The organism is Paenibacillus terricola (assembly GCF_014779765.1).
Lineage (GTDB): Bacteria > Bacillota > Bacilli > Paenibacillales > Paenibacillaceae > Paenibacillus_T > Paenibacillus_T terricola.
The window spans coordinates 1-115,343 of record NZ_JACXZA010000006.1 but is presented as its reverse complement, the minus strand read 5'-3'; the positions used below and the strand labels follow the sequence as shown (position 1 = coordinate 115,343).

At 50.5% G+C, this 115,343-nt stretch carries 106 protein-coding genes, 1 pseudogene and 1 other annotated feature; of the genes and pseudogenes, 86 read left to right on the top strand and 21 right to left on the bottom strand.

What is annotated here, in order from left to right; genetic code table 11:
• Nucleotides 1-26 precede the first annotated feature (26 nt).
• The 6 genes from H8B09_RS22280 to H8B09_RS22255 form a co-directional block, all read right to left on the bottom strand.
• Nucleotides 27-518 (bottom strand): bactofilin family protein, encoded by a 492-nt coding sequence (locus H8B09_RS22280; protein WP_191205795.1) that lies wholly within the window; start codon nt 516-518, stop codon nt 27-29.
• 85 nt (nt 519-603) lie between these two features.
• The gene (locus H8B09_RS31070) at nt 604-1,599 is read right to left on the bottom strand and encodes a M23 family metallopeptidase (RefSeq protein WP_191205794.1); all 996 of its coding nucleotides are present in this window, start codon (nt 1,597-1,599) and stop codon (nt 604-606) included.
• A gap of 124 nt (nt 1,600-1,723) precedes the next feature.
• Nucleotides 1,724-2,629 carry a non-homologous end-joining DNA ligase gene (gene ligD / locus H8B09_RS22270; protein WP_191205793.1) on the bottom strand — a complete coding sequence of 302 codons (906 nt, stop codon included), beginning with the start codon at nt 2,627-2,629 and terminating at the stop codon, nt 1,724-1,726.
• Between the two features lie 286 nt (nt 2,630-2,915).
• The gene (locus H8B09_RS22265) at nt 2,916-3,890 is read right to left on the bottom strand and encodes an ATP-dependent DNA ligase (RefSeq protein ID WP_191205792.1); all 975 of its coding nucleotides are present in this window, start codon (nt 3,888-3,890) and stop codon (nt 2,916-2,918) included.
• 243 nt (nt 3,891-4,133) lie between these two features.
• Nucleotides 4,134-5,150, bottom strand: a complete 1,017-nt coding sequence (ku, locus tag H8B09_RS22260) for a non-homologous end joining protein Ku (RefSeq protein ID WP_191205791.1) — start codon at nt 5,148-5,150, stop codon at nt 4,134-4,136.
• Between the two features lie 124 nt (nt 5,151-5,274).
• Complete coding sequence (locus H8B09_RS22255) at nt 5,275-6,066, bottom strand: helix-turn-helix domain-containing protein (protein ID WP_191205790.1); 792 nt, start codon at nt 6,064-6,066, stop codon at nt 5,275-5,277.
• Nucleotides 6,067-6,397: 331 nt separating this feature from the next.
• Between H8B09_RS22255 and H8B09_RS22250 the strand changes: the two genes are divergently transcribed.
• The 3 genes from H8B09_RS22250 (at nt 6,398) to H8B09_RS22240 (ending at nt 8,395) form a co-directional block, all read left to right on the top strand.
• Nucleotides 6,398-7,798 carry an ABC transporter substrate-binding protein gene (locus H8B09_RS22250; protein WP_191205789.1) on the top strand — a complete coding sequence of 467 codons (1,401 nt, stop codon included), beginning with the start codon at nt 6,398-6,400 and terminating at the stop codon, nt 7,796-7,798.
• A 195-nt stretch (nt 7,799-7,993) separates the two neighbouring features.
• Nucleotides 7,994-8,209, top strand: coding sequence for a hypothetical protein (locus tag H8B09_RS22245; protein ID WP_191206079.1), 216 nt, complete (start codon nt 7,994-7,996; stop codon nt 8,207-8,209).
• Nucleotides 8,210-8,395 carry an H-type small acid-soluble spore protein gene (locus tag H8B09_RS22240; protein WP_191205788.1) on the top strand — a complete coding sequence of 62 codons (186 nt, stop codon included), beginning with the start codon at nt 8,210-8,212 and terminating at the stop codon, nt 8,393-8,395.
• On the opposite strand, the gene H8B09_RS22235 is transcribed toward H8B09_RS22240, so the two are convergent.
• Complete coding sequence (locus H8B09_RS22235; RefSeq protein WP_191205787.1) at nt 8,392-8,595, bottom strand: hypothetical protein; 204 nt, start codon at nt 8,593-8,595, stop codon at nt 8,392-8,394. The genes H8B09_RS22240 and H8B09_RS22235 overlap by 4 nt on opposite strands.
• Before the next feature lie 224 nt (nt 8,596-8,819).
• Between H8B09_RS22235 and H8B09_RS22230 the strand changes: the two genes are divergently transcribed.
• From H8B09_RS22230 to tsaD, 7 genes are all read left to right on the top strand, one after another.
• Nucleotides 8,820-9,392, top strand: a complete 573-nt coding sequence (locus H8B09_RS22230) for an FAD-dependent oxidoreductase (RefSeq protein ID WP_191205786.1) — start codon at nt 8,820-8,822, stop codon at nt 9,390-9,392.
• A 292-nt stretch (nt 9,393-9,684) separates the two neighbouring features.
• Nucleotides 9,685-10,554: a YitT family protein gene (locus H8B09_RS22225; RefSeq protein WP_191205785.1), complete on the top strand. Its 870-nt coding sequence runs from the start codon at nt 9,685-9,687 to the stop codon at nt 10,552-10,554.
• Nucleotides 10,555-10,768: 214 nt separating this feature from the next.
• Nucleotides 10,769-11,797, top strand: coding sequence for a thiamine-phosphate kinase (gene thiL / locus H8B09_RS22220; protein ID WP_191205784.1), 1,029 nt, complete (start codon nt 10,769-10,771; stop codon nt 11,795-11,797).
• A gap of 34 nt (nt 11,798-11,831) precedes the next feature.
• The gene (tsaE, locus tag H8B09_RS22215) at nt 11,832-12,341 is read left to right on the top strand and encodes a tRNA (adenosine(37)-N6)-threonylcarbamoyltransferase complex ATPase subunit type 1 TsaE (RefSeq protein WP_191205783.1); all 510 of its coding nucleotides are present in this window, start codon (nt 11,832-11,834) and stop codon (nt 12,339-12,341) included.
• The gene (tsaB, locus tag H8B09_RS22210; protein ID WP_224753888.1) at nt 12,338-13,159 is read left to right on the top strand and encodes a tRNA (adenosine(37)-N6)-threonylcarbamoyltransferase complex dimerization subunit type 1 TsaB; all 822 of its coding nucleotides are present in this window, start codon (nt 12,338-12,340) and stop codon (nt 13,157-13,159) included. Before tsaE ends, tsaB begins: the two co-directional genes overlap by 4 nt.
• Nucleotides 13,156-13,650, top strand: a complete 495-nt coding sequence (gene rimI / locus H8B09_RS22205) for a ribosomal protein S18-alanine N-acetyltransferase (protein ID WP_191205782.1) — start codon at nt 13,156-13,158, stop codon at nt 13,648-13,650. The genes tsaB and rimI overlap by 4 nt, the downstream gene beginning before the upstream one ends.
• Nucleotides 13,647-14,705, top strand: coding sequence for a tRNA (adenosine(37)-N6)-threonylcarbamoyltransferase complex transferase subunit TsaD (gene tsaD, locus H8B09_RS22200; protein WP_191205781.1), 1,059 nt, complete (start codon nt 13,647-13,649; stop codon nt 14,703-14,705). Before rimI ends, tsaD begins: the two co-directional genes overlap by 4 nt.
• Nucleotides 14,706-15,082: 377 nt before the next feature.
• Here the strand turns inward: tsaD and rfbB are convergent, their stop codons facing one another.
• Entirely contained in the window at nt 15,083-16,069 is a 987-nt protein-coding gene (gene rfbB / locus H8B09_RS22195) for a dTDP-glucose 4,6-dehydratase (RefSeq protein ID WP_191205780.1), read from the bottom strand.
• 434 nt (nt 16,070-16,503) lie between these two features.
• On the opposite strand from rfbB, the gene H8B09_RS22190 reads away from it, so the two are divergent.
• The 10 genes from H8B09_RS22190 (at nt 16,504) to H8B09_RS22145 (ending at nt 32,389) form a co-directional block, all read left to right on the top strand.
• Nucleotides 16,504-16,680, top strand: coding sequence for a hypothetical protein (locus H8B09_RS22190; RefSeq protein WP_191205779.1), 177 nt, complete (start codon nt 16,504-16,506; stop codon nt 16,678-16,680).
• Between the two features lie 163 nt (nt 16,681-16,843).
• Nucleotides 16,844-17,149 (top strand) — a binding site (T-box leader).
• Between the two features lie 121 nt (nt 17,150-17,270).
• Nucleotides 17,271-18,824 (top strand): 2-isopropylmalate synthase, encoded by a 1,554-nt coding sequence (locus tag H8B09_RS22185; RefSeq protein ID WP_191206077.1) that lies wholly within the window; start codon nt 17,271-17,273, stop codon nt 18,822-18,824.
• Between the two features lie 214 nt (nt 18,825-19,038).
• Nucleotides 19,039-19,854, top strand: a complete 816-nt coding sequence (locus H8B09_RS22180; protein WP_191205778.1) for a class I SAM-dependent methyltransferase — start codon at nt 19,039-19,041, stop codon at nt 19,852-19,854.
• Nucleotides 19,855-20,403: 549 nt separating this feature from the next.
• A complete protein-coding gene (locus H8B09_RS22175) occupies nt 20,404-22,029 on the top strand; it encodes a catalase (protein ID WP_224753887.1) in 1,626 nt (541 codons plus the stop codon).
• A gap of 158 nt (nt 22,030-22,187) precedes the next feature.
• Nucleotides 22,188-22,757, top strand: a complete 570-nt coding sequence (locus H8B09_RS22170; protein WP_318152702.1) for a glycerol-3-phosphate responsive antiterminator — start codon at nt 22,188-22,190, stop codon at nt 22,755-22,757.
• Nucleotides 22,758-22,995: 238 nt separating this feature from the next.
• Nucleotides 22,996-23,820 (top strand): HAD-IIA family hydrolase, encoded by an 825-nt coding sequence (locus H8B09_RS22165; RefSeq protein WP_318152701.1) that lies wholly within the window; start codon nt 22,996-22,998, stop codon nt 23,818-23,820.
• Nucleotides 23,821-23,849: 29 nt separating this feature from the next.
• Nucleotides 23,850-25,232, top strand: coding sequence for an ABC transporter substrate-binding protein (locus H8B09_RS22160; RefSeq protein ID WP_191205775.1), 1,383 nt, complete (start codon nt 23,850-23,852; stop codon nt 25,230-25,232).
• Between the two features lie 33 nt (nt 25,233-25,265).
• Complete coding sequence (locus tag H8B09_RS22155; protein WP_191205774.1) at nt 25,266-26,150, top strand: carbohydrate ABC transporter permease; 885 nt, start codon at nt 25,266-25,268, stop codon at nt 26,148-26,150.
• Nucleotides 26,151-26,165: 15 nt separating this feature from the next.
• Nucleotides 26,166-26,984 (top strand): carbohydrate ABC transporter permease, encoded by an 819-nt coding sequence (locus H8B09_RS22150; RefSeq protein ID WP_191205773.1) that lies wholly within the window; start codon nt 26,166-26,168, stop codon nt 26,982-26,984.
• A gap of 251 nt (nt 26,985-27,235) precedes the next feature.
• Entirely contained in the window at nt 27,236-32,389 is a 5,154-nt protein-coding gene (locus tag H8B09_RS22145; RefSeq protein ID WP_191205772.1) for an S-layer homology domain-containing protein, read from the top strand.
• An 82-nt stretch (nt 32,390-32,471) separates the two neighbouring features.
• On the opposite strand, the gene H8B09_RS22140 is transcribed toward H8B09_RS22145, so the two are convergent.
• Nucleotides 32,472-34,427 carry an ABC-F family ATP-binding cassette domain-containing protein gene (locus H8B09_RS22140; RefSeq protein ID WP_191205771.1) on the bottom strand — a complete coding sequence of 652 codons (1,956 nt, stop codon included), beginning with the start codon at nt 34,425-34,427 and terminating at the stop codon, nt 32,472-32,474.
• Between the two features lie 353 nt (nt 34,428-34,780).
• Between H8B09_RS22140 and H8B09_RS22135 the strand changes: the two genes are divergently transcribed.
• The 27 genes and pseudogenes from H8B09_RS22135 to H8B09_RS22010 all read left to right on the top strand — a co-directional run.
• Nucleotides 34,781-35,419, top strand: a complete 639-nt coding sequence (locus H8B09_RS22135) for a 5-formyltetrahydrofolate cyclo-ligase (protein WP_191205770.1) — start codon at nt 34,781-34,783, stop codon at nt 35,417-35,419.
• On the top strand, nt 35,407-35,895 hold the full coding sequence (gene moaC, locus H8B09_RS22130; protein WP_191205769.1) for a cyclic pyranopterin monophosphate synthase MoaC: 489 nt from the start codon (nt 35,407-35,409) through the stop codon (nt 35,893-35,895). The genes H8B09_RS22135 and moaC overlap by 13 nt, the downstream gene beginning before the upstream one ends.
• 117 nt (nt 35,896-36,012) lie before the next feature.
• Nucleotides 36,013-36,513, top strand: a complete 501-nt coding sequence (locus H8B09_RS22125; protein WP_191205768.1) for a MogA/MoaB family molybdenum cofactor biosynthesis protein — start codon at nt 36,013-36,015, stop codon at nt 36,511-36,513.
• On the top strand, nt 36,503-37,546 hold the full coding sequence (locus H8B09_RS22120; RefSeq protein ID WP_191205767.1) for a molybdopterin-binding protein: 1,044 nt from the start codon (nt 36,503-36,505) through the stop codon (nt 37,544-37,546). Before H8B09_RS22125 ends, H8B09_RS22120 begins: the two co-directional genes overlap by 11 nt.
• Before the next feature lie 69 nt (nt 37,547-37,615).
• On the top strand, nt 37,616-37,849 hold the full coding sequence (locus H8B09_RS22115) for a twin-arginine translocase TatA/TatE family subunit (protein ID WP_191205766.1): 234 nt from the start codon (nt 37,616-37,618) through the stop codon (nt 37,847-37,849).
• 179 nt (nt 37,850-38,028) lie between these two features.
• On the top strand, nt 38,029-38,859 hold the full coding sequence (tatC, locus tag H8B09_RS22110) for a twin-arginine translocase subunit TatC (protein ID WP_191205765.1): 831 nt from the start codon (nt 38,029-38,031) through the stop codon (nt 38,857-38,859).
• 148 nt (nt 38,860-39,007) lie between these two features.
• Nucleotides 39,008-40,126 (top strand): GerAB/ArcD/ProY family transporter, encoded by a 1,119-nt coding sequence (locus tag H8B09_RS22105; protein WP_191205764.1) that lies wholly within the window; start codon nt 39,008-39,010, stop codon nt 40,124-40,126.
• A complete protein-coding gene (locus H8B09_RS22100) occupies nt 40,110-41,540 on the top strand; it encodes a spore germination protein (RefSeq protein WP_318152700.1) in 1,431 nt (476 codons plus the stop codon). Before H8B09_RS22105 ends, H8B09_RS22100 begins: the two co-directional genes overlap by 17 nt.
• Entirely contained in the window at nt 41,537-42,682 is a 1,146-nt protein-coding gene (locus H8B09_RS22095) for a Ger(x)C family spore germination protein (protein ID WP_191205762.1), read from the top strand. Before H8B09_RS22100 ends, H8B09_RS22095 begins: the two co-directional genes overlap by 4 nt.
• A 145-nt stretch (nt 42,683-42,827) precedes the next feature.
• Nucleotides 42,828-43,109, top strand: coding sequence for a co-chaperone GroES (gene groES, locus H8B09_RS22090; protein ID WP_191205761.1), 282 nt, complete (start codon nt 42,828-42,830; stop codon nt 43,107-43,109).
• A gap of 88 nt (nt 43,110-43,197) precedes the next feature.
• Entirely contained in the window at nt 43,198-44,826 is a 1,629-nt protein-coding gene (gene groL / locus H8B09_RS22085; protein WP_191205760.1) for a chaperonin GroEL, read from the top strand.
• 370 nt (nt 44,827-45,196) lie between these two features.
• Entirely contained in the window at nt 45,197-45,547 is a 351-nt protein-coding gene (locus H8B09_RS22080) for an ArsR/SmtB family transcription factor (RefSeq protein ID WP_191205759.1), read from the top strand.
• 137 nt (nt 45,548-45,684) lie between these two features.
• A complete protein-coding gene (locus H8B09_RS22075) occupies nt 45,685-47,028 on the top strand; it encodes an MATE family efflux transporter (protein WP_191205758.1) in 1,344 nt (447 codons plus the stop codon).
• Complete coding sequence (gshAB, locus tag H8B09_RS22070) at nt 47,025-49,364, top strand: bifunctional glutamate--cysteine ligase GshA/glutathione synthetase GshB (protein ID WP_224753886.1); 2,340 nt, start codon at nt 47,025-47,027, stop codon at nt 49,362-49,364. Before H8B09_RS22075 ends, gshAB begins: the two co-directional genes overlap by 4 nt.
• A 354-nt stretch (nt 49,365-49,718) precedes the next feature.
• On the top strand, nt 49,719-50,447 hold the full coding sequence (locus H8B09_RS22065; RefSeq protein ID WP_191205757.1) for an SDR family oxidoreductase: 729 nt from the start codon (nt 49,719-49,721) through the stop codon (nt 50,445-50,447).
• A gap of 31 nt (nt 50,448-50,478) precedes the next feature.
• Nucleotides 50,479-50,859, top strand: coding sequence for a MerR family transcriptional regulator (locus tag H8B09_RS22060; RefSeq protein ID WP_191205756.1), 381 nt, complete (start codon nt 50,479-50,481; stop codon nt 50,857-50,859).
• A gap of 388 nt (nt 50,860-51,247) precedes the next feature.
• Nucleotides 51,248-51,832, top strand: coding sequence for a TetR/AcrR family transcriptional regulator (locus H8B09_RS22055; protein ID WP_191205755.1), 585 nt, complete (start codon nt 51,248-51,250; stop codon nt 51,830-51,832).
• 94 nt (nt 51,833-51,926) lie between these two features.
• A complete protein-coding gene (locus H8B09_RS22050; protein ID WP_191205754.1) occupies nt 51,927-53,360 on the top strand; it encodes an MFS transporter in 1,434 nt (477 codons plus the stop codon).
• A 45-nt stretch (nt 53,361-53,405) separates the two neighbouring features.
• Complete coding sequence (locus H8B09_RS22045; RefSeq protein WP_224753885.1) at nt 53,406-54,065, top strand: VanZ family protein; 660 nt, start codon at nt 53,406-53,408, stop codon at nt 54,063-54,065.
• Between the two features lie 41 nt (nt 54,066-54,106).
• Nucleotides 54,107-54,316 (top strand): hypothetical protein, encoded by a 210-nt coding sequence (locus H8B09_RS30640; RefSeq protein WP_224753884.1) that lies wholly within the window; start codon nt 54,107-54,109, stop codon nt 54,314-54,316.
• Between the two features lie 36 nt (nt 54,317-54,352).
• Nucleotides 54,353-54,499, top strand: a complete 147-nt coding sequence (locus H8B09_RS22040; RefSeq protein ID WP_191205753.1) for a hypothetical protein — start codon at nt 54,353-54,355, stop codon at nt 54,497-54,499.
• Nucleotides 54,500-54,669: 170 nt separating this feature from the next.
• A complete protein-coding gene (locus tag H8B09_RS22035; protein WP_191205752.1) occupies nt 54,670-55,056 on the top strand; it encodes an alpha/beta fold hydrolase in 387 nt (128 codons plus the stop codon).
• Between the two features lie 125 nt (nt 55,057-55,181).
• Nucleotides 55,182-55,418: an alpha/beta fold hydrolase gene (locus H8B09_RS22030; RefSeq protein ID WP_191205751.1), complete on the top strand. Its 237-nt coding sequence runs from the start codon at nt 55,182-55,184 to the stop codon at nt 55,416-55,418.
• A gap of 120 nt (nt 55,419-55,538) precedes the next feature.
• On the top strand, nt 55,539-56,345 hold the full coding sequence (locus tag H8B09_RS22025) for a Cof-type HAD-IIB family hydrolase (protein ID WP_191205750.1): 807 nt from the start codon (nt 55,539-55,541) through the stop codon (nt 56,343-56,345).
• A 277-nt stretch (nt 56,346-56,622) separates the two neighbouring features.
• Nucleotides 56,623-56,874 (top strand): GNAT family N-acetyltransferase, encoded by a 252-nt coding sequence (locus tag H8B09_RS22020; protein ID WP_318152695.1) that lies wholly within the window; start codon nt 56,623-56,625, stop codon nt 56,872-56,874.
• A 197-nt stretch (nt 56,875-57,071) separates the two neighbouring features.
• The gene (locus H8B09_RS22015) at nt 57,072-57,593 is read left to right on the top strand and encodes an OsmC family protein (protein WP_191205749.1); all 522 of its coding nucleotides are present in this window, start codon (nt 57,072-57,074) and stop codon (nt 57,591-57,593) included.
• Between the two features lie 39 nt (nt 57,594-57,632).
• Nucleotides 57,633-58,216, top strand: a pseudogene (locus H8B09_RS22010) (aldo/keto reductase); the annotation flags it as partial.
• Between the two features lie 174 nt (nt 58,217-58,390).
• Here the strand turns inward: H8B09_RS22010 and H8B09_RS22005 are convergent.
• On the bottom strand, nt 58,391-59,431 hold the full coding sequence (locus H8B09_RS22005; RefSeq protein ID WP_191205748.1) for a YheC/YheD family endospore coat-associated protein: 1,041 nt from the start codon (nt 59,429-59,431) through the stop codon (nt 58,391-58,393).
• A gap of 209 nt (nt 59,432-59,640) precedes the next feature.
• On the opposite strand from H8B09_RS22005, the gene H8B09_RS30905 reads away from it, so the two are divergent.
• Nucleotides 59,641-60,291: a collagen-like protein gene (locus tag H8B09_RS30905; RefSeq protein ID WP_191205747.1), complete on the top strand. Its 651-nt coding sequence runs from the start codon at nt 59,641-59,643 to the stop codon at nt 60,289-60,291.
• A 299-nt stretch (nt 60,292-60,590) separates the two neighbouring features.
• On the opposite strand, the gene H8B09_RS21995 is transcribed toward H8B09_RS30905, so the two are convergent.
• The 4 genes from H8B09_RS21995 to H8B09_RS21980 form a co-directional block, all read right to left on the bottom strand.
• Nucleotides 60,591-61,055, bottom strand: a complete 465-nt coding sequence (locus H8B09_RS21995; protein WP_224753883.1) for a hypothetical protein — start codon at nt 61,053-61,055, stop codon at nt 60,591-60,593.
• Between the two features lie 256 nt (nt 61,056-61,311).
• On the bottom strand, nt 61,312-61,611 hold the full coding sequence (locus H8B09_RS21990; protein ID WP_191205745.1) for a hypothetical protein: 300 nt from the start codon (nt 61,609-61,611) through the stop codon (nt 61,312-61,314).
• Nucleotides 61,612-61,722: 111 nt separating this feature from the next.
• Nucleotides 61,723-63,297, bottom strand: coding sequence for an FMN-binding glutamate synthase family protein (locus tag H8B09_RS21985; RefSeq protein WP_191205744.1), 1,575 nt, complete (start codon nt 63,295-63,297; stop codon nt 61,723-61,725).
• A 229-nt stretch (nt 63,298-63,526) separates the two neighbouring features.
• Nucleotides 63,527-64,132 (bottom strand): TetR/AcrR family transcriptional regulator, encoded by a 606-nt coding sequence (locus H8B09_RS21980; protein ID WP_191205743.1) that lies wholly within the window; start codon nt 64,130-64,132, stop codon nt 63,527-63,529.
• 255 nt (nt 64,133-64,387) lie between these two features.
• On the opposite strand from H8B09_RS21980, the gene H8B09_RS21975 reads away from it, so the two are divergent.
• The 6 genes from H8B09_RS21975 to H8B09_RS21950 all read left to right on the top strand — a co-directional run bounded on the left by H8B09_RS21975 (nt 64,388) and on the right by H8B09_RS21950 (nt 70,965).
• Complete coding sequence (locus H8B09_RS21975; protein ID WP_191205742.1) at nt 64,388-65,842, top strand: 4-hydroxyphenylacetate 3-hydroxylase family protein; 1,455 nt, start codon at nt 64,388-64,390, stop codon at nt 65,840-65,842.
• Between the two features lie 36 nt (nt 65,843-65,878).
• A complete protein-coding gene (gene ssuD / locus H8B09_RS21970; RefSeq protein ID WP_191205741.1) occupies nt 65,879-67,042 on the top strand; it encodes an FMNH2-dependent alkanesulfonate monooxygenase in 1,164 nt (387 codons plus the stop codon).
• Between the two features lie 36 nt (nt 67,043-67,078).
• Nucleotides 67,079-68,158 carry a dimethylsulfone monooxygenase SfnG gene (gene sfnG, locus H8B09_RS21965; RefSeq protein ID WP_191205740.1) on the top strand — a complete coding sequence of 360 codons (1,080 nt, stop codon included), beginning with the start codon at nt 67,079-67,081 and terminating at the stop codon, nt 68,156-68,158.
• A gap of 126 nt (nt 68,159-68,284) precedes the next feature.
• A complete protein-coding gene (locus tag H8B09_RS21960; RefSeq protein WP_224753882.1) occupies nt 68,285-69,343 on the top strand; it encodes a CobW family GTP-binding protein in 1,059 nt (352 codons plus the stop codon).
• Nucleotides 69,344-69,443: 100 nt separating this feature from the next.
• A complete protein-coding gene (locus H8B09_RS21955; protein ID WP_191205738.1) occupies nt 69,444-70,022 on the top strand; it encodes a hypothetical protein in 579 nt (192 codons plus the stop codon).
• Between the two features lie 265 nt (nt 70,023-70,287).
• Nucleotides 70,288-70,965, top strand: a complete 678-nt coding sequence (locus H8B09_RS21950) for a TIGR00266 family protein (protein WP_191205737.1) — start codon at nt 70,288-70,290, stop codon at nt 70,963-70,965.
• Between the two features lie 234 nt (nt 70,966-71,199).
• Here the strand turns inward: H8B09_RS21950 and H8B09_RS21945 are convergent, their stop codons facing one another.
• Nucleotides 71,200-71,766, bottom strand: a complete 567-nt coding sequence (locus tag H8B09_RS21945; RefSeq protein WP_224753881.1) for a hypothetical protein — start codon at nt 71,764-71,766, stop codon at nt 71,200-71,202.
• Nucleotides 71,767-72,497: 731 nt separating this feature from the next.
• On the opposite strand from H8B09_RS21945, the gene H8B09_RS21940 reads away from it, so the two are divergent.
• From H8B09_RS21940 to H8B09_RS21920, 5 genes are all read left to right on the top strand, one after another.
• Nucleotides 72,498-73,700, top strand: a complete 1,203-nt coding sequence (locus tag H8B09_RS21940; RefSeq protein WP_191205735.1) for a LolA family protein — start codon at nt 72,498-72,500, stop codon at nt 73,698-73,700.
• Between the two features lie 169 nt (nt 73,701-73,869).
• Nucleotides 73,870-75,048, top strand: a complete 1,179-nt coding sequence (gene alr / locus H8B09_RS21935) for an alanine racemase (RefSeq protein WP_191205734.1) — start codon at nt 73,870-73,872, stop codon at nt 75,046-75,048.
• 238 nt (nt 75,049-75,286) lie between these two features.
• A complete protein-coding gene (locus H8B09_RS21930) occupies nt 75,287-75,568 on the top strand; it encodes a CopG family ribbon-helix-helix protein (protein ID WP_191205733.1) in 282 nt (93 codons plus the stop codon).
• 3 nt (nt 75,569-75,571) lie between these two features.
• Nucleotides 75,572-75,922, top strand: a complete 351-nt coding sequence (locus H8B09_RS21925; protein WP_040711809.1) for a type II toxin-antitoxin system PemK/MazF family toxin — start codon at nt 75,572-75,574, stop codon at nt 75,920-75,922.
• 231 nt (nt 75,923-76,153) lie between these two features.
• A complete protein-coding gene (locus H8B09_RS21920) occupies nt 76,154-76,840 on the top strand; it encodes a type 1 glutamine amidotransferase (protein ID WP_191205732.1) in 687 nt (228 codons plus the stop codon).
• Nucleotides 76,841-76,898: 58 nt separating this feature from the next.
• Here H8B09_RS21920 and H8B09_RS21915 read toward each other — a convergent pair whose 3' ends face one another.
• Together H8B09_RS21915 and H8B09_RS21910 are read right to left on the bottom strand one after the other, a co-directional pair.
• Nucleotides 76,899-77,246: a P-II family nitrogen regulator gene (locus H8B09_RS21915; protein ID WP_191205731.1), complete on the bottom strand. Its 348-nt coding sequence runs from the start codon at nt 77,244-77,246 to the stop codon at nt 76,899-76,901.
• A 6-nt stretch (nt 77,247-77,252) separates the two neighbouring features.
• Nucleotides 77,253-78,617 carry an ammonium transporter gene (locus H8B09_RS21910; protein WP_224753923.1) on the bottom strand — a complete coding sequence of 455 codons (1,365 nt, stop codon included), beginning with the start codon at nt 78,615-78,617 and terminating at the stop codon, nt 77,253-77,255.
• Between the two features lie 308 nt (nt 78,618-78,925).
• Here H8B09_RS21910 and H8B09_RS21905 point away from each other — a divergent pair, with 308 nt between their 5' ends.
• The 3 genes from H8B09_RS21905 (at nt 78,926) to H8B09_RS21895 (ending at nt 82,243) form a co-directional block, all read left to right on the top strand.
• Nucleotides 78,926-80,869 carry a primary-amine oxidase gene (locus H8B09_RS21905; protein ID WP_191205729.1) on the top strand — a complete coding sequence of 648 codons (1,944 nt, stop codon included), beginning with the start codon at nt 78,926-78,928 and terminating at the stop codon, nt 80,867-80,869.
• 45 nt (nt 80,870-80,914) lie between these two features.
• Nucleotides 80,915-81,283, top strand: coding sequence for a hypothetical protein (locus H8B09_RS21900; RefSeq protein WP_191205728.1), 369 nt, complete (start codon nt 80,915-80,917; stop codon nt 81,281-81,283).
• A gap of 186 nt (nt 81,284-81,469) precedes the next feature.
• Nucleotides 81,470-82,243, top strand: coding sequence for an IclR family transcriptional regulator (locus H8B09_RS21895; protein WP_318152690.1), 774 nt, complete (start codon nt 81,470-81,472; stop codon nt 82,241-82,243).
• A gap of 97 nt (nt 82,244-82,340) precedes the next feature.
• Here the strand turns inward: H8B09_RS21895 and hxlB are convergent, their stop codons facing one another.
• The 3 genes from hxlB to H8B09_RS21880 form a co-directional block, all read right to left on the bottom strand.
• Nucleotides 82,341-82,901 (bottom strand): 6-phospho-3-hexuloisomerase, encoded by a 561-nt coding sequence (hxlB, locus tag H8B09_RS21890; RefSeq protein ID WP_191205727.1) that lies wholly within the window; start codon nt 82,899-82,901, stop codon nt 82,341-82,343.
• A 3-nt stretch (nt 82,902-82,904) separates the two neighbouring features.
• Entirely contained in the window at nt 82,905-83,537 is a 633-nt protein-coding gene (hxlA, locus tag H8B09_RS21885; protein WP_191205726.1) for a 3-hexulose-6-phosphate synthase, read from the bottom strand.
• 131 nt (nt 83,538-83,668) lie between these two features.
• Nucleotides 83,669-84,973 carry a uracil/xanthine transporter gene (locus H8B09_RS21880; protein ID WP_191205725.1) on the bottom strand — a complete coding sequence of 435 codons (1,305 nt, stop codon included), beginning with the start codon at nt 84,971-84,973 and terminating at the stop codon, nt 83,669-83,671.
• A 253-nt stretch (nt 84,974-85,226) separates the two neighbouring features.
• Between H8B09_RS21880 and H8B09_RS21875 the strand changes: the two genes are divergently transcribed.
• From H8B09_RS21875 to H8B09_RS21775, 21 genes are all read left to right on the top strand, one after another.
• Nucleotides 85,227-86,132 carry a LysR family transcriptional regulator gene (locus H8B09_RS21875; protein ID WP_191205724.1) on the top strand — a complete coding sequence of 302 codons (906 nt, stop codon included), beginning with the start codon at nt 85,227-85,229 and terminating at the stop codon, nt 86,130-86,132.
• A 212-nt stretch (nt 86,133-86,344) separates the two neighbouring features.
• The gene (locus tag H8B09_RS21870) at nt 86,345-87,076 is read left to right on the top strand and encodes an SAF domain-containing protein (protein ID WP_191205723.1); all 732 of its coding nucleotides are present in this window, start codon (nt 86,345-86,347) and stop codon (nt 87,074-87,076) included.
• Entirely contained in the window at nt 87,073-87,918 is an 846-nt protein-coding gene (locus H8B09_RS21865; RefSeq protein WP_191205722.1) for a CpaE/TadZ family protein, read from the top strand. The genes H8B09_RS21870 and H8B09_RS21865 overlap by 4 nt, the downstream gene beginning before the upstream one ends.
• Complete coding sequence (locus H8B09_RS21860) at nt 87,915-89,336, top strand: ATPase, T2SS/T4P/T4SS family (protein ID WP_191205721.1); 1,422 nt, start codon at nt 87,915-87,917, stop codon at nt 89,334-89,336. The genes H8B09_RS21865 and H8B09_RS21860 overlap by 4 nt, the downstream gene beginning before the upstream one ends.
• Complete coding sequence (locus H8B09_RS21855; RefSeq protein WP_224753879.1) at nt 89,329-90,270, top strand: type II secretion system F family protein; 942 nt, start codon at nt 89,329-89,331, stop codon at nt 90,268-90,270. Before H8B09_RS21860 ends, H8B09_RS21855 begins: the two co-directional genes overlap by 8 nt.
• Nucleotides 90,271-90,298: 28 nt before the next feature.
• Nucleotides 90,299-91,198, top strand: a complete 900-nt coding sequence (locus H8B09_RS21850) for a hypothetical protein (RefSeq protein WP_191205720.1) — start codon at nt 90,299-90,301, stop codon at nt 91,196-91,198.
• A 40-nt stretch (nt 91,199-91,238) separates the two neighbouring features.
• On the top strand, nt 91,239-91,388 hold the full coding sequence (locus tag H8B09_RS21845; protein ID WP_191205719.1) for a hypothetical protein: 150 nt from the start codon (nt 91,239-91,241) through the stop codon (nt 91,386-91,388).
• A gap of 33 nt (nt 91,389-91,421) precedes the next feature.
• Nucleotides 91,422-91,568: a hypothetical protein gene (locus tag H8B09_RS21840; protein ID WP_191205718.1), complete on the top strand. Its 147-nt coding sequence runs from the start codon at nt 91,422-91,424 to the stop codon at nt 91,566-91,568.
• Between the two features lie 134 nt (nt 91,569-91,702).
• On the top strand, nt 91,703-92,128 hold the full coding sequence (locus tag H8B09_RS21835) for a hypothetical protein (protein ID WP_191205717.1): 426 nt from the start codon (nt 91,703-91,705) through the stop codon (nt 92,126-92,128).
• A gap of 23 nt (nt 92,129-92,151) precedes the next feature.
• Nucleotides 92,152-92,634, top strand: coding sequence for a hypothetical protein (locus H8B09_RS21830; RefSeq protein ID WP_191205716.1), 483 nt, complete (start codon nt 92,152-92,154; stop codon nt 92,632-92,634).
• Between the two features lie 60 nt (nt 92,635-92,694).
• Entirely contained in the window at nt 92,695-93,987 is a 1,293-nt protein-coding gene (locus H8B09_RS21825) for a M24 family metallopeptidase (protein WP_191205715.1), read from the top strand.
• Between the two features lie 453 nt (nt 93,988-94,440).
• Complete coding sequence (locus H8B09_RS21820; RefSeq protein ID WP_191205714.1) at nt 94,441-94,899, top strand: helix-turn-helix domain-containing protein; 459 nt, start codon at nt 94,441-94,443, stop codon at nt 94,897-94,899.
• Between the two features lie 127 nt (nt 94,900-95,026).
• The gene (locus H8B09_RS21815; protein ID WP_191205713.1) at nt 95,027-95,818 is read left to right on the top strand and encodes a hypothetical protein; all 792 of its coding nucleotides are present in this window, start codon (nt 95,027-95,029) and stop codon (nt 95,816-95,818) included.
• Nucleotides 95,819-95,978: 160 nt separating this feature from the next.
• Entirely contained in the window at nt 95,979-96,362 is a 384-nt protein-coding gene (locus H8B09_RS21810) for an ATPase (protein WP_191205712.1), read from the top strand.
• A 217-nt stretch (nt 96,363-96,579) separates the two neighbouring features.
• Complete coding sequence (gene gatC, locus H8B09_RS21805; RefSeq protein WP_191205711.1) at nt 96,580-96,867, top strand: Asp-tRNA(Asn)/Glu-tRNA(Gln) amidotransferase subunit GatC; 288 nt, start codon at nt 96,580-96,582, stop codon at nt 96,865-96,867.
• A 38-nt stretch (nt 96,868-96,905) separates the two neighbouring features.
• Nucleotides 96,906-98,363 (top strand): Asp-tRNA(Asn)/Glu-tRNA(Gln) amidotransferase subunit GatA, encoded by a 1,458-nt coding sequence (gene gatA, locus H8B09_RS21800; protein WP_191205710.1) that lies wholly within the window; start codon nt 96,906-96,908, stop codon nt 98,361-98,363.
• A 274-nt stretch (nt 98,364-98,637) separates the two neighbouring features.
• Complete coding sequence (gatB, locus tag H8B09_RS21795; RefSeq protein WP_191205709.1) at nt 98,638-100,077, top strand: Asp-tRNA(Asn)/Glu-tRNA(Gln) amidotransferase subunit GatB; 1,440 nt, start codon at nt 98,638-98,640, stop codon at nt 100,075-100,077.
• Nucleotides 100,078-100,225: 148 nt separating this feature from the next.
• Nucleotides 100,226-100,930 (top strand): MgtC/SapB family protein, encoded by a 705-nt coding sequence (locus tag H8B09_RS21790; protein WP_191205708.1) that lies wholly within the window; start codon nt 100,226-100,228, stop codon nt 100,928-100,930.
• The gene (locus H8B09_RS21785; protein ID WP_191205707.1) at nt 100,927-102,993 is read left to right on the top strand and encodes a DUF4097 family beta strand repeat-containing protein; all 2,067 of its coding nucleotides are present in this window, start codon (nt 100,927-100,929) and stop codon (nt 102,991-102,993) included. The genes H8B09_RS21790 and H8B09_RS21785 overlap by 4 nt, the downstream gene beginning before the upstream one ends.
• A 114-nt stretch (nt 102,994-103,107) precedes the next feature.
• Entirely contained in the window at nt 103,108-103,530 is a 423-nt protein-coding gene (perR, locus tag H8B09_RS21780) for a peroxide-responsive transcriptional repressor PerR (RefSeq protein WP_191205706.1), read from the top strand.
• A 244-nt stretch (nt 103,531-103,774) separates the two neighbouring features.
• A complete protein-coding gene (locus tag H8B09_RS21775; protein WP_191205705.1) occupies nt 103,775-105,496 on the top strand; it encodes a glycosyl hydrolase family 18 protein in 1,722 nt (573 codons plus the stop codon).
• Between the two features lie 94 nt (nt 105,497-105,590).
• Here H8B09_RS21775 and H8B09_RS21770 read toward each other — a convergent pair whose 3' ends face one another.
• Nucleotides 105,591-105,989, bottom strand: coding sequence for a DUF2614 family zinc ribbon-containing protein (locus tag H8B09_RS21770; RefSeq protein ID WP_191205704.1), 399 nt, complete (start codon nt 105,987-105,989; stop codon nt 105,591-105,593).
• 151 nt (nt 105,990-106,140) lie between these two features.
• Between H8B09_RS21770 and H8B09_RS21765 the strand changes: the two genes are divergently transcribed.
• The 3 genes from H8B09_RS21765 (at nt 106,141) to H8B09_RS21755 (ending at nt 114,973) form a co-directional block, all read left to right on the top strand.
• Nucleotides 106,141-107,016, top strand: coding sequence for a nucleotidyltransferase-like protein (locus H8B09_RS21765; protein WP_191205703.1), 876 nt, complete (start codon nt 106,141-106,143; stop codon nt 107,014-107,016).
• 420 nt (nt 107,017-107,436) lie between these two features.
• Nucleotides 107,437-108,447: a copper amine oxidase N-terminal domain-containing protein gene (locus H8B09_RS21760; protein ID WP_224753878.1), complete on the top strand. Its 1,011-nt coding sequence runs from the start codon at nt 107,437-107,439 to the stop codon at nt 108,445-108,447.
• 1,198 nt (nt 108,448-109,645) lie between these two features.
• Nucleotides 109,646-114,973 (top strand): glycoside hydrolase family 78 protein, encoded by a 5,328-nt coding sequence (locus tag H8B09_RS21755; RefSeq protein WP_224753877.1) that lies wholly within the window; start codon nt 109,646-109,648, stop codon nt 114,971-114,973.
• Nucleotides 114,974-115,343: the final 370 nt, after the last annotated feature.

Sequence of the window (115,343 nt, the reverse complement as noted above, 5' to 3'; positions counted from 1 at the left end):
TGCATATATTACGCTGTAAGTATGGGTTAACCGGCTTGCTGCTGCCGTTTGTCTTTGCCGTTCTGTTGATTCTGATTCTGCGCATGGTTAGGCTGCTCGGATTTGTTCTCGCGCGCTCCTGCCTGCTGCTGCACCGGCTCGGCTTCGACGAGAGGGCGGGAGCGGCTGTTGTCCTGCGTCCGTTCCATCCGGCATGCGCCAGTAAATATTCCGCCGTCCTGCATGACGAATATATGGGCATTAATGTTGCCGTGCACCTGGCCAGTCGCTGTAATGGTCAAGCGGCCTTTGGTCGTTACGTCGCCGAATACTTTGCCGGCGATCGTCACGTCGCGCGCGTTAATGTTCGAGCGAGCAATGCCGCATTCTCCGATAATGACATCGCCATGGCAGTCGATATCGCCTCGAAATTCGCCTTCGATGCGAAGCCCGGCTTCGCATTCCATCTTCCCCTCGGCATGTGTGCCTTGCCCGATTAGCGTATCCGTTAAGCTGAGTCTCTTCGAATCCTTGAACATTGGCGAACCTCCTAAAAGTTAATGCGCAGCCTCATGGCATCACTTCCTGTAGCACAAACTCGCTTCGAAAGCATAGGGTACGTTGTTAGCTTAAATAACGAAGCGGGTTGACCGGTTCATTCTTTTGCATCACTTGAAAATGAACATGGGCCCCCGTACTCCGTCCGGTACTTCCCATCAACCCGATTTTCTCCCCGCGAACGACTTCTTCATCTTCCTTCGCTTCAATACGCGATAAGTGCATATATACCGTCTTCAAGCCGTTATGATGATCGATCATGACATAGTTGCCTTTGTCGTTGCTCGAGCCCGTCTCGACAACGGTTCCATCCCCAGCGCTGAATACCGGATCGCCAACCTTACCCCCGATATCGATGCCTGCATGAAACGTCGATTTGCCGGTGAACGGGTCGCTTCGATAACCGAAGCCCGACGTCATCTTGGATGAGCTCTTGGTTGGCCATCCGGTCGGAAGCGCATCAAGTATCGCTTGGCGAGCTTTCGCTTGCTTCACCGATTGCTCCATTGTGTCTTCCATTGAATCGACGAGAGAGCTGATCTGGCGAAAATCAAGCCCCGACTGCTCGGCAATGGCGATCAGATCTCTAGCCTCTTGAGCAGTAGGAGTGCCGCTCGATTGCTGCAGCCCAGACAGTGCGTCAAGCGTCGCTGGATCTGCATTTGCAGGCATACTCGAATCGGACGTCTCCGTCAGCCGCCCGTATTGTTCAATAAAAACTTTAAGCTTGCTCTCCAGCTCGCGAAGATCGCTGATCTTGCTCTTCAGCTCTTCGGTTTGCCGATTCAACCGATCGATTTCCTCTTGGAGAGTTCCAATCGAATCATCCTTACCGTGCACAGTTTGGGTGAACGAATTGGATTGCTGGGACATCTCGTCCTGCAGCGTATCGATCTTGAAGGCGGAGCGGATTTGGAGCGCCGCAATACACCCTGACAGCGCAAGGACGGCGACGGCCGGAGCGGCTACGATAGACCGCCTGGATACCTTAAACTGCCGGACTGACTTGTCAGCGCCGCGCATCAGTACGAAGGACCACTTCGGCTTAGTTGACCGTTTCACTTGAGGCTGTTCTCCTTTCTGCCGGCGTGCGTATTCGAACGTTCTAATCCTATTTATTCGGTCTGTCTACAATTCATGTCTGCTAAATATGAAGGTGCGCACGCCTATTGCACAGCCTAGAAGGTCAACCTTTTGGTGTATTTTTACTCACAAAATGGTAAATCGGCCGCAATTGCTGCGGTTTTATTTGAAAGAGCAGATCCCCGTATTGGCTTAGCCGGTCGCCAATTGTGAGAAGATTATAATCTGCGATCCGCGCGCCTGACCTTGCTTCCTCCCAAGTAAGCGGCGTCGACAACGTCGCCCCCTTGCGTGCGCGGGGTGAGTAGGGAGCTGCGATCGTTTTGCCAGGATAGTGCTGCAAGTAGTCGACATATATACAATCGCCTCGGTCAACCTTCATTCGCTCGATCGTAAACAGCTGCGGGTGTGCCTGCGTTAGGTAAGTGCCAATGAAGCGACCCATCACGCGCAGCTCGTCGAACGTGACGTCGCCTGTTGATGGAATAATAAGCTGGACGCCTGTTGCGCCAGATGTTTTGAGCATCGACTCCACGCCAATGCTCCGCAGCAAGTCCCCCACGATGACCGCCGCCTCCATGATGCGAGGCTCCTCTTCTAATGAAGGATCAAGATCAATGATCCACTCCGTAGGGTAGACAGCTTCCCCGATTCGGTCGAAGGACATATGAAACTCGAGGCAGGCAAGGTTGCCGAGCCACAGCAGCGTCGGGAGTGAATCAAGCAGCACATAGTTGATGTCACCTTGCTGAGCGGTATGGACGAAGGCGGGAGCTGGCTCAGGGCAATTTTTCTGATAAAAGGATTCTCCAGCGATCCCATCCGGCCATCGAATCGTTGTCATATAGCGCCCGCTGCAATGGTGAAGCAGATACGGGGCCAGCAGCGCCAGCTTCTCCAAGTACATGGCCTTCGTAATGCGAGGCTCTGGCCACAGCACTTTATTCGGATTCGAGATCGTAATCGTCTCGCCGTCGATGATGATGGTGCCTTTGGAGCTGGCTGACATGGTAATCCCTCCTTAACGAATGTGTTTGTTGCTTGCTGTACCACGGAACGGACTGTAGGGATCCTAATTAATGTCTAAGAGCTCGATTCGTGATGTAACGGACTACGGTGACGCTATCGGGGTGGAAAACAGCTTGTTAGAGTGAATTCCACCTAATTAGTTGCATCTGAGTCCGTTAGAAACATAGTAGCGAGGATAGACGATGAATAGCGTCCTTTCGGTCCGTTAGAATGGAGGCGGGGGGGTGAATACCATGTGAGAGCACAATTCTGCACTCATTAGTCAGTTAGTTAGTTGTGAAGAATGGCGGAGCTGGAGTTGTGCCTAGCAGTGCCTCGATCATCGGCTGTCTAAGCTGACGGCCTTCCTGCCAGCGCCATTCGGCATATTGGACGCGCATGGTGAGCAGCGGTTCGACCCAGGCAGCGCCAGCCATATCTCGATGATAGGTGACGAAGGGGCTAGTGCTGCGGCGGACCGGTGCGAACACATCCGCTAGCGCAGCCCACTCCGAACGTTTGAGACGACCCGTGCCAACCTTCCCGATAAAATGAAAACCTCCCTTATCATCAAAAACCCCTGCTAGCAAAGCATTGACGATACCCCCATTGGTCGTGTAACCACCGATTGTGGCGATGACATCGCCCCAGTGTTTGATTTTGAGCCAGCGGCCATCCTTGCCGCCGAATGAATAAGTGCTGTCTGCTTGTTTGGCGACAATACCTTCGAGGTTCTGCGCTTTCGTCACTTGGAACAGGGTGGATCCATCGGGATAGGAGGGCACAAGCTGCACGAGGCGACTGGTCTGCAGCAGCTCTTCAAGCTTGCGCATCCGCTCCGTCAGCGGCTTGTTATTCCACCATTCTCCGTCACAGTAGAGGAGATCAAAGACCATATAAGCGATGGGTACTTCACGTGCGGCCTGTTTCACACGATCGGTCCGCCTAATGCCATCCCGCCGCATCACCTCGTGAAAGGAAGGCTTCCCATCCGCGCCGAGTGCAATAATTTCGCCATCAAGCAGAACGGAGGAGGTGGCTGAACAGTACGACCGCCAATCCAATAGCTCGGGATATAACGCCGTCCTGTGATTGCCGTGTCGATTGAACAGCTCGCACCGGTCACCATCCGCATAGACAAGCATCCGAACGCCATCCCATTTGATCTGATATAACCAATTCCCCTCAGGCGGCTTCTCTGCCGCCACGGGCTCGAACGGCTCAATCGGCTGGTCGACCGACCACGGTAATGCCTTTGCCATCCCCGTACCCTCCTTCATTAATAATGCTAATCCGAATCCTTTTTATAGATAGTATCGACTGTATAGAGGTGTACCAAACGCACTCTAATCCTCTAAGCCTGCACATTAGATCGATAATGATGTCTGACGTCCGCACACAACAATAGCGACCCGAAGTGGATCGCTATTGTGTGTGAGACTATTACAATTGTATTGAAGAAGCTTACTTACGCTAAACTCGTGAGGAATTGCTGGGCTCCAATGTTACTGAGCCGCCTTCTTCGGCGCTCTTGGTTTACGCGGCTTCGGCGCTGGCGCTTCTGGTGCCGCGCTGCCGACGCCTGTATCGCTCGCGATCGGGCCTCCCGCAGCAGTGTCTGCGGCGCCAGCCGCCTTGCGACTGCGCTTGGCGGCAGGCTTCGCCGCTGCCGTGGCGGCATCGCCCGCGCCGCTGGCCGTCACGATTGGCCCAGCGGCAACAGCTGGCGGCGCTTCTGCTGCTGGCGTCGAGCGCGCAGCCTCGAGGCTCGCCTGCAGCGCGGCCATGAGATCGAGGACGTTCGTCTGCTCCGCTTGCGGTGCAACGCGGACGTCCTCGCCAGCGATTTTATGCTGGATGAGCTCCATGAGCTGGGCGCGGTAATCGTCGGTATATTTCTCCGGCTCGAAAGGCGTCGATAGCTGCTCGATAAGCATTTTGGCCATCATCAGCTCTTTCTCGTTAACGGGTTTCGTCTGAACATCGGCGAGTCCGGGCACCTGCTGTACAGAGCGAATTTCGTCCGGGTAGTAGATGGTCTCCATGGCCAGGCAATCGCCCATGACGCGGATTGCGGCGAGCGAGCTTTTCTGCCGAATCGATACTTTCGCTATGCCGATCTTACCGGTATCTCGCATGGACTCCATAAGCAGGTGGTAAGCATTCCCGCCAGCCTGATCCGGCGCCAGAAAGTATGTTTTCTGAAAATAAATCGGATCGATATCCGACAGCGCTACAAAGTCGAGAATGGCGATCGTCTTCGACCGCTCGCCTCCGATTGACTCAAGGTCGTCCTTATCGAGCAGAACAAAGCGGCCTTTCTCATATTCGTAGCCCTTCACGATTTCGTCCATCGCGACTTCCTTCTCGCATGCAGGACATGTCTTCACATAGGAAATCGGACTGCCGCACTCCTGATGGATCATACGAAGCGAAATATCTTTGTCCTCGGTTGCCGAGAACATTTTGACAGGAACATGTACAAGACCGAAGCTGATCGCACCTTTCCATACCGTATGCATGGCTCAAGCACCTCCATCGCGCTTATCGCGTTTTGAACAGATCATTACCAGCGTTCCCGCAATGAAGGCGATTCAACCGGTGCTGACCCTGCATTTTGATTAAAAAAGGTGAACTGCGAGCTCCCTAACCCTCTGCAATCTTTCTCACTGCGGAAGGAGGATAGCCCTTCATCTCTTTGAACAAGTTGCTGAAGTACGAAATGTCCTGAAAGCCGCAGCGTTCGGCCGTTTCCGTTACCGTGAAATCACCATCCGCCAGCATCATCTCAGCGTTATTGATGCGTATGCGGTTTAGGAACTCTCTGAAAGTCGAGCCGGTGCTTTCCTTGAAGAGCTTGCCTAAGTAAACGGGATTCAGTTTCACGCGCTCCGCTAAGTCGCCAATCTTAAGCGGTTCTGCATAGCTTTCTGTTATGTATGCGATAAGTTTCTTGATCCGCGGATCGACCTGCATGCTCGACTGACGGGCAAAGTTGCTCAGCAGGCGATGAAGGATAAGCTCGAAGATCGCACGCGCTTGAATGAGATAGAACGGCTGCTTGCTCATCCACACTTGGTTGAATTCTCGGATATAACCCAGGATTTCTTTGGTTATCATTCTTTTCGTTACGATCCCGAATGGAAGACGAATATCATTATGCGGCGAAGCCCAATAGAAGTTGAAGGGAAAGGCATGCATCGGACAAGACTTGAAGGTATGCGCTTCTCGAACACTGCCCCCTGGAACATAAATCAGATCCCCCGCCTCTACATTGTATTTCTCTCCGTTAATGTAATAGCTGGCTCGGCCTTCGATGACAAACGTAAGATCGTGAAAACTGATGGTTGACCTCTGAATGGTCCAATCCGGGAAACATTTGCGTTCAACGAATAGAAAGATATTTGGCACAAGGTGGGGATGGTAGTAGAGCTCCATTGCAATTCCTCCCAAGTGAAAATGGTTTAGACTATCGTATGAATCGTGGATGGAACGTTCAGGAAATCAAGGACAGCTATTGATTGTAGGTAGGGCAAAGGTCTGATTTGAGGCGTTGGGTGGGCAATTGGCAGTGGTTGTTTCCTCCTAGTCATTTACATTTGTATTGATTTATTACAAATCATATTTAGAAACTCTATGGTTTGACAACCTGTCAAAATATACACTTTCCATATGTTCGGAACGTTGCTAGCGAAAGATGTTCCTTGCAGGCTTATACATTTGAAAGCGCTGCCTTATCGCAGCCGAATCTGAAGGGGGATTCATACAAATGAAGTTCCGTAAGTCAATGGGGATGCTGTTGTGCAGTTTGATGCTCGTATTTATGGCGGCATGCGGTTCAAGCGGGGAGAAGAGCAGCACAGAGACAGACAATACAGGCGGCAAAGAGGCGACGGCTCCTGCTGGAGAGAAGGCGGAGGATACAGGAGAAACATCCACAGACGCCGAAGCGGACCCTGCGAGCACGACGCCAGAGATGGATTTCGACATGGGCGGCAGAACGATCAAATGGGTATCGTGGTACGATGAATCGATCAAGGAAGACAATCCGGATAATATTGAGAAAAAGAAAAATCTGGATGCGCTCATGAAGAAACACAATTTCAAAATCGAATACGTAGTCGTTGATTACGGCGAATATAAGGATAAAGTAACGGCATCGCTAATGTCCGGAACACCGGTCGGAGATATTATCAGGGTTGCTAGACCGTGGATGATTCCAACGTTGGTCAAGAAAGATATGTTCTGGCCGGTTGACGAATACACGAAGAACGACAAGGTGTTCATTCAGCAGTACACGAATGAATATTCGCAGTTCGAAGGCAGAGGCTACGGCTTCCGTTCAGGCATCAATGGCGCATCGTCCGGGATTCTGTACAACCGCACTCTCATGGCTAAGATGGGCATTAAGCCGCTGCAGGATTATGTCAACGAAGGCAACTGGAACTGGGATACGTTCATGGAAGTCGCCAAAGAAGCGAACAAAGATACGAATAACGACGGCAAGCTGGATACGTGGGGTCTTGCCAGCGATTCTCTGTTGGTTCCGGCAATGGCTGCGAACGAAGCGAACCTGGTGGCGGACGGCAAACAAACGCTTGACGATCCGAAGACGCTGGAAGTGCTCAACTTCTTGTCCAAGCTAGCAACGGAGAAGATCGGCAGGCCGACAGAAGGCGGAGATTGGACGGAGCCAGGACAGTTCTTCCGTCAAGGCAATACGCTCATGTATGCGGGCAGCGACTATGAAACGAACGATTTCCACAAGGATATGCCGGACATCGATATCGGTTTTGTTCCGTTCCCGAAAGGTCCAAGCGTGACCGAATACCATTCCTTGTTAACCATTCCGAACTACTTGACCGTTCCGAAGGCGGTTGAGCATCCGGAGCAGTTGGTATACATTTACGAGAAAATCAACGATATCACCTCTGTCTACGATTATCCGAAACAAGCTTCCCTGGAGTCGTATTTCAGCAACGAAGATGATGTGAACAACGCGAAGCTCGCAGGCGAGAGCATTAAAGTCGTCGAATCCGATAACGGTTATCCGGAAATGCCATTCTACGATTTCATCGGAGAGATTCGTGAGGGCGTATCCGTATCGACGGTTATCGAGAAGTATAAAACGCCATTCCAATCGGCTGTCGACAAGGTATGGAAACAGTAACAACCTAATTTAACATCATAAACAGGACAGCAGGCTCCCCCCGGGCTTGCTGTTTTGCTTGTATTAAGCACGGAATCTTATGCATGAAATCTGGCCGCATAGGGCATATTTTTCAAGAAGGCAAGTGCCTTGCAGAGCATGCAACGATCATTCGATCATTAATCTTCCAAGGAGGTTGTCAGAGCAACCATGGCAATGGACCGCATTCCGAACACGGGTGAACAAGAAGGACGGGACGTAGACACCGATGCATGGCACGATGGACGAAGCAGCTACGAGATGGATATCGACCGCATGGTGAATGAAGGGCTTGGCGGGGGTCAGGTGACGACGCATAACGGCCTGATTGACGCATCCACGACCGATTACATGGAGACGCTTGAGCGTCCGATTGTAGGGGAGGACAACTAAGTGGATATCAAACGAGCCAAGCAAATCTACGAATCATCCGGCACGATCGGCGTTCATCTGGAAGGCGAGCCGGTATGGATCGAGTCCGTCGATGAGGCGAATGGCATGGCAACGGTACAAGTTGGAGGAACGCCGCAGAATACCCATACGGTGTCGGTGGATCGATTAGTGGAAGATAAGGGTTAAACGCATATTGTTGTGCAAAAAGAAACAGCGCCATCGTCGATGCCTTTGCGGCACCACGTACGGCGCTGTTCTGCTTTCCGATTCGTAACGACTTGCGTCTGCGGTTTGCGGGTCCATTCATTGCGACCGGCCCCTGTAAGAATTGCTCGTGCTTTGTCCTTCGCGGAGCGATTCGCTCCGGCTTTATTGTTCTTGCTCATTATTTACCTACCTCCGATATGGATATGCCATGCATTGACGGAGCAGATTCAGCGCTCTTATGCATTACTATCAGCATATGCGACAGAAGAACGGGATGCAAGCAGTCATTTTCCCCTTTAGATGATGATTATACCGATTTGCACTTGGCGGGATTTGGGTAATAATATATGCTTCTTATTGAACGACATCTTCTATTGTCCATATCTTAAGGAGGCGAATATTTATGTACGATATTGTTATTGTCGGAGCAGGTCCAGCGGGCGCTAGCGCCGCATTGTTCGCAGCCAAAGCAGGCAAGTCCACGCTTGTCATCGACAGCGATCAGAGCATTACGAAGCGGGCATGGATCGAGAACCACTATGGTGTGGAAGCGATCAGCGGTCCTGATCTTATTGCTGTAGGCGTGAAGCAGGCGAAGAAATTCGGTGCCGAGTTCGTTCCAGGCAAAGCGGTTCAAGTTGTAGCTGGCGAAGGCACTGTATCCGTACGTACGGAAGATGGCACATCTTATGAGGCGAAGCACATCATTCTCGCAACGGGCACAGGTCTGACAGAAGCGTTGGCTGAAGCAAGCGGCATTGCCGTGAAGCCGGGCACGGAGCCGCGTGTGAAGACGATTCTCGATGCGGATGCAGCAGGCAAGACGAGCGTTGCAGGCGTATGGGCAGCAGGAGCAGCAGCAGGCGTTAGCGTACATACCATTGTAACGGCTGGCGATGGCGCTAAGGTTGCAATTAACGTGATCAGCGAGATTAATGGCGAGCGTTACGTCGATCATGACGTGCTCAAGAGCTAGACGAAGCATTTCGAAGAAATAGCCAGAATGAGTTGGAACTTAAGGGCTGCATCTGCGGTATATCAGCGTCATGCTGATACCCCGCAATGCAGCCTTTTTTATGCTTACATTAAGGATTCGTTTCACAAGCGACAGATAAACCGATATAACATCTGATAAACGAAGGTCTGATGTTAAAAAGTCGTGAATTCGATATTTTTTGAACGAAAATGATGGTTTTCGGTTCAATTTGACCGAATTTTCATGTATACTATAGTAAGAATAGTGAGACAACAAGAAAGGAAGGGGTTCAATGGCAAACATCCAACACAGCAGATTGACCAAGGTCGAGATTGCCCGGAGAATTATTTTCATAACCATCGGGGCAATGCTTATGGCCGTCGGGCTTGAAATATTTCTAGTTCCGAACAACATTATCGATGGCGGTATTACCGGTATCTCTATCATCTTCGGTCACTTATCAGGTGTACCGCTTGGTGTATTCCTGTTCTTCCTCAACCTCCCGTTCTTATTCATTGGTTACAAGCAGATTGGCAAGACGTTCGCAATGTCCACTTTATACGGTGTCGTCGTTATGTCGCTCGGCACATTCCTGCTTCACCCCGTGCAAGCTTTCACTGATGACACTTTCCTCGCAGCTATTTTCGGTGGTCTTATTCTAGGCGTAGGCGTTGGTATCGTAATCCGTTCGGGCGGTTCGCTCGACGGCACTGAAATTGTAGCTATTCTTGTTAACAAGAAAATTCCGTTCTCCGTAGGCGAGATCGTTATGTTCCTTAACTTCTTCATTCTCGGCAGCGCTGGCTTCGTCTTCGGATGGGATCGCGCGATGTACTCCCTTGTTGCATATTACTTGGCTTACAAAATGATCGATATTGTGATCGAAGGTTTCGACGAGTCGAAATCGATCTGGATCATTAGCGATAAGTCGGAGATGATTGGCGATGCGATTATGAGCCGCCTTGGCCGCGGCGTTACGTATTTGCACGGAGAAGGCGCCTTCTCCGGCGGCAGTAAGAAAGTAATCTTCTGTGTGATTACACGTCTGGAAGAAGCGAAGCTCAAGTCAATCGTACAAGAGGTCGATGAATCGGCCTTCATGGCCGTTGGCAACATCCACGATGTGAAGGGCGGAAGGTTCAAGAAGAAAGACATTCACTAGCCGTTTAGCCCTTAACAGCCGTATTCGTCAGGCTTATGCCTTTGCGAATGCGGCTTTTTTCGTACGAGCAGGTAATGCGGGTTATTGATACCTTCTGTTGCGGCACTCGTCGACGCCCGATATAATAAGGTCAACGCAGGAACCAAGGTGAAACGGCTGTCGCCGTCCTATGGACGGCACATTGTAAATAGAGAGCGGCATGGAGGCGGGTTAATTGGACGAGTTCGCAAGCATCGGTCATTGGACCGCTGAGCGTCAGTCCGCGCAGTGGCAGAAGGAACGGGGCGTCGTGCTGGGCATTGGGGACGATGCGGCTGTTGTTCAATTGCCGGACGTACCGCAGCAGCAATGGCAGTGGGTGCTCGCGGTGGATACGATGGTTGAGACGATCCACTTCAACGATAAGACGATGTCAGCATCAGATATTGGCTTCAAAGCATTAGCCGCCAATGTGAGCGACGTTGCAGCGATGGGCGGTTTGCCGATGCATGCGCTCGTGTCGGTGAGCGTCCCGCCTAACTGGGGTCCGGATCGGATGCGGTCATTGTATGATGGATTATACGAGTGTGCGGATCGATATGGGGTGGCCATTATCGGCGGTGATACGACGTCTTCTCCGCAGCATCTCGTAGTTGCAGTTACCGTCGTTGGCAGAGTGGAGACGGGGAGGGCGCTGCAGCGTTCCGGTGCCAAGCCAGGTGATGTGGTATTCGTAACGGGTCCGATTGGACAATCGGCTGCCGGGCTGCATGGATTATTGGATGGACAAGCAAGCGTTATGCCGGAACCGCTCGTTCGCGCGCATCGACGGCCATCGCCTTCGGTACTGGCGGGACGGCTGCTGCAGCAGCGTGGAACTTGTACGTCACTTAATGATGTCAGCGATGGCGCGGCAAGCGAGGCATGGGAAATTGCAGAGGCTTCTGGCGTTTGCTTGGTGCTTCACGATCGGCAGCTGCCTAGAAGCGGTGCGCTGATGAGCTACGCGGCTGACTCCGGGCAGGACGCGCTGGAATGGATGATGTACGGCGGTGAGGATTATGTGCTGCTCGGGACGATTGAAGCAGGAGATGCTGAGGGCGCCAAGGCTGCGCTAGAGGCAGAAGGCATTCCGATGTTTATCATCGGCGAGGTCGAGGAAGGCGGACCGGACGTTCAGCTTGTTACCGGCGGCGCAGGGAGTTCCATGGGTTCGGAGCGAAGAAGGCAGCTGCAGAAGCGCGGATATAACCATTTTGGCTGAGGATCTAGATAGATATTAAGGGAACGGTGAAGGAATGAATACGCGATTAGTAGAAGCGGCGACCTGGGAAGGCCACGCCGAGACGGAGACGATACAGCTGGCAGAGCGTCTGGCACATTGGGCAGAGCCGGGCACAGTGCTTGCGCTTGATGGCGATCTAGGCGCAGGCAAAACGCGTTTCTCGCAAGCGTTTGCCGCAGCATTAGGTGTACCGGGCATCGTGAATAGTCCGACGTTTACGATTATTAAGGAATACGAAGGGCAGTCGATGCCTTTTTACCATATGGATGTCTATCGTTTGTCGATTGAGGAAGCAGATGATCTGGGGCTGGACGATTATTTCTTCGGTCAGGGCGTTACGATTGTCGAATGGGCAAGCTTAATTGAAGAACTATTGCCGCCGGATCGGCTCCATGTTCAGCTCGTACATCTTGGTGGACAAAGCCGCCGTTATGAGCTGATGGGCATCGGCGGCCGCAACGCACAGTTCGTGAAGGAACTGGCCGAGGAGAAGCGCGGTCGGCGCGGGGAGGAACAGGTATGATCGGAATGAAGGGAACGCTTGGCGCGGCTAAGCCGATCGTAGCGGCACTTGATACATCAACAGCAGCCATGGCGATGGCGATCGTGCGCGGTGATGAAGTGCTGGGCGAAGTGCAGTCGATGGCCGAACGCAACCATTCGGTTGAGGTCGTATCGAAACTGAAGGCGCTTATGGCGGACTGCGGCGTGACGGCAGATACGCTCGACGGGATTGCCGTGGGTCGCGGTCCTGGATCGTATACAGGAATGCGGATTGGCGTTACGGTTGCCAAGACGCTAGCTTGGGCATGGAATAAACCGATTGTAGGCGTGTCGAGCCTAGAGGCGCTTGCCTATGGCAGTGTGTCTGCAGAGGCTGATGGCAGCGAGCATTGGTATGTGCCGCTGATGGATGCACGTCGTGGACAAGTGTATACAGCTGCTTGGGCTGCTGGCGGAGAGATTAATACCACATGGGTGCGCTTTGCACCGGATGCCATTCGACTGATGGCGGACTGGGTTGATGAACTGGCAGATCGCGCCAGCGCCTACTCGGAGTTCCATGAAGATGAGGGTTCGCTGACGATTGTGGTGTGCGGTGATTTGGAGAAGCATGAGGATGAGGCGGCACGCTTGCAGCAGCTCTGCGAAGCAAGCGGCGTTCGCGTTCTGCTGTCACCATCGCTTATGGAAGGCCGCAGCAGTGCACTGCTTGGCGCAGCACGCCTGGCTCGAGGCGAGCGGGAAGACGTGCACAGCTTTGTGCCGAACTATACACAGCTGACCGAAGCAGAGGTTAAGCTTCGTGAGAAACAAGCAGCGGAGCGTGATAGTCGATGAACAGCGGCACACAGCAGTCAGCTGTTACATTTCGCGCGATGCGCATCACGGATGTGCCGGACATTATCGCGATCGAACGGGAAGCTTTTACGACGCCTTGGACGGCGGAAGCATTTCTTAACGAGCTGACGCATAACCATTTTGCCCGCTATATTGTAATGGAGGATCAATCGGGTATTATCGGTTACGGAGGCATGTGGACGATTATCGATGAAGCGCATGTGACCAATATTGCGGTACGGCATGATCGCCGTGGCATGGGGCTTGGCGAGAAGATGTTGAAGCAGCAGATGGCGAATGCAGTCGAATACGGCATGCAGCGAATGACGCTGGAGGTACGCGTATCAAACGATCGAGCGCAGCGGCTGTATGAGCGGCTCGGGTTCGAGCCTGCCGGCATTCGACCGGGTTATTATTCAGACAACAATGAGGATGCGCTCATTATGTGGGTCGAGCTTCAGATGTCTGGGACGGGAGAGCAGCCAGAATGACGGAACGGAAAGAACATTTGGTCGGGGAGCAGGAGAGCCTGCTGCTCGCAATCGAGACAAGCTGTGATGAGACTTCTGTCGCAGTTGTGCGCAATGGGAAACAGATTCTGTCGAACGTGATTTCGAGCCAGATCGAGACACATCGGAAGTTCGGCGGCGTCGTGCCGGAGATCGCTTCGCGCAAACATGTGGAGACGATTACTGTAATGATGGAGGCGGCGTTAGAGCAGGCGGGTATTACGCCTAAAGAGCTGTCGGCTGTGGCGGTAACGCAGGGACCAGGGCTTGTAGGGGCGCTGCTTGTTGGCGGTGTAGCTGCCAAAACGTACGCTATGGCGCTTGATATTCCGCTGATCGGGACGCATCACATTGCCGGACATATCTATGCGAATGCACTCGTGCATGACATCGTTTATCCATGCGTGGCGCTGGTCGTTTCCGGCGGACATACGGAGCTTGTTGTGCTGGAGCGGGAAGGATCGTTCCGCATTGTGGGACGTACACGGGACGATGCGGTTGGAGAAGCGTATGACAAAGTTGCGCGCGCGCTCAACTTCCCGTATCCGGGAGGTCCTCATATCGATCGACTTGCGATCGAAGCCGAAGAGGTCATCGAGCTGCCTCGCGCGTGGTTGGAGCCAGATTCGTACGATTTCAGCCTGAGCGGCTTGAAATCGGCGGTTCTTGCCGCGATCAACCAGTCGCGGATGAAAGGCGAGACGCTTAATACCGCTGCGCTGGCGCGCGGCTTCCAAGAGTCTGTCATCGATGTACTTGTTGGCAAATCGATGCGTGCAATCCAGGAGTTTGGCGCTCGGCAGCTGCTGCTGTGCGGCGGCGTTGCAGCCAATCGCGGCTTGCGCGCTGCGCTTGCGACGAGCTGCGAAGCGGCCGGTGTACCACTGCTCGTGCCGCCGTTCGAGCTGTGCACGGACAACGGCGCCATGATCGGCGCAGCAGCGCACCTGAAATGGAAAAGCGGCGAGTTCACCTCGCTTGATATGAAAGCCGATCCGCTCCTCTCACTCGAGGAGTGGTCTGTAGAGCCGGTCTGATGTTTTTTCTACCCACCCAAACCCTCCCTGCAAGGGAGGGCCCCGGGGTTTCCAACCCCTGGACCCCGGAAAGTTGTCGGTAGAGGGACAGAGTTGCGTGAAAGTTGCTGAGTGCGTAGAGTCGCGTGCCCCTGTGGGGCACAACTCTTGTTCGAGCGTATTAGTTTGTTACTACACTTCAGTTTCCTTTGCATTTTCATGGTCTACGATTAACAGCAATATCCCCCATTTGCAGCGTATTTCTGTCCTACCATTGCGTCAATTATTTCAAACAAAAATCTCATCTCCCGTCAATAATAGTTATTACTTCGTACCAAGACCTTAGCCGTGAGAATCATAACTTTTGAGATCCTGTGTAGCTGCTTCGTTGTGGCGGATTATATCCTTGATTCAACGCTTCTTGGATCATGAGATCGCCACCATCTTCGGTTGTCCATATACCACTGAATTGTCTTGCGAAGGCCGACTTCAAAGTCATACTGGGCTTTCCAATGTAAGTGTGACATGATTTTCGACGGGTCGTTAGCATATCGATAATCCTGACATGGACGGTCCTCGACAAATTTGATAAGAGTCCTTGGCTTCCTAAGGTAATCCAATATAAGGTAAACCGTTTCAAGCGTTTGACATTCTTGACGTGCACCAATATTGTACACTTCACCAGGAATCCCGTTTTCCATAACCAGTCTTATCGCCTCAACATTATCAACGACGTACAACCAATCACGAATGCTTTTCCCTTCCCCATGAATATAGATCGGCATATCTTGCAGGGCGTTCGTTATAGTCATCGGTATTAGCTTTTCAGGATATTGTTTAGGGCCATACGTATTTGCGAACCTTACGATATTAATCGGCAGTCCGTATGTCCTGTGGTAAGCGAGAACATGTAGATCTGCACTTGCTTTACTCGCAGCATATGGGTTGTTAGGTGAAATCGGTGAGTCCTCCGTGAAAACCCCCGTGTCCCCAAGTTCCCCGTACACCTCGTCTGTAGAGATTTGTACAAATCGAAGACCGTGGTTTTTAGCGGCATCAAGCAGAGACTGCGTTCCTAATACATTGTTGGTTGTAAACAAAAATGGATTCTGAAAGCTTCGATCGACATGTGATTCTGCTGCAAAATTAATAATTACATCAATGTCGTACTTTATTATGACTTCATCAACCAGCTTTTGATCACATATTGAGCCCTTAATAAATTTATAATTACGTCTGGATTGTACTTCGGACAAATTCTCCAAATTGCCCGAGTACGTTAATTTGTCTAAGTTTATAATGTGATAGTCATCATGATTGTCTAGCATATGTTGAATAAAATTGCTGCCAATAAACCCTGCGCCTCCAGTGACCAGTATGTTCATTCTTTGTACAACTCCTTTATTCTGGATGATACAAATTGTATCCTCAATGCATAATGTATCATCTTGAGGCAAATAGGTCCAGTTTCTGTCTGTCTAACATGCCGAAACGGATATAAGATAGATTTGTGTTTCTACTAGCTTTACGCAACGTTAGTGGTGAGCAAATTCCTCCTTTTCCCACGTATTTCATTTGCACTTTTCAGACAACCTAGATTCACTCGCAGAGCATTCTGTAAATTTGATGTTTGACAGGCGATTGGGATTGTGCATATAATGGCTCCAACAGATCACACGAATATGTTCCAAACGCGAAGAACAGGAGCAGTAGAGATTACCGGGTACAGGCAGCGCTGTCGTAAGACGTGTTGCCGCTAGAGAGCTGCGGGGTGGTGCAACGCAGTCGAAGGGGATTTCGAAACTCGCCTGGGAGCGGAATGGCGGAACCGATTACGGATGACGACGGTCATCTGGCTCGGATGTACGTCATTACGGTTGACCTCCGTGAGAGGGTGCGCTGCCGTCATGATCCGGATATGACGAAGCGCTTAAGGTGGGCATTCACGCGAGAACAAGCGGAATGTCAACAAGAGTGGTACCGCGCGGGCACATAAGCCTGTCGTCTCTTGCATAATTGCAAGGGACGGCAGGCTTTTCTTGTTGTCATCCTCTATGTGAACGTGAACGTTCTAAGCGATGTTGGTGCATATTCGCCAAGTGTGAATCTGAGCAGAAACACGAAACAAACGACTGAAAATCAATGACCTGACCATACATGTGAACGCGATGAACAGGAGCAGTACAACCGATTCGGGGTACAGAGAGCTGCGGGGTGGTGCGACGCAGTCGAACGAATGTTGGAAACTCGCCTGTGAGCGGAGTGGTGGAACAGCGAGCGTTATGAATACGCGAGCTTATGTACACCATTACGGCCCATCCAGCCGTTACCCCGGATGCTGAATGTGCTCTGCCTGCTGTGGCAGAGAGCATTTGGCGCCAAAGAGGACTCGCACCTGAAGAGGAGCGAAGTCAACGAGAGTGGTACCGCGGCAGCGGCTTGAAAGCAAGCCTGTCGTCTCTTATTCGCAAAGGTGTAAACCGGAGCGGGAGACGATAGGCTTGCTTTTTTTTCGTACTTAACCTTTAGGAGGCTACCCCCATGACAACTTTTAACGCAAATACAAACGTGAATGCTAACGATACCATGAAACGGATCCAAATTTTTGACACGACGCTGCGTGACGGTGAGCAGTCACCAGGCGCTTCGATCGACTCCAGCCGCAAAATCGTCATCGCCCGCCAGCTGGCGAAGCTGGGTATCGACGTAATCGAGCCGGGTTTTGCTATTTCGAGCCCAGGAGACTTCGCTGCGATTCAGCAAATTTCCCGTGAGCTGCACAATGTCGAGATCGCGGGCTTCGCTCGCTGCGTCAAGGCAGACATCGAATCGGCTATCCAAGCGACGCAGGACGCGGCACGACGCAGACTGCATCTGTTCATCTCGTCGTCGGATATTCACTTGAACTTCCAGATCCGCAAATCCCGCGAGCAAGTCATTCAGATCGCCCGCGATATGATCAGCTTCGGCAAGCAGTTCGTGGACGAGATCGAATTCTCGGCAATGGACTCGACACGTTCGGGTATCGAGTTCGTAACGGAGCTGGTTGAAGCAGCGATTGGTGCTGGCGCTACAATCATCAACCTGCCAGACACGATGGGCTATGCGATTCCGAGCGAAGTCGAGGAGTTGTTCCGCACGGTGCGCCGTGAAGCGCGTGGAGCTGATCGAGTCCGCTTCAGCGCTCACTGCCACAACGATCTGGGCATGGCGGTTGCGAACAGCTTGGCTGCCATTCGCGGCGGAGCAACGCAGATCGAGGTAACGGTTAACGGTATTGGCGAACGCGCCGGCAACTGTTCGCTGGAAGAACTGGTGATGGCGATTGAAACGCGCAAAGACGCGATGCAAGCTGAGACGGGCATCGTACAGTCGGAGATCTTCGAGACGTCGCGTCTGGTCAGCCGGACGATGCGCTTCCCGATTGCATTCAACAAACCAATCGTCGGGCGTAATGCTTTCCAACATGAGTCTGGTATCCATCAGGACGGTCTGCTGAAGAACCGGAACACTTACGAAATTATGGATCCGGAAGCGATGGGCATTCCGCGCAATATGATTATCCTCGGCAAATCGTCCGGCCGTCACGCGATTAAGCATCGTCTGTCGGAGTACGGGATTATCGTTAACGAAGAGCAAATGCAGACGGTCTACGAGAAATTCATTGTTGCTGCCGATAAGCACAAAATCGTATCCGATGTCGAGCTGATCCGCATGGCTGGAGAAGCAACGGATACGCAGCCCGACCCTTATGTGCTGACCGACCTGCAGGTTGTATCCGGTACGCAGCGCTCTCGCGTCGCGTCGGTCACAGTGAAGGAAGCAAGCGGCAAGGAGCGCTCGTACTCCGCAGTAGGCGAAGGGCCAGTCGAAGCCGTTATCCGCTGCATCCAACAAGCGATCCCAGCCGCGGCGGAGTTCGAGGACCTGGAGCTGCACTCGCTGTCGTCGGGCGAGAATGCGTACGGTGAAGCGGTCGTTACGATCTTGTATGAGGGACGCCGGTTCCGAGGCACTTCGATCCACAAGGATATTATTCTTGCTTCGGCACAAGCATACGTGGCAGCGTGCAACCAAGCGATTTTGAGCAGCGGCAATAAGCAAGAAGGGGATGGACTAGAAGAGGAGTCGGCAGTATAATTCATCCAATATTTGTAATGTGGGAGGCCGGCAGCATGGGAGAAAGCAGCATAGTCGATTACTACAATCAGTTCGATGAATGGGGAGTCCGTCGCAAAGGTTTTGTACGATATATCGTACAAAGAGGCACCGAGCTAGCCCATCGCAAAGGACTTTGTATGGGTTGTACAGAATCGTACAGAATCCAATAATTGTGATCAAAGGGGGCGGCGGTATGGCAAATAGTATTGTCGATTACTACAATCAGTTCGATGAATGGGGAAGGCTCGACCGCGAGCCGATCGAATTTCTCGTGAATTGGCATTACATGCGCAAACATTTACCCGCCCAAGGCCATATTCTCGATATTGGCGCAGGTCCCGGCAAGTACTCCATGGCGCTGGCGCAGCATGGCTATGAAGTTACGCTGGCGGATCTGACGCCGCGGCTTGTTGACATCGCAAGAGACAAAGCAGAAGAGCTAGAGCTAACCAAGCAGTTCCGCGGATTCCATGCCGCTGATGCAACGGATCTAAGCCGTTACGACGATCAAGCTTTCGATGCCGCACTTATGCTTGGCCCTCTGTATCACCTCCAAGAGGAAGCCGATCGGAGTCGCGCAGCGAGCGAGTTGCATCGCATCACGAAACGGGGAGGACTCGTATTCGTCGCCTTTATGACACGGACACGGCATCTGATGACCTCGTTGTCTGACCCGCATCAATGGAAGCCGAATCATGAGCCAGAAGGAATTATGTCGTTCGCTCAGACGGGGAACTTCAATCACACAGACGAAGGACGTTTCACGGGTGCTTACTATTATGAGATAGAAAAGATTGAACCGTTCATGGAGGCACATGGGTTCAGAACCATTCAGTTGATCGGCTCCTCGAGTATTGCCGGCAGCATGAAGGGAGAACGATTCGACTACTGGCAGTCGTTCGGCGAGGAACGATATCGAGCGATCATGGGTCTGGTCTACCGTGAGGCGGCCAACCGCTTCAATCTAGGCGCATCCTCACATCTGTTGTATATCGGGCGTGCGGAGTAGCTCTAGCTAGCGATACGGATATACGTTTTACGAAACATCTTTCGATACACTTTCGAAAAAAGGTTCAACGACGGTCCAAGAGGCTCCAGCAGCCTAACGGACCGTCTTTTTTCATTTATCCACAACCATGTGTGAAATGTGTGTAAATTTTCCAATCCCGCATCTGAACGCCCTTCCTTGCAAATTGATACTGTTATGTAAAAGTGGACAACTTTTTCACAGGCTGAATGTGGATAATGTGGATAACGTGGATAATGGACAGGTCTATCGTCCTAGAGGAACATAGCATAAGCGAATGTCCCGCTAAACCAGGCGATAATTCGACGATGCTTTCGACAGAATTGTACAACAACTTGTTCAGGGGTGTGGATAAACCTGTGGATGAGGTGAATATCCGAATAAATGGCAGATGCATAACGGATTGTTCGCAGAGAAATACTGGATGGGGAGCGTAAATCAGGACCCAATGCATTTCGAAAGCGATGCGGTACATTTTCGACAAAACGAACCATTGTTCAACATGAAGCTCGAATGAAGGAGGCGACAACGATGACAAATAACGATTCCAACGGACTTGGAGCAGGTGGCTCGAATGATCAGCGATTCAGCGAGGGAGAGTCGGAACTAACGCTAACGAACCGGCAAGGTCATCCGATTACGGACAACCAGAATCTTCGGACCATCGGACGTCGGGGGCCATCTACACTTGAAAACTATGATTTCCTTGAGAAAATATCGCATTTTGACCGAGAGCGCATCCCAGAGCGAGTCGTACACGCACGCGGAGCGGGCGCCCATGGGTACTTCGAGGCCTATGGCAAGGCAGGCAATGAGCCAGTATCCAAATATACGCGGGCGAAGTTGTTTCAGAAAGCAGGCACGCGGACGCCGGTGTTCGTGCGATTCTCCTCTGTTATTCATGGCAATCATTCGCCAGAGACGTTGCGGGACCCGCGCGGATTCGCGGTCAAATTTTATACGGAGGACGGAAACTGGGATCTGGTCGGCAACAATCTGAAGATCTTCTTCATTCGAGATGCGATCAAATTCCCGGACATGGTGCATGCGTTCAAGCCTGATCCGGTAACGAACATTCAGAGCAACGAGCGTTTCTTCGACTTCGTGTCGAACTCGCCTGAAGCGACACATATGGTTACGTTCTTGTTCTCGCCATGGGGCATTCCGGCCAACTATCGTCAAATGCAGGGCTCGGGTGTGAATACATATAAATGGGTCAATGAAGAAGGGCAAGCCATGCTGGTTAAGTATCATTGGGAGCCGCTGCAAGGGGTTAAGAACTTGACGGCTGGCGAAGCGGAGAAGATTCAAGGGACGAACTTCAACCACGCGACGCAGGACTTATATGAAGCGATCGAGCGCGGCGACTATCCGGAGTGGGAGCTGAGCGTACAGCTGATGACCGACGAAGAGCATCCTGAGCTAGACTACGATCCGCTTGACCCGACGAAGCTGTGGGATCCTGAACAGTTCCCATTCCTGAAGGTTGGCAAAATGGTGTTGGATACGAATCCGATCAACTATTTTGCAGAAGTGGAGCAGGTGGCGTTTGGTACAGGCGTTCTCGTCGACGGTCTCGATTTCTCGGACGACAAGCTGCTGCAAGGACGGACCTTCTCCTACTCCGATACGCAGCGGCATCGGGTAGGAACCAACTACTTGCAACTGCCGATCAATGCACCGAAGAAGCATGTTGCGACCAATCAGCGTGATGGTCAGATGACTTATGAGGTAGATCTCGCGCCAGGTCAGAATCCGCACGTTAACTACGAGCCATCTTCGCTTGGCGGCCTGCAAGAGGCTCCGCAGCATGGCAAGGAGCATGAGCCGCTCTATAATGATCGGCTTGTACGGCAGCAGATTGACCGGACGAACGATTTTGCCCAAGCTGGAGCAACCTATCGCAGCCTCGATGAAGTAGAACGAGCGGATCTCATTGCGAACCTTGGCGGAGCGCTCGCGGAATGCAAAGACATCATTCGCAATCGGATGGTTGAACATTTCACGAAGGCGGACCCGGAGTATGGCGCCAATGTTGCGAAGGCGATCGAGGAGGCGCTTGCGAAGCGGGCGAGCATGAACAGCGGCATTACGTCGCAGAATGGCGACGCTATGGAGATGGCATCCGAGCTTGGTCATAAGAGCGACGGGTACTAAGGATGAATTTACATAGGTCGGGCAGAGGTATGATCTCTGCCCGACTTTTTATTTTCCGAGAACGGTGCATCTCGATTTACAACCGCCCTCCCCAGTTAATATTGTACGAACAATTCATCACTAGACTAATAGCAAATACGATTAGGCAGGTGAATGCGGTGAAATTTTATCCAATCATTGCTTCCGTCACCAAAGAGGAGCAGTTTGCGCATGTTCTTGAAAGCGATGTCGAGCGTGTGAATTTGATGACGGGCCATATCGGCAATCTGGAGTCTTATATTACGAAGCTGCACGATTGGGGCAAGCAGGTCTATGTCCATATTGAGATGATCGCTGGCCTTGGCAGAGATGCGCATACGGTCGCTTATTTGCGGGACAAGTTTCAGGCGGATGGCATTATTACGACGAAATCCAACATTATAACGGCTGCGAAGCAGTCCAATCTGCGTACGATCCAGCGCATCTTCGCGATCGACACAGCAGCGATTCATACCGCTGTTCGGATGATCAACAGCACGAACCCCGATGAAGTTGAGTTGATGCCAGGATTAATGCCCCGCGTTACGCAGGAAGTGAAGGGAATGATCAAGCAGCCGCTGATCGTCGGCGGATTGATCCGTCACGAAGAGGAGGTTGCTGCTGCATTGGCTAGTGGAGCGGACTACATCTCAAGCGGCGATCCGCTCATGTGGCGGCATGCGATAACGAGTAAGACGCCAGTCCAATAAATCGACAGCAAATTTACAATTTCACCAGGTTGAATTGATTTTCCGTTGATGAAAGTCTTTTATACTTCAATTGTAAGTTGTAATAACCTAAACCGGTTACTGCTCAATCGGGTTGAGACCAGGAGACAAACCCTTGTTCGGTAATGGGATACACAAGATACGACCGCAGCTAGCCGGTCTTCTTACGTATTCCATTTCTTCGACAAGGGTTATTTTGTTTGGAAGGAGAGAATCGCAGGTGAGGCCCATATTCGATTTCACAAGCTATCTATTCGATCTCGATGGGACGATCTATGTCGGGGGAAAGGCATTGCCCGGGGCAGTAGATACCATTCAAACATTGCGCGATCGAGACAAAAAAATTATGTTCGCAACGAACACGACCGTATATACGCGCGAGGAAGTACGGGACAAGCTGATCCAGCTAGGAATCGAATGCGAGCGAGATGAGATTGTGACGGCATTATCGGTTGCAGGAATGTACTTCCGCCATTACGCGCCAGGAGCGAAGGTACTGCTCATCGGCAGCGATGCGATGACAGAAGAGATGAAGTTTAGCGAGGTCGATACGACCGATGACCCGATGCTTGCCACCCATGTATTGGTCGGTCTTGACCGCCGCTTCGACTTCGAGAAGTTGACTGTAGGGATGAATGCCGTACGCAGCGGGGCGCTGCTCATCGCTGCCAATCCCGATCCGTTCTGTCCGCTCGAAACAGGCGTTATTCCCGATACGTGGGCGCTCGTTCGTGCCATTGAAACCGCGAGCATGCTGCAGACGCATGACATTATCGGCAAGCCATCCCGCTATTACGCTTCCTATGTACTGCATCAATTAGACTGCAGACCGGAGGAGTGCTTGATGGTTGGGGATCGGCTGGAAACCGATGTCGAGCTCGGCAATTCGACGGGGATGTACACGGCACTTGTATTATCCGGTGCAGATTCTAAGGAATCGATCGTCCGTACGGGCATTGAGCCTGACTACGTCTGGGCGTCAATCGGCGTGATCGCCGAAGAAGCTAGGCTTCAGCCTTCATCTAAGGTGAAGGAACAAATATAAGAGGTCCATTATTAGGAGGAGAGAATCCAATGAAGAAGCTAGGCATTCTGCTTGTTGCTCTTACTTTCGCTCTGACCGCTTGCGGCAGCAAGGACGACAGCAACACCAACGACAGCACGAAGACGACGGGAACGGAAGCGTCCACAACGAAAGACACAACAAGTGCTGATTCCGAGAAGACGACGGATACGGCAACCGCTTCGGACAAGCCTGTTAATCTTAACTTCTATTTCCCTGTAGCGGTCGGTGGACCGATTACGGGCTTAATTGACAAGCTTGCAGCTGATTTCAATAAAGAGAATCCGAACATTACGGTTACGCCTACTTATGCAGGCAACTATCAAGATACGATGACCAAAGTTGTCACAGCTGTACAAGGCGGCAACTCGCCAGACCTCGCCGTACTGCTGTCCACAGAGCTGTACAGCCTGCTCGATATGAATGCGCTCGAGGAGCTGACGCCGAAGTTCCCGCAAACGTATTTTGACGGATTCTATGAAGCGTTCATGGGCAACACGAAGTCGGGCGACCAAGTATGGAGCGTACCGTTCCAACGCAGTACGATCGTTCTCTACTACAACAAAGATATGTTCAAAGCAGCGGGCCTCGACCCGGAGAAAGCGCCGACGACTTGGGAAGAACTGCGTCAAGATGCAGCGAAGCTGACGCTGAAGGACAGCAAAGGCGCTATCTCCCAATGGGGGATCGAAATCCCGTCCACAGGCTATCAATATTGGATGCTTCAAGCGCTGTCGCTTCAATCGGGCGCGAACATCGTCTCGAACGATGGCACGGAAGTTTATTTCAACAAACCGGAAGTGAAAGAAGCTCTGCAGTTCTACTCCGATCTCGGCCGTACAGACAAAGTAATGCCTGAAGGCGTACTGGAATGGGCTACGGTACCATCGGACTTCATTAGCGGCAAGACAGCGATGATGTTCCATACAACGGGTAACCTGACGAAGGTGAAAACAGACGCGAAGTTCGACTTCGGCGTTGCCTATCTGCCAGCCAACAAAAGCTTTGGTTCACCGACTGGCGGCGGCAATTTGTACGTATTCAAAGACATTCCGGATGACCACAAAGCAGCTGCTCTCAAGTTCATTGAGTTCCTTACGCAGCCGGAGCGCGTAGCGCAATGGTCGATCGACACAGGTTATGTCGGCACGACGAAAGCAGCTTATGAAACGGATCTGTTGAAAAATTATGTCGCACAATTCCCGCAAGCAGCTATTGCTCGCGACCAAATGCAATATGCTTCAAGCGAACTGTCCACGCATCAGAACGGCCAAATTACGAAGCTGTTCAATGACAATATTCAAGCAGCGCTTCTTGGCACGATGACGGCCGAGGATGCACTGACGAAATCGCAGCAGCAAGCGGACGATATTCTGAAGCCATTCAAGAAGTAATAAGCGAAGAGAAGAGGGACGGCATTGATTAGGATGAGGCAGCTATTGCGGGGGTACAGTTGGAAGGAAAATATGCTGGCTTATATGCTGCTGCTTCCATCGCTTGTATTTCTCGCAGCATTTACGATCTACCCGATTATTAAAGTTGTCGATTGGAGCTTCTATGAATCTGCGATGGGCATCAAACATTACGTCGGCATAAAGCTCTATGAGCGGGTGTTCCATGATGATGTGTTCCTGAAGGTGCTTCGGAACAATTTGCTGCTGGCGATCGTGACTGTACCGATTAGCGTTCTGCTCGCCTTATACATGGCGATATGGGTGAACAACAAAGTACGGGGAACGAGTCTCATTCGAGCCGCCTTCTTCTATCCGACGCTTATCCCGATGATAGCGATCGCTAACATCTGGCTCTTCATCTACACGCCGGATTACGGGCTGCTGGACAAGTTTCTTCAGTTGCTCGGCATCGATGGGCCGAATTGGCTTGGCGATCCATCGTGGGTGCTGATCTCGATGATGGGGATGCTCATCTGGAAGGAAGCCGGCTACTTCATGATTTTCTATCTGGCGGGGCTGCAATCGCTGCCGAAGGAAGTATACGAGGCGGCGGAGATCGATGGAGTTAAGCCGCTGCGCAAGTTCGTGTCGATTACGTTCCCGCTCATCATGCCGACGACGTTGTTCGTACTCGTCATTGCGACGACGAACTCGTTCAAGCTGGTCGATCATATTTACATCATGACGAAGGGCGGACCGAACAATGCGAGCAACCTGCTGCTGTTCCACATCTACGAGACAGCGTTCAGCTTCTGGGATATGGGTACTGCATCTGTGCTGACGGTCATTCTGCTCGCCATTCTGCTGGTCATTTCCATTCTCTACTATGGAATATTGGACAAGCGGATTCATTACTAGAGAGGAGCCGCGCATATGGCTGTACACCGTATTGTGAATCGCATCGGAACTGTCGTCCTAGCTGTCCTGTTCATCGTGCCGCTGCTCTGGGCAGCGATAACGTCCATAACGCCATCGGATGAAATATTGACCCGGGTAAATCCGTTCGCAGTCGTGAAGCTGTCATTCGAGAACTATGTGGATGCATGGAAGACGATCCCGTTCCCAATCTATTATCGGAACACGATCATTATCGTAGCGGGCATATTAATTGCACAGCTTGTCACGATGACGCTGGCGGCGTACGCCTTCGCCAGGCTGCGTTTTATCGGGAAATCAGCGCTGTTCATTCTGTTTCTCGTCCAAATTATGATTCCGCCGGACATTCTTATTTTTCCTAACTATTCGATAATGAAAGAGCTCGATCTGATCAACACGAAGCTGGCGATCATGATTCCGTATTGGGCTTCCTCATTCGGCGTCTTCCTGCTTCGCCAGATGTTCTTGCAGATTCCGTACGAGCTGGATGAGGCGTCCAAGGTGGATGGATGCAGATGGTGGCAGACGTTATGGCATGTGTATCTGCCTTCGTCAAAGCCGACCTATGTGGCGTTCACGCTTATCTCGATCAGCACGCATTGGAGCAACTTCATGTGGCCGCTCATTGTAACGGATTCCGTGTCGAACCGTCCGCTGACCGTAGGCATTGCGATCTTCGCCCAATCGTCGGAGACAGGGGCGCAATGGGGGCCGGTGACAGCGGCAACGCTGCTCGTTATATCTCCGCTGCTGGTTGCATTCTTCTTCTTCCAGCGGCAGTTCGTACAGAGCTTTATGCATGCGGGCATTAAGTAGAGTTGTAGATTCACAGATTGGTAGATTCATAGATTGATAGCTCCGTAACACAATCTTTAATAGCAGATGATATTCGCATAATAGTTGATTGATAGATTGAGAGTAACAACAATCGAATATCAAATTTAGGGTATGAGACGATGAGAAACCCCTTTATGATGCGCAAGGACGCTTATTTGGCGTTGCCTTGACCGCATCGTGAAGGGGTTTTTGCGTTGTTCTTGGCCCGCCAAGAGAGAGGGAGAGTTAAGGTGAAGAAGAAGTGGTCAACGTGGATGAGCATGATCGCACTTGTCGTTATGTTCGGGAATGTCGCACAATCGGCAGAACTGCCGGCAAAGGCTGAAGCGGCTGGGGCAGTGACAGAAGAGTCGGCAGCAACCTTGCCGGAAGCGGGCAACGAGTCGCAGCCTGCAGCGGACGATGCAGCTGATGATGTAGAGCGAGCGGCAGAAACGGATGCAGAATCGGAACCAGCAACGACGTCTGAGACAGATACACAGTCGAATCCGGAACCAGCAACGACGCCTGAGACAGATGCACAGTCGAATCCGGAGCCAGCAACGGGTGATGGGCTGGAAGCTGAACCTACAGCGGCTGCAGCGTTAGCGGCAGATCTAGCTGAAGCAAGCAGGAAGACACTGGACGTTCGCAAGACGCTGACGGCTCCGATCATCGACGGCAAGTTCGATGAATCGTTCTGGTCGGTAACCCATTCCGTAGAAGTACCCTATGGTGGCGATGGACTAACGACGCCAGCTAAGCTTGGCTTGCTGTGGGACAATCAATATTTGTACATCGGTATGGATATGACGGATTCGACCTTGACTTCAAACGCGCCAGGCAATTGGTTCGATCAGGACAGCGTCAGCTTGTTCTTTGACCCAACGCTGCACAGCTCGGAGCCTTTTATCGGCAGCGACATGCAGGCAGGGTTTAACTATGCGGCAGGTGCTACGACGCCAACGTTTCATTTTGGCTCGGCGCTGAACAACCATGCCGGTAAAGATGAGAAGAACATTTTGCGCGCCATACAGACGACGGATCATGGCTGGTCGCTCGAGGTTGCAGTCCCTTGGACGATGCTCGATATGAATCCGATTCAACGGAAGCAGCTTGGTTTCGAAGCATCAGCGACGGACCGTTACAGCGATGATGCAGCTTCGGTTCACAATGGCGCATGGAGCGCCTATCAGTCCAACTCGTTCTGGAATAACACGAAGGGTTATGGTGTCCTTACGCTTGTCGATGACAGCCCGGTATCTGGAAGTGTGGATCCTGTACTGCTGCAAGAAAACTTCGATGCTTATGCGGACGGCTCCATTCCGCCGAATTGGATCTCTGATGTGAACAGCGGCAGCGCACCGTTCGGCATTGTGAAGGATGGCAGCGGCAATGGCCGTATGGCATTCTCGGGTACGGCAACGGGCAAACAGAGCCGGGTCACGGCGCCTGTTCAGTGGGACAACTATACGGTTGAAGCCGAACTGCGATTCGAGAGCGTGCTGAACTCGGCACGATGGGCATCCCTTATTTTCCGCGGAGCGGCAGACGGCAAGAAGCCGTACAACCAAATGGCGATTCGCCAGAATGGTACGTATGAAGTGGCTTACCGCAAACCGGATGATTCTTGGTCGGTTATCGCCACCGGGACTTCTCCTGCGTTGACGATTGGGCAGGACTATACGCTCAAGATGCGGGTATTCGATAACAACGTCAAAGAGTATATCAAAGCGAAGAGTGATACGGACTATAAGCTGCTAGTGGACCGAAGCTTCTCTGCCGATCTGCTGTCACGCGGCAAAGTAGGCTTCCAAGCGGATCAAAGCTCGGTTTCCTTCGATAACTTGAAAGTCACTCGCATTACAGCTAATTCGCTTGCGCTGACCGTGCCTGCAACGGTTGAGGCGTTGACGGCACCGGTGCCTCTGACGGGTACGGTTGTTTACTCGGATGGTATTACGGAAGCACTTGCAATGGACCGTGTTCAGCTATACTCGTCGGATGAGTCGGTCGCAAGAGTAAGCGGGGGGCAGCTGTATGGCATTAAGCCAGGTACGGTAACGGTGACGGCTGTATTCGCGAATGCAGAATGGTCGCAGACGATTACGGTTGCGCCTTCGACTGCACCAGTAACGGTTACGTCGCTGAAGCACGACACGGGTTATACGCTGGCGACAACGAACGTGCCGTTGGATCCGGCAACGTTGTCTTTTGATGCTGTGTTCAATGATTTCTCGACGGGTACGGTATCGGGCAAGGATCTGACATGGACTTCGGCGGATGCGGCGGTGGCTGTTGAGGATGGCAAGCTTGTAGTAAAGCAGAAAGGCGTTCATACGGTTACCGGACAGAAGGACGGTGTTTCGGTTAACCTGCTCATAGCTGCGAAAGATGCAGCGGACGCGGAATATGTGCTGTATGAGAATAATTTTGACAATATGGCAGACGGTGCACTCCCGACGGATTGGAAGCGAATTGAAGGGACGACAACTAGCAAAGCGGCTGTAAAGTCCGGCGTATTCGAGATCGATGCGCTCGCTTCTCCAGATAATCCATCCCGCGTGCTGCTTCCTACGTACTTGAGTATGTTCGGCAACTATAAAATTGAGGCGGATGTAACGAATACCGCGTCGAACGATGCGGCAAGATGGAATTCGATTATGTATCGGATTCAGAACAACAACTATCCTTATTACCAGATGGCGGTACGTAAAGATGCGACAGCCGCTAATGGGGTAGAATTCGCAGAACGTACACCAGAGAACGCTTGGAATGTTATGAACAGAGGTTCCTTCAGTGAGGCGATTAATGCGGACAAAATGTATCACTACACGGTTGTAACGTACGGTGATCGCGTTCGTGAGCTGATTAACGACGAAGTGATGATCGATACGGCGAGTGCGACGGCCTATACGAAGGGCGGAATCGGCTTGCAAGCCAATGGCAGCAAGATGAAGGTCGATAACCTTCGCGTTACGCTGCAGCTCGAGCAGCTGCCGCCTCTTCCAGGCGATCGTTATGTGGATGTAACAGAGGCGGATACGCGAATCTCGCTCGCGCCATCGGTTGTGACGGACATTGCAAGCAAACAGCAGCTTGCGAGCTATACAGGCAACGCGCTGCCAGCGACGGTCATTCTTCATGTGAATGATGATATGAAAGTCGTTGCGCCAGATGGTGGACAAGTCATTATGACGTTGGACGAAGCATTGCAAACGATAGACACGCGCATGATTCCAGCTTTCTATGTGGAGAGTGACAAGGCAGTTGATGCGTTGGTTGCTTATTTGAAGCACAATGAGCTTGAGGATGCTTTCGTCATTTCGGACAAGCCAGCGCTTGTGAAGCGAGCAAGAGCGGCGAATTTGATGCTGCGTGGTATTGTCGATTACACCAAGGCGGCAGTTGCATCGAATGATGACCTGATGAAAATTCGTGAAGAAGCGACAATCAACAAGGCTAAGATCGTTGTATTGCCACAAACGGCTGCATCGAAATCGAATGTGGCGTACCTCCAGGAGCGTACGATTGTAGTCTGGACGAGAGAAAATGCTGCTGCAAACACGCAGGATCAATATGTGAACCTGCACAGCATGATCACGGCGGGCGCCAACGGGATTATAACAGGAGCGGTCGGTGAACTGTTGCGTGCGTTGAATGTTTACTCCAATGAGACTACGCTTATCCGCAAGCCGTACATGATCGGGCACCGCGGTCTGCCTTCGGCAGCGCCGGAGAATACGATTATTAGTAATGAACTGGCGCTGGACGCGGGCGCTGATTTTATCGAGAATGACATTTATTTGTCCAAAGATGGCGTCCTCGTCATTATCCACGACTCCGTTGTTGAATCAACGACGAACGGCAAAGGCGCGGTAGAGAGCTTCACGCTGGAAGAGCTGCGCAAGCTGCAAGTGAAGCAAGTGGCAGGAACGAACTATCCGGAAGCGCGTATTGCGACGCTTGAAGAGCAGATTGATCTGGCAAGAGAACGCGGCGCGATGATCTATGCGGAGATTAAGACGGCTACGCAGGCAGCGGTCGATGCTTTCGTTAAGCTCGTACGAGAGAAGCATGCGGAAGATATTATCAACACGATGTCCTTTGATACGAATCAATTGGTAAGGCTTGCGGCGCAGATGCCGGATATGCCGCTTGGTCTCCTTACATCAGGCTATGCGAATGAAAATGCAGTAAACAGCTCGCTTCGTGAAGCATTGAAAGTTACGCAATACTATGACAGTACGTTTAATACAAGCTATAGCGAACTTGGCGAGAAGTTTATGCAGGCAGCGCATGAACGCGGTCTGATCGTTTCTCCTTGGACTTATAACAATTATAACGATTTCAAAACGATCTTCCTGCGCGGCGGCTTCGGCATTACGACGGACTATGCAAACTGGGCAAGCAAATGGGTGTATGAAGTTGAGCCAGAGAAAATGGAGTACACGCTTGAAACAGGAGCGAGCCAAGATTTGAAGGCGGCGGTTCGCAGCTATGATCGAACGTTAACGCAGGTTGAGCCAACAGTTGTTCTGTTGGACGACAGCGGTACGGTTACGGCGAAAGATAACCATATTACAGCGAACAAAGCGGGCGTTACGTATGCGCTGCTTCGTTACACAGCGACCATTGATTCGGATCACTATGATGTGTATACGCAGCCGATCGCGATTCGCGTGAATGCGCCAAGCTCGACTGGTAATGGCGGTAACAATTCGGGGAATGGCAATAACAACACGGGCAATAATGGCGGCAGCGAGAACAACAATCCAGGTAACAACGGAGGTACAGAAGAGAACAACAATGGTGGTCAGCAGGGCGGAGGTACGAATGAAGGCAATGGCTCGGGAGGCACGACAGTCGAGCAGCCTTCTTTCTCGGACATTAACGGCCACTGGGCATCTTCGATTATTATGCAGGTTGCTGAGCATGGTTTCATGAACGGTTACCAGGATGGTACGTTCAAGCCGAACAACAGCATTAGCCGTGCTGAGTTCATTACGGTCGTGTCCAGACTGCTGGCGCTGCCAGAAGCGCAGAACAGTTCTTCGTTCAGCGATGTAAAGGCGAATGCCTGGTATGCGAAGTATGTGAACAGTGCGGTAGAAGCGGGTTGGGTACAAGGCTTCGCGGATCATACCTTCCGTCCGAATCAGAACATTACGCGAGAAGAGGCAATTGTTATTCTGTATCGCGCACTGCAAGACAAGCTGCTTTCGGCAGACAATGAGCAATTGTCGTTCACGGACAGTGCGAAGATTGCTGCTTGGGCACAAGAGGCGGTACTGGTGATGACGACGAACGGATTGCTCGGCGGCTATCCAGACGGTACGATCAGACCCAAAGCAAATCTGACGCGTGCAGAAGTTGCAGCGATGATCGTGAAATTCATAGGCTAATTTGTTTTGACAAAAAGGCGGCGCAGGGCTGAACGATTCCGTTCATTCCTGCGCCGCCTTTTGGGCTTTCCTTCACCAGTCTTTAACCAACCAATGTTTCCCACTGCTCGTACACCGCCGCGAGTTCCGTGCGTTTCGCGTCGATGCTGGCTTGAATCTCTTGCACGCGAACGTAGTCGTTGAACACTTCAGGCTTCGTCAGTTCAGTCTCCAGTTCTTCGATAGCCGATTCCAGTTCAGCGATAGAGGCTTCGAGCTGCTCCAGCTTACGCTGACGAGTGCGCTCGTCGCGCTTGGCCTGTTTGTCTGCTTCATACGAAGAACTTGGAGTCGAAGAAGTATCTACTGCTGCTGCCTGGGATTTCGCAGCGCCTTTACCGCTCGCTGCTTCTGCAGCAGCGAGAGCGGCCAGCTCCTCGAGCTCCTGCTTTTTCTCGATCATATCGTCATAATTTCCCAGGAAATGTCGGCAGCTATCCGGTGTCAGCTCAACGATTCGCTCTGCCATCTTGTTCAGGAAATAGCGGTCATGCGAGATGAACAGCAGCGTGCCATCATAATCGATCAACGCCGACTCCAGCACTTCCTTGCTGAACAAGTCCAAGTGGTTGGTAGGCTCGTCGAGAATGAGTACATTGGCGCGGTCCAACATTAGCTTGGCTAGAGCAACGCGTGCTTTCTCGCCGCCGCTCAATGATGACACGACCTTCTGTACATCGTCTCCGCTGAACAAGAAGTTGCCGAGAACCGTGCGGATGCGTGCTTCCTCCAGATGAGGGAAGGCGCTCCATACTTCCTCCAGCACCGTATTGGAGCCTGTCAGTGTTGCCTGCTCCTGGTCATAGAAACCAAGCTTAACGTTCGAGCCCCAACGGAACGCACCATTGGCTAGCGGCTGTCGGTCAATTAGCGCCTTGAGCAGCGTCGATTTGCCGATACCATTCGGGCCTACCAACGCCACTGTCTCGCCGCGTTCAAGGCGGAAGCTGATATTGCGGAACAGAGGCTGATCGGCACCTTCGAACGCAACAGAAAGCGAATCGGCTGTAAGGACGTCCTTGCCAGTCTGCCGATCGATCTCGAACGAGAAGTGCGCTTTCTTCAACTCGCCGAGCGGCTTGTCGAGACGATCCATCTTATCAAGCGCTTTGCGCCGGCTCTGCGCGCGCTTGGTCGTAGAAGCGCGGACGATATTGCGTTGAATGAATTGTTCCAACTTCGCAATTTCATCCTGCTGCTTCTCATATTGTTTCAACTGTGATTCGTATTCTGCGGCTTTCAAATCAATGTAACGGCTGTAGTTGCCCGTATACCGCTTCGCGGCATGACGTTCGATCTCTACGATGCCTGTCGCCAGTGCATCAAGGAAGTAGCGGTCATGGGAGACGATCAGAATCGAACCGCTGTAACCGCGAAGATACGATTCGAGCCATGTCAACGTCTCGATATCCAAGTGGTTGGTAGGCTCGTCAAGCATAAGCAGATCAGGAGCTTGCAGCAGCATGCGGGCAAGTGCCAGCCGTGTCCGCTGTCCGCCGCTTAGCGTCGAGATGACCGTATTCGGATCGAATTGGCTGAAGCCCATGCCATGCAGGACGCTTTTGATCCGAGTATCCATCTCGAAGCCGCCATTGCTGCGAAACCATTCGGAACGCTCCGCATAGCGGGCAAGCGTTTCTTCATATCGCTTCTCGTCACGCTGCAGATCAGGGTCTGCGATGGCGACCTCAAGCTGGCGAAGCTCCTGCTCCGTATCAAGGAGTGCACGGAATACTTCGCGCATTTCTTCAATAATAGTGCGATCGGATTGAAGTCCGCTGTTCTGAGCCAGATAGCCGATGCGTGTTTCTTTGGCTTTGTAGATCGTTCCGGAATCATAGGACATTTCGCCTGCGATAATTTGGAGAAGCGTCGACTTGCCGGCGCCGTTCACGCCAACGAGGCCGATCCTTTCGCGCTCCTGGATTTGAAATGTAATACGGGATAGAATCGGCGTAACGCCGTAGCTTTTGGATAAGTCAGAAACTTGAAGCAGCATATGGAATGATAACCTCCAATTCACAACATGAGTCAACGTATAGTGACAGTTTACCACATAAGAATTTATATGTTTCCGGTGTAATTAGGAAAGAACAAATTCTTATTGGCGAGGTGAACCGACAGAGCCGACTTTTTAATCGGAACGGTTCGATTCAATTCGATAAAACCTACCTTTCGAAGATACTTAACTCCTCAAAGCTATAGGTCGAACATCTTCGCTTGGCCTAGATAGTGCTTTTCTCACATGATAATGACCGAATACGAAACTAGCCTTCGCATTGGCGAAAGCTGTTCAACAATGGTAAACTAATAACGATTATTGCTGCAAGATTTGGTAGAGAGGGCTAACCCATGATGCAACAGAATAACGGCGAGAAGCGCGAGCTGCGGGCTGTCATGAAGAGTAGGCGCGAAGCAATAGCGCCAGCACAACGTACAAGCTGGTCGCAAGCGGCTTGTCAACGTATAGCCGACCTATTGGCGGGTATCGGAGCCGAGAATGTGATGGTCTACATCGGGCTTCGTTCGGAGCTGGATACAGCGGAATTCATCGAGTGGTGCTGGCGGAATGAAATTGCTGTGTCGGCACCGCGCTGCGAAGCGGATGGCGTAACGATGACGCCATATTGGATTCGCGGTTGGGACGAGCTCATGCCTGGCGCGTTCGGCATTCGAGAACCGAATCCAGCGCAGGCTGTGAAGTGCGAAGATACGTACGTACCTGGCGCTGTCATTGTTCCTGGACTTGCCTTTGATCAGCTCGGAGGAAGGCTTGGATACGGAGCCGGCTTCTATGATCGTTATTGCGACCGTCTGCGCAGCCTTGTGCCAAGTGAGAAGGAAATGCCATTGTGGGCTGGCTGCTGCTTTGAGGCGCAGATCGTCTCGGCAGTGCCAATGGATAGTCATGATGCTCGAATGGATGCGATCGTGACAGAGCAGCACGTGTACTGGAGCGGACGAAGGAGTCGATTAGATTGGAATCGTTAACGCATTTCGATGAGCAGGGCAGAGCGCGTATGGTTGATATTTCGGAGAAGGACGTAACGAAACGGACAGCGATCGCGCGGACGGCGGTAACGATGCGGCCGGAGACGCTGCAGACGATTAAGGAAGGCCGGATTAGCAAGGGAGATGTGCTTGGGGTCGCGCAGGTTGCTGGCATTATGGCGGCGAAGCAGACATCGGCATGGATTCCAATGTGTCATCCGATTGCGTTGACAGGCGTCAGCATCGCCTTTGAAGATAATGGCCATGATGAGCTATACATCGAAGCTACAGTAAGAACGACCGGCAAGACAGGTGTAGAGATGGAGGCGCTGACCGCTGTTTCAGCTGCTGGATTGACCGTATATGATATGTGCAAGGTAATCGATAAAGATATGGTGATTGGACCGACACGGTTGATCGAGAAGACCGGCGGTAAGAGCGGGGATTATCGGCGGAATGACGAGAAGTCAATCTAGCTCCCTCGCGGAAACAAGCAATTTGCTTATAAGCTACAGTTTGAAAGAGGCAAGCAATTTGCTGAGCAGAGTGACTTTGAGCTCGGCTCAAAGATCCTGAGTCAGGAGGAATTGTTCATGAAATGGAAAGTGGCGATTCTGACAGCAAGTGATAAGGGCTCGAGGGGAGAACGCGAGGATACGAGTGCGCAGGTCATTCGAGAATTGGTGGAAGAAGAGATCGGAGGCGAGATTGTCGACTACCGAATCGTACCGGATGAGCAGGATGAGATTATGGCTGCTCTCATCGAGATGACGGACTATTATAAGGCGGATCTCGTGCTCACGACAGGCGGAACAGGCCTTGGCCCACGGGATGTTACGCCTGAAGCGACCTTGAAGGTTGCTGATCGTCTCGTGCCAGGTATTTCGGAAGTGATGCGAATGAACGGGATGAGCCGGACGCGCAGGGCGATGTTAAGCCGAGGCGTCAGTGTCATCCGGGATCGTTCGCTCATCATTAATCTTCCTGGAAGTCCCAAAGGCGTTCAGGAAAGCCTTATGAGCGTCATCGATCAGCTTCCACATGCGCTTGGCATTGTATCCGGCCAAGTTGGGGAACACGCCAATGAACGGTAATGAAACGAGCGACGGACAATTACAATCGACAGTAATGCGGGAAATTCCGGTCGAGGAAGCAGTTGGGATGCGGCTTGCGCACGATCTGACTCAGATTGTGCCCGGCCAGTTCAAGGGACGTAAATATAAGCGCGGCCATCTGATCACGGAGGCCGATATTCCTGGATTGCTTGATATCGGGAAGGCACATATTTATACGCTTGATATTGGGGATAATGATTTGCACGAGGATGAGGCAGCAGGCCGTCTTGCCGCATCGCTGCAGGGCGAAGGCATCGTGCTGTCAGAGCCGCATGAGGGCAAAGTTTCGCTTCGCGCTCAGCGGACTGGACTTGCGGTTATCCCGCCTGAATTGGTTGAATCCATCAATCGGATTGGCGACATTGCACTTGCGACCGTTCGGCATCATACGCTCGTTCGAGAGGGACAACCAGTCGCCGCTACGCGGGCAATCCCGCTTGTTCTGCCGAAGGAGAAGGTGGAAGCGGCAGAGAAACTTGCACAGGCTTACCGTCTGGAGAATGATGGAGCAGCTCCGATTACGGTGCGTCCACTGAAGAAATTCAGAGTTGGTTTGCTTACGACAGGCAGCGAGGTGTTTAGTGGACGGATCGAGGACAAATTTGGTCCAGTCGTGCGCGCCAAGCTGGAGGCACTTGGTTCCGAGGTCGTGGAGCAGCGCTTCACCCCTGATGATCGACATACAATTGTCAATCATATCCGTTCCTTGTTTGACAGCGGTTATGATATGATACTAGTGACTGGTGGTATGTCCGTTGATCCGGACGACCGGACGCCAGGCGCGATCCGGGAAGCCGGCGCACACATCGTAAGCTATGGCACACCAATGCTGCCGGGCTCGATGCTGTTAATCGGTTATTTGGCCGGGGTACCGATTATGGGACTGCCGGGCTGCGTCATGCATGACCCGCATACCTCTTTCGATGTGCTGCTTCCAAGAATATTGGCTGGCGACACGATAACACGCGAAGATATCGTTACGATGGGGTATGGCGGATTGCACGGCTGCTAGTACATAGAATTACGCTATCTCGTTAGCAGTTTCTAGTATACACAAACGAATATTAGAGAGGTGAATGGAATGTTTAATGGTATCGGACCTACGGGCTTTATACTGCTCGTCGTAATCGCACTGCTGCTGTTCGGACCGAACAAACTGCCTGAGCTTGGTCGCGCATTCGGACGTACGCTGCGTGAATTCAAGGCGGGTGCCCGCGAAGTAATGAGCGACACCGATGATCAGAAGTCGAAGGAACGTGTAGAGATCAATAAGGTGGACGACGTTCAAGTCAACGATAAACGGCTCCCGGAATAGTTGGAGCCGTTTGTCATGAGGCTGACATTACTATTTGCAATACAAACTACCTCTAAACGCGGCTGCATATCTCGTATGGGGCCGCGATAGAGGTTTTTTCACGCACGGCATACATATGAAGCGCGTGTCGCACCCATCGAGTGGACAAGATACGCGTGCTTGGTTAGGAGTGAGCCAACATGGCCGAACAACGGCAGTCTTCCGGCCAGTCGGCGGCGGGGATTAGAAGCCGCATGCGCGAAGAAGGAATGATGCCGCTGCTGGAACATTTGGGCGAGCTGAGGCGGCGCCTTTTCTGGACGATATTAGTACTCGTTGTCGGGCTCTGCATAGGGCTGTATTATGCGAAGCCGCTTTATCAATTCGTAATAACGGATGGACCGATGAACGGTGTTGATCTTCACACGTTCTCGTTATGGGATGGCATCGGGATGTATATGAAGTTCGCGTTCCTCATCTCGCTGGTGCTTGTGCTGCCATTCGGCTTCTACCAGCTATGGTCGTTCGTGAAACCGGCTTTATCGCCGAAGGAGCAGAAGGCGACGCTGAAATATATTCCGTTCGCGCTTTTCCTCTTCTTGGTCGGTCTTTCATTTGCTTATTTCGTTATCGCGCCGATGGCGTTTGATTTCACAACGTCAGTGTCTCGCAGCCTTGGTTTGATTGAGACGTACGGTGTCATGCAGTACATTCAGTTTCTGTTCAATATTCTCCTTCCGATCTCGCTGTTGTTCGAGCTTCCGCTCGTCATTATGTTTCTGACCAAGCTGCGGATTCTGAATCCGATTCGTCTGCGCAAGATGAGAAGGGTCGCCTACTTCGTCATGGTGTTGATCGGTACGATCATCACACCGCCTGACGTCATCTCTGACGTGCTTGTATCGATTCCGCTGCTCTTGCTGTATGAGATTAGCATCTTCTTATCGAATTCGGTCTATAAGAAGCAGCAGGCTGCAGATGCCGCATGGGAGCAAGAGTTCGAAGCAGGAAGCGCAGTGAACGAGTCATAATGGAAGCTGTAAATAGAGTAAGCCGATTCGCAATTTTCCTGATGAAGGGATGTTGCGGATCGGCTTTTTTTTGTGTTCCATTATTCGACAAACCATGTATGATCACAGGGCCCGAGGGGAAAATATTGGGGATGGAGGTGAGGTCAGGATGCAAGCGATGAAACGTTTTGGCTTATGGCCGATGATTATGATGATGACGCTGTCGGTCGGAATCGTAAATCATGTCGTCATCATTCCCTTATTGCTGAAATCGGCACATCGTGACGCGTGGCTGAGCGTGCTTGTTTCGCTTCCCGCGGCTGCGCTGTGGGCTGCTTTTCCGCTGATGGGCATCGTTCGTTCCATCAAGGAACGTTCGTTCAACGACTGGCTGGACGCCAGGGTGCCGTCTGTGACCAAATGGCTGGTGAATGCAATCATTTTCTCGATGCTAATATTCACGTGTTATCATTCGCTAGTTGACACAGTCGCCTTCTCCAATTCGACTTATGTGCCGCTTACGCCTTCGTATGTCGTAACGTTCCTCTTTATTGCGCTTTGCGCGTACGGCGCATTGGCAGGTCTTCGGACGATAGCATTCATATCGTGCATTCTGCTTCCGATCGTTATTTTCCTCGGCGATTTTGTCATGTCGGCTAATATTCGTCACAAGGATTACCATTTCATGCTGCCGATTGCAGAGCATGGCTTTAGTTCGATTCTGGACGGGGGATTGTATGCTTTCAGCGCTCTGCTCGAGCTGTATATGCTGATGCTGATTCAGCCTCACCTGAAAGGACAGATGAGCCGAGGAGGCATCGTAATACTGATTGCGTTTCTTGCGATGCTTGCGCTTGGTCCCGCTACAGGAGCGATCGCAGAGTTTGGCCCGTTCGAGAGCGAACGGTTGAAGTACCCGGCATTCTCCCAATGGAGGCTCGTAACCATCGGTCACTACATTGAGCATCTTGATTTTCTTGCGATCTATCAATGGATGGCCGGCTCGTTCGTGCGGATTTCATTAACGCTATACTTGGCATCGGAGCTGTTGTTCCGGACAAACAAGAGCCGAAACAACGGCATCATCGGACTGTCCCTTCTGGTTGGATATGCGGCTTATTATACCGTGGAGAGGCAACTGTATTACAGAGGCATGCTTCAGGACTATTTTCACTATTCCGGCATTGTAGTTCTATTCCTAACGTTAATGCTGTGGGCCATTGCTGCCGCAAGCGGTGCCGATGGGAAAGAAACGGAAGGAGGTGGAAAGCGTGATCGACACGGATAATAAAAAGCCGAGTTCAGCTCGCCGCAATCCGAGCCTGCAGGATTGGGATGAGATGGTGGAGCGCTGCGGCGACGTGACCATGCGCAACATCAATGTTAATGACGGCAAGGTGCAAGTCCACATGTACTATTGCATTGGCATGATAGATAGCCGCGAGCTTCATATCGGCATTATGAATGAGATGGAGTCGTGGGATTTCAGCTCGAACTCTTGTATGCCGCCGGTCTTCTCGCAAATCCGGGAGGATGTCGATACGGAGTCCATCTTTATGGAGCTTACATCGGGTGCGCTGATCGCCTATTGCGGCGATCGCTGGTACAAAGCGGAAATTAGCGATCCTCCTGGCCGCCAGCCGGAAGAGTCGACAATGGAAGTGTCGCTGAAGGGACCGCGAGACGGCTTCGTCGAGAAGCTGGAGACGAATCTGGCGCTGGTGCGCAAGCGGCTGAGAACGGCTGATTTGCGTTGCGAATTCTATTCGCTCGGGAAGATGACGAAGACTGAGGTAGCGTTGCTATATCTCGATGGCAAAGTCAAAAGCTCGATCGTGGACGAGATGCGCAGTCGATTGAAAGCGATCGACGTTGATGCGATGTACAGTTCAACGCAGCTGGAAGAGCTGGTCTCCGATCGTCCGCTGTCGTTATTTCCGCTGCTGGACTACAATGGACGACCGGATTATGTGGTTCAGGCGCTTGTAAGCAAGCGAGTTGCGGTATTGGTGGATGGCTCGCCGTCTGCTATTATCGCACCGGCATCGTTATCGCTGCTTATCAAGTCGCCGGAGGATGCGCATTTGCCGTACCATTATGTGACGATGGAGCGGCTGCTTCGTTTATTCGGTCTTGTGCTGGCGCTGTGCGTGCCAGGCTTTTGGATCGCTTTATCCGCCTTTAATACCGACCAGATCCCTTTCAATCTGTTGGCTACCGTAACGGTATCGCGTGCAGGGCTTCCGATCTCCGCCCCTATGGAGATGTTCATGATGCTCGCGATGTTCGAGCTGTTTCGAGAAGCAGGCGTCCGACTGCCGAGACCCGTCGGTCAGACCGTGTCCGTCGTCGGGGGCTTAATCGTCGGCGATGCCGCGATTCGGGCAGGCCTTACTTCCCCGACGATGTTAGTCGCGGCAGCGGTAACGGCCGTTGCTACTTTTACACTAGTCAATCAGTCCTTGAACGGGTCGGTTAGCGTCATCCGACTGTTTATTCTGATCTTGTCCTCCATCCTTGGTATATTCGGTTTCTTCATCAGCGTGTTCGTCGTTCTTGTGTACATGTGCTCGCTGGAATCGTTCGGGCATCCATTCATGGCGCCGATCGCGCCGATTGAATGGCGGAAGCTGCTGAGAGCGATCATTCATGTGCCTTGGGATTTGCTGAGACATAGAAGCAGAGGGAGCGAGAGCCGATGAGCTTCGGATGGCTGAGAAACGCAATAAAGGCATTGCTCGGCTTGTCCGTTGCGCTAGTGATCGGAGGGTGCTGGGACGAAGTCGATCTCCAGGATGTCGGTTATGTTACAGCGCTTGGCGTCGATTATAAGGACGGTAAGTACATTCTCTACGGAGAGATGATCGGATTCAGTGCAGTAGCAAAGACGGAAGGCGGGACTCCGGACAAATCTCCTGTCATATGGATCGGGCGCGGCGAAGGGGATACCGTGTTCGAGGCGATTCGCTCACTGATTAAGTCTTCTCAATATCAAGTCAGCATCGAACAGCTGAAATCGATCGTCATTCAAGAGCGGGCCATGCTGCAGATCAATGAGCTGCTAGATGCACTTAACCGGCAACGGGCTTCTAGGTATACGGTGTGGATGTTCGGTACACGCGATGAGATCGAGAAGTTGTTCACGACCCATAATCTTTTTAATCGTTCGCCGCTCATTAGCCTATTGTACGCCCCTCATCTGTTGCACGAGCAAATCAGCGCATATCGGTCTATGAATATGCAGATGTACGTACAGCAGCTGAATGAGCCCTCCATTACCGTCTTGCTGCCCAGCTTGACTGCCGAGACAGGGGATTGGAAACAGATGGACAAGCCGATGAAGCTCAACTTGCTTGACGGCGTGTTCTTATTCTCGAATCGAAGCTTTATTGGTTACATGAGCGACAACGACTATCGAGGAATCCGATGGTTGCAGCCTGATTTCAAGCATGAACTGTTAGCCATAAAGTCAGACGGAGATAAGGCGACTATCTCTGTAGACGATGTGAAGCAGCAATTGAAAGCAATCGCTCAAGGCGACCATGTTCGTTTCAAGCTGAAGATAACAATCAAGGCGCATTTGGTTGAAATGGGAGGCAAGCTTTCCAAGCAGGAGCTGGAGAGCGTGGCGAATAAAATTGTGACAAAGGAGCTTCAGCGAGCTTATAAGTCAGGGCTGAAGCAGCATGCCGATGTGTTTCAGACAAGGCTGAATTTGTATCGGTACCATTTGTCTTATTGGAAGAAGCACGTATCAGGGCACGACTGGCTCCCTGGCGGAGAAGACATGGACATTGAAGTGCGCACGATATTGCAGTCAAGCGGCAAATATGAGCTCCAATAGCGATATGTTAAAATCAGATAAATTGATGGCCGGGCACTTGAAATGTATCGCCAAAATGAGTATTATAAAAATGGTTGTTAGCACTTGAGTCGTTCGAGTGCTAATAGAAAGTACAAGGAACATTTTCTAAAGGAGGCTATTTTTCATGATCAAACCTTTGGGTGAGCGCGTATTGGTACTGCCGATCGCGAAAGAAGAGACTACGGCAAGCGGCATTCTGCTTCCAGATACGGCCAAAGAAAAGCCGCAAGAAGGACAAATCGTTGCTGTAGGCAGCGGCACGCTTAAGGACGGCGTACGCATTGCGCTTGAAGTTCAAGTAGGCGATCGCGTTCTGTTCTCCAAATATGCGGGCACGGAAGTCAAATACGAAGGCAAAGAGTATTTGATTATGAAGGAAAGCGACATTCACGCAATCCTGGGCTAATCGCTCGAGGAGTCACATACAAGGCAGACACACATAACGGAGCAGCGTGCTCCGTGATTCTAATACTTATTCTAGGAGGTCATTGACGATGGCTAAAGATATCAAATTCGGCGAAGACGCTCGCCGCGCTATGCTGCGCGGGGTTGACGCACTGGCTAACGCGGTTAAAGTAACGCTCGGTCCTAAAGGCCGTAACGTCGTATTGGAGAAGAAATTCGGCTCCCCGCTGATCACGAACGACGGCGTGTCGATCGCGAAAGAAATCGAGCTCGAAGATGCATTCGAGAACATGGGTGCTCAGCTCGTTAAAGAAGTAGCAACGAAAACGAACGACGTCGCTGGTGACGGTACGACGACGGCTACGGTTCTTGCGCAAGCGATGATCCGCGAAGGTCTGAAGAACGTAACGGCTGGCGCTAACCCTATGGTTATCCGCAAAGGCATCGAGAAAGCTGTTCGCGCTGCAGTTGAAGAACTGCAGAAGATCGCGAAGCCAATCGAAGGCAAGCAATCGATCGCACAAGTTGCTGCAATCTCGTCCGCTGACGACGAAGTTGGTCAACTGATCGCTGAAGCAATGGAGAAAGTCGGCAACGACGGCGTTATCACGGTAGAAGAATCCAAAGGCTTCGCAACGGAGCTGGAAGTGGTTGAAGGTATGCAATTCGACCGCGGCTACCTGTCGCCATACATGATCACGGATACGGACAAAATGGAAGCTGTCCTCGACAATCCATTCATCCTGATCACGGACAAGAAAATCACGAACATTCAAGAGATCCTGCCAGTTCTCGAGAAAGTCGTTCAATCCGGCAAAACGCTGCTGATCATCGCAGAAGACATCGAAGGCGAAGCGCTTGCTACGCTGCTCGTTAACCGTCTGCGCGGCACGTTCACTTGCGTTGGCGTTAAAGCGCCAGGCTTCGGCGACCGCCGTAAAGCAATGCTGGGCGACATCGCTGCTCTGACGGGCGGCCAAGTGATCACGGAAGAGCTCGGCCTTGAGCTGAAGCAAACGACGGTTGACCAACTCGGTACGGCTCGTCAAATCCGTGTTACGAAAGAAAACACGATCATCGTTGACGGCGCTGGCGAGAGAGCCGACATCGACGTTCGCGTTAACCAAATCCGCGCACAGCTGGAAGAAACAACTTCCGACTTCGACCGCGAGAAGCTGCAAGAGCGTCTGGCTAAACTGGCCGGCGGCGTAGCAGTTATCAAAGTCGGCGCAGCAACGGAAACAGAACTCAAAGAGCGCAAGCTCCGCATTGAAGACGCACTGAACTCGACGCGTGCAGCAGTCGAAGAAGGTATCGTTTCGGGCGGCGGCACGGCACTCGTGAACGTATACAATGCAGTTTCAGCTGTTCAAGCAGCTGGCGACGAGAAAACAGGCGTTAACATCGTGCTTCGCTCCCTCGAAGAGCCAGTTCGCACGATCGCAGCGAACGCAGGCCAAGAAGGCTCCGTTATCGTTGAGCGTCTGAAGAACGAGAAAATCGGCGTAGGCTACAACGCAGCAACGGGCGAGTGGGTAAACATGTTCGAAGCGGGCATCGTTGACCCAGCGAAAGTAACGCGTTCCGCACTGCAGAACGCTGCTTCCGTAGCGGCTATGTTCCTCACGACTGAAGCTGTCGTAGCAGATAAGCCAGAACCAGCTAAACCTGCAATGCCTGATATGGGCGGCATGGGCGGTATGGGCGGCATGATGTGATAACCACCGAAAACCCTTGATTTATAAGGGGTTTGAGGTGCCGGGGGTATCCTGAGGGTAACTAAAGGGTAACATCGGGGAGAAAACTAGAGGCTTCTCATGAGTTCAGCGAACTTGTGAGAAGCCTCTTTTTTCGTTCCTTTGGTGACGTGCAGATACACGTAGTAATGACCCGCTTGCAACGAATTAATTAACGAATTATTTGCGATACAAGCATCCCCGGACGTGTTTCGAGTCTGGATCAAATTCATCAACTTTTCTTGATTAATAATTGATGTTTCTGTTATCCCATGTTAACATCAAAAAAATGATTTATGGCACGCTGAATTCGATCTGTACAACTTAAAAATTATGGGAGAGGAGATAATATATGATAAAAGGGTTTCCTATATTTAGTGACAAGGATGCATCTGTAGATTTCACAACGTATGAAAAAAAGTTTAAAGCCTTTGCGGATCAAAAACGGCTTCAAATTATGTACGAACTTACTCAAAGGGGCAGCACTTGTGTATGCGAATTAGGCGAGTTGGTTGATATGCCGCAATCGAAACTCTCGTATCACCTTAAAATACTGTTGGATGCTGGTATCATTAACCGCGAAACGAAGGGGACATGGAGCTATTACGAATTGAATCAGCTTGAGGTAAACAGGCTGCTTTCATCCGATTTGTGCTGTATATTCCGCCGTCAAGATGAGACTTCATTGGATTGCTGCAAATGATTTTTTATGACCTATAAATCAAAATAAATTGATTTAAGAATCATAAGAAAGACCGGGCATGATAAGTTGTACGATTCATGAATGAGTATTTTCCTCCTCTGTAAGAGGTTTGATAACTGATTTAAGGAAGTGTGGATTTGAAGGGAACGCATGACTTGCGGGAGGGCCCAATTACATCAACCCTCATGAGATTGACTTTGCCTGTAATCGCCACGAATTTTATCTCGACCACTTATGGTCTTGTAAATATGTTCTGGATCGGGAAGTTGGGAAGTAATCCAGTTGCAGCGATCGGCACCGCGAACTTTTTCGTGAACTTAGCAATTGCCTTGTTTACGATAGTTTCTATTGGAACAGGCATTAAGGTTTCGCATAGCTTAGGAGCTGGGAAGGAAGACCAAGCAAGAGTTCATACACATAATGGGATACTCATGTCGTTAGTCATGGGTACTATATTCATATTAATCATATTGGCAACCCATCAATACCTGATCGAATATTTCGAGTTAGGCAGTATAGAAATTGAACAGATGGCAAGCCATTACCTTATCATTGCGATCATAGGAACGTTCTTTACACTGTTGAATTCATTGTTCAGCATGGTTCTTACTTCAATGGGAAACAGCAGAAAACCGTTTCAAGTACAAACCGTAGGATTCCTCGTTAACTTATTTCTGGATCCCTTATTCATTTTTGGAGTAGGGAATTTCAACGGCTTTGGAGTATCGGGGGCAGCGTTATCTACATTGATAGCAAATGTAATTGTTATGTGTTTATTTATAGTGAATACGAGGCAGTCGCCTTTATTCTCCAGGCCGTTTATATTCCATTTTGAACACATGAAAGAAGTTCTTCGAATAGGGATGCCAATAACGGTACAACGTGTGGCCTTTACCGTCATTTCCATCATCATTGCTAAAATAGTAGTCCAATGGGGACCAAACGCAATTGCGGTTCAACGAGTAGGCATTCAAATTGAATCCATTTCATACATGACTATCGGTGGACTTCAAGGGGCAGTTGCAGCTTTTATCGGACAAAATTTCGGTGCACACAAGCATGACAGAATTAAAAGCGGATATAGGATCGGCTTAGTTATCACTTCATTATTTGGCATGTTTGTTTCTATCCTTTTCATGTTGTTTCCCGAGCCTATTTTTGCGTTGTTCCTGGCGGATGAAGCAAGTCTAAGTCTTGGTGTAGACTATTTGCAAATTATCGGTGCTTCGCAGTTGTTTATGTGCGTGGAATTGATGACGGTTGGGGCTTTCAATGGGATTGGAAAAACCTACATACCGCCCATTTTCAGTATTATTCTAACTTCGCTGCGAATACCTATGGCGATTGTGCTTTCAAATTCTTATGGATTGAACGGCGTTTGGATATCCATTGCATTAAGCAGTGTGCTTAAAGGAATCATACTTGTCACTTGGTTTATTTGGACTTTCGAAAAAATGAATCAAAGGAAAGCTGGTACATGATGATGAGAATATTAAATCGCGAACGATTACAATATGTGGTCGATAATCATTTGCAAAAGGATATCTTTCGCGGCAACTTCGGTTTAGAAAAAGAAAATAACCGAGTTGACCTTAAGGGGAAGCTTGCTTTGACCCCACATCCCAAAGCGTTTGGAAGTAAAAAGGAGAACCCGTATATCAAGACAGATTTCTCGGAAAGCCAAATAGAACTAATTACACCTGTTTTTGAATCGATCGAGGAGACTTATCATTTTATGGAGACTCTCCACGATATCGTATCACTTGAGTTGAATGATGAGTATATGTGGCCAAGCAGCAATCCGCCTGTTTTGCCAGATGAAGATGAGATCCCAATCGCATCTATGGACGATCCATCTGAAAACCAATATCGAAGGAAACTAGCTGAGAAATATGGTCGAAAGAGACAACTCATTAGTGGTATCCATTTTAATTTCTCTTTTCAAGAGGAGTTTCTTCAAAAGCTGTATGGCACGCTTCAAGTGAAACAAAGCTTCAGGAACTTTAAAGATGACGTTTATTTAAAAGTGGCCCGCAATGTAATGAAATACCGCTGGCTTCTAATTTATCTAACCGGTGCAAGCCCAGTTTTTGACAAGTCTTATATCGAAAGATGTGTTCAACTTAGCGATCACTTCGATGAAGAGAGCCACTTCTTTCCGAACATGAATTCTCTTCGCAATAGCGTGTGTGGATATCGTAACGATAAACTTTTGCATGTTTCTATGGATTCTGTTGAAGATTATATTCGTGATTTACAAAAGCTTGTTTCATCCAATGAATTGCTAAGTGTGAGAGAATATTATAGTCCGGTCCGAATAAAACCCGCAATCGGGTGCGATGTTGTGCATGAATTAATACATCATGGGATCGCTTACCTAGAACTGCGAATGATTGATTTAAACCCTCTATATAAAATTGGAGTCAGTAAAGAATCACTGCATTTCGTTCATTTGTTCCTCGTCACTTTGTTGCTTATCGAAGATCAGCCGTTCGGGGAAGAAGAGCATAAAATAGCTGCTCTTAATCATGATAGCCTGATCATGAATGGCATAGAGGGTAGACTATACGGAGAAGAATCGCATTTTGAGAATTTGAGGGAAAAGGCACTTTACTTTATTGATGAAATGGAAGAAATGCTGAATTTCCTAATGTCAAATGAACAATCATTTATAGAGTTGCTTGAAAATAGCAGGAGGATTGTTAAAGACGCGCAGCTCAGTTATGCGGAGATCGTAAAATCCGAAATTCAACAGTCCACATATTTGTCTTATCATCTTGAGAAGGCAAGGCGATATAGGGAGGAAAGTAAAGCAACAGGTTATCAGTTTACAGGATATGAGGATTTGGAATTATCTACGCAGCTGTTACTAAAGGCGGCGGTAAAGAGGGGGGTTAAATTCGAAATTTTAGACCGGCAAGATAATTTTATTTTACTTCAACAAGGTGACCATAAGGAATACATCAAGCAAGCAACTAAAACATCTCTGGATTCATATAGCACAATTCTAATTATGGAGAATAAGATTGTCACAAAAAAAGTACTAGAGCGAAATGGTATTCGTGTTCCAAAGGGAAGGGTCTATCACGATTTGGATATTGCGCTCGCTGATTATCCGTTACATCGAGGTAAGCCGATCGTCATTAAACCGAAGTCGACAAATTTTGGACTTGGCATAACGATATTTGCCGGGGACTATACTCTGGAGGATTATCACAAGGCATTTGAAATGGCCTTCGAACATGACCAAACGATCTTGCTTGAACAATTTGTCACAGGAAAGGAATATCGGTTTCTCGTCATGGGGGACGAGGTTGTCGGTGTTCTACACCGTGTTCCGGCAAACGTTGTGGGGGATGGGATTCGTACGATCGAACAGCTCGTAATTGATAAAAACAAAGATCCGCTAAGAGGTATAGGTTATAAAACGCCGCTTGAACGTATTCAACTTGGAGATGTAGAAAAGATGTTCTTGAAAAATCAATCTAGAACCATCGCGGATGTTCCAATGGCTGGCGAGATTGTTTATTTGCGTGAGAACTCTAATATCAGCACAGGCGGAGATAGTATCGACTTTACAGATGAAATCCCAGAAAGCTATAAACAGATTGCCATCCAATCTGCTAAAGCTGCTGAAGCGACATTCTGTGGTGTCGATATGATGATCGATGACATATCTGAAGAAGCATCTAATAGGAATTACTGCATAATTGAAATTAACTTTAATCCAGCTATCCATATTCATTGTTATCCGTATCAAGGGATAAACCGAAAAGCGGATGATAAAATTCTTGATTTGTTGTTTCAAGAGAAATGAATGTAACAAGCACGGGCGTTACTTCCAAAGGAAGTAGGCGTTCGTTTTTTGTCGGTCAAACAGAGGGCTTGAAGCTTTTGTCTGATAAAACGCGATTATCGATCATGGCCCAGTTCGGAAGACGGTATATGACCACATGATCACATTTTGACCACCTTTCCGAGCGACTACAGAGAAATGAGGCTTTCCATGAGGTTTCAGAACCTTCTGGAAGCCTCTTTTTTTTCGCCCTTTTTGTATTTTTGCGCTTGACTTGGTGTTTACACCAAGTTGTAACATGAGCGATGCAAAGGTCAACAGCGTGATGATGCTTGTCATTATTGCTCAAAAAAAGAGAAGGATAGGTGAGGAGAAATGTCCATACCAACGAAGAAGGTAGCCTTGATTACGGGAGGCAACAGAGGGCTTGGATTCGAAACGACCCGCCAATTAGGGAGTCTGGGGTATACGGTTCTGCTAGGAGCGAGAAACAAGGAAAAAGGGGAAGAAGCGGCAGCAAAACTGCAGGCACAAAAATTGAATGCGCATTTTATCCAACTGGACGTGACCGATCAAGCCTCTATTGAAGCAGCAGCCCGGAAAATCGCAACGGAATACGGTAAACTGGATGTGTTGATTAACAATGCGGGAATCGGCATCATTCCCAAATTCACGGACCTAAGCGTTGCGGAATTAAAGAGATCATTCGATACGAACTTTTTTGGCGCATTCGCTGTCAGTCAAGCGATGCTTCCCCTCATTGAAAACTCGGATGCCCCGCGCATTGTCAATATTTCCAGCTCCATAGGATCCATAACGCTGCATAGCGACCCGGCAAGCGGCGTATATCCTTTAAAGGCATTAGCCTATAGCAGTTCCAAAACGGCACTGAATCAGCTTACCACTCATCTTGCTTTTACATTGAAACATACTTCTGCTAAAGTAAATTCCGTGTGCCCTGGTTTTGTCGCGACCGATTTCAATAACGGATACGGCGATCTGACGCCGGAACAAGGTTCCCGAATCATCGTCCAGTATGCTACACTTGCACAAGAAGGACCGACAGGCGGTTACTTCAATGAGCAAGGTGTCATTCCTTGGTGATAATATTTCACGAAGATAGGAAGGTCTTAGGATGAGCAGTGATGCCGCTTATTCAATTAAGGAAATGTCGAGGATGACCGGATTGACAGAGGATGCTCTCCGCTATTATGAGAAGATCGAGCTGCTTCCCCGGGCGCAAAGAAGAGAGAACGGCAGACGAATGTATCACAAGGAAGACATGCAGTTAATGGAGCTTATTATTTGTCTGAAGAAGATAGGTGTTCCTCTTAAAGATATTAAAGAGTTTGCATCGCTTTCCTACCAAGAAGATATCCTGTCTACACCCGAAGTGTATGATAAAGTGCAGGTGTACAGAAGAAAGATCCAAGATCAAATCAATCACTTGCAGAAAATATTGGGCGTATTGGATTACAAAATCGCGAATAAGAAAAGCCTGCTGAGGGATTCGTAACATTCAGTCCCGCAGATTGCCTTGATTGGCACTGTACACAAGCAGGAGCTTCGTATGTAATGACAGAACACGGCGTAAGCGACTGCCGGTGTTCTGTTTCTTTATGAAAATGCAAAATAATTATTGACCGTTCGGTCTGGAAATGCTAGGATGAAATCATCAACCGAAGGGAGCGAAGGATATCCGGAAAAATTGGGTTCTGAGATTGAAAGCATTAAAGACGTGATAAACATTTTTTTTGGTTATTTCGGACTGAATGGTCTAGATTGAATTGGAGGGATTATCGATGTAGAACATGGGCCTGCATAGAAGCGTAATGATGTAGTTCTATTTCTTGACTGAACGATCTGTTAAGGGTAGTATGGGACGAGTGAAGGAGGGATCCGGCGTGGCAAGAAGCAAAGAATTCGATAAGAACCTGGTACTGCATAAAGCAATGGAAGTGTTCGGCCATTACGGATACGAGGGAGCGTCTCTCCCTATTTTGCTCGAAGGTCTCGGAATAGCCCGACAGAGCTTATATGATACGTACGGCACGAAGAAGGATCTCTTCATCCAGGCTGTGAAGCATTACTTAGAGGAGAAATCATCTGCCGTTGTCGTTCGATTGGAGAAGTCGGAGTCCGTGAAGGAAGCGGTCCGTTCGATCTTTCGAGAAATCGTACTCGTCCTTCAAGATGAGGATCGGCGCAAAGAGTGTTTCATTCTACACAGCGCCATCGATCAAGTTCCCCACGAACCGAAGATTGCGGCCTTGTTCCAGGAGGACCAAAATCGACTCGAGCATGCTTTCTACGAAGCGTTGGTTCGGGCCAAACGGAGGCAGGAACTGAGCACCGGCCAGGATCTGCAGGCGTTGGCGCGGTATCTGTACCATTCGCGGTATGCCTTGACGCAAGTGGCTAAGTTAACGAGCAATCCCCAGGTGCTGGATGAGATCACGACTGTTACACTGTCGGCACTAGAAGACTGACGGAGGGACTTTTCTCTCCCTTCCGTTGCCATTATTAGACCGTTCAGTCCGAAAATGATTTTTAGATTCGTTAATCAATGGAGGGTGTATTTTAATGAATAATAGCAGCCGCTTCAAAGGGTTGGCACTTCTCGTACTTGCCTTCTCTCAATTAATTATGGCTCTTGATTATACGATTATTTTCGTGTCTATGCCGTCGCTTGGAGAGGAACTAGGCTTCAGCGCCAACCATCTGCAATGGGTTGTTAGCGCATATTCCCTAGCGTTTGGAGGGTTTCTGTTGATTGGAGGCAGACTCTCGGACCTAATGGGCAGACGAAAAATGTTCATATTGGCGATGTCCTTGTTTGGTCTGGGTTCACTGCTTGGCGGACTGGCTGATTCCCAGCTTATGCTGATCATAGCTAGAGGCCTGCAAGGTTTCGGAGGAGCCTTGCTATCGCCGGCAACGTTGTCGCTAATCATGTCTAACTTTGAAGAAGGTGCAGAACGGAATAAGGCTATGGGCATCTGGGCTGCCATGGGTGGAGTCGGCATGTCGCTCGGGTTATTACTCGGAGGGGTGCTCACCAGCTTTATCGGTTGGGAAGCGACGTTCTTCGTTAACGTACCGATCGCACTCTTCACTCTCCTGCTAGCTCCTGCCGTCCTCAAAGAGAGCGCGGTGCCGAGCGGACGTAAACACTTCGACATCGCTGGGACGATCTCGGTTACCGCTGGCATGCTTCTTGTTGTCTACTATTTAATTCAATCTCCCGTTTCGGGCTGGCTTAGCGCAAAAACCTTGCCGCTCGTTATGATCGGAGCCATACTTCTCGCATCGTTCGTCGTCATTGAGAAGCGAACTAAAGGACCGCTGATTAACTTCCGCATGTTCCGTAATCGCAACCTAACCGGAGCTGCGCTTATAGCCTTTCTTTTCTCCGCATCGTTTGGTACGCTCTACTACTTCTTAACGCTATATACGCAGAACGTTCTGCATTTCTCGGCCATCCAGTCCGGACTTACTTTCCTTCCGCTTACCCTTAGTGCGTTCCTGGGAGCGAAGCTCATTACACCTATGCTGGCCAAAGCAGGGGTTTCCGGGACAATCGCATCAGGAATGGCACTTGGAGGCATCGGCTTCCTGCTCTTGACCCAGTTATCAGCTTCGGGCAATGCTTGGGTAGTGCTTCCCGGGACGATTATCATCGGTCTTGGGCAGGCGTTCGTCTTCACGACGATGTTCATCGCTGGCAGTACAGGAGTCGATCCGAGAGAGCAAGGGGTATCCTCTGCGGTTATCAACACCGGTCAGCAAATTGGCGGGGCCATCGGACTCGCAGTCATCATGGCCATCATTACGGCAACGATTGGTTCCGACTCAACCATGGAGACGATGAGTCCTTCTGCACTTAACTCTTCCATCCATACCGCGTTTATTGTATCGGCAGTGGTTACATTGATTGGTATAATAGTTGCATTCATTGCTCTTAAACGGGCAGGAGGGGCCTCACCCGAAGAAGGAACTGTCGTAGTATCACATTAATGCAAAGTGTCCGATGCGGCACCACACCAAGGAGCTGACGATGTCATGTCAAGGCGAACTGTTTTTACCATAACCATCCTTTATGCAACGAGTATTCTTTATTTTTTATTTTTCGCTTTCGGCAGGAGTGGTGCTGCAGAGCAGACAATCGGCTACACCTTTATTATGGTACCGGACACTTTCTTTAAGCTGCCAGGTCTATCGGATCTACTGCATCCCACTCTGATGGATCTTGTAGGATTCGGAAACATCATAGCCTTCGTCCCTTTTGGCCTATTGATTCCTTTGTTATATCGAGTCACCTTTATTCGATTCATTGCCTTGTTTATCGCGTCTATTCTCGTTTGTGAAGCCATTCAGGCACTAACGATGCTCGGCAGCTTCGATATTAACGATGCCATTCAAAACGCATCAGGGGCAGCAGTCGGTTTTGGGGCTTACAAGCTTGGTGTTCGTTCCCAGAACAATTGGCGCAATAGTGTGAGGACCGCTATTTTCTGCATGGCACTATTAGCAGGGGTATGGGGATTATACGGAATTGCAGATAAAGCGTCCACCAAAGAAGAGGGTCCGTTCTTGGCGATAAACGAATTGAAAGACAGCTCTGGAAATTCATTAACGGGTAATGCCACGAATAGCTTTCAGATTAGCGGTCAAAACGTAAAGCCCCGCTATAATCTGTATGGCGTCGAGGTGAAAAAGTAGAAACGTTCACGTTTACGTATAGGGAGAAATGTATTTTCTCCATGTATTACGGAATACCCGATCAAACGGATAAAGAAATCGGCAATGATGTGGTAAGAGTGACGGCAAAGACAGGTGAACTGGCAGGCCAAGCAGCGAGCGGCGTATGGGATGTTGGCGCTGGTTTAATAACGGCGGATAAGCAGCAGGCTAAGTCCGGATTCGATGATCTTGGAGATGCGGTTACGACTACTGTTAAAGGCGCTGGCTAAGGAATCGAATACGTTGTCGACAGCGGTAAGGATGTTGTGACAGGCATTAAGGAAAACGATAAGCAGCTGATAAAAGACGGCGCCAAGAAACTGGGTAAAACAGCGGCGGTATCCATAATTGCTGTCGGTGTAATCGATATAGTCGATGGTCCGGACGGAATGGATACGCCAGAGACAACCTAATGAAGACTTCAATCCGGCAGCGACGGCTGCCGGATTTTTATTTTATCGAATGGATGTAGACGGTTTCAAATGTTAGGTATCAGCAATTTGCAAGAAAGTAGGGTTCTTTCCATGATGATCAAGCAATAAAGATATGAATTGAAGATGCGATGAGAAGGAGTGGATGAAACTTGACTGAAAACACGATTACAATACCGAGCGGGAGAACATTGGGATATGCCGAATACGGACGGCCGGAGGGCGCTCCCGTAGTCATGATGAATGGGACGCCGGGAGTACGCTTCGGGCCTATGATCGCGATACTGGATCAGATGGTGAAAGATGGGACTGCGCCGGCAATACGAATGTTCGTCCTGGAGAGATCAGGCTATGGCCTCTCCGATCCTCATCCTGGGCGAACGATAAACGACGTGGTGGAAGATACGATCTTTTTCGCTGATGCAATGGAATTAAAGCGCTTCGCCATATTTTCTGGATCGGGAGGCGCTCCTTTCGCATTGGCTTGCAGTCATCGATACCCTAACCGAGTACGCGAACAGCTATTTCGGCCGGGATAGGGCCGGTATACTTGGACGAGTTGCTGGAAGGGCGATCCTGTTTCTTTAATTGAACAAATATTTGCCATTTGCCCGAAGAGAAGCGGAGGCAACTACCTGCCGCGGCCAAAGAAGCCCTTGTCCCGATGATAAAGGAAGGTACAAAAAGTCCGCACGGAATGCTTGATGATTATCGATGCTTCGGACAACCTTGGAATATCCCGTTCGAGGATATTCGAGTTCCCATTCGATTCTGGCATAGCGAGGCGGATCGATCCATACCCATTACCCATGCCGAGTATCTCGTAAAAATCATTCCGAATGCAAGCTTGAGACGGTTCGGACTTGGATCACTTGGCGACGTCGCAAGCGGCCCTTCCTGAGATTCTTCAGTTCTTAACCGATCAGCTTTCATGACGTTATTCCGATATTCAATATTAAGTCTACCGCCTCTCCTGAATTTGGTTTATAGTTGGAAGAATTACTCATGAGGAGAGATGCGGATGTCGGACATACAGGCAATTGTATTAGACTTGGACGGAACATTGCTCGGCAGTGACAAATCCATATCGCCTAGAAATTATCAGGCTGTTAAAAGATGTTTTGATTCCGGAATTCATATTATCGTTGCCACGGCGCGGCCGCCTAGAGCGGCTAATCAATTTGTAGAGAATTTTCCTTTTGCAGACTACCTGGTTTATTACAATGGCGCTCTAACAATATGCAAGTCCAAGCACACTCAGCAGCACATCAGCATCCCTATGGAAATTAGCCAACAGATCAACAATTTCATCGAGTCGCATGCACCTCAATCGATGATTAATTACGAGGTCAATGACGCCTGCTATACATGTACACCAATACCTGACTCGCAGCTTAGTCATTTCGGTTTCCGTTTAAATGATCCTAAACCCTTGGTTGTCGATAAAGGTTTTATTCGTTCACTATCCCCAACCAAAATATTGGTTCATGGTTACAGCACATGGACGGATGTTATCGAGCAATTCGGTGATCATGTGAACGTAATCGCAACGGATGGCGGGGCATTGGTTCAAATCATGCAAAAATCAGCCTCGAAAGAAGAAGCCGTGCAAGGGGTGCTTGACGAGATCGGGGTAAAGTCGGAAAACGTGATGGCATTCGGGGATGACTTTAACGATTTGGGACTATTCCGAATGTGTGGATTTCCGATCGCAATGGAGAATGCGATAATCGAATTGAAGAATTGCGCTGCCCACGTAACCAGTTCAAATGATAACGATGGTGTCGCTGTTGGAATAGAGAGGTTTGTAGGCGTGATCAATTGCTGATCATGCACATCGGATCTGAAAATCTAATGAAGGGCTCGCGAGCAACGCGAGCCTTTTCGCTGTACAAAACTTGTTATAAGCATTTTCTCCCTACAACGCTCTGCGTTCCTGTATGTATAATCAGAACTATCAAATTCACTGCATGGATAAAGGAGAAGGTAGTTGAAGATTAGTTTTGCAACGGATAAAGATATAGCATTTATTAAGGAAAGGGATATTCATCTTAATCAAGCGTTGATTCAAGCGAAGATTCAAGGAAAGGAGATTTATCTGATCCGTGACGAACAATACCCCTTTTATGAATATGATTTGGATCGATGAGCCATACCGTAATGCGGGTTTAGGAAAACAAGTCGTCCATTTATGGGAGAATAATATGCGCGAGCAGGGTTATAAATTGGTTATGACTTCGACGCAAGCAGACGAAGAGGCCCAACACTTTTATAGGAAACTAGGCTATAAAGACTCAGGGTGCTTAATACTTGATGATCAGCCGCTGGAAGTCTTGCTAACCAAACGTTTAGGCTAACGACAAAAGTTGCGGAGAACCTGTTTAAACCTTGCATTCATATTGTGCTGATGTTAAAAGGCATGGTATGATTTAAATCAAAAGCATAGTGATGTTGATCGGATAACCGAAGACAAAATGCGGGTGAATCACCTGTGTTTTGTCTTTTTTTTTGTTCGAGAAGCGCATCTATACTTGAACTTTGAGGAGGGCGTCAAATGAAGAGCAAGCTGACTATACTATCTGATTCCAAGCAATTGGCTGTCGCGGGGACGCACAGCGTAGTGTTGGATCGCGGAAATGATCAAGGCGGGGAAGATGCCGGGTTCCGGGCTGGTGAGCTGTGGCTCATCGCACTGTCCGGGTGCGTCGGCGGTTCGCTTAATCACCGTGCGCGCGGCTATGGTTATTCCCAAGCGGTAACGCGTGTAACCGCCGAAGATACTGTCAATAGCGAAGGGAAGATCGTTGGTGTCGTGTTTACGTTAACCTTTGTCGCCGAAGTGGACAACGAGACGCGCTTGAGGCTGCTTCAAGAAACCCGGGAGCATTGTAAAATGCTGAATACGGTCGGCCCGCACATCGACGTGAAGCTTGTTCAACAGAGTGAGGACGCGATTCCGACTCATCAAGCTGCGGGCGGCTCTGAGCTTACAGAAATTGCGGCGGCAACGGCCGCCGACGAGGCCATAGAGCAGCGACAAGCGTGCCGGCTGGAGGACGGAAGTTGCTGCATCTAGTCGTGCAAACGTACAGCCGGAGAGGGGGGCTCATCCGACGATACGCCCATAGAAGAGACGATGGAAGCGCTGCATGATGTGGTGAAGGCTGGGAAGGCAAGATACATAGGCGCCTCTGCCATGTATGCGTGGCAATTTCAAAAAGCATTATACGTGGCGGAGAAAAGTGGATGGACTAGGACTAGGTTTGTATCCATGCAAAATCATTTAAACCTCATATACCGTGAGGAGGAGAGAGAAATGCTGCCGCTCTGCAAGGCCGAAAAAATCGGCGTGATTCCTTACAGTCCCCTTGCAGGAGGAAGATTGACAAGAGATCCCAAGGAAACGGCGCATCGTTCCGAAACCGATCAGATCGCGAAACAGAAGTACGATGCAACAGCAGCAGCCGATCAATTGATCGTGGACCAGGTTGCAGCTATCGCAGAACAGAGAGGGGTACTCCGATTCCAAGTCGCGCTTGCGTGGCTGCTGCAGAAAGAACCGGTAACGGCTCCTATAATCGGTGCCACGAGAATCTCTCATGTGGAAGACGCGGCATCAGCATTGTCGATTCTTTAACGCCGGAAGAAATGATGCAACTGGAAAAGCATTATGTTCCTCATTCCATTGTTGGCTACTAGTGATAGCAGCGTTATCGCACAAACAGAAAAACGGCCCTGACCAGCGCGGTACAGGGTCGTCTCTTGCGGATAGTGAATTCGTTGTGCAGGGCTGTTCTTCCGGGGTCCGTTGAGATATTTAAACCGTATAACGTCTAATGTCACACATCCAAGCTCACATCCATATACTGATCATCACAAAGATCCATTCCGACACAAGTACTTCGCATATTGAATGGGGCGACTATAAACGACGGACCGATTGGGTATACCTCGGTACAGAGCCTTCTGGGGTTGGCCGTTCAACTCGATAATCCATGGATGCGCCTCGCTATCTAATGCGATGTCGACGCTGAATTCACCCAAATGATAATCGGTTTCCGTGTCGATGATCTCTGCAATTCTAAGGCTGATATCGTATATGGAAGTCATGATGGCGTGGACCTTTTGAGGCGGATACAGCTTATTAAGTACTTCATCTGATAAGCATGTTTTGTCGAAGATGCTCGTATTAAAGCTGCCTTTATAGGCAATTCGACTTACAAGGTTCGTGACCGACCACAGCCCATGTTCGTTCTTCTGAACAAGGGAACGAATATCGAAGGCATGCCCGTCGATCTGAAGAATGGGGATTCCTTTTTGAACGATGTAGGGGGTGGAGGAGACCAATTTCTTCATATGCTCCTGGAAAAATAAATGGTCATTCGTTACTGTCTTAGGAGCAAAGTAATGTTGTCCTATGCGGACATCACCTGATGGATTCATCTCCGCTCGGTAAACCCCTCTGCCCATAGAGCCCAGCAGCGGTTTGAAATAAATCTCTTTATGACGTTCCAGCATGTTTAGCACGTCCGCTTCATCATAATGAAACGATTCTGGCAAATGAGGTGCGAGCCACCTCGCTAGCTTGTTGTAGATGTCCAGCTTGTTTAGCCGATTAATATGGTTAAAGCAGTGGTTTCCACCGATCGCAGCTCCAAGTCTTTCAATGAGCTTAGGATCCGTGCCATACCAACGGTTGTAGACAACTTGTGGTAAAGGAAAACGGCCGATTGACCACTTTCCCTTAACACGATGCAAAGCGATCACCGTCTGACGTTTCCAATTGATAGAAGATGGAGTGAATGCTAACAACTTAACTCCCGCTGCGTTATGCGTCAGATATTGACTAAGCACTTGTTTTCTTTGAGTCCGATTAGCGACAAGAATCCCTACGAATCCGTTCTTAATAGTCATCGTTGGCCTCCGTTAGAGAATGCAAGATTCATAAGATCAAAGTATGTAAGCCGTTCTCTACCTGCGTGGACAACAATACAGCTCAACGCAAAAAAAACGTATCCCTAGTTGGAACGCAACGATTTCGATTGGAATATGGTATGAGCGGGTAGCTTCATCGAATATTAAGCCCAGTTCGATCACATAAATAAGGAGTGTGTATGTAGCAAATGGGTAGATTACCAGGACCTCCCGGGCCTCCGGGACCACAAGGACCACAAGGACCACAAGGACCACAAGGGATTCAAGGACCTCAAGGATTAACCGGCGCTACAGGCGCCACGGGTGCTCAAGGCCCTGCTGGTGCTACTGGTCCTGCTGGCTCTACTGGACCGCAAGGCCCTACTGGCGCCACTGGTCCCGTTGCTCCTGCGTCTTTCGATTTCCTGTGCAGTTCCGTCGATCAGACTGTCGCAGCTGCGCCAACTCCCGGTGCTCAAGGCGGCGCTGTTACGTTCAACGACTCCGTTGTCAATTCCGCCGACGTTTCCTTTACCGCTCCTTCTACAGTTAACATCCTGACGACGGGCTTTTATCGCATTACATGGGAAGTGTTCCCGACTCCAGGCGACAGCGCCTTTGGCTTATTCTTCGACGCGGACGGAGCGGGTCCAGCCCTGCCGACACTTGTTCCTTGCAGTAACTATGGCACGAGCGCGGGCAACCAACCTTACACGGGCCAAGTTGTTGCATTGCTGACGGCAGGCGGAACGCTTACGCTCAACAGGATCGATAACATGGGCGCTCTAACATTGCAAGCAAGCATTGGTGGCGGTACGCCAGTCACAAGCGCATCGCTTATTATTGAGAAATTGGGCTAATTCATTTGTCTCAGGAGCTTCCCTTTGGATCGGTCAGGATCCTTGGGGGAGCTTATTTAATCACTATCATGATATGAAACGGAATTTGCAATTGATAGGGACAGGATCATTAGCGAGACTACCAATTCTAGTCCAAATACATAACGCTATCTACTAGAGTTCACCAATCCTGGGAGAGGCAAGGCCTTGTAAGCTTGCTGAAACGCGATCGTCTATGAAATAAAAAAAACTGGCACCGTCTCCGGAACCAGCTCTTCGGTGTTATGAGGGAACTTGCGAGAAGCCTATTTCTGTTAACGTTAAAAGGAATAATAAGATTGGGAGCGTTCAATGAGCGCGGACCACTCCAGAGAACGAACGGATGTCTCAGGCTGGTGAAGTGGATCTATTAAGCTCATCGACAGATCCGTCAATGCAGCTATGGCTGCTTCTTGACGAGTTGGGCCCCAAGCTTCTTCTTTGTCCTGAACGTAGCGGAGCGCTTCTGCAATCGATAAGCCTTTCAATTTCTTGAAAACAGATGCCCAGCGGACGAGGTCATGATTCAGTTTCGTATCGGGAATGACGTATTCCGCGAATCCAGCTGCTCCTTGGCCGGCAATTTTCAATAAACCGCAATTGTATGAATCTATATTTCTAATAGGATTGTTTTCAGCCAATTTGCAATCCATACGGAATACTTCCATATGGCTGATCTTGAAGGTAGTCCGTTCAGCGGGATCCTTATCGATGAGTAAGGGTAAAGGTTCAATTAATTCCAACATGTTTTCATTCTCCTTGCCGAATCAAATGTAGAGAACAACACAAAGAAGCCCAGAGGGAGCGATGGGTCTTGCTCCGGGGCTTGTTCCACAGCAAATAAACCAACTGTAAAAGACTTTAAGGTCGCGTTGAAAATATAGAGTTATTGAAATGAATCTTACACCGGAAGAAATATAAAGTAAAATCCAATTTGTGGGGTGACCTGTTATCGTCTCATAATAAAAAAAATGGCGCCATCTCGGCGCCGGCTTCTTGATGTTATTCCACACCATCCACGAAATTCTTATCGTAATATTTGTCCCCTTTGTGTTCCAGATCATCGAGTGTCTTCTCCAGGGTTAGTACGATCTGCTCCTTCGCTTGTGCAAGCGTGTCGTAGAACAGAACTTCTTCACTGCCAACAATCTTGTAACCATTGATTGCATGGGCGGCGCTCAGCAAACGGTGCTGCTCAGCCAGATCGTCAATCGCTTTGATCGTATGCTTCGTATGCAGAAATAAGTCCTTATGATGCTGGATCGTGAGGCGCTGCTCTAGATTCGTTAATCGTTCCATCATAGGAACTCATCCCCCTTAGCTGGCGTATCGCCATTATATAGGGGGGACAAGTTGACGTTCAACCGTTGCTTTTATGATCGATTACAGCCGCTTGTCCGCGACCCCGCGTCATTACGCCTTCTCGGGATAAGGGAACAATTCTGCGACACGTATCGTCTGTCCGCTCTCGCTAGTGAAGACGACGTGTTCGCGCCGCAGTTCGCGCGGGGTTGTGAGTCCGCATGCGGCAGAGAGGGCGAATAAGCCTTCGCGCAGCTGGATGATGTAGTTCATGACGCGCCACTGCTTCTCTTCTGGAGCTAGCGCCTCTTGATATTTCGAGTCTGTCGTCGTAATGCCTGTCGGACATTTGCCTGTATGACATTGCAGCGCCATGATACAGCCATTCGCCATCATAAAACCACGAGCCGAGTTGACGCAGTCCGCGCCAAGCGCCATCGCAATGGCTACCTTATCAGGCGTAATCAACTTGCCGGAGGCGAAGATACGGAAACGGTCGCGAACGCCGAAACGACGGGCAGTATCGTCGAGGATGATCAGCGCAGCATAGAGAGGAAGCCCCATGCTGTCCGCCATCGCTTTGAATGTAGCGCCAGAGCCGCCTTCCGAACCGTCTACCGTAATGAAGTCTGGGAAAATGTTCAGCTCCAGCATGGCGTGAAATAGCGGCTCGAGCCGCTGTGGATCGCCTACAACGATCTTGATGCCCACGGGCTTGCCGCCGGCTTCTTGCAGCTTGTTGATGAAGCGGAGCGCTTCCTCTGGATTAGTCAGAAACTCGAATCGGTTCGGCGAGTTGACGGTCCTGCCGACTGGTACTCTGCGGGCGGCAGCGATTTTCTCATTCACCTTCGACCCTTCGAGATGCCCGCCGCGGATCTTGGCGCCTTGATGGAATTTCAGCTCGAACGCTTTAATCGCACTTAGCGAAGCCTTCTGCTTGAACGCTTCAATGGAGAAGTTGCCCTCATCGTCGCGATAGCCGAACATGCCTGGACCGATCTGTGCGACGATGTCAGCTCCCGATTCCAGATGGACATCGGCTACGCCGCCTTCCCCTGTATTGATCCATGAGCCGCCAGCCATGCGGGCGCCGCTGCCTGTGGATTGAATGTAGTTCTCGCCGACAGCGCCGTAGGATGTAGCAGAGGCGCCGAACATCCCCTTAAGCTGCCATGGTATCGCACGGTTCTCGCCAACGACGATAGCATCCTCATCGGGCAACAGCCATTGACGGACATGGTCGTCGATTAATTTTTCCTTACGGGTGAAGACGCCTTCGCTCTTAATCACATATTTCTTCGCAGGAACCGTATTGCTGTTATCGACACGAAGCTCGCCAGTCAGCTTCGGGAACATGGCGTTCGACAGATAATAGCCTGGTTTCTCATAATCACGTTTGCCGCCGAAGGAGATCAGATCGGTCCGATATTTGGCGGCGAAGACGAGACCGACAAAGTCGCTTCGGGAGAACGGCCGGCCATCTGTATCATTATCGAACCAGTATTGCCGGAATTCAGGTCCGAGCTTCTCCAGCAAGTAGCGCAGCCAACCGAGGAATGGATGTGCGCGGATAATGGAGTGCTTAGGCTGCTTGGAAAGCATGTACATGTAAGTGAAGAAGACAAGCGGAGGCAGCAACAGCAGAATCATAATAATAAGGACGAAAGTTGCTAGTGCGGACATGATAAGAACCCTCCTGCGATCAGTTGATAGGAAAATTGTTACAAGCGTATTATTGCACAATTTGAAGGAGAAAGCATTGTTACTTTCGCATATAGATTCTTGTCGCGTACGCAATAAGTTTACGATCTAACAATAAGCAACACCCCTTATAGGGGCTTCGGAAACACGCAGGTGTTTGCTGATGCCCACTATAAGAGGTGTTTTTGTTTTTCATAGGTCATTTAGTCGTTCAAGCATTCACACCCATTGATCGATAGATGCCCATCGAGGCGATACGCGTAAGCTGCAGCGCCATATGGTGGGGCGAGTATATCTGATGGCCGTCGAGCCAACGTTCTAAGATGCCGCAAGAGGAAAGACTTATATAGTCCAGCAGAAGATCAAGCGGAACATGCAGCTTTTGCTCTAGACCAAGCCTCGTTAACCGTTGGAAGAAGCTGTCGCGAACCGCCTCCTGAAGTTTGGAACGGAATCCGCCTTCCTCCGTTCGCAGCAGCATTACTCGATAGAACAAACTGTACTCGAATGCGTGCTCGAACAGCGCGAGGAAGATAGGATCAGGCTCGCCAGCAACTGGCTCTGATGGTGCGTACGACTTCGAATTCTGCATCGATTGCGTCAGCAGCTCCACGTTGTGTGCGATCATCTGCTCAAGCAAATCTTCTTTATCCACGAAATGCGCATAAAAGGTGGAGCGGTTAATATTCGCCTTATCCGCGATATCGACAATGCTGATCTCTGCATAGGATTGCTTCTGCATGATGGCGATGACTGCATCAAAAATCATAATGCGTGTTCGGGCAATTCTCCGATCCAAGCCTCTTTTCTCACTCATATAACGTTCACCTCATATCCGACATGGTAAGGACAGTTGTTGGTTATCCGACACGAGTGGTGTAACCTGCAGTGCGTCACATCGATATTGGCATGTGGATTATCTAACCTGAATCCGACATATGAACGAATTCCGTCTGATATCCGTCGAAATCAAGGACGCTGCTGATTGATATATTTTGGCTATTAGCTATCATAATGGATAAAGCCGACATAATCAATCGGATTAATAAAATAAAAAAGGAGGCTGATCATCTTGCGAGGAGAGAAGCTCATAACAAGTCTAGACGATGGTAGAAGCGTCTGGTTGGAAGGCAAGCAGATTCATAACATCTCGGAGCATTCAGCATTTCGCGGCACGCTTGGTACGATCAAGTCGCTGTTCAATATGCTCGACGATCCGCTTCAGCGGGAGAAGGTCGGATTTCTCGTTCCGGAGACGGGACGTTACGCACATAGCTCGTTTCTCGTTCCCTATTCCGCGCAGGAGCTGGCAAGGCGCAATGAGTCGTTCTCGACTTGGTCCACCGCAACACACGGCATGATGAGCAGGCTATCCGATTATGCGAGGTCGCTCATCACCGGCTGGTATGCAGCACGAGATGAGTTGTCCTTGCTAGATCCAAGCTTCACAGACAAGATTACTGCCTACTACGAGCATGCTCGCGATAAGGATCTGTTCCTGACGACGGCGATAATCGATCCTCAGATCGATCGGTCCAATGGGCTCGATGACAAGCGGATCGCAGAGCGGTTCCTGCATGTGGTGAAGGAAACATCGGAGGGCATCATTGTTCGCGGTGCCAAAATGATTGCGACTGGCGCGCCATACACGCATGATTTCGTCATTTTCTCCTTCTTGCAGTTCCAGTCGCAGCAGCAGAAACATGCCCACGTGCTGATCGTGCCGGCCAACTCCAAGGGGCTGCATATCGTATGCCGGGAATCGTTCGCCGATCAGCATGAGCAGAATCATCCGCTGAGCAGTCATTACGATGAAATGGACGCCGTGCTGTTCTTCGATGATGTGCTGATCCCTTGGGAGCGGGTGCTCCTGTACGGGGATACGGAGAAGGTGCTTGCGCTGCGCGCGAATCAGACCGCTAATGGACTTGCGTTTCATCAGAACGTCGTCCGGTTCGTAGCGAAGCTGGAATTCATTACGGGCGTAGCTTTTGCAGTAGCAGAATCTATTGGCGTTACCGGGTTTCTTCACATTCAGGAGAAGCTGGGCGAGTTAATTGCACAGATAGACGTTATCAAGTCGCTTGTTATCGCATCCGAGACGACCGCTTCGCGCGATGCTGCCGGCGTGCTTGTTCCGAACTTGCAATATATCGAGACGGCGCGCAACCTTGGCACCAAATATTATCCGCGGGCGATTGAGATTTTGCAGCAGGTGGGTGCCGGCGGGTTCGTCCAGACGCCTTCGGGCATCGAGGATTTCTACGGACCGATCTCCGAGCTCATGCACCGGTACTTCGAAGGGGCGAATGTCAGTGCAGAGAAGAAGGTTGCGCTGTTCAAGCTCGCTTGGGATCTGATTGGCAGCCCGCTCGGGGCAAGGCATCAGCTGTATGAACGGTTCTATGCCGGCGACCCGATTCGAGGGTTGGCGAGCCATTATAACCGATACGATAAAGCTTCGCTTATCGATCCGATCTGGGAGCTGTTAAGAGCGAAGAGCAAGAGCAGCTTGAAGACGCATTAATGAATAATCGACCAGCCGACAGAAGGAGGAAGTGCAATGGAGTTATTTTGGTTTATACCGACACACGGAGATGGACGTCATCTTGGAACTACAGAAGGGGCAAGGGCGGTAACCTTTCAATATTGCAAGCAGATTGCGCAGGCAGTCGATGAGCTGGGTTTTGCCGGCGTATTGCTCCCAACGGGCAAATCTTGCGAAGATGCGTGGATTGCAGCTTCGACGCTCGTATCCGTAACAGAGAAGCTGAAGTTTCTTGTTGCGGTGCGGCCGGGCTTAATGCAGCCAACGACAGCTGCGCGAATGAGCGCGACGCTTGACCGATTCTCCAAAGGAAGGCTGCTTATTAACGTGGTAGCTGGCGGAGATCCTGTGGAGCTGGAAGGCGATGGGCTCTTCTTGTCGCACGATGATCGTTACGCGTTAACGGACGAGTTTCTTACGATCTGGCGGCGTGAGCTCGCTGGCGAATCGGTCGACTTCGAAGGCGACCATCTGAAGGTCAACGGTGGTGAGGTATTGTACCCGCCGATACAGAAACCTTATCCGCCGCTCTACTTCGGCGGTTCTTCCGAAGCGGCGATGCAAGTGGCAGCTGATCATGTGGATGTGTACCTGACATGGGGCGAGCCGCCAGCGCAGGTCGAGCGCAAAATCGAACAAATGCGCGAAGCAGCAGCGAAAGCGGGACGGACGCTTCGCTTCGGTATCCGGATGCACGTCATCGTTCGTCCGACAGAGACAGAGGCATGGCAAGCGGCAGAGGACCTCATCGCGCACTTGGACGAAGCGACGATCGCTTCCGCGCAGCAGATTATGGCGCGCATGGACTCGGTCGGACAACGCAGAATGTCCGAGCTTCATAATGGCGACCGCTCGAAGCTGGAGATCAGTCCTAACCTATGGGCTGGCGTAGGTCTCGTGAGGGGCGGCGCAGGAACGGCGCTTGTCGGCGATCCAGATCAAGTAGCTGCACGTATTCGGGAATATGAGCGGCTTGGCATCGAGACGTTTATTTTGTCCGGCTACCCGCATCTGGAAGAATCTTATCGCGTAGCGGAGCTGCTATTCCCTAAGCTTGGGTATGGCCCTCGGTACGGCGAGTCGGATCGCTCGTTCATTAGCCCATTCGGAGAAATGATCGCTAACAACAAACTTCCTGAACATGTCGTGAAAGAGACGCCAGCCGTTTCTGCACAGTAGCGTGCTTCTATATAAATAAGAATGGAGTGAATCCTGATGTCGTTGAAATTTGCGTATTGGGTTCCGAATGTAAGCGGAGGGCTTGTTATCTCCAAAATCCCACAGCGAACGGGCTGGTCGTACGACGATAATACAAGGTACGCCAAGTTCGCGGAAGAGGCTGGCTTCGAATACGCGCTGCTGCAAACACGTTTCATCGCAAGCTATGGCGCAGAGAATCAGCTGGAAGCGATCACGCTGGCTGCGGGGCTTGCCGCTGTAACGGAGAAGCTGAAGCTGATCGCTGCCGTGCTGCCAGGGCTATGGCATCCCGGTACGATTGCGAAGGCGCTCACGACACTCGACCAGATTAGCCATGGGCGTGCAGCCATCAACATTGTGAGCGGCTGGTTCAAGGGCGAATTCCATGGATTTGGCGAGCCTTGGCTGGACCATAACGAGCGCTATCGCCGATCCGAGGAGTTTATTCGCGTGCTGAAGGAGCTGTGGACGGAAGAGGAAAGCCACTTCCGCGGCGACTTCTATCGGACGAACGGAGCGCCGCACAAGCCCAAGCCAATTGTTGTGCCGCCGGTATTCCAAGGAGGCAATTCATCCGCTGCCCGGGAGATGGCTGCCAGAGTGTCGGACTGGTATTTCATGAACGGCAATACGATAGATGGCTTCCGCGAGCAGATTGAGGATGTGTCTAAGCAAGCTGCTGCTTATGGCCGTGAGCTGAAGTTCGGCGTCAATGCTTTCGTTATCGTGCGCGATACGGAGGAAGAGGCTCGTCAGGTGCTGCGCGACATTATTCATTACGCAGACCCGGATGCTGTCGAAGGGTTCCGCAGTCAAGTGCAGTTCGCAGGCAAAGCATCGCCGGAGCGGGAAGGCATGTGGGCGAATTCGAATTTCGAGGATCTTGTCCAATATAACGATGGATTTAAGACGGGACTGATTGGCACGGCTGAGCAGGTGGCAGACCGAATCATCGCGTTGAAAGCAATCGGGGTCGATCTCATTCTGACTGGATTCCTGCATTACGAGGAAGATATTCGAGCATTCGGCGAGAAAGTTATACCGCTCGTCCGTGAGAAGGAAGCGGCGCTGCTAAGCGCATCGACTGTTTTATAGGAGTAAGGCTGGGTTCCGCATTCGGGGAGCCCAGTTTTTTTGTGCGGCAAAGGCTGGGGACTGGCTCGAAACGCTCGATTTTGGTACGATTGTGCGGTATCGGTCGAACGGAATGAGGAGGTTGTTATGATGCAAAATGAAAACAGGACCATAGACGTTCATATTCTGACGGGTTTCCTTGGGAGCGGCAAAACGACGCTGCTGTCCCGACTGCTCGAAGCGTATGAGCTGCAAGGGCTAAAGGCGGCTGTCGTCATGAACGAGCTTGGCGACGTTAATCTGGATGGCCTCGCGGTAGAGTCCAATGTGCCGATGGCTGAACTGCTGGGCGGCTGCATTTGCTGCTCGATTCGCGGCGACCTAAGCCTGGAGCTGAAGCAGCTCGTCGATCAGCATGCGCCCGATGTTGTCATTATCGAAGCGACAGGCGCGGCGAATCCGTTCGAAATGATCGACGGCGTAACGGAGTCCGCCTTGTACGCGCCGATCGAGCTGAAGTCGATCATCGCTGTGGTCGATGGTCCGGAGTTGCTTGCGCGCAGCCGCAGCGGAGGACAGACGTTCAAGCTGATGAAGGAGCAGATTCGCTGCGCTTCGCAGCTGCTGCTGAATAAGGTCGATCGTCTTGAAGTCGATGAGCGATTGCAGGCTGAACAGCTGATGCGTGAGACGAATGGATATGCGCCTATCGCAGCAACGGTACGATGTGCAGTAGACGAGCAGTGGCTGGAAGCAATCGTGAACGGGAACGGTGGCGCATTGGGAACGACCGCTCACGAGAGTGGAGCTTCGGCGGGGGAGCAAGCGCACTCGCACGCTCACGCGCATGAGCATTCGCATGCATGCGGGCCAGATTGTAATCATGATCACGATCATCACCATGTGCATGAGTCCCATGCCCATGTGATGTCGCTGACTCATTTTCTAACGAATCCGGTTGATAGTCATGCGTTTGAGGCGTTTCTGCGGGCGCTCCCAGATAACGTTTATCGGGCGAAGGGCGTCGTTACGTTCCGGGACAGCGAGACGGCGAGCCGCTTCTTGTTCCAATATGCGTATAAGGAGACGGATTTTATCCGGATTAATCCGCAAGGCAAGGTGAATGATGTAGCGGTATTTATCGGCGAGCATTTCTCGCGGGAAGCGGTTCTTCATAAGCTGAATGAACTGGAGCGGATGGATTAGCCGAGGGTGCGGCTGCATTTGTTAAAGTTTTGATTTGTGCATATGGCGTGGAAATAATGACCATACTATTCCCGATTCTACAACGGGAGGTATGTTCAACATGACATTTCGATCCAAGAGCTTAGCGCTCGGCATCGCGGCGATGCTGCTGCTATCGACTTCACCTTCCTGGGCTAGCGCACAAGCGATACCGGAAGCGGACGCGGGACCAAATACAGAGCAGCGGCAAGAGAACAAAGGGCCGGAAGGACCGTTCGGTCACGGCCATGTTCGTCATCACGATGAGCAGCATCAGTTGAAAAGACTGCAGTATGTTGCACGGTATTTTGACATCAAGACCGAAGGCAAGGACAGCAAGCAGCTGTATGAAGAAATTCAAGCAGCGAAGAAGGCGAACCCGCAGAAGTGGGAAGCGTTCAAGGCGGAGCATAAAGCGAAGTTCGAGGAGCGCCTCAAAGAAGCAGCTAAGTATTTCGGCATTGCGACGGAAGGCAAGTCGGTCGAACAGCTTCATAAAGAACTCAAGGCTGCGCGCGAGAAGAATCCGGACAAATGGCGGGCTTTTATCATGGAGAAGCGTGCGCAATATGATACGGACAGAGGTGCCCAGCAGCGTCAGAACGATAGCGGTGACAAAGAGAAGCAGCAGTCGAAAAGCAAGGAAGGCAGCGCCACGTAAGGGATGCCTGCATAGCAAGGATGATGAATGCCTCTGCAGCGGTGTTTTAACCGACTGTAGAGGTTTTTCTCTTTTTTAGTTAGGTGGGCGGCCTAGGCTACAGTTGCATTTAAGAAGTAATGGTTGAAGAAGAAGCAGCGTTCGGGAAACCGATCGCTTCTTTTTTCGTATTACATATGCTAAGGTCAAAGATGAGACAAGACCTATTAGATTCATTCATCATGAAATCGTTCTATACTATACTAGATGATTTGGAGGATTTTCCATGAAGTATGAAGTGCTGTACCAAGGCGCTTTCGCGATGTTGAAGGTGAAGCTGGAGCGCGGCGAGAGCGTGAAGGGAGAGATGGGCGCGATGGTTTCGATGTCGCCAACCGTTGAAGTGACGGGCACCGTTGATGGCGGCATTATGCGCGGTATCGGCAGGATGCTGGCCGGGGAGAAATTTTTCTTCCAGGAGCTGGTTGCGTCACGTGGAGCGGGCGAAGTATTGTTGGCGCCGGGATCGCTGGGCGATGTTCAAGCAGTCGAGCTCGACGGCTCGTATAAACTGCTTGTTCAGAAGGACGGTTTTCTTGCTGGATCAAGCGGCATTGAAGTCAAGACGCAGATGCAGAACTTGAGCCGCGGCTTGCTGTCGGGCGAGGGCTTCTTCATCGTTGAAATTAGCGGCCGAGGAACGGTATTCCTCTCATCGTATGGTGCGATCCATGCCATTAATCTTGGACCAGGCGAAGAAGTGGTCGTCGACAACGGGCATCTCGTTGCATGGCCTGACTATATGCAATACACGATCGAGAAAGCGTCCAAAGGTTGGCTGGGCAGCCTCACGAGCGGCGAAGGACTCGTATGCCGTTTCCGCGGCGAGGGCGTCGTCCTCATCCAGAGCCGCAACCCGAAAGGCTTCGGCGACTGGGTCAAAAAGTTGATCCCGGGGAGATAGAGTTGGTTGGATGAGGCTCGTGTAGGTGTATTTTTGCACCTATGCGAGCCTTTTTTGATGTGCGTGGTGGGATATAGGTGCAGATAAGCGCCTACGTGCGTTGGTATGGACTGCTTGGCGGAATGGTAGGTGTAGATATGCACCTACGTGCGTTGGTTTGGATTGCTTGGCGGAACGTAGGTGCAGTTCTGCACCTATCTATTTAGTCTTGGAATGTGAAGTCCGTTACCAATTTCACGTATCAGAGAACGCATGAACATACTCATACCTTCTTACTCTAACTCCATTCGCAGACTGCAGCGCTCGAAATCTCCCTTTGGTGGTTAGTGACTTCAGTGCTTGAACGGCTGTGCGGCGGTTGATGGTTAGTTCCTGTACAAGATCGACTGGACGAAGTGGTTTGTTACTGCGAAGGGCGAGCATCAGTACATCACGCTCCGGTCGAGAGTATCCATTGTTCAGAGCATTTGATGACAGATAAGGAGAAAGTAGCATCTTGAGCAGTGAAATCGTAAGCTCGGGCTGTTCGGCCAAGTCATCATAGGGAATCGCAACGACTTTGAAACCCAACACCTGCAAGTACGTCTCCTGATTTAACTCCTGACGGTAGCGAATCCGATCTGTCTGCTGCACGTGCGGACCGAAGCCCTTAATTTCAAAAGCAAACTTGCATCTTCCATCACCTGGCATCCATACTAAATCTATAAAGTATGGTCTTCCTCTCCAGTCCGCAACCTCGTACTCAGGATGTAGATCGTCTAAGTTACCGAAAACCGGCCACCAAACTCTCTCCAGAAACATGATCTCTACATGCCCATGTCCGCGTTCGAGGCGTCCTTTACGCTCACCGTTTCTACTCTTAATGTGCCACTTCAACCACTTAGTGTGCTCTTCAACAAATCCCAATTTATTCTACCTCGCTTCCTCAGAAAATAAAAAAGTCCCGAATCCCCGCGTTCAGCGGAAATTCAGGACGTTCTTCGTCACTATCGATATAATCATAAATCACAGTATAGCGGAATGTTACTAATATGCAAGAGAATTCGCATTCCTACGAGCCGCCGAGCGATGTGATCTATCGTCAGTAGGTGCAGAAGTACACCTACGAGCCGCCGAGCGATGTGATCTATCGTCAGTAGGTGCAGAAGTACACCTAAGAGCCGCCGAGCGATGTGATCGTGCATCAGTAGGTGCAGAAGTGCACCTACGAGCCGCCGAGCGGCGTGATCGAGCACCAGTAGGTGCAGAAGTGCATCTACGAGCCGCCGAGCGACGTGATCGAGCACCAGTAGGTGCAGAAATGCACCTACGAGCCGCCGAGCGGCATGATCGAGCGTCAGTAGGTGCAGAAGTGCACTTACGGGCCATCTAAAGCCCAACGGGAACCAAGTCCCAGCAAGCGCCCAACCTCGCTATTCCTGCCTTTATCGAACCAGCTTGTCATGCTCGTCAAGCTAGTCTGCATATTTGGCCAAGTCCGCACATAGACATGTTATCAGTTGTTCACACAAAGTGCTGAAGGGGTTGATCGCATGCGTCGGATCGTTTTGATCACGGCCATTATGATGCTCATCACGGTGGTGGCATCCGCCTGCGGAGCTAAAAATGCAGACTCAGTCGTAAAAGAGCTGGACAAGGTACAGAACAAGCTGGAGAGCTACACAGCAAAAGGAACGATGACGCTCAATACGAGTCAGCAGCCGCTCGAGTACAAGGTAGAGGTATGGTATCAGAAGGATCATTACTATCGGATTGCCCTGACGAACGCGAAGAAGGATATTACGCAGATTGTGCTCCGTAACGATGACGGTGTGTTCGTACTGACGCCAAGGTTGAACAAAGTGTTCCGTTTCCAGAGCGACTGGCCGGACAACCAAGGACAGGTTTACCTGTACCAAACGCTGTTGTCCAGCATCGTGCTCGACCAATCGAGACAATTCGCAACCGAGAATGACTCGTACGTATTCGACGTCATGGCTAATTATCAGAACGGATCGCTCGCTCGGCAAAAGATTTGGCTGAACAAAGAAGACTTTGCGCCTCGTAAAGTCGAAGTATCCGATACGAACGCATCCGTCATGGTGAAAGTGACGTTCGACGAGTTCAACTTCGATCCGAAGTTCGATAAGAACGCCTTCGATACGCAGGCAAACCTGAATGCTAGCGGCACGCCATCGACGAGTGACCAAGCTGGCAAAACAGATAAAGCCAATAATTCGAATAATGCGAATGGTACCGATCAACAAGGCACGACGAGCAGCACGGAACCTTCCAAGGACAATGCAGCAGCGAGCGGATCAGAGGATCAAAAAGGCGATACGAGCTCGACGGGTGACAAAGGCGTAACGGATGAGCAGGCAGAGGATCAAGCAGATGATGCAATGACGAAGCCGCTCGATTTCCTCGAACTCGATCCAGCTTACCTGCCTTCCGGCGTAGCGTTTAAGGATTCGCAGGAAATTACGTTCGGCGGTTATCCAGGCATCATGCAGCGTTATCAAGGCACGTACAACTTCAGTATTATCCAGACACAGCCTAAAGATGTTGCAGCATCCTACACGCCTGGCTATATGCTCGACCTTGGCTTTACGATGGGCTCCATTAGCGATGGCGAGGAGCAGCAGACGTTGACTTGGACATATGAAGGAGTCGAGTACCGAATGACGAGTGCCGACCTGCCTGAGTCCGAAATGGTACTCATCGCCCAATCGATGGATGAGGGCGCAACGAAGTAAATAAGCAGTTTCATCAGGGGCAGCGCGATCCGTTGAGGATTGCCGCTGTCCCTTTCTATTTCTAACTTCTTCCGCTTGGAAAACGGTCCAGTTTCATTGACACTGTTAGCCGCAACCTTTAACATAGTTTCTATTGGGTTGTTACGGCATGAGAAGAAGGTGACGATAAGTGGAAGCTTTTTATCGCGCAACGCGGGCGGAAATTTCGTTAGACGCGCTGCGCAGCAATTTGACGGCATTTCGACAAGCGATTCCGAGTGACATGCTGCTGATGGCATCTGTGAAAGCGAATGCTTATGGACATGGTGCAGTACAGATTGCGCGGGAAGCAGAAGCGTTCGGCGTTGATTACATGGGCGTTGCATTCCTGGATGAGGCGCTTCAGCTGCGTCTGAACGGAATTCGCACACCGATATTAGTGTTAGGTTATGTATCTCCTTCAGGTTTAACTGTGGCACGGGATCATGATATTACGATTGCCTTGTTCCGGGATGATATTCTTGAAGCTGCTGCTGCACTGCCGGACAACGGGAAGAAGCTCAAAGTGCATATCAAGATTGATTCCGGAATGGGGCGTCTTGGCAAGCTGGCGGGCGGTGAAGCAGAAGCGTTCATCGAACGTGCACTCAAGGTGAAGCAGCTGGAAGTAGGTGGCTTGTTCACCCACTACTCCAAGGCTGATGAGCTGGACAAAACGTACACGGCACAGCAGCATGAGCGATTCACGAGTGTGGTTGATTATGTGAAAAAGAATGAGCTGCCGATTAAACTATTCCATGCTGCGAACAGCGCTGCTGGGATCGATACGCCGGAATGGGGATATGGCATGCTGCGTCTTGGCATCGGCATGTACGGAATTTATCCTTCTGACTATGTGAATACGCAGCGGATCAACCTTGAGCCAGTGATGTCGCTCAAGACGGCGATCGCGATGACGAAGACGGCGCCGCAGGGCTGGGGCATCAGCTACGGTGCGCGTTATATAACGGCTGGAGAAGAACGAATCGGTACATTGCCGATCGGATACGCGGATGGCTACAGTCGTATGCTGACTGGCAAGGCAGAGGCGCTCGTGCGCGGCGTTCGTGTACCGGTGCTTGGATCCATTTGTATGGATCAATGTATGATCGCGCTTGGACCTGCAGAAACAGATGGCCATGCAATCGCGCCAGACGAAGAGGTTGTGCTGATGGGCCGCCAAGGTGAAGAGTGGATTACAGCGGATCAAATCGCGGAGAAGCTTGGCACAATTCCTTATGAAGTGACTTGTATGCTCGCTGCACGCGTGCCTCGCGTTTACAGAAGAGGCGAAGAAGTGACAGCAGTTGTCAATCCGCTGCTTGGCTAGTAATAATTTCCTTTGCGGAATTTGTGTTTTGCAGCAGGAAAATTGGAATTTACCTCGAAATTTAATGCAATCGGATTATAAGTGACGATTCGGCGTCCATTTCGAATAGAAAGATGTGCAGCATACGGACCATTGCATAACGCTTCTATTCGTCTCATAAGTATGTGGAGTATAGCGCCATCGGTAATTTGACATAATGGTTATAAGGGTCTGGAAAAGTTTTGGAGGTGCGAGTTCGGTGGCCAATTTGCAGAACACCAAGAGGATCATGATCAGCTTGCCGGATCAACTGCTGGAGGAAGTCGACGGCATCGTCGCCAAAGAAAATTCCAACCGCAGCGAATTTATCCGTCAAGCTATGAAGCTGTATCTGATGGAGCGAAAGAAGCGGCAAATCCGCGAATCGATGCAGCGCGGATATATGGAGATGGCTAAGATCAACTTGAATATGGCCTCGGAAGCATTTCACGCGGAGGAAGATGCCGATCATACGCTCGGCCGTCTCGTAAGCGGGGTGTAAAGCTTGATCGTAAAACGCGGCGATGTATTTTTTGCGGACTTGTCACCCGTTGTGGGGTCTGAGCAAGGCGGCGTTCGTCCCGTACTCGTCATCCAGAATGATATCGGCAACCGATTCAGTCCGACGGTTATCGTGGCGGCTATTACGGCGCAGATCCAGAAGGCGAAGCTGCCTACGCACGTCGAGATTGAAGCGGAATCGCACGGCTTCGATCGGGATTCTGTTGTGCTGCTCGAACAGATTCGCACCATCGACAAGCAACGCCTAACGGACAAAATTACGCATTTGGACGATGAAATGATGCGTAAAGTCGATGAGGCGCTGCAAATCAGCGTCGGATTAATCGATTTCTAAATCAACATCCTCACACCCTCTGACGATATTCGTCAGAGGGTTTCTTGTATTTGCGACATGAGAAGCACAACGGAATCAGAGGGTCTTTTTGTTTTCTCATTTTGACACTATTTTATTCGGAGCTATCCTGCTATGTGGGAAAAGGGGACTGCGAATTCCGCGCCAACGGGGTACGATTACATCATAGAGATGAGTGAATCTGGCCCATGGATGACGTATGGAGGGAAGCGCATGAATATACTGGCACTGAAGCATTTTGACTTCGACGATACGATGGCGCTGGAGGATTGGGCGTCGCGCGGCGGACATCGTCTGCAAATCGCAGACCCTTCTAAAGGGCTGGCAGAGACGTGGTTGGAAGCGGCTGACCTGCTCGTCATTCTTGGCGGTCCGATGAGTGCATATGACGATGCGAAGTTGGATTGGCTAGCAGAGGAGAAGCGGTTTATTGCACGGGCGATTGAACAGGATATGAGAATATTGGGCATCTGCCTTGGGGCGCAGCTGTTGGCGGAGCTTCTAGGAGGCAGCGTGCGCCGTCATGAGGTTAAGGAGATCGGGTGGCATCGGATCAAGCGGACGGCGGAGCGCCATCCATGGTTTGATGTGCTGCCGGAGGAATTTCACTCGTTCCAGTGGCATGGCGATACTTACGTCCTGCCGGAGGGGGCGCGCCGATTGGCGGAATCAGAGGCGTGCGGTCAGCAAGCCTTCGCTTGGGGCGATCGTATTCTTGCGTTGCAGTTCCATCTCGAGACGACGCCTGCTTGCATCGATCAGATGCTTACACGGTGGGCGAATGAGTTGGTATCGGCGCTTTATGTGCAAGACTCAACTCATATTCGTTCAGAGATCGGTCGTAGTACGGAGTCGTTCCGTATGCTGCACGCGATCTTGGATCGCATTGCGGCGAGCTAGTCCTTTTCCTATATAAAAGACCATGCAGCATTTCTTGCTGCATGGCCTTCTTCCATATCTATTTCTGACCCAAAGCATCCTTGCCGTGCTCGCCGGTTCGGATCCGGATCACGTCAGCGATTTCGGTGACGAAGATCTTCCCGTCGCCGATGGAGCCTGTACGGGCTGCATCGATGATCGCTTCGAGCGCTGATTCATAAACGTCGTCGCTGACGACAGTCTCGATCTTATTTTTGAGCACAAAATCGGTCTGGTACTCGACGCCGCGATACTGGGTGCGCACGCCTTTCTGGATGCCTTGGCCGCGCACGTCGCTGATGGTCATACCGCTAATGCCGATCGTGTGAAGGGCAGCGGTTACGCTGCTTAGCTTCTCTGGACGAACGATGATCGTTAGCAATTTCATGCCTTGTTAGACTCCTTTCATCTCGGGGATGGCTGCAACCGTGGAGCCGCCTGGGCTTGGGCTGAAATCGCCCTGTCCCTGTGGTCTAGGCAACTCGCTGCGCACTGCTTCGAACGTGTTGTACGCATTCTCGCCGTGGAGGCTTAGATCGAGGCCTGTCAGTTCTTGCTCTTCGGTTACGCGAAGCGGGGTGAAGAGGGAGATGACCTTCAAGATGACGAATGTTCCAACCGTAGCGAGAGCGACCGCAACGAGCACGTCGACCGCTTGTATGCCGACTTGTGCCGGGTTGCCGTGGATTAGACCGTCTGCGCCAGCCGGGTTCACGTCCGTGCTGGCGAAGATGCCAGTAGCAATCGCGCCCCAGATGCCGCCGATGCCATGAATGCCGAACACATCAAGAGAGTCATCGTATTGCAGCTTCGCTTTCACAACATGCAGTCCCCAGTAGCAGATGACGCTCGCCAGCGCGCCAATCGGAATCGCGGACAACACCGATACGAAGCCTGCTGCCGGCGTAATTGCAACCAGTCCGGCGATAACGCCAGTTACACCGCCGACGAGTGTTGCTTTGCCGCGAAGCTTCCATTCCATCGCCAGCCAGACGACACCGCCTGCAGCAGCAGCAACTTGTGTTGTGACGACTGCTAGACTTGCCAGACCGCCCGACGCAAGGGCGCTGCCTGCATTAAAGCCGAACCAGCCGAACCAGAGACACATACCGCCAATCATGAAGAAGATCAGGTTGTGCGGAGGCAGCGTTTGATTCGGGAATGAGCGACGTTTGCCGACGACAAGAGCGGCGATCAGTGCGCTGACACCCGACAGAATGTGAACGACCGTACCGCCTGCGAAGTCCAAACCGCCTAGCTTCGACAGCCAGCCGCCGCCCCAAGCCCAGAACGCCATCGGCGCATAGACGAGAGATACCCACAGGACGCAGAAGGCAATCCATGCCGAGAAACGAATCCGCTCTGCGACACCGCCAGAGATGAGGGCAGTTGTAATAGCGGCGAACATGCCTTGGTAACACGCGAATATGAGGTGAGGGATCGTGAGTCCGTCTTTGGCGTCCATCCCCACACCATCGAAGCCGAGGAACTCGAATCCGCCGAACATGCCGCCTATCCCTGGGCCGAAGGCGAAGCTATACCCCCACAGCACCCATACTAAGGTAACGATGACGAACGCGCTTAAGCTGTGCATGACGGTAGATAGAATGTTACGTTGACCAACGAGTCCTCCATAGAATAAAGCAAGTCCAGGCATGAACATGAACATAACGAGCACAGTTGCTACAATAATCCAGGTTGTGTCTCCTGTGTCGACCACGGTTGCTGCTGCGCCCGTATCCTCTGCAAAAGCCGCCATCGGAAACACGGTTAGGCTAAGTGCAAGCAAAGCCAGAACGAATACGTACATCTTCCATCCATTGAAGCTTCTCGTTGAACGCATTGTTCAATCCCTCCTCATATATATGTAAAATTTCCTGACACGATTATCACCTGGGTTCGGACCCTGAGTACATCGGCTTATCCCACTATATGATAAATGGTCTGATTTTTCAGAATTTACTTTCTTTTATCTCATTATGCGGGAAATGTGTATTTGTGGTCGTTCTTTTACGGGATATGATTGTCACATAAGTTAACATCACAAACGAAAAGTGAGGGAGAAACATGACACAACTTTCTGTAACGTTAGCGAATCACCCGCTTGAGCCGCTCTCGCGTGAAGAGCTGAAGGCAGCCGTGCAAATCCTTAAAAGTCAGCGCCAGCTGACCGAAGCGGACCGCTTCGTATCCGTATCGCTGAAAGAGCCGAAGAAGGAAGTTGTGATGGGGTTTGATGGAACGCAGCCGTTCGATCGGGAAGTGTTCATTATTATTCTGAACAAACAGGACAATGCGACGTATGAGGCGATTGTATCCCTCGCTTCTCAACAAGTCGTATCTTGGGTTCATGTGCCTGGGGTGCAGCCGATGATTATGCTCGATGAACAAGTCGAATGCGAGGCGGCCGTTCGCAAGAGCTTGCTGTTTATCGAAGCGCTTGAACGGCTCGGCATCGATACGCCGGAGCTTGTTATGGTTGATCTGTGGTCGCCGGGCAACTGGGGGACGGAAGAAGACGCAACGGAACGACTGGCGCGTCCGCTATGCTTCCTCCGCAGCGATGAGAAGGACAATGGTTACGCCCGTCCGCTTCCGATTGTGCCGATCGTGGATCTGAACAAGATGGAAGTGCTTCGAGTAGAGGAATACGAATACACGTCGATTCCATCGAAAGCATTTAACTATACACCGGAACGAGTGGGTCCGCTGCGCAGTACGATCAAGCCTGTTGAAATTACGCAGCCGGAAGGCCCGAGCTTCTCGATCAACGGCCATGAGGTTGAATGGGAGAAATGGAAGTTCCGCATCGGCTTCAACGCCCGTGAAGGCTTGACGCTCCATACGCTGTCGTACAACGATCAAGGCCGCGAACGTCCGGTCATGTACCGTGGCTCGTTGTCGGAGATGGTCGTTCCTTATGGCGACCCGGGTCCAATCCAGAACCGCAAGAACGCATTCGACAGCGGCGAGTATGGCATCGGACAGCTGGCGAACAGTTTGGAGCTAGGCTGCGACTGTGTCGGGTACATCAAATATTTCGACGGCGTTATGTCCGACAGCAAAGGCGAGCTTTTTGTCATCAAAAATGCGATCTGCATGCATGAAGAAGACTTCGGCATTCTGTGGAAGCATACCGACTGGCGTACGAACGATGTGGAAGTAAGACGTTCCCGCAGACTAGTTATCTCCTCGATCTCGACCGTTGCGAACTATGAGTACGGCTTCTTCTGGTATCTGTATCAAGATGGCAACATTCAATTCGAGGTGAAGCTGACGGGTATTCTCTCAACGGCTGGCCTGCACCCTGGCGAGAAGCCCAAATACGGCAATATGGTCGGTCCTGAGCTGTATGCGCCGAACCACCAGCACTTCTTCAATGTACGGATGGATATGCAGCTGGACGGCAATGAGAACTCGGTGTATGAGGTTAACGTTGTCTCGGAGGAGCTTGGACCGGACAATCCGCGAGAGAATGCGTTCTATGCGAAGTCGACGCTGCTGGAAACCGAGCAGCAGGCGAAACGCGACATTAAACTGGAGACGGCTCGTTATTGGAAGTTCGTGAACGACAATGTGAAGAATGAGCTTGGCCAATCGGTCGGGTACAAAATCGTTACGGGAGAGAACTGCTTCCCGTTCGCATCGGACAATTCGAGCCTTCTTAAGCGCGCTGGCTTCATTAAGCACCACCTGTGGGTGACGCCTTATAACGAAGATGAGCTGTACGCTTCCGGCAAATACCCGAATCAGCATATTGGCGGGGATGGTCTGTCGAAGTGGGCGGAACAAGATCGTTCGATTAACAATACGGACATCGTCGTCTGGTACACAATGGGTCATACGCATGTGCCGCGTCCAGAGGACTGGCCGGTTATGCCTGCTGCTTATATCGGCTTCATGCTGAAGCCCGTCAGTTTCTTCAACCAGAGCCCAGCGCTCGATCTTCCTGCACAGCCGAAGAAGAGCTACTGCAGCAGCAAGATGAAAGCGGACGGCTGCCAAAGCTGATCTCCACGCTCCTAGAGCGAACAAACCATTGAGAGGGGTGGATCGATGTCTCAGCTCAGATTGCGTCTAATGGGATCGCGTAATGCCACGCTCTCTGTCTATTCCGCCGCGGGCGCAGCTGCGCTGCATCTTGTGCATTATCTGTCTGCCCCGATCTTAATGGGATCCGCAGCGGAGATGCATGCGGGACATCATGGGATGGGACATGAGGCAGCAAGTGACGGATCGTCGCTTATGATGAACATCTTGATGCTGCTGCTGTTCGTCGTTAATATCGTCAGCATGTATTTCGCTGGGCGTCAATTAACGGAAGCGTATCGCCAGAGGAGCCAATTATCGAGACATACGATGTTATGCAGCGGTATCTCGCTCCTTGTGCTTGCCGTCGGCATTTATACGATTATAACGTTGTGAGGATGAGGGCTGGTGCGAGAGCTGCATCAGCCTTTTTGCTCCTGGCGGCTTAGAGAAAAGGCAGAAAAATTTACACGATCATACCTAACCTCTTGAACAGACAGGTAGATCATAAAGTATAATTAAACTAATGTCAGGTTATTTGACATATTCATAATAGTCCGGATTGATTTGGGAGGTGCGGTCGTGTCCGTCATTGCAAAAGCGATTCAGATCTTAGACATGTTGGTCCCACAAGGCAGCGACAAAGAAATAAGCGTCACGACGATTAGTCGAGAGCTGGATATGCCGGTTCAGAGCGTGCACCGTATTCTGAACTCACTCTCGGAGCATGGCTTCGTCGCTCAGAATCAGAAGACGAAGAAGTATAAGCTAGGCCTATCCATTATGAAATACGGCTTCCTTATGTGGGACAGCCTCATGTTTCGTTCGGTTTCCCGCCCGTTCATGGAGGAGCTCAGCCGCCATACGAAGGAGACCATCTATCTCGCCTCAAGGGAAAATACCGAAGGCGTCTACATCGACTGCATCGACTCGCCGCAAATTCTCAAAATCTCCGAGCCGATCGGGCTTAAGCTGCCGCTCTTCATCGGCGCTTCGAATCGTGTCATTCTAGCTTACATGCCTCAACCGCTGCGCGATGCGATTCTGGCCGAAACGGACTGGATCGATCACCCTGCACTGAAGCCGCTGACGCGTGAATATATCGAGAAGGATATGGAGCTGATTCGCAACCGGGGATACGCCATTACGGACGGAGAGATGACGGAGGGGACCACGGGGATCGCAGCTCCGATTTTTTCTTACGAGAATACGGTCATTGGCTCACTCAACATTGCGGGACCATCCATACGGTTTACGCCGGACAACATCGAGAAGTACAGCTACTTCGTGAAGAAATATGCGGAACAGATTTCCAAGGAGCTTGGCTACCGGAACCTGTACCGAATTCGAGATTAACCTATCTCCACTGTATAAAATAAGGCTGGCTTAACGGCAGAGTAACCTCTGCTTCGTTAAGCCAGCCTTTGTTGTATCTATCGAGTACAGTCGGCGTCTACTCTAAATTCGCGTGATTGCCGAACATCGCATTGGCATGTTGTCCCGTACGTTCCATGAGCCGAAGGATGACCGCATCCAAGATAAGCAGCATGCTTTGTTCGAACAAACTTCCCATTGGCTGAATGGATGCTGCCGTCGTACCTGCTTCTTTGGTAGCGGCGGGAACATGAACGAGCGTCGAAGCCAGCTTGCCGATCGAGGACTCAGGCACGACAGTGATGGCCGCGACATTCGCCTGCATCGACTGTGCTTTCAATGCCATCGAGACGAGTCCCTTCGTCTCGCCGGAGCCAGAGCCGATGAGCAGCAGATCGCCAGCGGCAATACCAGGTGTAACCGTCTCGCCAACGACATACGAGCGAAGTCCTAAGTGCATCAGACGCATCGCGAATGCGCGCATCATCAATCCGGAACGGCCAGCGCCTGCAACGAAGATGGCGCCAGCTTCCGTGATATGATCAGCGAGCTTGTCGACCTGCTGTTCGTCGACGGACTGAAGCGTCCGCTGCAGCTCCAGCAGGATGGACGGGATCGGTGCGGCAGCAGTGGCGCTCATCGTTTAGGCCTGCTTGATCAGCTGCTGCATTTGGGCAGCGACTGCTTTCTTATCCGATTGGCTAGTAATGCCGCCGCCAACGATGACGAGGTCTGGCTGCGCGCTGATCACTTCAGGCAGCGTCTCGAGCTTGATGCCGCCGGCAATTGCCGTTTTGGCATTTTTCACAACCCGTTTGATTGTCGCGAGGTCTTGGAACGAGTTGATGCCAGCCGCTTGGTGATCGTAGCCGGAGTGGACGCAAATATAATCGACGCCAAGCGCATCAATCTCTTGCGCGCGTCCTGCCATGTCCTTCACGTTGATCATGTCGACCATGATTTCTTTATTCTGCTTGCGTGCTTCTACGACGGCGCCTTTGATTGTCGAATCGTCGGATACACCAAGAACGGTAATGATGTCGGCGCCAGCTTCAGATGCTTTCATTACTTCGTAACCGCCAGCATCCATAATTTTGAGATCGGCGAGCACTTGGAGCGAAGGGAATGCGTTCTTCAATTCTTGTACGGCACGCAGACCTTCGTTAATGACAACAGGTGTTCCAATTTCAACGATATCGATATATTCAGCAACCTCTTGGACGACTTCTACAGCTTCCGGAATGTTCACGAGATCAAGCGCTAATTGCAGTTTCATAAGAGTAATCGCTCCTTTGGGATAATGGATTTCATCGATGTGTCCATCTTAGTCCGTCAGGAGAGATTGCGGAAGAACGCACTTTCAAGTAATGGAGTTACCTCTACGTTACTGTGCCAGGCTGTTTAGGCTTATTTGATCCGGTCCCATCGAATGACGTTATCGAGCACAAGTACGAGCAGTACGCCCATAACCAAGCCGTTCGACAGCAATGGTGTCAGCAGCGGCGGCAGGTCCGAGAAGGCCGCTGTCGGCAGATTCATAATGCAGATGCCGGTCAGAATCGGCAGTGCAATACGGTAAATTGTCCTCGGCGTGTATGTCGTGGTGGACAACGTGCGGAAGGCTGTACCGAACATTTGAAGGTAGGCGGCGAACAGCGCCGCACCGCCAACCGACAGCGGAAGCTGTACGAGCCAGCCGCTCAAAGCCGGAACGGCGCCAACGATAATGAACAAGCCTGCACCAACGATGAGCGCGCTCCGCCGCAGTACACGTGTATTTTCGAGAAAACCGATTGATGATGCGAATGTTCCGAATGGAATAAGCCCGAAGCAGCCTGCGATAATGGAGAACAGGTTGGTGAATAGGACGGACTTGACCGCTTCTTTATCAGTTGATTCGCGTCCGTATAAAGTGCTGGCAGCTGTTAGGCTCGTCAACGTATTCATCATGTTCACAATACCGGCCAGCATGCTGACGACGAGAATGCCGGGATCAATATGCGGTGTACCCCAGGGAAGCCAATGCCAGATCGAGATCACATCGGTGCCGGCAGCATCGATTCGACTCGATTGTCCGAACAGCAGTACGTAAGCGATCCAGCCGAACACGATCCCGCCAAGCAGCGAGAATTGGCCGAATACGCCTTTGCCTTTAATGTGAATGAGGGCGACGACTGCAATAATGACGACTGACAAGCCGGCAATCGGCAGGTCGAACCGACCCGCTATATCAAAGCCGATCATCCCTTTGAAGAAAGTATTCTCGAGTTGGAAGGCGATCAAGAACAAGAAAACGCCCATTACGCTCGGTGAGAATAGTCGCTTCATCACGCGGAGGAATCCGCATAAGGCTAAAGCAATGACGAGTACGCCGGACAGAATAAATCCACTGGCAAGACTTGCGGCTACCGTGCCAAGGTCCATGCCCATCGCAGGCGCAGACGCGCATATGCTGAGCACAAGCCCCCACCAGACGCCCGCCGGGCCGTCCATTAATGCGAATCGGTGACCCCATGCAGCCTGAACAATACAGACGGCACCGGTTAGGATGAATGAGCGCTGCATCGATTCAGCGATTGCAGCAGGAGACAAGTCCAGCGCATGCCCGATAGACAGCGGCACCATGACTGTATTCGTGAAAATGAAGAACAGCCATTGCACGCCGGCAAGCAGCACGCTGGCTGTTGATTGAGAAGTATTGCGTTCCAGCATTGTCATTCCAGCTTTCGTGTAGAGGTTGTTCAAAAAGTCCGCTTTTGATCACTTTTTGAACACGCATTTTTAGGATTTGCATATGTGATTGCTGCACCTATGGTATCATGGGAGTAACTATATTAAAAATATTAATAAAATTCATAATGTATATGATATTCATATAGATAAATTCATTTACAGGTGAGCGTTCCAAAAGATCGATTGTCAGCAACGATTCTTTAAGAGCTACCTCTACAGGAGTTTGAGTCCGATGGATATGAAACAGCTGCGATACTTTATCGCGCTTGCAGAGGAGCTGCAAGTCACATCAGCCGCGAATCGGCTGCATATGTCCCAGCCTCCGCTTAGTCAGCAGCTTAAGCTAATGGAGACGGAGCTCGGCGTTATGTTGTTTAACCGTAATGGTCGACATCTCGAGTTGACTGCGCCTGGAATGACCTTGTATGAATACGCGCTAACGATTACGCGGCTTATGGATCAGGCGCAGGCTGAGGTGCGCGAATCGGGTCTTGGATTACGGGGCAAGCTGGCTGTAGGCGTCAATACGTTGTCTGACGAGCGCTTGCCTCGCGTGCTTAGCACCTTTCGAACCTTTTATCCGAATGTTACGTTCCGCATTCAGCAGAATGAGACAAGGATGTTGGCCAAGCTTGTCAAAGAGAAAGCGCTGGATTTAGCTATTGTACGGCTTCCTATCGCACTCGATGATTTCGATTATGTGGAGCTGGGGGCGGAGCCGCTTTATTTTGTTACGTTGAATCCGCTTGATCGCCATCCTACAGAAGCAGTTACTTATGCGCAGATTGCAGAGCATTCGCTCGTGCTGCCAAGCACAGAGGGACTCGGTCTGTATCACTTGATACTGGAGCAGTTTCATGTGAGAGGCTTGTCTCCAACTGTGGCGGCGGAATGCTCCGATATCGGGATGCTAATCGAGCTTGTTGCTTCCGGCTTCGGCGCATCTATCCTTCCCATCACGTCGCTGCGCCGATACGGCGGCGAGCATCTTCATGCCTACCCGATCGAAGGTCCGCAAGAGCTGTCGCGCTCGGCTTTAATTTGGCCCAAACAGCAATATTTGAGCAAAGCCGCTCAGCGGTTAATTGAACTGTTGCAAACCCATTCGAGCGATATTCGACAAAATTCACAAAAATAGGATAGACAAATGACGACACAGTTGTTAATATATAGTCAAATTTAGCTAGTCATCGATGACGATGCTGCTCCATACAGGAACGGATGCGAAGAACGCATGCCACAACGTACGAATACGTGCGATGGCTGCGTTCTTTTTGCGTTTCATGGTGATGGCGATCTGTTTCCTTGTAGCTTAGTGTCAAACAGTTGAGAGAGGAGTTCTGGCGATCCATGGGTAGAAAACGCAATACGGCTGTCAGCTTGGCTGCCGCTTTATTATCGGGTGTGCTCGTCTACAGCATCTATGTCGTACAGCAGCGCAATGTGCAGGATCAGGAGATGGTACGCGTTGTCGTGCCGAAACGATATATTGCCGCTGGGGAGCGGATTGCAGCAGCGGATTTGACTTATATACCGTTAGCCCGATCCTCAGTCAATGACGCCATGCTCTTGCAGCCGCAAGAAGCAGATGGATGGGAAGTTGTTGTTCCGCTTGGGGTAGATGAGCCTGTGCTGAAGTGGAAGCTGGACCGCTATCGTCTTATGCCGAATCGCTCAGAATCTACATTTCAGATTCCGCGAGCGTATGTGTTGTCTGTGTCCAATGGCATTCGCGCCGGCGACCGCGTCATGGTGTATGTAACGGGTGAGAATACCCCTTCTGTCCGGTTATTCGATGAACCGGTAACCGTCGCATCTGTCAAATCATCGAACAATATCGAAGTCGACAATGCGGATCAATCCAATCTGATGTCGCTCGCGGATAACGATAAAGAGCGGATGTATGCCTCGCGGCGCGATGCGAATGCGATGATCGAATACGTGAATTTGAATTTGACAGAGGCGCAGTGGCTTCGAATCGATGAACTGTGCAAAGGAGGCGGAAAGCTCGTTATCGCCTTCAGCCCGGCTTCGTTTGATGAGGTAGACATCATTCAGGATGGAAGGAGTGAGGGGCGTTGAGTGCGCCAAGTGCAGCTCCGCTGCTTGTATTCATCGGGACGACGCCGAATATTGGCACGACGATTGCTGCCTTTGCTGCCGCCTGCCGGATAGCTGAGAGCAGTGAAGCGAAGGTCGGATATCTATGCTTAAACTTGAAGAGTGCCAAGCTGCAGCGCTACATCGGCGTGGATCGGCCAGCGGTCGGAATGGATCATATCCGGCCAGAACTGCGCGGCCGCTCGCTGCTGCCGGAACAGCTTACCCGTTATACCTACCCGGTTAAGGGGATAGCGGGACTGCATGTGCTGTTCGGCAACATGGATCGGGACCAGGCGGAGTTCTATACATCGGATCAAATCGAATATTTGCTCGAAACGGCACGGAGAACGTTTGATATCGTAGTCGCAGACGTTGGCGCTTATTGGGATAATGCCGCAACCGTCTGCGCCGTTCGCGAAGCTACAACGCGAGTATTGGTAACAACGAATGCACTTTCGCATTTTCAGGAGGATTGCAGCCGCTGGATTGGTCAAATATCGCCGTTGTTCGGCGTTCCATCAGACGGTTATGAGCTGTTAGTTATTCATTCGCCATGGGGAATGGGGGGATTTCGTGTGAAAGATGTGAGCAAAGAGACAGGGCTTCCGCTCGCGGGCGAGCTCCAGTTAACGAAGCCGCTGCTTATGCAGCTGGACAGCGGTCAGTATGACAAGTGGCTGGCGGATGCAGAAGGACGAGCAGTCATGCAGCAGCCAGCCAAGCAGTGGATGCAGCAGTATGGCATTCAGCGCGCTCGGCAGGTTCATCGGCAGCCGTGGTACCGCAAGCTGCTTGCTCATCGCAATGGGGTGGGCTCATGAGCGTAAGTGCCCAGCGGGACCAGGAACGGTTCTCGCCGGCGGGGTATTCCTCCAGGCTGCGCTCGGAGGGGGCGCCGGGCGAACGTAACGTTGCAGGAAGCGTCCGAGAAGAGGACAGCGGCAGCTTCACGAGAATCGCCGACGAGGTGAGGACTTACTTGTCAGCGCCTCGGGGCATGACCGAAGAGGAGCGGCGCCAATACAGCGAACGGCTGAACCGTGCCGTGCTTGGGTTTGCGAAGGAGAGGGAGCATGTCCTTGCACTCATTAATGACTGGCTGATTCGACATCGTATCCACGATATGCCCGACTTCAGCCATCCTTATGATTCGCTGGCTGAAGCGTTGTTCGCGGAAGTGATTGGCATGAATGTGTTAGAGCTTGTGCTGGCGGAACGGGCAGAGCTGGAGGAAATCCAAGTCGTCGGCACGCGCATCTATGAGGTTCGCGGCGGCGTGCCGGTGTTATCCCGGTATTCTTTTGCCACGGTACGTGATGTGGAGCGCATTCAGCAGAACTTGGTTCTATACAATAACGACCGAATTAATCCGCGCAAACGATGGGCCGAGGTTATGCTGCGGGATGGCTCGCGCGTAACGATGACCGGCTTCGGTTTTACAGCTTCGCCTACGTTGACCATTCGTTTCTATACGGTGAAGGTATTCCGGCTGCAGGCGCTATGCGAGCCTGCTTATGGGACGATGAATGAAAGCATAAGACAGCTGCTAGTCCAAGCTCTGCAAGCGAGGTTCAATCTCGTTATTATCGGTCCGACGAACTCTGGGAAGACGCATCTGATGAAGTCGCTGATTGCTGAGCTGCCTGACGAAGAACGGATTATTACGCTGGAGAATCGGCTCGAGATGATGATCCATCGTGATTTTCCGAACAAGAATGCAGTGGAATACGAGTTCGACGAAGAGGATTCGGCGCATCGTTCAGCTCAAGCGTTCAAGCTGGCGCTTCGGCAGTCGCCGCAGCGCATCGTCCACGCTGAAATTCGGGACCAGGATGCGAACATCTACGTCCGTGCTTGCACGCGCGGACATGAAGGAAGTATGACGACCGTCCATGCGAACACGCTGGAGGATGTGCCGGAAGCGGTCAGCGACATGTGTATGCTCGATGGCCGCGGGATGAATCCTGAGCGGTTAACGAAGCGGATTGCACAATATGTAACGCAGCTTGGTATAGAGCTTCGGATTGTGAATGGCAAGAGGCGAATTTATCGGATTGGCGAGATCGGATGGAAGGCGGGTTCGGTCGTCGTGAACGATTGGGTGCGGTATGACGAAGGGAGCGGTCAGTGGATGTACCCTTCCATGCCTACTGCTGTATCCATGGAGCGGTTTCGCCGCTATGGCGTGTTAGCCTTGCCGGTTGAGATGATCTGCGACGGAGGGCATGCTGATGCGTGATTTACCGCCTATTGCGATGCTGCTGATTCTAGGGTTGTTTCTGATGCTCTTCGTCTTCATTCGGGTTGTCATCATGGGGCTGCTTTCGCACAATCATCGTACGAGCCGACTGCAATACCGACAGAAGCGCGGCGTGGTCAGTGCCATGGAGTCGCTGCTTATGCGGCAGGAGAGATTGTATCGGCATTTGTCCGATTTGCTGGAGTCGATGAGGGTCCCGCTGCAGCCAGTGTCCTTCGTCACGACATCGGCAGCGCTTGCGATTGTCGGGTGCGGCATAGGTCTCTTTTTGTTTCACAGCGTGAAGGGAGCGTTACTTCCTGCTGCGATGGGCGGACTAATGCCTTATACGATCGTACGTATGGCGCTGCTTCAGAATCAAATTCAGACGAGAATTGATTTCCTGCCCTCAGTGGAACTGTTCTACCAGAGCTATCTCGTAACAGGCGAACGCCACATCCGCCACGCGCTGCAGCGAACGATCGAGGAGCGGCGGCTGCCAGCCAAGATGCAGCCTGTGTTCGACCAGTTGTATCGCAACCTGTCGGTTCGGGGCGATGATGAAGCAAGCTTGCGCATATTTGCAGGAACGCTTGGGCATGTGTGGGGAGAGTATTTCGTTAATCTATTGCGAGTCTCGATATCGGAGGGCAGCTCCATTAGCGAGAGCTTGCGTGAACTGCTGACGGATATGCGGCGATCAAGGCGAGCGAACGAGCAGGAGCGGAACAAGCTGCTTGAAATCCGCATTGCGAATTTTACACCGGTGCTATTTCTGATCTTGTTCGTAGGTTTGAACGTCCATTACAGTCCGAAGAATGCTTACCACTACTATCTGGTTGACCCTAAGGGACGCGATTTAATGCTGAATGCGATCGTGCTTATCTTCGCTTCTTTCCTGATGGGGATTTGGTTGTCACGCCGCAAGATGTAATGACCTGCTGTTCGAAAGGAGGATTCTAATGGCTGTATCTCTTTGGATTGGTCGAATCGTGCTTGGCGCAGGTGTGGCAGCGCAGTTCATTCTGATGTTCGTTGCACTGTACATGCTGCTCCAGTTGCTGCCTAAGCGCAAACCGCGTTGGCAGCATTTGAGCAGCTTGAATTGGCGTGCGACGACCGTATCTGACCGGCTGCTGAAGCGGCTGAGGTTGTCGAGGAACGATGCTTCTTACGTGGAGCGGGAAGCGCTGCTTAGCGGATGTGGCGTTGAAGGCGACCCGGCGCTGTACATGGTGATTAGACGATCAGCTCTGACGATTGTAATTCCGATTGCTGCGGCTGTCGTCATCTACTGGCGAATGAAAGCTGGCAATGGGCCATTCTTTCTTGTACTAGGCGGAATGGCTATTGTGTACATGCTGCTGTACTTCGATTTGCCGTGGCTTCGCTCGGTCCATCGGATGCGTTCGCATCGGATTACGAAGGATGTTTTTCAGATTAGCAACCAGCTTCTATATTTCGCAGGCTCCAATCTTCATCTGCATACGAAGCTGTCGCGTTGCGTGCCGTTCGCAACAGTCGTACAAGGTGATTTGCAGCGGTTGCTCGCAGAATGGTATCACGATGCGGAAGAGGCGCTCCGCCGTTTCAAGCAGCGGCTTGGAACGGACGATGGCGCAAGCTTTGTAGAGACGCTGGATTCGCTTCGATTGCATGACAATGAAGAGTTCTACAAGCTGCTTCGCCAACGCATTCAAGACTATAAGGAGAAGCTGGAGCTGGCCAAGGAGAGCCGGAAGGAGACGACCTCTTACGTATTGTTCACGGTTGCGGGCTTGCCGATCCTGTACATGTTTCAAGTGTTCCTGTACCCGTGGGTACGCGAAGGACAGCAATTGTTCCAATCGCTGAACGGGTAATTCCAGCTTAATGCGAATGCCAGCAAAGGAGGTGAAGCGAATGCGTAATATTTTGATGACGGTCATGCTGCTCGTCGTTGTAATCGTATTGTTCAATACGATTATTGCCGGCGACACGACGGGAACGAAACAGCAGATCCTTACACAAGGGTCGACAGCGAATGGCAGAATTTCATCGCTCGCGCCATAATCGATCAACTAATAGACATAGGGGGCCAGCAGGATGAGAGCGATTCTAATGACCGTACTTCTGCTGCTGACCGTCATTCTTATTTATGAGCAGGTCGTAAAAGGGGAAGATGGGACGAACAATCAGCTGGAGCAAAGCGGCAGTCATATACGGGATTCGATTCAACGAATGAGCCCGTAGAGCGGAAGGGGGATCGGACGGGCAACGTTTAAGAGGTGGTTCAAAAAGTCGTCTTGTGATCACGAAGTAAGCGACTTTTTGAACACTTACTTTAAGGCAGATGCAATGATAAATCGGGGAAAGGAGGAGCAGGCATGCGGAGTATCTTAGTATTCGTGTTGTTCGCGGCAATGTTGTGCTGGATGATGTTCTCGCCCGTATACAAGCACATTCTTATTGTTCGGCAGGCAGCGCTGCAGCAGGAGGTTGATTATATGCTCGAGGTTGGCGCGAACGGCAGCCATGGTTATATTGATGCGGCGATGATCGAGCAGTCGAAGCAGCGGCTCGCGTCGCTTGGACTGAATCCTGGAGCTTTGAAATATACGGTGGGGTCGACGGATGGCAGCAGCGCGACGAATGCATCCGCTCCTCTTTTGCGCGGTACAGGACTATCCTTGGCGATTAGTTATCCTTACGAAGGCTTGTTCACGCTCGATCGGCTAATTGGCGTAGACCCGCCGCCGTCGACGGAATGGATGAGTGCGCGCGGCATGAAGATGAGTGAGTACGTACCATAGTTAGAAGCCGAGGTGACGAGTGAGTGGAGAAGCTGCTGTTGTTTGCGCTTATGGCTGTCATGTGGGTAACGGCGCATGCGCAGCAGATGGACGAGGAGATGGCGATGAAGGCGCTGTTTCAGGCGAAGCATGCCGTGAATCGGGCTGCGCATGCTGCCGTTCAGCAGTTGGATGCGGCGCAGTTGGCACATGGGAAGTTGTGGATTGATTCGGTGTCTGCTTCTAATGCAACGAAGACATATTTAATGGGGAATCTGCAGTTGGACAACAATTTGAAGCCGATTGCTGGCTCTTACTTGCGGCATCCTGTCGAGATCGTAGTCTTCAAGGTTATCAATGCGGACGAATTGTTTCCTTATACCTATCGCAACTCGGCGTATAACTACGAGGTAACGCTCCAACATCCCGGCGTCATTCTCATCATTCATCTGGACTACCCGCGTGTCTTTGATGTGATAGAACCAATTGATTGGTACGTGAAGGGGGTGGCAGAGCTAAGCGGTTGACTGCGTACACGAAAACTGATGTAATGTGGGGGGATCATTGATGAATCGGAGCTGATACATATGACGGGTACGAATGATTTTACTGCAGATCAGGCTGCTTATGATTATATTCCAGCTGAAGAGATTGCTAATCGGATAAACGCGTTGCAGCAGCGGCTTGTCGCCGAGAAGCTGAGTGCTGTTCTTGTCACACATAATGTTTCGGTCCTCTATTGGACGGGAACGATGCAGACTGGCTATTTGTTCGTGCCTGCGGCAGGAGAGCCAACGCTGTATGTTCGACGAAGTGTAGAACGAGCGAAGCGGGAAGCATCGATTCGAACGGTGCCGCTAGGTTCGTTCAGCCGATTCGGCCAGACGCTGCGGCAGGATTATGCTTCAATATTCGAGAGCGAAGGGCCGCCGCGTGTTGGTGCAGATCTTGATACGCTGCCTGCTTCGACTTACTTGAAGCTGGCATCATTCGTATCGGAAGCATACGACGGGGACAAAGGAGGAGCGGCGCTGCCGGATCGCGGGTTGAGCAGGCTGACGGACGCCTCCCCACTTCTTCGCCGTGCGCGGATGGTGAAGTCAGCCTGGGAGATTGAGCGAATTGAGCGTGCGGCTGTAGCTCTGGAGGAGTCGCTGGCAGAAGCGCTGCCGGAACTCAAGGAAGGTGTGTCCGAGCTCGAGTGGATTGCAAGAGTAGAATATGGGGTTCGCTGCCGCGGACATATCGGTGTGATGAGGCTTCGCGGCTACAACCAGGAAGTGCCAACGGGAATGGTTGGCTCAGGAACGGCCGCCGCAGAACCAACGTACTTCGACGGGCCGGCAGGCGGGCGGGGACTTGGACCTTCGGCGCCGCAAAGCGTAAGCATGAAGCGGTTTGCACGTAACGAGCCAATCCTGCTCGATCTGGGCTGTTGTATCGATGGTTATGTCATTGACCAGACGCGTACGGCTGTAATAGGCGAACTATCAGATGAATTGAAGGAAGCGTATGGAGCGGCTGAACATATTATTCGTGAAGTTGAGAAGCTCATGGTGGAAGGGGCACGCTGTTCGGATATATACGTCGCTTCATTGAAGCTAGCTGCCGATCGCGGACTCGCCGATCACTTCATGGGCTTTGGCGCGGATCAGGTCCGTTTCCTCGGACATGGCATTGGCCTCGAGATCGATGAGTGGCCGGTGCTGGCGAATGGTTTCGATATGCCGCTTGAGCCGGGCATGGTGCTGGCGGTTGAGCCGAAGTTCACTTTCCCAGGTGTAGGCGTCGTCGGTATTGAGAACAGCTACGTCATCACAGCGGGTGGATCGCCGCCAAGGGCGTTGACGCGAACGAAGGAGCAGTTGTTTGTGTTGTAGGAGCCGAACGTTGACGGGAAGACCGCGGTCTGAGCTGTATCTCAAGACGTCGATAGGAATTGCAAATGAAGCTGTCCCAGAAAGTTAATGGGATAGCTTTTTATTTTTCCCCCTGATCAAACGTATGTGGTGGCTGCGATGTCTAACTCCGAATCAAATTTATTGGGCTAGTGCCTTTGGTTGCTGCCACTATTGTTCATTCGACTGATTGTTCTTTCCAGCCCATCTTGAACGAGTCTGACCAAGCGGAGTTGTACAACGCGTAGTGGGAGTTTCATGCGTTGCGAAACGACCTATCGTCACCTTTTATTACTTCTTATTACGTTTTGTTACTTCGACCTATTTACAGTAACTGGTTTAATGCTGTATATTAATCCCATACAATAAATTGTTACCTTTTGTTCCCTTCTGGAACGTTTGCGGATTAGAAATCATTCACGGGAGGCATAAGCAATGGAAGATTGGTATGATGCAGAGCAGCTGGCGCAGGCTTGGGGCATGCATGTCCGTACCATTCGCCGGTACATACGTGAAGGGAAGCTGCAGGCGAGCAAGATCGGCGGTACTTGGAGAATTGCGAAAGAGGATGCTGAATTGTTCGTTGGCAGAATCTCGAAGGAAATCAAGAAGAAGACGGATGATAACATTCAATCTTTTATCGATGAGGGCAAGGACAAGGATGGCGTAACGTTCGAGGTGTGCGCAGTCGTCGAATACCCTATGGGCTCGAGAGAGGCACAGCTTTTATCGCAGCACCTAGTCTCCATCATGAATAGTGATGATCCAACGCGCGGACCGGCCAAGATGCAATTTCAGAATTTTCCTGACGAGCATAAGTGCCGGTTTGTCATCTGGGGCAAAACCGCCTTCGTCGGTAAACTCCTTACAACGGTCTCAGAGCACGTGGAGTAGCTCTACATTTGATGGGCGATGATTAGCGAATAGAGAACTTCAAATGACCTTATTTATCTGACACGAAATCATTCCTCGACATCTAGTTTCTAACACAATTAGTTAATGTGAGAGGAGAGCAGCAACCATGACATCAAATCAAAACCTGGGGTATCTAGATAAGCTTCAAGCAATTGTGGAGTTGCAAGCAATGATAAAGGGTGCTCACATGTTATTTGACGAGCATTACCCGATTGCCATTTATGAACCCGACAATCAAATTCTCATTTATGACTTCGATAAGGATGCAGATGGCTATCAATTAGTTGGCGTTGAGCCTGACACGATGGGTTTATTCTCAGGTGTTCGCGCTGCTTTCCCGTTGCCGTGTTATGACAATAGGGCTTGTGTTGTGGTCAGTGGAGAGGTTTTTGATTCAATATGGGAACAGGTCATCGTCTTTCATGAGATGGTTCATTGTTATCAATTCAATACAAGTGAATTGGAGCTTAGAGCGAACTTAGAAATCGAGCGCACATCCGTTAACACAAACAATTATTATTGGGAACTTCATTATCCATTTCCATATGATGACGAGAATGTCGTTGCTCTTATCAATCAATTGCTTAGTAAATTAGCGGTTAGCGAACTTGATAGCGTCTTTGAAATTCGGAATGAATTAAGACGATATTTGAATACAGAACAATATGAATACATGGTGTGGCAGGAATGGAAAGAGGGATTTGCCAGATTTGTTGAAAATAAGATAAAAAAACAATTAAATCTAGAGGAACAACATGCGGGATCGGTGATTCCTTATAGCAGATTAACCTTTTATGAAACAGGCGCAAGGCTAATTGAGTGCATTATCAATGACTATCCTGAATGCATAAGGGACAGCAAGAAACTGTTCCATATCATGATGGAGAACGGAATCTAGACGCCGCCTAATCGGAGTTATGCCGTGCATGCCTTCAACGCTTTCTCTCCTTTCTCTTTTTTCAATTAGTAAGATTTCATTCCGATTGGACTTCCCTCTTATTTTTTAGTAGGATAGAGTCACGAACATTTCGGAAGCTTGGACAGGGGGGCAGCGAATCATGCTGAAACTTGGAGAGAAAGTCATTATTGTAGATGATCGTTTTGAGCAAAATTTGCCGATCGGCGAGTATGGCTACGTGATTGCGTATGATCGGAATGCCGATAATATATTTGAATATGTTGTACGTGTCCCGAAGGCAGGACGCAATTTCCTCGTGCCTGGGGATGATATTGAACGTGAAGATGTGCTTGTTCGCCAAGAGGTTGACCGGATCGAACGTGAGGCGTTGATCGACTATGCGCTGATGACGCGCAACGAAGAGCTGTTCCGTTTCATTATGAACGGCGGAGAAGAGCAGGAGCAGCAGGCTGAAGAATCAGCGGAAGAAACGCAAAGCCCTGAAGATTTTGTTCGTCAAATTCGTCTTAAGGCTTGGATTTAAGCGGTTCGCATATCAAGCTGCATTTCTATGTATGTATTATCATGAATAAGCAACGGCGTTCTGCAACGGATTATCCGAGCAGAGCGCTTTTTTGTTGGCAATCACTCTCTATTGTCCCATATCGGAAAGGGCTGCGCACTGCGCTCAGCACCTTTCTTTTTTTGTCGACCATCGGCTATAATAAGGGGATGATTGCAAGAATGGAAGGAGAATGACAATGAGCATTACGACGAACGATGTGCAGCACGTAGCCAACCTGGCACGTCTCGCATTGACGGACGAAGAGAAAGAAACGTTCACAGGTCAGCTTAACGCGATCTTGAAGTATGCCGAGAAGCTGAACGAGCTCAATACGGATGGCGTCGAGCCTACCAGCCATGTGCTGCCGCTTGCTAACGTAATGCGCGCTGACGAAGTGCGGCAATCGCTGCCGATCGAAGCAGTATTGCGCAATGCGCCTGACGAAGAGGATGGACAAATTAAAGTGCCGGCGGTGCTTGAATAGCACACGGTCCGGTTGATAGATGAAGGGAGGAACGACTGTTGGCACAATTTGATTTGCGCTTGCAGGATTTACATAACGGATTGAAGGACAAGCAGTTCTCCGTATCCGAGTTGACAGAAGCTTCGTTCAAACGAATCTCCGAGACGGACTCGGCGGTTCAAGCATTCCTTACGCTTAATGAAGAGGGCGCACGCGCACAAGCGGCGGAGCTCGATAAACAGCTGCAGGCAGGCGGAGAACGCGGTCTGCTGTTCGGTCTGCCATCAGGGGTTAAGGATAATATTGTTACGGAAGGGCTGCGCACGACGTGTGCGAGCCAGTTCCTGCGTAACTATGACCCGATCTATGATGCGACGGTTGTTCGCAAGCTGAAGGCTGCACAATCGGTAACGATCGGCAAGCTGAACATGGACGAGTTCGCAATGGGAGGTTCCAACGAGAACTCCAGCTTCTTCGCAACTCGCAACCCATGGAACACGGAATATGTACCAGGCGGCTCCAGCGGCGGTTCAGCTGCATCGGTAGCGGCTGGACAAGTGTACTTCTCGCTTGGTTCCGACACGGGCGGTTCGATCCGCCAGCCGGCTTCCTACTGCGGCATCGTAGGTCTGAAGCCAACTTACGGCCTCGTATCGCGTTTCGGTCTCGTAGCATTCGCTTCGTCGCTTGACCAGATTGGTCCACTTACGAAAAATGTTGAAGATTCCGCTTACGTGCTTCAAGCGATCGCTGGCTACGACCAAATGGATTCCACATCCGCTAATGTTGAAATTCCAGACTACACTTCTGCCCTGACGGGCGACGTGAAAGGTCTGCGCATCGGCGTTCCGAAGGAATACATGGGACAAGGCGTTGATCCGCAAGTTAAAGAAGCAGTTCTTGCTGCACTCCAAGTATATGAGAGCCTCGGCGCAACATGGGAAGAAGTATCGATGCCGCATACGGAATATGCAGTAGCAACATACTACCTGCTCGCATCATCCGAAGCATCGTCCAACCTGGCTCGCTTCGACGGCGTACGTTATGGCGTCCGTGCTGAGAATCCGGATAACCTGATCGACCTGTACCGCAAATCGCGCAGCGAAGGCTTCGGCTCCGAAGTGAAACGTCGTATCATGCTTGGTACGTACGCGCTTAGCTCCGGTTATTACGATGCTTACTATAAGAAAGCTCAACAGGTTCGTACGCTGATCAAACGCGACTTCGACCAAGCTTTCGAGAAGTATGACATTCTGATCGGACCAACGGCTCCTACGACGGCATTCCGTATCGGCGAGCAAGTTGGCGACCCGCTGACGATGTACTTGAACGACATTCTGACGATTCCAGTCAGCCTCGCAGGCGTACCAGCAGTAAGCATTCCATGTGGACTTGCAGAAGGCATGCCTGTCGGCCTGCAAATCATCGGCAAACCGTTCGACGAGTCGACGGTGCTCCGTGCTGCTCACGCATTCGAGCAGAACACCGACCACCACAAAGCTCGCCCGCAGCTGTAAGCTAACTAATTAATTTACTTAAGAGGAGCGCCGATCCGTTTAAATCGGTGCGACTAAATTAAATAGAAAACTTCAAGCAAGATGAAAGTCGCTCGCGAAGAGGGCGGAATCATTCCGTAGAAACGTTAGTGGTCGCCTTTGTCCACGGATTGTTACATTGTAACGATCTCATAAATTCAGACAATCCGGGGACAACAGCGATCGGAGGAATGATCCGCACGCGCAGCGAGCCAGACGACATCGAGCTTGCGAGAAATAGCAGGAGGATCAAACCATGTCGACCCAATACGAGACGGTCATCGGCCTTGAAGTGCACGTCGAGTTGCACACGAACAGCAAAATCTTTTGCGGCTGTTCCACAGAATTCGGCGCTCCGCCGAATACGCACACGTGCCCGATCTGCCTTGGCCATCCAGGCGTACTGCCGGTTCTGAACCGTCAAGCGCTGGAATATGCGATGAAAGCGTCGATGGCGCTAAACTGCACCGTTGCAGACGTGAGCAAATTTGACCGCAAAAACTATTTTTATCCGGACAGCCCGAAAGCGTACCAAATCTCGCAGTATGATCAACCGGTCGGCGAGCATGGCTGGATCGACATCGAAGTGAACGGCGAGACGAAGCGCATCGGCATTACACGCCTTCACCTCGAGGAAGATGCCGGCAAGCTTACGCACGTGGATGGCGGATACGCATCGCTCGTAGACTTCAACCGTGTCGGTACGCCGCTGATCGAGATCGTATCCGAGCCGGACATCCGTACGCCAGAGGAAGCGAAAGCATACCTCGAGAAAATTCGCGCGATCATGCAGTACTGCGACGTATCCGACGTGAAGATGGAAGAGGGCAGCATGCGCTGCGACGCGAACATCTCTATTCGTCCATATGGACAAGAGAAGTTCGGTACGAGAGCCGAGCTTAAGAACATGAACTCGTTCCGCGGCGTGCAGCGCGGACTTGAATATGAGCAATGGCGTCAAGCTGAAGTGCTGAACAGCGGCGGCGAAGTCGTACAAGAGACGCGCCGTTGGGACGAAGCACAAGGCAAAACGTTGTCCATGCGCGGTAAAGAAGAAGCGCACGACTATCGTTATTTCCCGGACCCAGACCTCGTTCGAGTCGTCATCGATTCGGAGTGGAAGGAGCGCGTCCGCGCTTCGATTCCAGAGCTTCCGGATGCTCGCAAAGCGCGCTACATCGCAGAATACGAGCTCCCATCGTACGATGCGGAAGTGCTGACGTCCTCGATGAAGATGGCGAATTTCTTCGAAGAGAGCCTGAATTACACGAAGGATGCGAAAGCCGTATCCAACTGGATCATGGGCGATCTTCTTGGTTACATGAATGCGAACAACCTGGAATTCGGCGATATTAAGCTGACGGCGCAAGGCCTTGGCGAGATGATCGGCCTGCTGGAATCGAATACGATCAACAGCAAAATCGCGAAGACGGTATTTAAGTCCATGCTCGAGACGGGCAAGCTGCCGAAGCAAATCGTTGAAGAGCAAGGTCTTGTCCAGATAAGCGACGAAGGCGCGATCAAGTCGATCTGCGAAGAGATCGTTGCGGCGAACCCGCAATCGGTTGCCGACTACAAGGCGGGCAAAGAGAAAGCGATAGGCTTCCTCGTCGGCCAAGTGATGAAAGCATCGAAGGGCAAAGCAAACCCTGCGCTCGCGAACAAGCTGCTTGTTGAAGTGTTGTCTTCCCTGTAAGCGAGGCAAGCAAAGCAGGATAGCATTTTCTAAAGCAAGAGAGGTGGCTCCCGGCCGCCTCTTTTTTATTATTAAGAAAAGATGATAAATACATCGCGATGCATACGATATGATACAATCATTTTTAACCGAAAGGATGGATTGCTTTATGACTAATGAGGTCGCAAGTCCTTGGTTCATTGATAATACGCATATGCTGCTGCGTATGGGGCTGGCATTGCTGCTTGGCGGCCTGATTGGTTTCGAGCGGGAACAATCGAATCATGCGGCTGGCCTTCGAACCAACACGCTAGTCTGCCTTGGTTCCTGCTTGCTGATGATGCTGTCCATGTACGGCTTTGGCGATTTTGCCAATGAGACGAATGTTCGGCTTGACCCTGCGCGTCTGGCAGCGCAAGTGATTACTGGAATCGGATTTCTTGGAGCGGGCACGATACTTTTTACAGGGAAGTCCATTACGGGTCTGACGACGGCAGCCTCTCTATGGGTTGTTTCGGCGATTGGCCTTGCGGTAGGCGCTGGCTTTTATTTGGGAGCGGTAACAGCTACGGCATCGGTTTTCTTGATTCTGTGGGGGATGAACAAGGTAGAGAAACGTTTCCTAAAAGGTAAGCGTGAGCAGATGATACGCATCTATGCGGATGATCGGTCAACGCTGCTTCAAGCGATGAATGCAATCATTCATGAGCAGGATATCGTCGTTCGCAAGATGACCGTAAGTGACCAGACAGACGTTCACGAAGGCCGTGTTATGGTGCAAATGTACGTGACGCTGCCGAAACAGTTGTCGATCATGCTGCTCGTGAATGAGATTAACGATGTCGGAGGCGTAAGAGGTGTGAGTACAGAATGAGTGATAAGAGGCGCAGCTTGGGCTATGCTGCCAGGCGTTGGGCCGCTGTGCTCAGCTCTTGTCTTGTGCCTGGGGCTGGGCACTTGATTATGGGGCGTCATGCGCGCGGTTTGCTGCTGATGGCAGTTGCTGTGCTCGATGCTGCGATGATCGTTCGGCTGGCGGATGCGGCGGGCGGCAAGCATTTGCTGCTCATTGTTTATTTGGGCATAGCGCTGCCTGTGCTTTATTTTTATGGTGTATTCGATATTTTGCAGACAACAGCGTCTAATCATACAGACGATCGAGCAGAACATACAAGCGATTCGGGTCAAAATGATGACGATAGCAGCTACAAACAACGTGTTCGCAATGCAATCGCAATTGTGGCGGCAGGGCTGGTGCTAACTTCTTTGCTGGTGACGCCGGACAAGCTCCGTCCCGTATTGGATGCAATCGGAGGTTATGGCACCCCGATTCTACTGACGGCAGTTGCCGTAACCATTTTACTTCGCAAACGTTCTGGCGGTCCGCGCCTTGGTCGCTGGACGGCGGTTGTCGCAACGACGGCTACTGCCGGGCTGCTGTTGTACGATGAGTGGACAGGCCATGAAAGTATTGCGAGCCTAGGCACTTGGTGGCCGATTCTGTTCGTCCTTATTGGTATCGAATTATTAGTGCATACATTACGACGCAGGAAGCCGATGCCTCGTCTGACAGCTGACGCCTCTGGCTTGATCTGGGCTGCGGTCATCGCCATAACTGCCTATAGCATTACACAGTACGCTGAGCTGCCTTACCGATGGCTTGATCAATGGGCTGCGCAGCGGAATGGTTATAGCAATTTCAGCGAGGAGAAAGGCTTCAACTTCGCCAAGCCTGACATTACTGCAGATCGTGTGGAGGATATGAAGCGGATTACCGTCGATAATCCGAATGGCAGCGTCAGCTTCAAGCGCGGGACGGAAGAACAAATCATTGTGGAATCGACAGTGTGGATTGACTCAGGCGATAAGCTAACAGCTGAAGCAGCGGCAGACCAGACGCTAGTTGAGCTGACGGTAGGGGAAGAGACTACGATTGTGACCAAAAGCGTAGGCTTTGGCGATAAAGGCGATCGCAGACCAAGAGTGAATCTTACCGTTTATTTGCCGCCATCGCTGGCCGATGCCCCTCCGCCCCCTCCGCAACAGGATATGACACAGGCTCCATCTGGCGAGACGGGGACTGGTCAAGCCTTATCTACTGAAGCATCCGATACGAATCAAGCCGCTGCTGAGACGGTAGACAGCCTTACCGATCAATCAGAGAATACATCGTCTGACCAGCCAGCTATCTCGGTAGACTCTGAGTTAGCCGCCGAGAGTACGGAAGAAGCCGCAGTAGATCAAGCAAACCCTTCTGATTCGGACCAGCCGCCTCCATCAACAGATGGGGAAGCACCAACTACAGAGGAGGCGCCAGTCGTACCGACATTAGACGTACATGTAGCGGTACAGCTTGGAGACGTCGATATTAACGGCATTACTGCTCCGATCGGGTTGTCTATCGAGGTTGGCGATGGCCGAATCCAGGCTGTTGATATAACAGGCAATGTGTCTGCAAGAACCGTCAATGGCAGTATCGAATTGAGCCGTATCGCCGGCGACATTACCGCGTCTGTCAGCAACGGAGCGATTGATGTGAAGCAGGCTTCAGGCAATGTAACGGCATCTACCGCGAATGGCGGCATACATTTGAATGAAGTGGCGCACGATGTTGAAGTAGACACGAAGAATGGCGAGATCGCGATCCATGAAGCGGGCGGCCGAGTCAAAGCGGATACGCTTAATGGCTCCATCGAAGTGTTCAGCGGAACGGTCGGAGGCGATTGGGACATCGTTGGACTCGTAGGCGATATTCGACTGAAGCTGCCGATCGCAGCCGATTATGAGTTGAACGGAACGGTTACTTTTGGAACCATTGATATGAAGCCAGGTCTTCCTCTGACAACAACGAAAAAAACCGTGCGGGGCACGGCGGGAAGCGGCGAGCATCGTATCTACATCAATGCGAACAACAGTATTTCGATTGCGCCATATTGACAAGTTTGGTAACATATATTCCCTATATATACTCGTGCAGCGGAGCGCTTACATTGACAAAAAGTTAAATCTGCACGTACAATAATTTTAACGATGCAGAAGGGCGTGAAAGGTATGGGTGCGACCGTTGAGAAAGCACTAGAACAATTGAAAAATAACGGCGTCCGAATGACTCCTCAGCGTCATGCGATTTTAAGCTATTTGATGAACGCAATGTCTCATCCGACTGCCGACGAGATATATAAGTCGTTGTCGCCGAGCTTCCCAAGCATGAGCGTTGCGACGATTTATAACAACCTAAGGCTGTTTGTTGAAGCAGGGCTTGTACGCGAGCTGACATATGGAGATGCTTCCAGCCGTTTTGATGCGGACCTATCCGATCATTACCATGCGATATGCAAGTGCTGCGGAAGAATCGTCGATTTCGAATATCCTCCACTGTTGGAGGTTGAACGGGCGGCATCGCAGACGACGGGCTTTACCGTCGAGGGTCATCGGATGGAGATTTACGGCGTTTGCGAGCAATGTGTGAAATAGGAAACGCGCAATATGTTTCAAGATTGAATATTCTGCGTGAATAACGTGCAGATGGAGGCTTGCTTCCCGCTGCACGTTTTTATTTGGCGAAGCAAGCACAGGCTTTAGAAGCAAGCAATTTGCTTACAAGTAGTATATACGAGGAAGTAAGCAAATTACTAAGGATATGCTTTCGAAGCAAGCAATTTGCTTACAAGTAGTATATTCGGGGAAGCGAGCAAATTACTTTTAGGAGCGTGTATTGGTGGAAACGATACGACTGCGCGTCAACAGCCGTAGGCGGCGCCGGCGCGGTTTTGCTGCAATTGTTGTACTAGTGTTGATTGGACTAGCCCTCGGGCTTTGGATAGGTTGGATGCAATTTGCTCCGAACAAAACGCAGGTCAAGCCGGATTACGGCGACCCTTATGCGCTCTTCTATAAAGGGGTCCGTTTAGAGCAGAACGCGATTATGGATGGGAACGAGTTGAAGCTGCCGCTGTCTGCGCTTGAGAAAGTATTCAGTGAGAATGTGATTCGCTATGAAGCGGCAAGCGGCTCGATCATCATGACGACGACTGATCATGTGCTGCGCATGAAGACGGACGAGCTGACGGCGACGTTGAACAGCAAACCGTATGAACTGCACGTAGCGGCGGAGAAGCGGGGAGACGATGTGTACCTGCCGGCTGCACCGCTGATTCAGCTGTATGGTCTGCAAGCGGAGTACCAGCCGTCAAGCGGCACCGTTACACTGATGCAGGCAGGGGATCAGATTGCACGGGTCAAACCTGCTAACAGCACCAAGGGTGTAGCGATCCGTACGGAGGCTTCGATTAAAGCGCCTATTGTCGAGCAGGTCGCAGGCGGTGAAGTCATTAGGCAGTGGAAGCAGGAGAACGATCGTTGGACGGTTGTCCAAGGTCCTAATGGTGCAGTTGGTTATGCGAAGCTATCGCAGCTGGAGCAGTCAGATAGTCAGATGGTGCCGATGCCGGAACTGCCGAAGCCTTTCGAAGCGCCTGCTCTTGCAGGAGGGAAGATTAATCTGACCTGGGAAGCGGTATACGACAACCCGACGAACACAGACAAAATCGGCGATATGCCAGGCGTTAACGTCGTAAGTCCAACGTGGTTCGAGCTTCAGAATGGTCAAGGGGATATCCGCAGTAAAGCGGATGCGAAGTATGTGGCTTGGGCACACAATCGCGGCATGCAAGTCTGGGCGTTGTTCAGCAACGGATTCGAGACAGGACGGACGACAGAGGCACTGGCAACAGTTGAGACACGGTTTAAGATGATTCAGCAAATTCTTGCGTTTGCTCAGCTGTATGACTTACAGGGCATTAACGTCGATTTTGAGAATGTGAATGTATCCGACAAGGACAATCTGGTGCAGTTTATCCGCGAGCTTACGCCGCTGCTGCATGAACAGGGACTTGTCGTATCGATAGACGTAACACCGAAGTCGACAAGCACAACGTGGTCTATGTTCCTGGATCGGGTAGCGCTTGGCAAAACCGTCGATTACATGATGCTGATGGCGTACGATGAGCATTGGGCATCGAGTCCGACTGCTGGATCGGTTGCTTCGCTGCCGTGGACAGAGCAGTCTCTCACTCGAATTTTGAATGAAGATAAGGTTCCACCGCAGAAGATCGTTCTGGCGATGCCGCTCTACACGCGTCTATGGACGGAGAAGGATGGCAAAGTGAGCTCGAAGGCTATCGGCATGGAGAGGGTAGCGACGATCATTAAAGAACAGAAGCTTACGCCTAAGCTGGACGAGGCATCTGGACAGAACTATGTGGAATATAAAGATGGCGACGCGCGTCAGCGGATTTGGATCGAGGATGAACTTTCGCTTCAGGCTAGAATTGCAATCGCCCATGAATATGGATTGGCTGGCGTTGCGACATGGCAGCGGGCATTCCAAGGCGGCGACGTGTGGACGACCATTGATAATGCGTTGAAGCAGAATCAGTAAGCACTTATAAGTTTATTGGATAGACAAATCCCCAAGCCTTAGCGCTGTAAGCAGACGCTGGCTTGGGGATTTTTGCGTGCGTTAGATAGCCCGTTTAGGCTTGCGGTGGTACAGCGGCAGTCGAAGCAGCAGGAGCTGCAGGCTCGTCCTCATATGCGCTGAAGTCGTTCGCGAGCGATTCTTCCATCGTCATTTTCGTCTTGCAGTGCATGCAACGGTCGGTCTTGCCGATCATCTTTGTCTGTTTCAAGCATGACGGACATTCGATAGTCTTCACGCTTGTCGACATCATCCCAGCCCAGAAGTAGATGCCGCAGCTGACTAGCAACAGGATGGATCCAAGCACCATGAAAGTGCCAGCGAATATCTTACCAGCGAGGCCGCCCCAGAATACGATGCCAGCGGTTCCGAAGATCATAAGTCCCATGCCGGCAAGCATGAAGAACAGACCCCAGAGGCGAAATTCGTTGATTTTAGCCGTTTTGAAGAACAATATAGAATCTCCTTCCAGTAATTGTCGAAAAAACCCGTCTGTGAAATCCGCAAAATGAGCAGGAATCCATCCGATCTTTGTCGAACAACTACATACTGATGACTAATATTATAGCTGAAACCTCGCGGTGAAGCTATATGGAGGCCTCACGTTGGAACATATCAAACAACACTTTATTGATCGTTATTCTGCCGACACCGGATTGATCAGCCTTGCTGCGATCGAGAACCCCGTTCGTTATAATCCGATGATTGATGGGCATGACTTACTGCTGTTGATCGTTACGGAGGAACCATCCCGTATAGGTCAGACTGAGCATTTGCGCATTGATGGCGTGCGTGTGCTTGTTCGAACTGTTGATCACGAGATGCTTCGCCGATGGATCTATGGCGGAGAGAATCGGAGCATTATTCAATGGCTGGAGCGTGGGCAGCTGCTTATAGACCGCGACGACTATCTGCTGAACATTCGCAACAACCTGATGCAATTCCCTGATCTGTGGCGGGAGCAGCGGCTTTTTGTCGAATTCGCTGCGTATATCCGTACCTATCTGCAAGCTAAGCAGGATATACAAGATCACAATCTGCTGGATGCTTACACGAGCATTCTGGCGGGGCTGCACTATTGGGCGCATATTGCGCTTATTGAAGAGGGGCAGCATCCTGAACTCACCGTATGGCAGCAGATCCGGCGCGTGCATCCGGGCATCTACAAGCTGTACGAGGAGTTGACGACGAGTGCGGAGACGCTCGAGCAGCGTGTGCAGCTCGTATTGCTGGCTTGTGAATTTACGGTTATGAGCAAAATGAAATCATGCTGCTCGCTTATCCTTCGCACGCTCGCAAGCCGCGAAGAGCCATGGAGCATCATGGAGCTGCAGCAGCACCCGATCTTCCTTGACTTGCACGTCGATCTGTCGCTCGTGCTGCAGAAGCTCGTCAACCGTTCTTACATCCGTGAAGTCGCCTACCTCTCCGAGTCCGGCGACCAAGAAGCGCTCGAGCTTCGTTATACGATTGTCTCCTAGTAGACTTCGTAAGATAAGAATACCTCTTGTCGAATGAATGCCTGGCATTTATAATATTTGACATATCAATCAATCGGGCAGGAAGCACCTGCCCGCATATGACCTTTTATTTGGTCGTGTGCGGGCGGGTGCTTTTTTTCGTTGCTGTAGGGGCGTGTGCCGTATGGTCAGTCTTGTGAGGGGTGATCGTCGTCTAACGGATGCTATAGTGCCTATTGTACAATTACGGGCGGGTTTCGTTCTGTAGCGGATGTCACGATGATTTCTTGGGTGGGCCTTATGAGGCAAATAAGCGCTGTGGGTGAGATGGTGGGAATGAGGTGATTATGTCGAATGTTGGAATAAATCATGTTTTCGGAAAAACAATCTAATGTTACCATATGATGTATAAATATTTTATTAGAAAAGGGATGATTAATAATGAATAAAGTAATTGAAAATGGACAAATCGATGCGATTTATAAAAGAATCTCAACTATGAAGAAACGGTTGCTGCTCCTAGTGTCTGTTGTATCGGCGCTGTCCGTGTCGATGACATCGACCGTACATGCCGCGGACGGTCCTTATTCGATCTCGAAGTTGATTCACACGCCACTGCCAATCGAAGTATTGGTAAATGCTCGTAAAATCACTTTTGCGGATGCGCGGCCAGTGAATGAGAATGGTTCGGTACTCGTTCCTGTTCGTGTAGTATCAGACAACCTTGGTGGAAAACTGTCCCTCGTCGGGAAGGACATTACGATTGTCAAAGGTGATCGTACTATTAAGCTAACAATCGGAGCCAAGACAGCAACGGTTAACGGAAAGGTGCTCGCTCTAAACGCGCCGGCTAATGCAGTGAATGGCCGCACCTATGTGCCGCTTCGGTTCGTAAGTGAAGCGTTTGGCGAAAGCGTAGAGTGGGATAGTATGAACCAGTTCGTTTGGATTGGAAGCAAAGACATTCCGAAGTTTGAGGACGTGGCGAAGTTAGTGGACATTAAACCGTTCCTACCGTATTACAAGGGATCAGAAGGTATGCTTGATCCATATTGGACGGGTACTAAAGCAACGAAAGCATATGTGTTGGAATATAAGGATTTTCCTTTCCAGCTTAATAGCTCGTATTACTATCGCTGGGATCTTATTAAGAGTGAGGGCGGCAGCACGTACATTCGTTCTTCGACCACTCAAAAAGGTTCAATGGGTACCGGTCTCTTCTTTCTATCGAATGATAAGAAGTATCGTAATCGTGGTGAGTTGACTGGTGTTCGGGAATCAATTGGGGAATATCGCATTCATTACTACAAGGAAGCAAGCATCTCAGATCAAGACGACTTTGGGGATACGAATTACATGAATTTTAAATTAAACAATGCTGACTATATTGGAATTAGTGGGGCTGTCGATACTAAGGCATTTCCGATTCTAGTCAAAAATCCATTTAACTAAAGGTGATACGATGAAGAAGTTCATTAACCTTATATTCTTGTTTACCATATTGGCGGGGCTTGTCCCCGCCATTTTTGTATCCGATGTTGCGGAAGCTGCACTTGGGGACAATGCAAGTGTGAAACCTATCAATAAAATCTTGGACGGCCAATCCCGTTATACTGCCGTAGGGTTCATGTACTACGAAATTTGGAGTAAAAATGACGGTTCGTGGGATCTAGCCCAACCCCATCCTACAGTATCTGGACAATCTGCTTCAACCGTGACGGTTACAAATCCGTATACCTTTAACTTTCCAGACCGAAGAGTTAAGGATGTCAAAGTGAGAGCCTTTGATCCTCAAGCCCATGGGAGCATTTTTAACGATTCTCGTACGGGGGAAGAGTGGACGGAATTTAGCAAATTTGTCAGTTCGAGTATCACAAACTATCAAACCTTAAACGTTTACGGAAAAGAGACTTCAACCGTTACCTTTACCGCCAGTGTATCAGCGGTACTTGAATCAGAAAAAGTTTACAATGTTCGTCAACAATCTGCGACTCAAGGTGTTGACTATTGCCCGAAATGTACGGACAAAACACTAATTTATCGCTACTATATTCCGATCCTCTTTGAAATCCAACTGTACGGTAAAGAAAATGTTCATTATTACCTCACGGACGGAACGAACATCGATGCTGACTTTACCAATCAGACACGACATGTAGATCAGGGAGAGTCACTAGGGTTCACACCAGCAACGAATAGTAAGTATTCTTATGTAGGCTACAAAAAGTCCACTGTCGGCCCCCCAAGTGGGGGAACGATTCAAACCGGTAACCCTCCAAATGTAGCGTACGATGGGACTTACGATATTTATCACGTAAATCTATATTATGAAAAGAAATCAGAAGGAACAGCATATATTAGACACGTTGATCGTAACGGTAAGCCGATCCCAGCACTTTCCAGTCAGGATCGAGATGTTGCACTAAACAAGGACAAGCCGTTCACACCGCAATCTGCAACTGCCCCGACAGGATATAAGTACGTAGGCTATGCAAAAACCACAACAGGAAAGCCGCCTTCAGATTACAACATAGCGAATCCAACAAGCGGTGAATATGTAGGATTTTCATCCTATGATGGCACGTTCAATGTCTACCTGTACTATGTGTATGATCTTGTAGCAACGCCGGGTACAGTACACATTAGGCATATGGTAAGGAAAGACGCTTCCAGTCCTTATGTCATGAAGGATGAAACGGTTCAGAACGTGCCGCTGCCGCACTCCCAACCCTACAGCCCTGATGAATCAAAGTACGGGAAATTCAAGGGACAAAGTGTCGGGAATACAGCATACATCAATACGGTTAGCGCAATCCCTAGTAAGTCGGTAACGGTTAGTTTAAATGCAACGACGAAAGAGACTTACTTGTCGTGGTTCTACGAAGAAGTGCCGAAACAAGATTTTTCCGGTGATTTTGATATAGTCCCATCGACCATTAATTATAAAGATTCGTTTACCTTACATCCCAAAAATTTTGACATGAAAACATGCGTCTATACCGGTCATCAATGGAAGATCGAACGCGATGGCATGGTAGACATAACACCTGTTTATAAGAGCATGACATCAGATACGACTTTCCCATATAGCTCTTATCCTTGGGTAATCGGAATTGGAACACACCAGATTTCGATGCGAATTTACACATCGAATTGCGGGGAAAGCGATTGGGGACCACCGAAGACATTGACCGTAAAAGGGCCGTCCAATAACCATCCGCCAATATTCCAGATTGCATGGGTTCGCCCGAGTGAGCCGACGAAACCTGTATATGAAGCGCAAGAAGGGGAAGTACTGACCCTTACTGTTATTCAAGATCCAAGCGTTCCAACACCAACCGATCCAGATGGTGACGACCTTTACTTTATGGGCTTCGATTTTACAAACAGCACCAGTTGGGCGCAGCAGATCCCAAGCAAATATCAGGAAGGTTTCAGTTCCTATCCAAACATCAAGATGGACGGCCTTGGTACGCATCCGGTTAAAGCAATGATGCGGGATCAATTCGGCGCTACAGCAACCGCAAGTACGTACGTTAGAGTGCTGCCGCCTAACCCGATCCCAATCATTAAAGGACCGAAACAAGTTGTAGAAGGAAGACCGCTACCGAGTGCGTTTGACGCAAATTCAAGCTATAGTCCAATAGGCCGCGCAATTAATCATGCACGCGATGAATGGACGAATCTTAAAACCGTCTACATGACTCCTGGCGTCGAGACGATCACGCTTAGTGTATATGATTCCATCGGATTGAAGTCCGTAGAGCCTGCAGTCCATGAACTAACCGTAATGGAAGATTTGCCGCCGATCGTTGGATTGAAAGGGGCACTATCCGTTATTCGGAACAGTCCATTCCATTATGTCGTATCGGCTACGAGTCCGGATGGAGACAACATTGTTTCCCTTACGGTTACACGCAAATACGATTCAGATAACGATGGGGATTTCAACGATGAAACGGGCAGCAATGTCACGTACGATTCGTCCAAGGGGTTCGATTTCACGTATCCGAAGATTGGAACGTATGAGTATCGGGTTTGTGCGACAGAAGATTGGGGCAAAAAGACGTGTTCCAGTTATTATGTCGATGTGCTGAATGATTCACCTACGGTATCTTTCGATGTTTCCTCCGTATCGACGCCGCCGAGCTTGATCGTCCCGACGCCGATTAAAGCGAGTGATATTGTCGCTTCAAAAGGGTGGAAGAATACCGATTACGCAATGGCAACTAAACCGATGGCCTGGGCAGCGAGTGAAAGCGGCGTTTTAGGTACGGTCCCATATAACGAATATAAGTTCTCGGAATATCGGGCGCTGACAAACGCTACAACTAAGATTTCAACGTATACTCACGGTAGGGGCCAAATAATTAACAGTTGGACCGAGTGGCAATTGGATAATTTCGTATGGCTGGGCAACGAATATTATGCACAAACAGCTACGGCCTATGGTCTAGATAACATTATTGATATCTATCGTTACAATCCCGCTGAGTGGTCCGGTTACACCTATCAGTTCCGCCGAGAAGCGAATACCGCATTGGGAATAACATGGCATGCAGAAAGGCTAGAAGATATCGATCTATTCAATAATTTAGTGACAACAGTTGTGTACGATCATAGCAATTATCCGACTGTAACTCACTATGCCTACTATACAACTGAAAGCTTTGTGAACCCGTCCGGTAAGCCATTCCAGATCGATGGCACACCACCTGTCACTAACAGTATAAAGTCAAAAAACTACTATCAGATGACCGGTCTATTCAACAATATTAACTATGATCTGGATGCTAAAGGCGCATATGCGACGCTTATTCCGTGGGATTTCAAGAATAGGTCGAATACAACTAAAATGTATCTTCCGCTTAACTGCTCTTCAAACCAGTATTGCAGTGCGGCGAGAAGCAATGATTCCAAAGGATTGACGTACACGGGGAATTATATCACTTATAATCAGCAGGATGATTCAAACCATCCTATTGGCTTATACGAGATAAACGGTAAAACCTTTGCTCCTAAACTATTGAAACAGATAGGACTCTACTGGACCGGTACACCATATTTTGTATCGCCAGATGGAAAGTATGCGTTGTTCTCAGTAGGCAGTCACCAATGGGACTTGGTAGATTTAACGACCGGTGCAGTGACTTCCAATGTGTTCGGTGGATCTATTCGAGTAGCCGGCTTTGCACAGTACAAAGACATTATTGTGGTCAATCTATTGGATAATCCAGGAGGGTATAAAGCGTATCAACTCGGAAAAACGTTAACGCCACTTTGGAGTTCTTCCAACAGCTTTACTAAGCTTGGCCAGGATGTTACGAGTGATGGCAAGCTATATGTATGGGAAGGCAGCATGTACTCCCCTGTATTTAAAGTTCAAACGCTGGACTTGAAAACAGGCAACGTGAATACGTTATCGACTATCGACGCTAGAACGCTAAATTTATATGTTGGTACGGGTTCAAGTGATGGTTATATATCCCCAAACGGTCTCCAACAGATCAGTGATAATTCCCTTACCTTTAGTTTGAACTATTCCGCTAATAGTGGAGGAGACTACAGGTATTACACGATATTGTTAGAGGGATCCCCTTCGGAAGATATCGAGGTTGGGACGCAGAACCAGTTGTTGAACGATACGAAATATACGAATACGCAGCTGCAGTATTCGGTTCGGGCACATCAGCTCCGAACAGACAGCTTGTATGCAGGATATGGCTATCGGATGCAGGACAATGAAAACGGCTATCGCGTTGAACAGAACCGTAAAAAGATACGGCTGGTCAAAATCGTAAACCGCAAGAGAACGATCCTCAAAGAAGTAGAGTTCGCGGTTGACGAGGGCGATTGGTCAGCAATTAAGATTGTGACGCAGGATGACCGTCATAAGGTTTATCTGAATGGGGTTCCGCTGATCGATGTTAGAGATGCGACATTCACGAAAGGTTACTTCGGGCCTTACTCCGAAATCCCGAAAACTGAGTTTAAAGCCCTTTCGTATGCAGATCTGGACGCAGCTGCAGATGGAACACTGCTGCATAACATCGTTATTGTCGGCAAGACCGCAGACTATAACACGCAATATACCGACACGGAGAATGACCCTGCGATCGTACCGCTCACGAAATGGACGTATGTTAAAACATCGGACAAGTTCTTAGATAGCGGCGATGGCAAATCTGGCAAGTCGGCTTTGGACGGGAAGACGTTTACGGCACCGCGAGCGGTGTTCGATAAAGTCGGCGTGTACCAAGTGAGCTATTCAACTGTCGATGATCCAATGCCAGCTCACTTGTATCCGGATATGCTGTTCGCGGAAGCAAGAAAAGAATCGAATACGTACGTCCAAGATATATTCGTTCACAGAGCGCCAATCTCGTTGTTCACGCTGCTGACGCGAGCTGATGGCACGATTGCATGGACGGACAATAGTTATGATCCGGACCGCTATCTGAGCCCGACGAATTATTCGACCGAGGATACCGGCATTGATTATTTCAAAACCCACGGCGTAGTCGAAAAGAAGTTCTACTACATTACGCCTAGCGGCGTCATGGTAAAAGAGAAGCTGGTTACACCGCAAGAGGTTGGTAAGTATGAAGTAGGGATGGCGGTGAAGGATGAATACGGCGCCTGGTCCGACTACTATGTTCAGTACATTGATGCCGGCAAAGTGGCCGTACCAAATACGCCTCCGGATCCTGGCTTTACGTCTACGCATATCAATACGTTCAGGGGTGTAGAGATTACCTTTGATTCCTATGCGAAAGACAAGGAGGATGGCGACCGTACGAAGCTGCCGCACGAATATTACATTCGTAACCTATCAAGCGGTACAACGGAATCGCTGCAGAGCACATCTCGAACGATCTGGACCAAGACCTTCAGCTCGATTGGAACCTTCAATATTCGGCAGGTCGTAGAGGATTCGCTGGGCGTGTCGGCGCAATATGAGCTGCAGGTCAACATTCATAACCGGCTGCCGAGCGCGAACGTAACCAATCCCAGTAGTGCAGACCAGACGAAGCCTACAAAGTTTTCGACAACACAGCCGACCTTCTCATGGACTTATGGCGATGCAGACGGGGACAGTCAAAAACAATACCAGCTCCGGCTTTATCGTTACGGAGGAATCCTTCAATCGGATACGAACATTCGCACAGGTGCTAGTCTAACGTTTACACCGAATGAGGAGCTACCTGAGAAGGTTAATATGTATGTCGTTATTCGGGTATACGATGGCTACGACTGGAGCGATTGGAGTGCGCCGAAGTTCTTCTATATTGAGACGAATCGTCCGCCTATTGCTCAATTTGATTGGAAGCCGAAGCCTGTGTGGGAAGGAGACGTACTTCAGCTTATCAACCAGTCAAGTGACCCAGATGGAGATGTGATCACTTCATCATGGACTGTCGTGACTCCATCGGGGAACGTTCGCAGTTACACAGAGACCCCGTTACTCGCCAATGTGGAGCCCGGCAGTTATACAATTACACTTGAAGTTTCAGATGGACAGCTGAGCGCAAGTGCATCTTCTATTATTGAAGTGCTTCCTTTATCGATCGAAGCAGATGTTCGTCATACGGATGAATGGAAGAAGACGCATGACCGCGAAGGACATGAGACTAACAAGAACCCTAAGGACTTCTATGCTGGGGAAATTATCATAGCGAATGCTCGACCAACGGCAGGCGCACCTGTTAAGCAGGTCACGGTTAAACTTGTCGCAACCGGGTTGGATGGCAATGATCTTACTCGGGAATGGCAAATGATTATGGGCGGGAGTGCAGACGTGTACGCTGCAGAACTGTTCGATAAGAAATGGGCGTCACTGAAAGAAGGATTGCCACAGGGGTTATACAAGCTGAAGTTTACTGTCATCTATTCAAATGGTACAACCAAGACAACGTCGGTTCCGATTCAGATCATTGGTTCGGTGTATAAGGCGGTAGGCGTACATAGAAGGCAGTGAAATCATGTTGTGCAGCCCATAACAGAGGCGTTTTAATCTTTTGTGAGAAAAATGTCGAAACCGTATTGACTGTTGTGGGCTGTTCATGATAAATTAGATCTCGCCGCTTTTGAAGCGGGCTCACCACAAGAAAACAAGCTGAAAAAACTTTAAAAAAAGTGCTTGCAATCGAGTGAGTGAATGTGATAAATTATTAAAGTCGCCGCTGACGAGGGGTCGACAAAAAGAAACAAATTATTATCACTTTAATTGTTCTTTGAAAACTGAACAACGAGCGAAACTGTCAGTTTAAATGTTTTAAATGAGCTAAACAAGCACTTCTTTTATGGAGAGTTTGATCCTGGCTCAGGACGAACGCTGGCGGCGTGCC

Coding starts and splice junctions, on each gene's coding strand:
- H8B09_RS22280 (WP_191205795.1), bottom strand. CDS start 518: ATGTTCAAGGATTCGAAGAGACTCAGCTTAACGGATACGCTAATCGGG.
- ligD (WP_191205793.1), bottom strand. CDS start 2,629: ATGTCAGCCAGCTCCAAAGGCACCATCATCATCGACGGCGAGACGATT.
- H8B09_RS22265 (WP_191205792.1), bottom strand. CDS start 3,890: ATGGCAAAGGCATTACCGTGGTCGGTCGACCAGCCGATTGAGCCGTTC.
- ku (WP_191205791.1), bottom strand. CDS start 5,150: ATGCATACGGTATGGAAAGGTGCGATCAGCTTCGGTCTTGTACATGTT.
- H8B09_RS22255 (WP_191205790.1), bottom strand. CDS start 6,066: ATGGAGCTCTACTACCATCCCCACCTTGTGCCAAATATCTTTCTATTC.
- H8B09_RS22250 (WP_191205789.1), top strand. CDS start 6,398: ATGAAGTTCCGTAAGTCAATGGGGATGCTGTTGTGCAGTTTGATGCTC.
- H8B09_RS22245 (WP_191206079.1), top strand. CDS start 7,994: ATGGACCGCATTCCGAACACGGGTGAACAAGAAGGACGGGACGTAGAC.
- H8B09_RS22235 (WP_191205787.1), bottom strand. CDS start 8,595: ATGAGCAAGAACAATAAAGCCGGAGCGAATCGCTCCGCGAAGGACAAA.
- H8B09_RS22230 (WP_191205786.1), top strand. CDS start 8,820: ATGTACGATATTGTTATTGTCGGAGCAGGTCCAGCGGGCGCTAGCGCC.
- H8B09_RS22225 (WP_191205785.1), top strand. CDS start 9,685: ATGGCAAACATCCAACACAGCAGATTGACCAAGGTCGAGATTGCCCGG.
- tsaE (WP_191205783.1), top strand. CDS start 11,832: ATGAATACGCGATTAGTAGAAGCGGCGACCTGGGAAGGCCACGCCGAG.
- tsaB (WP_224753888.1), top strand. CDS start 12,338: ATGATCGGAATGAAGGGAACGCTTGGCGCGGCTAAGCCGATCGTAGCG.
- rimI (WP_191205782.1), top strand. CDS start 13,156: ATGAACAGCGGCACACAGCAGTCAGCTGTTACATTTCGCGCGATGCGC.
- tsaD (WP_191205781.1), top strand. CDS start 13,647: ATGACGGAACGGAAAGAACATTTGGTCGGGGAGCAGGAGAGCCTGCTG.
- rfbB (WP_191205780.1), bottom strand. CDS start 16,069: ATGAACATACTGGTCACTGGAGGCGCAGGGTTTATTGGCAGCAATTTT.
- H8B09_RS22190 (WP_191205779.1), top strand. CDS start 16,504: ATGGCGGAACCGATTACGGATGACGACGGTCATCTGGCTCGGATGTAC.
- H8B09_RS22185 (WP_191206077.1), top strand. CDS start 17,271: ATGAAACGGATCCAAATTTTTGACACGACGCTGCGTGACGGTGAGCAG.
- H8B09_RS22180 (WP_191205778.1), top strand. CDS start 19,039: ATGGCAAATAGTATTGTCGATTACTACAATCAGTTCGATGAATGGGGA.
- H8B09_RS22175 (WP_224753887.1), top strand. CDS start 20,404: ATGACAAATAACGATTCCAACGGACTTGGAGCAGGTGGCTCGAATGAT.
- H8B09_RS22160 (WP_191205775.1), top strand. CDS start 23,850: ATGAAGAAGCTAGGCATTCTGCTTGTTGCTCTTACTTTCGCTCTGACC.
- H8B09_RS22155 (WP_191205774.1), top strand. CDS start 25,266: ATGAGGCAGCTATTGCGGGGGTACAGTTGGAAGGAAAATATGCTGGCT.
- H8B09_RS22150 (WP_191205773.1), top strand. CDS start 26,166: ATGGCTGTACACCGTATTGTGAATCGCATCGGAACTGTCGTCCTAGCT.
- H8B09_RS22140 (WP_191205771.1), bottom strand. CDS start 34,427: ATGCTGCTTCAAGTTTCTGACTTATCCAAAAGCTACGGCGTTACGCCG.
- H8B09_RS22135 (WP_191205770.1), top strand. CDS start 34,781: ATGATGCAACAGAATAACGGCGAGAAGCGCGAGCTGCGGGCTGTCATG.
- H8B09_RS22125 (WP_191205768.1), top strand. CDS start 36,013: ATGAAATGGAAAGTGGCGATTCTGACAGCAAGTGATAAGGGCTCGAGG.
- H8B09_RS22120 (WP_191205767.1), top strand. CDS start 36,503: ATGAACGGTAATGAAACGAGCGACGGACAATTACAATCGACAGTAATG.
- H8B09_RS22115 (WP_191205766.1), top strand. CDS start 37,616: ATGTTTAATGGTATCGGACCTACGGGCTTTATACTGCTCGTCGTAATC.
- tatC (WP_191205765.1), top strand. CDS start 38,029: ATGGCCGAACAACGGCAGTCTTCCGGCCAGTCGGCGGCGGGGATTAGA.
- H8B09_RS22105 (WP_191205764.1), top strand. CDS start 39,008: ATGCAAGCGATGAAACGTTTTGGCTTATGGCCGATGATTATGATGATG.
- H8B09_RS22095 (WP_191205762.1), top strand. CDS start 41,537: ATGAGCTTCGGATGGCTGAGAAACGCAATAAAGGCATTGCTCGGCTTG.
- groES (WP_191205761.1), top strand. CDS start 42,828: ATGATCAAACCTTTGGGTGAGCGCGTATTGGTACTGCCGATCGCGAAA.
- groL (WP_191205760.1), top strand. CDS start 43,198: ATGGCTAAAGATATCAAATTCGGCGAAGACGCTCGCCGCGCTATGCTG.
- H8B09_RS22080 (WP_191205759.1), top strand. CDS start 45,197: ATGATAAAAGGGTTTCCTATATTTAGTGACAAGGATGCATCTGTAGAT.
- gshAB (WP_224753886.1), top strand. CDS start 47,025: ATGATGATGAGAATATTAAATCGCGAACGATTACAATATGTGGTCGAT.
- H8B09_RS22065 (WP_191205757.1), top strand. CDS start 49,719: ATGTCCATACCAACGAAGAAGGTAGCCTTGATTACGGGAGGCAACAGA.
- H8B09_RS22060 (WP_191205756.1), top strand. CDS start 50,479: ATGAGCAGTGATGCCGCTTATTCAATTAAGGAAATGTCGAGGATGACC.
- H8B09_RS22050 (WP_191205754.1), top strand. CDS start 51,927: ATGAATAATAGCAGCCGCTTCAAAGGGTTGGCACTTCTCGTACTTGCC.
- H8B09_RS22045 (WP_224753885.1), top strand. CDS start 53,406: ATGTCAAGGCGAACTGTTTTTACCATAACCATCCTTTATGCAACGAGT.
- H8B09_RS30640 (WP_224753884.1), top strand. CDS start 54,107: ATGTATTACGGAATACCCGATCAAACGGATAAAGAAATCGGCAATGAT.
- H8B09_RS22030 (WP_191205751.1), top strand. CDS start 55,182: ATGATAAAGGAAGGTACAAAAAGTCCGCACGGAATGCTTGATGATTAT.
- H8B09_RS22025 (WP_191205750.1), top strand. CDS start 55,539: ATGTCGGACATACAGGCAATTGTATTAGACTTGGACGGAACATTGCTC.
- H8B09_RS22015 (WP_191205749.1), top strand. CDS start 57,072: ATGAAGAGCAAGCTGACTATACTATCTGATTCCAAGCAATTGGCTGTC.
- H8B09_RS22005 (WP_191205748.1), bottom strand. CDS start 59,431: ATGACTATTAAGAACGGATTCGTAGGGATTCTTGTCGCTAATCGGACT.
- H8B09_RS30905 (WP_191205747.1), top strand. CDS start 59,641: ATGGGTAGATTACCAGGACCTCCCGGGCCTCCGGGACCACAAGGACCA.
- H8B09_RS21995 (WP_224753883.1), bottom strand. CDS start 61,055: ATGTTGGAATTAATTGAACCTTTACCCTTACTCATCGATAAGGATCCC.
- H8B09_RS21990 (WP_191205745.1), bottom strand. CDS start 61,611: ATGATGGAACGATTAACGAATCTAGAGCAGCGCCTCACGATCCAGCAT.
- H8B09_RS21985 (WP_191205744.1), bottom strand. CDS start 63,297: ATGTCCGCACTAGCAACTTTCGTCCTTATTATTATGATTCTGCTGTTG.
- H8B09_RS21980 (WP_191205743.1), bottom strand. CDS start 64,132: ATGAGTGAGAAAAGAGGCTTGGATCGGAGAATTGCCCGAACACGCATT.
- ssuD (WP_191205741.1), top strand. CDS start 65,879: ATGGAGTTATTTTGGTTTATACCGACACACGGAGATGGACGTCATCTT.
- sfnG (WP_191205740.1), top strand. CDS start 67,079: ATGTCGTTGAAATTTGCGTATTGGGTTCCGAATGTAAGCGGAGGGCTT.
- H8B09_RS21960 (WP_224753882.1), top strand. CDS start 68,285: ATGATGCAAAATGAAAACAGGACCATAGACGTTCATATTCTGACGGGT.
- H8B09_RS21955 (WP_191205738.1), top strand. CDS start 69,444: ATGACATTTCGATCCAAGAGCTTAGCGCTCGGCATCGCGGCGATGCTG.
- H8B09_RS21950 (WP_191205737.1), top strand. CDS start 70,288: ATGAAGTATGAAGTGCTGTACCAAGGCGCTTTCGCGATGTTGAAGGTG.
- H8B09_RS21945 (WP_224753881.1), bottom strand. CDS start 71,766: ATGTTTCTGGAGAGAGTTTGGTGGCCGGTTTTCGGTAACTTAGACGAT.
- H8B09_RS21940 (WP_191205735.1), top strand. CDS start 72,498: ATGCGTCGGATCGTTTTGATCACGGCCATTATGATGCTCATCACGGTG.
- H8B09_RS21920 (WP_191205732.1), top strand. CDS start 76,154: ATGAATATACTGGCACTGAAGCATTTTGACTTCGACGATACGATGGCG.
- H8B09_RS21915 (WP_191205731.1), bottom strand. CDS start 77,246: ATGAAATTGCTAACGATCATCGTTCGTCCAGAGAAGCTAAGCAGCGTA.
- H8B09_RS21910 (WP_224753923.1), bottom strand. CDS start 78,617: ATGGCGGCTTTTGCAGAGGATACGGGCGCAGCAGCAACCGTGGTCGAC.
- H8B09_RS21905 (WP_191205729.1), top strand. CDS start 78,926: ATGACACAACTTTCTGTAACGTTAGCGAATCACCCGCTTGAGCCGCTC.
- H8B09_RS21900 (WP_191205728.1), top strand. CDS start 80,915: ATGTCTCAGCTCAGATTGCGTCTAATGGGATCGCGTAATGCCACGCTC.
- hxlB (WP_191205727.1), bottom strand. CDS start 82,901: ATGAGCGCCACTGCTGCCGCACCGATCCCGTCCATCCTGCTGGAGCTG.
- hxlA (WP_191205726.1), bottom strand. CDS start 83,537: ATGAAACTGCAATTAGCGCTTGATCTCGTGAACATTCCGGAAGCTGTA.
- H8B09_RS21880 (WP_191205725.1), bottom strand. CDS start 84,973: ATGCTGGAACGCAATACTTCTCAATCAACAGCCAGCGTGCTGCTTGCC.
- H8B09_RS21875 (WP_191205724.1), top strand. CDS start 85,227: ATGGATATGAAACAGCTGCGATACTTTATCGCGCTTGCAGAGGAGCTG.
- H8B09_RS21870 (WP_191205723.1), top strand. CDS start 86,345: ATGGGTAGAAAACGCAATACGGCTGTCAGCTTGGCTGCCGCTTTATTA.
- H8B09_RS21860 (WP_191205721.1), top strand. CDS start 87,915: ATGAGCGTAAGTGCCCAGCGGGACCAGGAACGGTTCTCGCCGGCGGGG.
- H8B09_RS21855 (WP_224753879.1), top strand. CDS start 89,329: ATGCGTGATTTACCGCCTATTGCGATGCTGCTGATTCTAGGGTTGTTT.
- H8B09_RS21850 (WP_191205720.1), top strand. CDS start 90,299: ATGGCTGTATCTCTTTGGATTGGTCGAATCGTGCTTGGCGCAGGTGTG.
- H8B09_RS21845 (WP_191205719.1), top strand. CDS start 91,239: ATGCGTAATATTTTGATGACGGTCATGCTGCTCGTCGTTGTAATCGTA.
- H8B09_RS21840 (WP_191205718.1), top strand. CDS start 91,422: ATGAGAGCGATTCTAATGACCGTACTTCTGCTGCTGACCGTCATTCTT.
- H8B09_RS21835 (WP_191205717.1), top strand. CDS start 91,703: ATGCGGAGTATCTTAGTATTCGTGTTGTTCGCGGCAATGTTGTGCTGG.
- H8B09_RS21825 (WP_191205715.1), top strand. CDS start 92,695: ATGACGGGTACGAATGATTTTACTGCAGATCAGGCTGCTTATGATTAT.
- H8B09_RS21820 (WP_191205714.1), top strand. CDS start 94,441: ATGGAAGATTGGTATGATGCAGAGCAGCTGGCGCAGGCTTGGGGCATG.
- H8B09_RS21815 (WP_191205713.1), top strand. CDS start 95,027: ATGACATCAAATCAAAACCTGGGGTATCTAGATAAGCTTCAAGCAATT.
- H8B09_RS21810 (WP_191205712.1), top strand. CDS start 95,979: ATGCTGAAACTTGGAGAGAAAGTCATTATTGTAGATGATCGTTTTGAG.
- gatC (WP_191205711.1), top strand. CDS start 96,580: ATGAGCATTACGACGAACGATGTGCAGCACGTAGCCAACCTGGCACGT.
- gatB (WP_191205709.1), top strand. CDS start 98,638: ATGTCGACCCAATACGAGACGGTCATCGGCCTTGAAGTGCACGTCGAG.
- H8B09_RS21790 (WP_191205708.1), top strand. CDS start 100,226: ATGACTAATGAGGTCGCAAGTCCTTGGTTCATTGATAATACGCATATG.
- H8B09_RS21785 (WP_191205707.1), top strand. CDS start 100,927: ATGAGTGATAAGAGGCGCAGCTTGGGCTATGCTGCCAGGCGTTGGGCC.
- perR (WP_191205706.1), top strand. CDS start 103,108: ATGGGTGCGACCGTTGAGAAAGCACTAGAACAATTGAAAAATAACGGC.
- H8B09_RS21760 (WP_224753878.1), top strand. CDS start 107,437: ATGAATAAAGTAATTGAAAATGGACAAATCGATGCGATTTATAAAAGA.
- H8B09_RS21755 (WP_224753877.1), top strand. CDS start 109,646: ATGGTAAGGAAAGACGCTTCCAGTCCTTATGTCATGAAGGATGAAACG.